A 94,324-nucleotide genomic window follows, 5' to 3' on the forward strand; every position below is an offset into this window, starting at 1 on the left:
CGCCGGCTTCTGCACCGCGCTCGCCGCCGCCGACCACTCGGTACGGGCGGGCGCGGCCCGGCACGCGCTGGTGATCGGCGCCGAGAAGATGTCGGACCTGACCGACTGGACCGACCGGAGCAGCTGCGTGCTGCTCGGCGACGGAGCCGGCGCGGCCGTGCTCAGCGCGGTCTCCGAGCCGGGCGTCGGGCCGGGCGTCGGGCCGGTGGTCTGGGGCTCCGACCCGACCCGGGGTCAGGCCGTGCGCCTGCTGGACGACTGGCACCCGCGGTTCGCGCAGGACGGCCAGACCGTCTTCCGCTGGGCCACCACCGAGCTGCCCGCGATCGCGCTGGCCGCCTGCGAGCGGGCCGGGGTGGCCCCGAACGAGCTGGCCGGGGTGGTGACGCACCAGGCCAACCTGCGGATCATCGAGGCGCTGGTGCGCCAACTCGGGCTCGCCGACGACGCGGTGGTGGCGCGGGACGTGGTGGAGTCCGGCAACACCTCGGCCGCCTCGGTGCCGCTGGCGCTCGCCAAACTGGTCGAGCGGCGCGAACTGCCCGCCGGCGCACCGGTGCTGCTGCTCAGCTTCGGCGGCGGCCTGTCCTGGGCCGGCCAGGTGGTCGACTGCCCCTGAGCGCACCCGGAGCCCCGTTCGTGACGGCCGACACACCGTCAGCGCCGCACATTTGGCAGGATGGCGCCCGGGCCCGAGCGGCGGCCGGAGCGCGAGGACTGGGGAGGGCGACCGTGGCGGAGGTCAGCACGACCGGACGGGTGCGGTCGATCACCGTGCCGGGGCACGCGTACGGCTTCCCCGGGGTGGCCTTCGGCGGCTACCTGGCGGGCCTGCTGGCCCGGGAGTTCCCCGGGCTGCCCGCCAAGGTCTCGTTCCGCCGGCCCACCCCCGTCGGCCGCCCCGTGGAGCTGCGCGACGCCGGCCACGGCACCCGCGAACTCGCAGACGGGAGCGGAGCGTTGGCCACCGCCCGGCCGTGCGAGCCGGTCCGGGCGCCCGAGCGGGTGCCCGAGCGGGTGCCCGAGTGGCGCGAGGCCGAGCGGGCGGTGCGCCGGCAGGCCGCCGACGGCCCGCTGAACGGCGGCGACTGCTTCGCCTGCAACACGGGCCGCCCGATCGGGCGGGGCCTGCGCCAGCTCTTCGCGCCGCTGCCCGAGGCCTCCCAGTCGGTGGCCCTGTGGACCCCCGACCCGCAGCTCGCCCCGGATGCCGAGGAGTTGCCCGTCGAGCTGGTCTGGGCCGGGCTGGACTGCCCCGGCGGCTGGGTCTCCCGGCTGTTCGGCGGTGCGCCGGTGCAGACCGTGACCGCCTCGCTCGCCGCCACCGTGCTGCGCCCGGTCCGGATCGGCGTCGAGCACCTGGTCCTCGGCTGGCCGGTCACCAGCTCCGGGCGCAAGCACCTGGTCGGCAGCGCGATCCTGACCCGGGACGGCGAGTTGTGCGCGAGCGCCGAGGCGCTCTGGCTGACGCCCGGGCGGGCGGTCTGAGGGCTCGGGCCGCCGCCACCGTGGCGGCCGACCGGGCGGCTGCGGGCGCGCCTGACCCAGGCGGCGTTCGCCCCGGAGGTCAGGTGCACGATCATGGTCATGGCAACACATCCTAGCCAGTGACCCCGCGTCATCCCGCCGGGGTGGCCAGGAGTTCCGGGCCGCGCCCGCCGAGCACGGCCGCCAGCACCTCGGTCAGCGCCGCCAGGTCGCCGGCCAGGTCGAGCTCGGGCTCGACCAGCCACTGCAACTGGAGGCCGTCCTTGGCCGCCAGCAGGATCCGCGCCGCCCAGGCCGGGTCCACCGGGCTCGGCACCGCGCCGCCCGGCTCCGCCGCCGCCTCCCCGGAGACCGCGAGCGTGCGCGCCGCCCGCTCCCGCACCTCCCGATTGCGGCCCTGCAGGAAGGCGTGCGCGGGCTGGTCCGGCCCGGCCGCCGCCGCGGCCACCTCGGCGAACAGCCGCACCATGCCGGGGGTGGCCCGCCGCACCGTCCCACCGTCCTGGGTGTCCTGCGCGCCCGAGGCGAACCGCGCCTCCAGAGCCGCCGTCAGCAGGGCCTCGCGGCTGCCGAAATGGTGCAGCACCCCGGCGTCGGTCAGGCCGGCCCGTTGCGCTATGTCACGAACCGAGACCCCCCTACTGCCCGCCTCGGCATAGGCGGCCAGGGCGGCCTCGATGATCTGACGACGCTTCGCCAGGGTCTTCCGGTAGGGGCCACGGGGGCTGTTCACCCCTCGATTGTACGGTCCACCGGACCCGTTGGGGCAGCCACCGGCGTTACTTGAGGCTGTAGTTGACGATTCGTCAAATACCACGGCGGTCCCTGGGGGCGTCGTTGCCGTGGAGAATCATCACGAAACCCTGAGTGATCGAGTTCCGGACAATGACAGAACGGCGAGCTCACGCCGGTGCGGCGGCCCGGTTTGCCTACGACCTGGCTCAAAATGATCGTCAAATGGCTGCCGTTTGACCACTGATGTCGGATTTGCCGGGCAACCTGTGAGGTTTCTGACGATCAGAAACCTCACCCCGACAACTGCTTTTCCGGCGAACGTTTGGCTGGACTTCATCGGTACGCCAGACCCCGGTATCGGTCACCTCTGGTCATCACAGCACGTTGATCAACATCATGTAGCGTGACCGGGCCCTCAAGCCCAGGTAAAGCCACCACCGCGCACGGCCTCCCTGCCCCGCGCACGAACCGGAGCTCAGAAATCCATGTCCGACCCGAAGACCGTGAACTGGCCGCTCACCGCCGGGCAATCCGGCATGTGGCTGGCCCAGCAGCTCGCCCCGGAGAACCCCGCCATCCAGATCTCGGAGTGCATCGAGATCCACGGCGCGGTCGTGCCCGAGCTCTTCCTCGCCGCCATCCGCCGGCTGATGGAGGAGTTCCAGGCGTTGCGGCTCCGGTTCGAGACGGTCGACGGTGAGACCGTCCAGAGGCTGCTCCCGGCCTCCGACGACCAGATCCAGCTCTTGGACGTGAGCACGGCCGACGACCCATTGGCCACCGCTCTCGCCCACGCACGCGCAGAGCTGTCCAAGGTGCTCGACCTCCAGCACGGCCGACCCTACCGAACGATCCTCTTCCGACTCGGCCCCGACCACTGGCTCTGGTCCCAACGGGTGCACCACGCGGCAGCCGACGGCTACAGCGCCGTGCTGGCCGCCAACCGGATGCCCGAGCTCTACGCCGCGGAACTTGAGGGCCGCGAGCCCGACCAGGCTGCCGTTGTACCGACCTTCGCCGAACTGATCGAGGACGAAGCCGCCTACCGGAACAGCGACCAGTACCGCTCCGACCGCGAGTTCTGGCTGGCCACGCTGGCCGACCACCCGGAGCCGGCCCTGCTGGCGGCCGGGCACGCCATGCCCTCACACACCCACCTGCGGCACGAGCTGGTCCTCGATGCTGCCGAAGCCCAGACCCTGCACGCGGCCGCCCGCCGACTGGGCGTCAGCCGCTCGGTGCTGATGATCGCGGCAGCCGCCCTCTACACCGCCCGGCTCACCGCCACGACCGAGGTCGTGCTCGGACTCCCGGTCACCGGCCGGGCCGGACGGGTGGCCCGCACGGCATGCGGCCAGTTCGCCAACATGCTGCCGCTGCGGATATCCATCCAGCCCGGAGCGGGCCTGGCCGCACTGGCCAAGCAGGTGAGCGCCACCGCCCGCACCGCGCTGCGCCACCAGCGGTACCGCCTTGAGGAGATGCGGCGCGAACTGCCCGGCACCGGCCCGCTGGTGGGTCCGTCCGTCAACCTGATGACCTTCGACTACGACCTGACCATCGGCGGCCACCGCACCACCGTGCACAATCTGACCAGCGGCCAGGTGAACGACCTCAACTTCCTGCTCTACGACCGGCAGTCCGGTGACGGCGTCAGACTCGTCGTGGACGCCAACCCGGCGCTCTACGACGCGGCCGAGGTAGCCGCGCACGCCCATCGGTACCGCCGCCTGCTGGCCACCGTCGCGGCGGCCGGGCCGGAAGCCCGGCTCGGTTCGATCGACCTGCTCGACGACGAGGAGCGGCACCGGATCCTGACGGAGCGGAACAACACCGCAGCACAGGTGCCGCCGGGAACGCTGCCCGAGCTGTTCGAGGCCCAGGCGGCGCGGACGCCGGACGCGGTCGCGGTCCGGTTCGAGGATACGGCGCTCAGCTACGCGGAACTCGACAGCCGGGCGAACCGACTGGCACGCCACTTGGTGGAGCGTGGCGTGGGTGCGGAGTCGGTCGTGCCGGTGGTGCTGAAGCGTTCGGTCGAGATGGTCGTGGCGCTGCTCGGCGTCGTGAAGGCCGGCGGCGCGTACCTGCCGGTCGACCCGGAACTGCCCGCCGAGCGGATCGAGTACCTGCTGTCGGCGGCGACCGCCGAGCCGGTGACGCTCGAAACCGTCGAACTCTCGCGATCGGGTGACGACTCGAACCTGACGGACCGTGGCATCACGGGTGCGAGCCCGGCCTACGTCATCTTCACGTCCGGCTCCACGGGCAGACCCAAGGGCGTGGTCGTTCCGCACGCGGGCATCGTGAACCGCCTGGCTTGGATGCAGTCCGAGTACGGCCTGACCGCCGAGGACCGGGTACTGCAGAAGACCCCGTTCGGATTCGACGTCAGCGTCTGGGAGTTCTTCTGGCCGCTGCTGGAGGGCGCCACCCTCGTCGTGGCCCGCCCCGGCGGCCACCGCGACCCCGCCTACCTCGCCGAGCTGATCCAGGCCGAGGGCATCACGGTCACCCACTTCGTGCCCTCCATGCTCCAGTCCTTCGTCACCGAGCCCGGCGCCGCCGCCTGCACCGGCCTGCGCGCCGTCATGTGCTCCGGCGAAGCCCTGCCCGCCGACCTGCGCGACCAGTTCCTGCGGCTGCTCCCCGGCGTGGGCCTGCACAACCTCTACGGCCCCACTGAGGCATCGGTCGACGTCACCTCCTGGGACTGCGCCACCCCCTCCGACACCGTCCCCATCGGTGCCCCCGTGTGGAACACCCAGGTCTACGTGCTGGACCCCGCCCTCGCACCGGTACCGAACGGAGTACCGGGCGAGCTCTACCTCGCCGGCGCCCAGCTCGCGCGCGGCTACCTCGGCCGCCCCGGCCTGACCGCCGAGCGCTTCGTCGCCAACCCGTACTCCCCGGGCGAGCGGATGTACCGCACCGGCGACCTCGCCCGCTGGAACCACGACGGCGCACTCGAATACCTCGGCCGCACCGACGACCAGGTCAAACTGCGCGGCTTCCGCATCGAACTCGGCGAGATCGAGACCGCACTGACCGCGTACCCCAACGTCGGCCAGGCCGCCGTCCTGCTCCGCGAAGAGCGGCTCGTCGCCTACCTCGTCGCACCCGCCGACCTCGACACCGCCGACCTGCGCACCCACCTCGCCCGCACCCTGCCCGAGTACATGATCCCGGCCGCCTACGTCGTCCTCGACGCCCTCCCGGTGACCGTCAACGGCAAACTCGACCGACGCGCCCTCCCCGACCCCGAGCTCGCACCCGGTGCCGGTTACCGAGCTCCGGCGACGGTGCGCGAGGAACTCCTGTGCGCCGCCTTCGCCGAGGTGCTGGGTCTGGCGCGGGTGGGTGTGGACGACGACTTCTTCGAGCTGGGCGGGCACTCCCTGCTCGCCACTAGGCTGGCCGGTCGGGTGCGTACCGTGCTCGGCGTCGACCTGCCGATCCGGCTGGTCTTCGAGGCGCCGACTGTCGCTGCCCTCGCCGAGCACCTGGACGGCGCGACCAGCGAGCGCCCGGCCCTGGTCGCCGCCGAGCGACCCGAACTGCTGCCGCTGTCCTTCGCCCAGCAACGCCTCTGGTTCCTCAACGAGTTGGAGGGGCCCAACGCCACCTACAACTCCCCGATGGCACTGTGCCTTTCCGGCCCGATCGACGCAGCCGCACTCGACGCGGCACTGCACGACGTGGTGACCCGGCACGAGGTACTGCGCACCACCTTCGGCGTGGTGGACGGCCGGCCGGTGCAGCAGATCCTCACGGTCGACCCCGCAGCTCCGCTGCTGAGTCTCTCCACCTTCGACGAGCAGGCGTTCACCGCGACCATCCGACGCCCCTTCGACCTCACCACCGAACTCCCGCTGCGGGCCTCACTCTTCACCCGCAGCGAGCTGGACCACGTACTGCTGGTCGTGGTCCACCACATCGCGGGCGACGGCTGGTCACTCGCCCCACTGGCCCGGGACCTGTCGACTGCTTACGAGGCCCGGCTGGGTGATGCGGCACCGCAGTGGGCGCCACTGCCGGTGCAGTACACGGACTACGCACTCTGGCAGCGCGAACTGCTGGGCGAGACAGCCGACCCAGACAGCGAACTCGCACGCCAGCTCGACTACTGGCGCACGACACTGTCCGACCTCCCGGAGGAACTGGCCCTGCCGACCGACCGACCGCGCCCGGCCGTCGCCGGTCACGTGAGCGGCTCGGTCGAACTCGCCGTTCCGGCACAACTGCACGCCCGCCTGGTGGAGTTGGCGCGAGCCGAGAGTGTGACGGTGTTCATGGTCCTGCAGGCGGCACTGGCCGTGCTGCTCTCCCGCCTCGGCGCCGGCACCGACATCCCGATCGGCACCCCCATCGCCGGACGCACCGACGAGGCCCTGGACGAGCTGGTCGGCTTCTTCGTCAACATGCTGGTGCTGCGCACCGACCTGGCCGGTGACCCGACCTTCACCGAACTGCTGGGCCGGGTCCGGAACTCGGGGCTCGACGCGTTCGCCCACCAGGACGTCCCGTTCGAGCGCCTGGTCGAGGAACTCTCCGCCACCCGCTCGATGGCCCGCCACCCGCTCTTCCAGGTGATGCTGGCCCTGCAGAACAACCAGCGCGCCACGCTGGAACTGGCCGGCCTCGACGTCTCACTCTTCCCCGTGGGCCCGGAAGCAGCACGATTCGACCTCTCGTTCACGCTCGGCGAGCCCGCAGAAGGCACCGGTCTGGTGGGCGAACTTACCTACTCCACCGACCTGTTCGACCAGGCGTCCGCCGAGGCGATCGCCGAGCGGTTCATACGGGTGCTGGATGCGGTGGTCGCGGCTCCGCAGCGGAAGGTCGACTCGGTCGACATCCTGGGCGAGGCCGAGGTCGCACTGCTGGAATCGTGGAACTCCACGGGGCAGACAGTAGCGGCCGGAACACTGCCGGACCTGTTCGAAGCCCAGGTCGAGCGAACGCCGGACGCGGTGGCGATCACCTTCGAAGGCATGTCTCTGACGTACCGCCAGTTGAACAGTGAAGCCAATCAGTTGGCACGTCACCTGGTGACGGAGCGGGGTATCGGCGTAGGTCACCGGGTGGCCTTGGCCCTGCCCCGATCCAGCTCCTACGTGGTTGCCATGCTCGCGGTCCTGAAGGCCGGCGCGGCCTTCGTGCCGGTGGACCCCGGTTACCCGAGCGAGCGGATCGCCTATCTGCTCGCCGATTCCGCGCCCGCCCTGGTGCTGACCGACCGGCACGCCACACTGCCCAGCTCGGCGCCCCAACTGCTCGTGGACTCCCTGGAGCTGAGCGAACTACCGGGCACCAACCTGACCGGTGCGGAGCGCCTGGAGCCGCTGCACACCGACCATCCCGCCTACGTCATCTACACCTCCGGCTCCACCGGACGCCCCAAGGGTGTCATAGTCCCGCACCGCGGCCTGGCCGGCTTGACCACCAGTCAGATCGAGCGCTTCGCCGTCCAACCCGACAGCCGGGTCCTGCAGTTCGCCTCCACCAGCTTCGACGCCGCAGTCTCCGAACTCTGCATGGCCCTGCTCGCGGGCGCCACCGCCGTTCTCGCCCCCGCCGCACGACTCGCCCCGGGAAACCCGCTCATCGAGCTCGCTGCCGAACAGCGCGTCACCCACGTCACCCTACCTCCAGCCGTGTTGACCGTCCTCCCGGCCGATGCCCTGCCCACCGTCACGGTCCTGGCCACCGCAGGCGAGGCCTGCCCGGCTGCCCTCGTCACCCGCTGGGCGCCCGGCCGACGCATGATCAACGCCTACGGACCCACCGAGGCCACCGTCTGCGCCACCATGAGCGACCCGCTCGCCCCGGGCACCGGCGCTCCCCCGATCGGCCGTCCCATCACCAACGCCCAGACCTACGTCCTCGACCCAGGTCTCAGGCCCACGCCGATCGGAGTGCCGGGCGAGCTCTACCTGGCCGGCGACGGCATCGCCCTCGGCTACCTGGGCCGCCCCGGCCTGACGGCCGAGCGCTTCGTCGCCAACCCGCACGCCCCCGGCCAGCGGATGTACCGCACCGGCGACCTGGCCCGCTGGAACCGCGACGGCGCACTGGAGTACCTCGGTCGTACCGACGACCAGGTCAAGCTGCGCGGCTTCCGCATCGAACTCGGCGAGATCGAGGCCGCACTGGGTGAGCACCCGAAGGTCGGCCAAGCCGCCGTCCTGCTCCGCGAAGACCGGCTGGTCGCCTACCTGGTCGCCCCCTCCGACCTCGACACGGCCGACGTGCGCACCCACCTCGCCCGCACCCTGCCCGAGTACATGGTCCCGACCGCCTACGTCGTCCTCGACGCCCTCCCGGTGACCGTCAACGGCAAACTCGACCGACGCGCCCTCCCCGACCCCGAGCTCGCCTCCGGTGCCGGTTACCGCGCTCCGGCCACCGCGCACGAGGAACTGCTCTGCGCCGCCTTCGCCGAGGTCCTCAGGCTGGACCGGGTCGGCCTGGACGACAACTTCTTCGAACTCGGCGGCCACTCCCTCCTCGCCGTCACCCTGGTCGAGCAACTCCGGGCCAGTGGTGTGCAACTGAACGTGCGTGCGCTGTTCGCCACCCCGACCGTGGCCGGCCTGGCCGGCGCGACCGCGCCCGCTGCCCACGACGTCGTCGTGCCGCCGAACCTGATCCCGGCCGGCGCAACCGAGCTGACGCCCGAGATGCTGCCGCTGGCCGACCTGACGGCCGGCGAACTCGCCCGCATCGTCGCCGAGTTCCCGGGCGGCGCGGCCAACATCGCCGACATCTACCCGCTCGCCCCGCTCCAGGAGGGGATCCTCTTCCACCACCTGCTCACCGCAGGCGGCGAGGACGTCTACGTCATGCCGACCGTGCTGCGCTTCGACTCGCGCGCCCGGCTCGACGCCTTCCAGCACGCCCTCCAACTCGTCGTGGACCGCCACGACGTGCTGCGCACCGCGATCCTCCACGAAGGCCTCGACCAGCCCGTCCAGGTGGTCGCCCGGCACGCCGAACTCAAGGTCGAAACGGTCGAGTTGGACCCGGCTGCCGGAGACCCGGTGGCCCAGCTCACCGTCGACGGCCGCGCCCCGATGGACCTCACCCGGGCGCCGCTGCTGCACACTCGCACGGCCGCCGAGCCCGGCACCGGCAAGTGGCTGCTGCTGATCCGTCAGCATCACCTGGTGCTCGACCACACCGCGCTGGAGGTGCTGCTCTCCGAGATCTGCACGATCCTCGACGGCGACCCGGCCCAGCTCCCGGCACCGCTCCCGTACCGTGACTTCGTCGCCCAGGCCCGACTGGGCATGCCCGCCGAGGAGCACGAACGCTACTTCGCGAACCTGCTCGGCGATGTCACCGAACCGACCGCGCCGTACGGGGTGCTGGACGCCCACGGCGACGCCACCACCGTCGCCGAGTTCCGCACCACGGTCGACCCGGCGCTGGCCGTCCGCCTGCGCGAGAGCGCCCGCCGACTCGGCGTCAGCCCGGCCGCGCTCTTCCACCTCGCCTTCGCCCGCATGGTCGCCGCGACCTCCGGCCGCGACGACGTGGTCTTCGGCACCGTGCTGTTCGGCCGGATGAACGCCGGCACCGGCGCAGACCGGGTGCCCGGCCTCTTCATCAACTCCCTGCCGATCCGGGTGAACGCCGGCCGCGTCCCGGTCGCCGCGGCCCTGCACGGCCTGCGCACCCAGCTCGCCGACCTGCTGGTGCACGAGCACGCCCCGCTCGCCCTCGCCCAGCAGGCCAGTGGGATCGGCGGCGGAGCGCCGCTGTTCACCTCGCTGCTGAACTACCGGCACAGCGCCGCCCCGGAGACGGCCACCGCGCAGGCCGGGCCCAGTGGCATCACCGTGCTGCACAACCAGGAGCGGACCAACTACCCGCTGACCCTCTCGGTGGACGACCTCGGTTCGGGTTTCCAGCTCACCGCCCAGACGATGGCACCGATCGCCGCAGACGCGGTGTGCGAGCTCGTGCGCACGGCGCTGGAGAGCCTGTGCGCCCTGCTGGAGGACGAGCCGCAGGCCCCGGTGGCCGCCGTCGAGGTCCTGCCCTCCCAGCAAAGGGAGTTGCTGGCCGGCCGGCACGGCGCGGTGGTGGAGCGGTCCGGGGGATCGCTCCCGGAGCTGTTCGAGACGCAGGTGGCCCGGACACCGGAGGCGGTCGCCGTCCGCTTCGAGGACGAGGCCGTCACGTATGCGGAGTTGAACGCTCGCGCGAACCAACTGGCGCACTTGCTCGTGGAGCACGGCGTGGGCTCGGAGTCGGTCGTGCCGGTGGTGATCGAGCGATCGGTCGAGATGGTCGTGGCGCTGCTGGGTGTGGTGAAGGCGGGCGGCGCTTACCTGCCGGTGGACCCGGAGCTCCCGGCGGAGCGGATCGAGTACCTGCTGTCGGCGGCGACCGCCGAGCCGGTGACCCGTGAGATCGTCGAGGTTTCGCGTGAGCGCGAAAGCTCGGAGCTGACGGACCGTGCCATCACTGGCAGCAGCCCGGCCTACGTCATCTTCACCTCGGGTTCGACCGGCAAGCCCAAGGGCGTGGTCGTCCCGCACGCGGGGATCGTGAACCGGTTGGCGTGGATGCAGTCCGAGTACGGGCTCACGCCCGCCGACCGGGTACTGCAGAAGACTCCGTACGGTTTCGACGTCAGCGTCTGGGAGTTCTTCTGGCCACTGCTGGAGGGCGCGACCCTGGTGATGGCCCGTCCGGGCGGCCACCGCGACCCGGCCTACCTGGCCGAGCTGATCCAGGCCCAGGGCATCACGGTCACCCACTTCGTGCCCTCCATGCTCCAGGCGTTCGTCACCGAGCCTGCGGCCGCCGACTGCACCGGACTGCGCGCTGTCATGTGCTCCGGCGAGGCCCTGCCGGCCGATCTGCGGGACCGGTTCCGCGACACCCTGCCCGGCGTCGGTCTGCACAACCTGTACGGCCCCACCGAGGCGTCGGTCGACGTCACCTTCTGGGACTGCGCCACCCCCTCCGACACCGTCCCCATCGGCCACCCGGTCTGGAACACCCAACTCCACGTCCTGGACGCCAACCTCGACCCCACCCCCGTCGGCGTCCCCGGCGAGCTCTACCTCGCCGGCGTCCAGCTCGCGCGCGGCTACCTCAACCGCCCCGCCCTGACCGCCGAGCGCTTCATCGCCAACCCCCACACCCCCGGCCAGCGGATGTACCGCACCGGCGACCTCGCCCGCTGGAGCCACGACGGCGCACTCGAATACCTCGGCCGCACCGACGACCAGGTCAAACTGCGCGGCTTCCGCATCGAACTCGGCGAGATCGAGACCGCACTGACCGCGTACCCCAACGTCGGTCAGGCCGCCGTCCTGCTCCGCGAAGAGCGGCTCGTCGCCTACCTCGTGGCGTCAGCCGACCTCGACACCGCCGACCTGCGCACCCACCTCGCCCGCACCCTGCCCGAGTACATGATCCCGGCCGCCTACGTCGTCCTCGACGCCCTCCCGGTGACCGTCAACGGCAAGCTCGACCGCCGCGCCCTCCCCGACCCCGAGCTCGCACCCGATTCGGGCCGGGCACCGCGCAACCCGCGGGAGGAACTGCTCTGCGAGCTGTTCGCGCAGATCCTCGGCCTCACCCACGTCGGCATCGATGACAGCTTCTTCGAGCTCGGCGGCCACTCCCTGCTCGCCACCCGCCTGGTGAGCCGGATCCGCGCCGTCCTCGACGTGGAGGTGCCGATCCGCACGCTCTTCGAGGCCCCGACCGTCGCCGCGCTGGCCGCGCGACTCGACGGCGGGACCGCACGCCGTCCGCGCTTGACCGCAACCCCTCGCCCGGAGCGCGTGCCGCTCTCCTTCGCTCAGCAACGCCTCTGGTTCCTCGGCGAGTTGGAGGGCCCGAGCACGACCTACAACATCCCGCTCGCGCTGCGCCTGACCGGCCCGCTCGACGTCGCGGCGCTGGAGGCGGCCCTGCACGACGTGGTGGCCCGGCACGAGGTGCTGCGCACGGTCTTCCCGGTGCTGGACGGCGAGCCCGTGCAGCGGGTGCTTACGGCCGAGGCGATCGGCTCCCTGCTCACCATCGGCCGCCCCCCGGCCGACCCCGTCTTCGACCTGCACAGCGCGCCTCCCCTGCACGCCTGGCTGCACCAGCTCGGCGAGACCGAGCACGAGTTGCACCTGATCCTGCACCACATCGCAGGCGACGGCTGGTCACTCGCCCCGCTCACCCGCGACCTCTCCACCGCCTACACCGCCCGACTTGCCGGCACGGCGCCCCAGTTCATGGACCTACCGGTCCAGTACGCCGACTACGCGGGCTGGCAGCGCACGCTGTTGGGCGACGGCGCGGACCCCACCAGCCTCCTCGCGCAGCAACTCGGCTACTGGCGCACTGCGCTGGCCGACCTGCCGGAGGAACTCGCCCTCCCGACCGACCGACCGCGCCCGGCCCTCGCCGGTCACCGGGGTGGCACCGTCCAGCTCCGCATCCCGGCCGAACTGCACACCCGGCTGGCCGCGTTGGCACGCGCCGAAGGCGTGACGCTGTTCATGGTGCTGCAGGCGGCGCTGGCCGTGCTGCTCTCCCGCCTGGGCGCGGGCACCGACATCCCGATCGGCACGCCCGTCGCGGGTCGCACCGACGAGGCGATGGACGACCTGGTCGGCTTCTTCGTCAACACCCTGGTGCTGCGCACCGACCTGACCGGTGACCCCAGCTTCACCGAACTCCTGGCCCGCGTCCGCGAGTCCGGCCTGGCCGCCTTCGCGCACCAGGACGTCCCCTTCGAGCGCCTGGTCGAAGACCTCGCCCCCGCCCGCTCGATGGCACGCCACCCGCTCTTCCAGGTCATGCTGGCCCTGCAGAACACGGCCGGAGCCTCGGCCGAGCTGCCCGGGCTGGAGATCTCCGCACTCCCCCGGCCGGTCGCCGCGGCCAAATTCGACCTGTCGCTGGACCTGACCGAGTCGGCCGCGGGCGCGGGCATGAGCGGCGAGCTGATCTACTCGACCGATCTGTTCGACCAGGGGACCGCCGAGTCGATCGCCGCACGGTTCCTGCGGGTGCTGTGCGCGGTGGCCGAGGCCCCGGAGCGCAAGGTCGGCTCGGTCGACCTGCTGAGCGGGGCGGAGCTCGCCCAGCTGCAGGACTGGAGCGCGAGCGCGCACGAGGTGCCGGCGGTGACGCTGCCGCGCCTGTTCGAGGCGCAGGCGGCCCGCACCCCCGACCGGATCGCGGTCACCTTCGAGCGCGAGTCCCTGACGTACCGCGAGTTGAACCAGCGGTCCAACCAGCTGGCCCGGCACCTGGTCACGGAGCGGGGCATCGGCCCGGGCCGGCTGGTCGCCCTGGCCCTGCCCCGCTCCAGCTCCTACGTGGTCGCCCTGCTCGCGATCATGAAGGCCGGCGCGGCCTACGTGCCGGTCGACCCCGGCTACCCGAGCGAGCGGATCGCCTACCTGCTCGCGGACTCCGCACCCGCCCTGGTGCTGACCGACTGGCAGACCGCACTGCCCGCCGCGGCGCCCCGACTGCTGCTGGACTACCTGGAGTTGAGCGGACGGCTGAGCCAACTGCCGGCCGGCAACCTGACCGATGCGGAGCGACTGGCGCCGCTGCGCGCCGACCATCCCGCCTACGTGATCTACACCTCCGGCTCCACCGGACGCCCCAAGGGCGTGCTGGTTCCGCACCGCGGCCTGGCCGCCATGACCACCAGTCAGATCGAGCGCTTCGCCGTCGAACCCGACAGCCGGGTCCTGCAGTTCGCCTCCACCAGCTTCGACGCCGCGATCTCCGAACTCTGCATGGCCCTGCTCACGGGTGCCACCGCCGTGCTGGCCCCGACCGCGCGGCTCGCCCCCGGCACCCCGCTGATCGAGCTCGCCGCCGAGCAGCGGATCACCCACGCGACCCTGCCCCCGGCCGTGTTGGCCGTCCTGCCGGTCAACTCCCTGCCCACCATCACCACCCTGGCCACCGCCGGCGAGGCCTGCCCGGCTGCTCTCGTGCCCCGCTGGATGCCCGGACGCCGCATGATCAACGCGTACGGGCCCACCGAGGCCACCGTCTGCGCCACCATGAGCACCCCGCACGCCCCGGACACCGGAACGCCCTCCATCGGCCGGCCGATCGCCAACTCCCAGGCCTACGTGCTCGACTCCGGCCTCAAGCCCACGCCGGTCGGGGTGCCGGGCGAGCTCTACCTGGCCGGCGACGGCATCGCCCTCGGCTACCTGGGCCGCCCGGGGCTGACCGCCGAACGCTTCGTCGCCAACCCCTTCTCCCCCGGCACCCGGATGTACCGCACCGGCGACCTGGCCCGCTGGAACCGGGCCGGCAACCTCGAATACCTCGGCCGCACCGACCAGCAGGTCAAGGTCCGCGGCTTCCGGATCGAACTCGGCGAGATCGAGGCCGCACTGGTCGAGCACCCGAAGGTCGGCCAGGCCGCCGTCCTGGTCCGCGAGGACCAGCCGGACGACAAGCGGCTGGTCGGCTACCTGGTGCCGGGCGAGGCGGGCGGGCCGGATCCCGAACTGCTGCGCAAGGAGCTGGCCGAGCGGCTGCCCGCCCACCTGGTGCCGAGCGCCCTGGTGGTGCTGCCGGCCCTGCCGCTGACCCCGAACGGCAAGCTCGACCGCAAGGCCCTGCCCGCCCCCGCGGAGTCGGCCGACCAGGTCGGCCGGGCCCCGGCGAGTGAGCTGGAGCGGCAGTTGGCCACCGCCTTCGGGGAGGCACTGGGCCGCGGACCGGTACCGGTGGAGGCGGACTTCTTCGCCCTCGGCGGCCACTCGCTGCTGGCCACCCGACTGGTCGGGCAACTGCGCACCGAGCTCGGCCTGGAGCTGAACCTGCGCGACCTGTTCGAGGCCTCCTCGGTGGAACGGCTGGCCGACCGGCTCGGCGCGGGCTTCCTGCCGGCGGTCGACGACACGACCGGCGGGTTGGGCGTCGGCCAGCTCAACGGGCCGGGCGACCTGGCCGAACCGTTCGCGCCGATGCTGGCGCTGCGCGAGGGCGACACCGGGCTGCCACCGCTGTTCTGCGTGCACCACGGTTACGGCATCGGCTGGTCGTACCGCGGCCTGGCCGAGCAACTGACCGACGGCCGACCGCTCTACGCACTGCAGTCCCGCGACCTGCGCGAGCAGGACGGACTGCCGCAGAGCGTGGAGGCGATGGCCGCCGAGTACGTCGAGCAGATCCGGGCGGTCCAGCCGATCGGCCCGTACCACCTGCTCGGCTGGTCCTTCGGCGGCGCGGTGGCGCACGCGATGGCGACCCAACTGCAGGCGGCCGGCCAGCAGGTGGCACTGGTCGCGGTGTTGGACAGCTATCCTGGAATCGAATCGCCGCTGCCGACGGCCGAGTCGGTCCGCGAGTCGGTGCTGGAACTGGCGCCGATGCTCAGCACCGAGCAGGTCGACGTGTTCACCCGCACCCTGCTGCGCAGTGCCCGGCTTCTCTCCGACTGGACCCCGGGGCGGTTCAACGGGAACCTGCTCTTCTTCACCGCCTTCGAGGACCGCCCCATCGAGGCTCCCACGTCGGGGAATTGGCGCAAGTACTACAGCGGCATGATCATGGACACCCCAGTCCACACCACCCACGACTCCATGACCAACCCCCTCGGCCTCGCCGAGATCGGTGCGGCCCTGCGGGCGGTGCTGGCGCAGAGCTGAGCAAGCACCTCCGGCCGTGCTCCGCGCACTTCCCGCGCGGGGCACGGCCGCTGATCCACCGTCACTCACCGTCCCCCGAGGAGCCGTTGCCACCATGCGCCGTTTCATCCTCACCGGCACCCCCGGTGCCGGGAAGACCACCCTGCTGCACGCCCTGGCCGCACGGGGGCACAGCGTGATCGAGGAGGCGGCGACGGACGTGATCGCCGAGGGGCAGGCGGCCGGGGTGGACGAGCCGTGGGCCGAGCCCGGGTTCGTCGAGCGGGTGGTGACCGTGCAGCGGGAGCGGCAGCTCGGCGCGGGCACGGCGGCGGTGCAGCTCTTCGACCGCTCGCCGGTGTGCACCTACACGCTGGCCGAGTACCTGGGCCTGCCGGTGGCCCCGGCGCTGCGCGCCGAGCTGGAGCGGATCGCCACCCAGCGGGTCTACCAGCCGACCGTGTTCTTCGTCCGCAACCTGGGCTTCTGCGAGCCCACCCCGGCCCGGCGGATCAGCTTCGCGGACTCGCTGGAGTTCGAGCGGGTGCACCGGCGCAGCTACCGGGAGTTCGGCTTCGCCCTGTTGGACGTGCCGGCGGCGCCGCTGGCCGAGCGGGTGGCACTGGTGGAGGCCGCGCTGGCCGAGGACGGGGCCTGAGGCCCGCCAGTGGACGTGTGCCCGGCGGCGAGCCTGCGCCGTTCTTCGGCCGAGCCTGCTGTATACCCATAGGGGTATCACCAGCAGCAGAGGAGCGAGAACCCCATGGACTACGGCATCAGCACCACCGTCGACGCACCGTTCGAGCCGACCGTCGAGCGGGTCCGAGCAGCGCTCGCCGAGCAGGGCTTCGGCGTGCTGACCGAGATCGACATCCGGGCCACCATGAAGGCCAAGCTCGGCGCCGAGCTGGAGGACTACCTGATCCTCGGCGCCTGCAACCCGCCGCTGGCCCACCAGGCGCTGGAGGCCGACCGCCGGATCGGACTGCTGCTGCCCTGCAACGTGGTGGTCCGCACCGCCGGGGGCCGCACCGTGGTCGAGGCGATGGACCCGCAGCTGTTGGTCCAGGTCACCGGCGAGCCGGGGCTGGCCCCGGTCGCCGACGAGGCCGCGCGCCGCCTGCGCGCCGCGCTGGCCGCCTTGGAAGACTGAGGAGCAGTCAGGACAGCAGGTCAGGGCAGCAGGTCGGCCGGGCCCAGCCTGGTCCAGGCCGCCGCGTCCTGCCAGCCCGGCTCGCCGGTGACCCAGCCCCAGAGCAACTCCTCGGTGCGGGAGCGGGACTGGTGGCCGACCGCCTGGAAGTGCCGGTCCACCGAGCCCTCCCGGTGCTCGACCTGCCAGCCCTCGGCCGCGTGCCGGTACACCTGGATGTAGCGCTCCGGCTCGGTGCGGAACCGGCCGATCGCCAAGAACTGGTTCTGCTCGCCGGTCAACAGGTCCAGCGCCCGGGCCAGCACCCGCTGATCGGGCCTGGTGAAGACGGTGCCGTCCTCCAGCTCGACCACCAGCGGCTCGACCGAGGACTTGGCGTGCAGGGTGGACGGCGCGGACATGATGACGGCTCACTTTCGTTCGTGGGTCGGTGGGTTCGGCGCGCAGCCCGCCACCGGCACGACCCTAGCGCGCACCACCGACAACACCGCGCCCCACCCTCGCCGGAAATCCCGTTGACCCCGGCCCGGCCCACCGCTTTGCTACGGCCATGCACGGACTCACCTTCCACCGGCTCTCCGGCGGCGACCGGCTGATCGACGGCGACCCGCTGATCGACGACTGGCAGCGGATCCACAACCTGATCATCCCCACCGACCCGCTCTCGCTGGAGCAGGTGCGCGAGCGCGCCGGCCGCTACCACCTGGAGGTGGTCCGGCTGGACGGCACGGCGATCGGTTGCAGCACCGTGCGCCCGCCGACCGAGGAGGAGCCGGTCGCCATGGTGATCGCCCGGATCCTGCCCGCCCACCGGCGCCGGGGTTTCGGCGGCGAGCTCTACCGGCGCGGCCTGGAGCGGGCCCGGGCCTTCGGTGCGCCGATCGAGACCGTGGTGCTGGCCAGCAACCCCGAGGGCCTGGCGTTCGCGGAGGCGCAGGGGTTCACCGAGGTCGAGCGCTACCTGCTCCCCGGCGACACCGTCCCCTACGTGGCGCTCCGGCTCACGGCGTAACCCTCCGCCCGGAGCAGGGCCAGCCGGGCGCCGTCCGCGCTGCCCGGCGGGGCGGTGTAGATCTCCAGGCGCTGGTCGCTCTCCGGGTCGATCAGCACCTTGCAGTCCAGCTCCACCGCCCCGATCACCGGGTGCTCCAGCCGCAGCCGGCTGCGCCGGCGCACCGCCACCTCGTGCCGCTCCCAGAGCGCGGCGAACTCCTCGCTCGCCCCGCGCAGCCGCTCCACCAGCCGGGCCGCCGCCGGGTCGTCGGCCCGCCGCGCGCTGGCCGCGCGCAGGTCGGCGACGTGCAGCCGGCTGTAGTACTCGTGCTCCTCGACGGGGTAGCCGGCCCGCGTCCCGGGCCAGGTGAACCAGCGCCAGGCCACATTGCGCCCGTGCTCGGAGACCGAGCAGACACCGCCGAGCAGGTCCCGGGCGATGTCGTTCTGGGCCAGCACGTCGCCCAGCTCGCTCAGCACCTGCAGCGGCGTGCCGGAGAGCTGGTCGAGCAGGTGCAGCAGCCCGGGCGCCACCCGGTCGCCGCCGCTCTGGCCGGCCGGCGGGCGGTGGCCGGCCAGCAGGTGGAGGTGGTCGCGCTCGTCGTCGTTCAGCCGCAGCGCGCGGGCCAGCGCGGCCAGCATCGGCGGCGAGGGCTGCGGGCCGCGGGCCTGCTCCAGCCGGATGTAGTAGTCCGCGGACATCACCGCGAGCTGGGCGACCTCCTCGCGCCGCAGGCCGGGCGTGCGCCGACGCGGGCCGACCGGCAGCCCGACGTCCTCCGGCGTAACCCGCTCCCGGGCGTGGCGCAGGAAATCGGCGAGCTCGGCGCGGTTGATCGTCATGATCCACATCCTGCCCGATCCGGCCGACCCGAGCCAGGGACCGCCGGTCCCAGGGTCCGCGGTGCTCTCCCGACACCCCAGACCCCGGCGGCAGGGTTGGCGTCAGCCGGAGCGAACGCCCCGGTCCGAGCCCGAACCTGAGGGAGCATCACCATGGCCACTGCCACTGCCACCGTCGGCACCGTCACCCCCGCCGTCACCGTCGACACCGTCACCGTCGGCGCCGCCCGGGTCCGGTACGACCGCTACCCGGCCGCCGGCCCCGTCGAGGCGCCCGCGCTGCTGCTGGTGCACGGCACCGGCTCCGGCGGGGCCGAGGTCAACTGGAGCGGGCTGGCCCCCGGCCTGGCCACCCACCGCACCGTGCTCACCCCCGACCTGTCCGGCACCGAGCGGACCGTGGACGACGGCGCACCGCTGACCACCGAGCAGCTGGCCGCCCAGGTGATCGCCGTGATCGAGCACGCCGGCACCGGCCCGGTCGACCTTCCCCCAGCCTTCGGCCGGGAGGTGCCCCCATGGCTTCTCGATGGGCGCCGTCGTCGCCGCCACCGCCGCCGCGCTGCGCCCCGACCTGGTCCGCCGGCTGGTCCTGGTGGCCGGCTGGGCGCACACCGACGGCATGGGGGCACCTCCCGGCCGAAGGCTGGGGGAGAATACCTGCGCAACCTGTTCACCGTCTGGCGCCGGATCGCCGACCACGACGCCGAGGCGTTCGGCCGGATCATCACCATCACCGGCTTCAGCCACGGCTTCCTCAACACCATCGGCCGGGCCGGGGTCGAGCAGCTGGTGCCGAACATGCCTCCCACCGCCGGCACCCTGCGCCACATCGAGCTGGACCTGCGGGTGGACATCCGGGAGCTGCTGCCGCGGATCACCGCGCCGACCCTGGTGATCGGCTTCACCCAGGACGCCACCGTCCCGGTCGCGCACAGCCGGGCCCTGCACGCCGCCATCGCGGGCAGCCGCTACGCCGAGCTGGACGCCGGCCACGTGGGCGTCTTCGAGCGCGCCGAGGAGTTCACCGCGCTGGTCGACGGCTTCACCCGGTCCGCCTGAAACGGCCCGTGCGAGGGCCGGACGAGGCCCGGACGAGGGCCGTGCGAGGGGCGAACGAGGTGCCGGGAGAGTGGCGGAAAACTTTTTTCCCGTCAGGTGTGACACTTCAGCGGCGGCCGGCGCTGAAGGGAGTGAATGGAGCACCCAAGGCTCCGGACGGCAGGCGGCTTCCCCGGGCGCGCCGGCCGACCGGAACGCCGGCGGCATGACTGTGCAGAGTACGGCCGCCGGCTCCACGGGTAAGCGGGTTTCCCTGGCCCGCTTGACCCGCCACGCCCCCTGGGTCCGGTCCGGCTGGGGTCGGCCGGACCGGACCCAGGCAGGGCCTTCTCCGCGTTCCCGGGCCGTGCCCGGCCACCCCGACTGCGCGATCGCCCCGCGGGCCAGCTAGCATGTGACGGGTTGTCACACCGTGTAGCGGCACCGCCGCCGCACGCTCCATCGCATGCGATCCCCCGAAGTGGAGACAGCGCCATGGCAGACGAACCGGCTTCCTGGGCGACCTGGACGACGAAGAACGTGTGGGCCGGCCCCGGCGGGGTCCGCACCGTCGAGGGGGCGCAACTCAACGGCGACCTGAGCGTGCACACCACCTGGACCGGGACCGAGGCCATCCTCACCGTCCAGTACACCGACGCCCAGGACTGGTTCACCCTCCAGGGCAGCCCGATCGAGGTGGCCGACGAGCAGGCCGCCCGCGGCTGGCACCAGCACGCGGTCGAGGCGGTGCGCGGCGGCAACGGCGGCGCGCTGACCTGACCCGGGCCTGGTCGAGGTCCGGTCCGGGCTCGACCCGGGCCTGACCCGAACGCCCCGGAGCGAGTGCGGGCCGGTGGGCGGGTGGCGAGGCTGGGTGTCATGACACTTCCTCAGGATGGTTACCCGCCCAGCCCGCTGGCCGCCCTCGCGAAGTTCGGCTGGCACACCGCGCTGGTGCTCGGCCTGCTGGCCGTGCTGCTCGGCGTCGTGGTGCTGGCCTGGCCCGGGCGCACGCTGGAGGTGATCGGCGTGCTCTTCGGGATCTACCTGCTGGTCAGCGGGATCCTGCAGGTCGTGCTGGCCTCCACGGTGCACCTGGCGACGGCCCTGCGGGTGCTCGGCTTCATCAGCGGCGCGCTGTCGATCCTGCTCGGCCTGCTCTGCTTCCGCGGCGCCTACCAGTCCGTGCTGCTGCTCTCGCTCTGGATCGGCATCGGCTGGCTGTTCCGCGGGGTGACCGCCACGGTCGCCGCGCTGGACCTGCCGAGCGGCACGCCGGGCCGCGGCTGGCAGGTCTTCCTCGGCGTGATCACCGCGCTGGCCGGGGTGATCCTGCTGGTGGACCCGTTCAGCTCGATCTACGCGCTGGCCGTGATGGCCGGCATCTGGCTGCTGCTGATCGGCGTGGTGGAGATCGGGCACGCGATCTCGCTGCGCTCGCGCACCCGCCACCTGGCCTGAGCCCGAGCCGGAGCCGGAGACCGACCCGACCCCGGTCAGCCGCGCAGGCCCTCCAGGAACCCGTGCAGCAGCGGCTCCAGCTCCTCCAGCCCGGCGGCGGAGAGCTCGGGGAACGCCCCGCTGGACCGGGCCATCAGCACCCCGGCCAGCGCGGCGGTGGCCAGTTCGGCGCGCAGCTGCGCCCGTTCGACGCCCTCACTCTCCAGCCGTGTGCGCAGCGGCTCGACCAGCCGCTCGCGCAGGTGCGAGCGGGCCGCCTGCTGCACCTCGGTGTTGTCGCCGGGCAGCACCGCCGCCGAGAAGGACGGGCCCGGTCCGCGTCGGTCGAACCGCTCCAGCAGCCAGTGCAGCCGGTCCCGCTCCAGCAGGTCGGCCGGCGGCTGATCGCCCTGCTCGGCCCGGACGGCGGCCAGGTAGAGCTGGAGCTTGCCGCCGAAGTAACGGGCGATCAGCGCCGGGTCCACGCCGGCCCGCTCGCCGATCTCGCGGGTCGTGGTGCGGTCGTAGCCGCGGTCGGCGAAGAGCTCCATGGCCGCCTGGACCAGCTGCTCCCGACTGCGCGCCGCGTCCCGCCGGCGCGGGGCGGCCCGGCCGTCCGCCCGCTCGGTCAAGGGGTCACCCGCAGCGGGACCTCGTCCTCGCCCGGTGCGATGTCGGCCATGCTCTCCTCCACCATCAGCTCCTCGTCGACCTCTGCCGGGGTGAACCGGCCCGCCGCGGCGGCGCGCCTCGGCAGCACGATGGTAGCCACACCGATGACGACCCAGACGACACATCCGATGAGCAGCGCGGTGCGGTACCCGTCGGCGCTGGGCAGCCGGTGCCCGGCGGCGGTGTGCGCCTGGAGCACGGCCCCGCACAGCGCGCTGCCGGTGGAGTAGCCGACGTAGCGCAGCACCTGGTTGAAGCTGACGGCGCTGCCGATCTCCTCGGCCGGCACCGAGCTGACGATCAGTCCGGGCATCACGGCGAAGGTGCAGCCGACGCCGAGGCCGGCGATCGCCATCACCAGCAGCACCTGCCACAGGTGGTCCCGGGCGAACAGGAAGACCAGCATCGAGACCAGCGAGACGGCGCAGCCCAGCGGCAGCACGGCGGCGCTGGAGGTGCGCTTGGCGATCACCGGCACCACCTTGCTGGAGAGCACGCTGAACACCGAGAACGGCAGCAGGGTCAGGCCGGCGACCACCACCGTGGCGCCGAAGCCGTAGCCGGCCGAGGCCGGGGTCTGCACGTAGCGGGTGACCATCGACATCAGCAGGTACATCGCCACGCCGGCCACCAGACCGGTCAGGTCGGCGGTCAGCACGGTGCGGTTGCGCAGGGTGCGCAGGTCCACCAGCGGGTGCGGGGTGCGCAGCTCGTGCCGCACCCACCAGGCGAGCAGCACCAGGGCGACGGCGCCCGTGCCGAGCAGCCGGCCGGAGCCCCAGCCCCAGTCCTCGCCCTCGGTGAGCACCAGCAGCAGCCCGGCGACCGAGAGGCCGAGCAGCACCGCGCCGAGGCCGTCCAGCCGGTGCGCGGTGCGGTGGTTGGTGCTCGGCAGCACCGCGACGGCCAGCACCAGGGCGATGGTGCTGATCACGGCGCCGAACCAGAACCCGGCGTGGATGCCCCAGGACTGGGCGATCAGGCCGGTCAGCGGGTAGCCGAGGCCGACGCCGGCCACGGTGGTGATGGAGAGCATCGCGACGGCCGAGCGGGATCGCTCCTCGGGCACGCTGTCCCGCGCGGTGGCGATGGCCAGCGGGGTCAGGCCGAGCCCGACCCCTTGCAGCGCCCGGCCGGCCACCAGGTAGCCGAAGCCGAGCGGCAGCGCGGCCAGCACGCTGCCGACCACCACCACGGCGGCGGCGCCGATGACCACGGCGCGCCGCCGGGGCCCGTCGCCGAGCCGGCCCATCACGGGCGTGGCGACGGCGCCGACCAGCATGGTGATGGTCAGCGACCACTGGGCGTTCGCGAGCGAGACGTGGTCGACGGTCGCGATGGTCGGGATCAGCGGTGCGCCAAGGCTGCTGATCACCGCCACCACGGTGCCGAGGAAGACCAGCACCGGCACCAGCGCGCGCTCGCGCAGGCCGGTCGGCCGCCGGTGGCCGGGGTGTGCGTCCATGGGTGTCCCCTCCTGAGGGTCCGAGGTTCGCGGAGTCGGACCGCGGCACAGTGTCATCGCGTGATGTCTCCAGCTGATGACATCAGATGATGACACAATACTCCCGAGCGTGAACGGGGTGGGATTGCGGAATCAATCACCCGGTTGGCGCGTTGTGCCGTCTCGGGGAGCCATGCTCCGATCTCACCTAACCCCTGGGGGCTCGCCGTGAACCTCACCGCACTGGTGGCGGCTGCCGGGTTCTGGTCCTACGCGCTCGTCTTCGGCGTGACCGCCGGCGAGACCAGCGCCTTCATCGGTGTGGTGCTCCCCAGCGAGACGGTGGTGCTGTTCGCCGCCGCGCTCTCCAGCCGGGGCCTGCTCAACCCCTACCTGCTCGCCCTGGCGGTGATAGCCGGCGGGATCATCGGGGACAGCACCGGCTACTGGCTCGGGCGGCTGTTCGGCAAGCGGCTGGACCAGCCCAAGGAGCGGCGCCGGATCAAGCCGGGCGGCCGGGTCGAGCGGGCCACCGGCTACCTGCGCCGGCACGGCGGGCCGGCCGTCTTCACCGGGCGGTTCATCGGGTTCGTGCGCTCGTTCGTGCCGTTCACGGCCGGTGCGGCCCGGATGCCGTACCGCAGGTTCCTCGGCTACAGTGCCGCGGCCTCGGTGATCTGGGGCTCCCTCAACATCACCGCGGGCTACTTCCTCGGCGCCTCCGCGAGCGGCCTGCTGCACACGGCGGGCATCGCGGGCGCGGTCGCGCTCGCCGCGGCCGTGCTGATCACGCTGGGCGCGCTCGGGTGGCGCCGGCGGCGGCGCCTGGCCCGCGACGAGGCCGGGCAAGAGCCGCGGTCGATGGCGGCACCGGGCCCGGGCCCGGCGGAAACCGACGAGCCGACCGATGCGGGCGAGCCGGGCGGCCCGGTCAGCCCGCGCGGCCCCGGCGGCCCGGCGGGCTCGGGCGGCTCAGCGGGCTCGACCGGCCCGGCGGGCCCGGACGAGGAGTCGGCCGGGGACCGGGCACTCGCGGCCCACGGCGCGACCCGCAAGCACGCCTGACCCGCCTTCCACCTGCAGGCGCTCTCCCATCGAACGATCGGAACTCCGCGCATCCGGGATATTTCCATTATTAATGCCAAGCGCTACGGTACCGACATGACCGAGCAGCCCTACCGAAGGTTCCAGGGCCGGGTGGCCCTCGTCACCGGCGCCGCGAGCGGCATCGGCGCCGCCACCGCCCGGCGGCTCGCCGCCGAGGGCGCGAGCGTGCTCGCCGTGGACATCGCCGACGCGGCCGGTGCGGCCCTGGTCGACCGGATCACCCGGGACGGCGGCAGCGCCGAGTACCGGCACGGCGACGTCGCCTCCCCCGCGCTCTGGGCCGAGCTGGCCGAGCACCTGGAACAGCGCCACGGCCGGCTCGACGTGCTGCACGGCAACGCCTACACCGTGGTGGTCAAGCCGGCCCACGAGCAGACCGAGGACGAGTGGGACCGCCAGCTCGCGGTCAACCTCAAGGCGAACTGGCTCGCCGTCCGGGCACTGGCCGGGCTGCTGGACGCCAGCGGCGGCTCGATCGTGCTGACCTCCTCGGTGCACGCCCTGGTCGGCCTGCCCGGCCACCCCGCCTACGCCGCCGCCAAGGGCGCGCTGACCGCGCTGGGCCGCCAGCTCGCCGTCGAGTACGGCCCCCGGGTGCGGGTGAACACGGTGCTGCCCGGGCCGGTCATGACCCCCGCCTGGGACCGGGTGGACGAGGCGGGCCGGGCCGGCAGCGCCGCCGAGACCGTGGTCGGGCGGCTGGGCACCCCGGAGGAGGTGGCCGCCGCGGTCGCCTTCCTCGCCTCCGCCGACGCCTCCTTCATCACCGGCGCGAGCCTGGTGGTCGACGGCGGCTGGTCCGTCGTCAAGGCCTCCGCCTGACCCGCCGTCAGCCTGACCCGCCATCGGCCCGACCCGCCATCGGCCTGACCACCCGTCCCTGGAGGAACCCGTCATGCACCACCCCGCCCGCGGGCTGCACGGCCAGGCCGTGGAGATCATCGGCACCCGCATCGTCAACGGCGGCCACCCGCCCGGCTCGCCGCTGTACCCGGAGCAGTTGGAGACCGAACTGGGCGTCAGCAAGACCGTGGTCCGGGAGGCGCTGCGGGTGCTGGCGGCCAAGGGGCTGATCGAGTCGCGGCAGAAGCGCGGCACCTTCGTGCGCCCGCGCGCGGACTGGAACCTGCTCGACCCCGACCTGCTGCGCTGGCAGGGCCGGGACGCACCGGACAGCGGCTTCCTGGGCAACCTGGCCGAGGTGCGGGCGATCGTCGAGCCGGCCGGCGCCCGGCTGGCCGCGCAGCGCCGCGACCAGCACGACCTGGCCCGGCTGGACGACGCGCTGGAGCGGATGGCCGCGGCCGGCGACGACGTCCGTGCCGTCGTCGAGGCCGACCTGCTCTTCCACCGCGCGCTGCTGGCCGCCGCGCACAACGAGCTGCTCACCCGGATGGAAGTGGTGATCGAGGCCGGCCTGCAGGTCCGCGACCAGCTGGTGCACTCCGACGGCCGCTGCCCCGACGCGGTGCCCGCGCACCGGGCCGTGCTGGACGCGGTGCGGGCCGGCGACCCGCAGACGGCCGGCGCGGCGGTGGAGCGGCTGCTCGCCCAGGCCGACGCCGACCTGGCCCGGGCACTGGGCTCGCGGCGAGAGGACGCCCAGCGCCAGGACGCGCGGCGGGAGGAGGCGCGATGAGGATCACCTCGCTGGAGACCTTCCTGGTCGCCCCGCGCTGGCTCTTCCTGAAGGTCGGCACCGACGAGGGCGTGACCGGCTGGGGCGAGCCGGTGGTCGAGGGGCGGGCCGCGACGGTGCGGACGGCCGTGCACGAGCTGGCCGACCAGCTGGTGGGCCAGGACCCGCTGCGGATCGAGCACCACTGGCAGGTGCTCAGCAAGGGCGGCTTCTACCGGGGCGGGCCGGTGCTCTCCAGCGCGGTGGCCGGCATCGACCAGGCGCTCTGGGACATCGCCGGCAAGGTGCACGGGGTGCCGGTGCACCAGTTGCTCGGCGGCCACGTCCGGGACCGGGCCCGGGTGTACGCCTGGATCGGCGGGGACGAGCCGGCCGAGCTGGCCGAGCAGGCCCGGGCGCAGGTCGAGGCCGGGTTCACGGCGGTCAAGCTGAACGGTTCGGGCCGGCTCCGGCCGATCGACAGCCAGGCGCAGACCCGGGCGGTGCTGGAGCGCGCCGCCGCGGTGCGCGAAGTGCTCGGTCCGGAGCGGGACTTCGCGATCGACTTCCACGGCCGGGTGTCGCCGGCGATGGCCCGCCGGCTGCTGCCGCTGCTGGAGCCGCTGCACCCGCTCTTCGTCGAGGAACCGGTGCTGCCCGAACACGCGGGCGAGCTGCGGCGGTTGGCGCAGTCCACCGCCGTGCCGCTGGCCTGCGGCGAACGGCTGTACTCGCGCTGGGACTTCCGCGAGGTGCTGGCGAGCGGCCTGGCGGTGGCCCAGCCGGACGTCTCGCACGCCGGCGGCATCTCCGAGGTGCGGCGGATCGCCGCGCTCGCCGAACTGCACGGTGTCGCGCTCGCGCCGCACTGCCCGCTCGGTCCGATCGCGCTCGCCGCCAGCCTGCAACTCGCCTTCGCCGTGCCGAACTTCCTGATCCAGGAGCAGAGCCTCGGGATCCACTACCACGCCGGCGCCGAGCTGCTGGACTACCTGGTGGACCCGGCGCCGTTCCGCTTCACCGACGGCCACGCGGCCCGGCCCACCGGGCCCGGGCTCGGCATCGAGATCGACGAGGCCGCGGTGCGGCGGGCGGCCGAACTCGGGCACCGCTGGCGCAACCCGGTGTGGTTCGACGCGGACGGGGGGTTCGCCGAATGGTGAGCCGAGCCGACTTCGAGGTGCGCACCGATCCGGCGCACGGCGGCCGGTGGACCTCGCTGCGGGCCGGCGGGCGGGAGTGGCTCTGGCAGCGCCCGGACCCGGCCCGGCACGCCGTCCGCCCCGAGCAGGCCTTCGTGGACGCCGGCGGGCTGGAGGAGTGCCTGCCGACCGTGCGCGGACTGCCGGACCACGGGGACGCCTGGTCGCGGCCGTGGCGCCGGGTCGGGCGCAGCGAGGCCGTCGACTGCCCCGAGTTCGAGCTGCGCCGGCGGATCGAGTGCGAGCCGGACCGGATCCGGGTCGCCTACCTGCTGCGCGCCGAGCCCGGCTACCGCTTCCTCTGGGCCGCCCACGCCCTGCTCGACCTCTCCGAGCGGGCCCACCTGACCGCGCCGGCCGGCACCCCCACCAGGCTGTTCCCGGAGGCCGCCGGCCTCCTCGGGAGGCCGTGGCCGGCCGGCGCGCCCCACCTCACCGGTGCCTGGCCGGCCCCGCTCGGGCTGCCGCTGGACCGGCTCGGCCCGGACGACGGCACGGCGGTCGGCGCGGTGCTCACGGGCTGCTCGGCTGTGACGGTGCGGGACGGTGCCGCGGCGCTGCGCCTCACCGTGCGGGCGCCCGCCGGCGTCCCCGTCTCGGTCGCGCTCTGGCGCAACCTGCGCGGCTTCCCGGCCGGGGCGCCCTACCGCTCGATCGGCGTGGAGCCGATGCTCGGCTCGGTCTTCGACCTGGCCGAGGCCGGACCGAGCGAGGCGGCGACCGTGCCGGCGGGCGGGGAACTGCGCTGGGAGCTGGAGCTCGACTGCCCGGGCCGGCCCGAGCCGACCTTTGCTGCGTAGCACCGACCACCACCGACATCCGCTCAGATCGACAGGCCATCAGATGGACTTGACCCGACTGCCGCACCGCACCCTCGCCATCGTCCGCGGCAACGACCCCGGGGCCGCGCTGCGCTGCGTGCTCGCCCTCGCCGAGGAGGGCATCACCGCCTGCGAGGTCTCGCTCACCACGCCCGACGCCTTCGGGGTGATCCGGGCGGCCCGCCGCGAGCTGGGGCCGGCGGCCCTGCTCGGCGCGGGCACCGTGCTGACCGCGGCGGACGCCGAGCGGGCCGCCGAGGCCGGCGCCGCCTTCCTGGTCACCCCCGGCGCGCCGACCGATCCGCTGGTGCCGGGCCCGCTGCCGGTGCTGGTCGGTGCCCTGACGCCCAGTGAGGTGATCGCCGCGGTCCACGCGGGCGCCGCCGGGATCAAGCTCTTCCCGGCCTCGCTCGGCGGCCCCGACTACCTGCGGGCGCTGCGCGCACCCTTCCCCGGGGTGCCGTTCCTGCCGGTCGGCGGCGTCGACGCCGCCACCGCGCTGGCCCACCTCGCGGCGGGGGCGGTGGCCGTCGGGGTCGGCTCGCCGCTGGTCGGCGACGCGGCGGACGGCGGCGACCTGGCCGCGCTGCGCGCCCGGGCCGCCGCCTGGCGGGCCCGCCTCGCCGACACCGGCATCAACTCCGCTGCGGAGGAGGCCCGGTGAACCCCGTCCCCGAGGTGGTCACCGTCGGCGAGACCATGGCCGCGCTGCGGGCCACCGGGCCGATCCGGCTGGGCGCGCCGATGGAGCTCTCGGTGGCCGGCGCCGAGGCCACCGTGGCGATCGGCCTGGCCCGGCTCGGCCACCGGGCCGAGTGGGTCGGCCGGGTGGGCGACGACGAGTTCGGCGCGCTGGTGCTGCGCACCCTGCGGGCCGAGCAGGTCGGGGTCGCGCACGTGCGGGTCGACCGGGACGGCCGGCCCACCGGGCTGCTCGCCCGGGAGCAGCGGATCGGCGACCTGGTCCGGGTCAGCTACCACCGCGCCGGCTCGGCCGGTTCCGCGCTGCGCCCCGAGGAGGTGCTGCCCGCGCTGCGGGCCGGTGTGCGGGTGCTGCACCTGACCGGGATCACCCCGGCGCTCGCCCCGCCCGCCGCCGAGGCGGTGCTGGCCGCCGCCCGGCGGGCCCGGGAGCTCGGCGCCACCGTCTGCCTGGACGTCAACTACCGTGCCCGGCTCTGGTCCACCGAGCGGGCCCGGGAGGTGCTGGTGCCGCTGGCCCGGTTGGCCGACCTGCTGGTGGCCTCGGCCGAGGAGCTGGCGCTGGTCTGCGCCGAGCCGGTAGCCGACGAGCCGTCAGCGATCGCCGAGCTGCTCGCCCGGGGCTGCCGCGAGGTGGTGGTGACCCGCGGCGGCGACGGGGCGAGCGTGAGCACCGCGGCGGGCACGGTCGCCGTGCCGGCCCGCCGGGTGCCCGTGGTGGACGTGGTCGGCGCGGGCGACGCGTTCGTGGCCGGCTACCTCTCCGGCCTGCTGGACGGGCTCGCCCCCGCCGAACGGCTGCACCGGGCCACCCTCACGGGCGCGTTCGCCGTGGCGGGCCGGGGCGACTGGGAACACCTGCCGAACCGGGCCGAGCTGGCACTGCTCGACCAGCCGGCCGGCACCACGCTGCGCTGACCACCGGCAAGAGGGAGTCCGCATGACCACGATCGAGGCCCGCACCCCGGCCGTGCACGAGCTCGGCGAGGGCGCCCGCTGGGTGGCCGGCCGGCTGGTCTACGTCGACCTGCTCGCCGGCCGGCTGCTGGAGCTCGCCCCCGGAGCCCGGGAACCGCGCGAACTGCTGCGCCTGGAAGTGCCGTTGGGTGCCGTCGCGCCGGTGGCCGATCGACCCGGGCAGTGGATCGCGACGGCCGGGGACGGGATCGCGCTGCTCGCCGCGGACGGCCCGCCGCGCTGGCTGGCCCGGCCCGAGCGGGACTCCCCCGTGCCGACCCGGATGAACGACGGCGTCTGCGATCCGCAGGGCCGCTTCTGGGCCGCCAGCATGCCCTACGACGGCCGGCCGGGCCCCGGCTCGCTCTACCGCACCGACCCGGACGGCTCGGTGCACCGGGTGCTGACCGGCCTGGGCATCGTCAACGGCCCGGCGGTCACGGCGGACGGCGGGCTGCTCTACCTGGCGGACAGCGCGGCCGGACGGATCCTGCGGTTCACCGTCACGCCCGACGGCGGATTGGCCGACCGCACGCTGTTCGCGCAACTGCCGCCCGGGCACGAGCCGGACGGGATGACCGTGGACCGGGAGGGCTGCCTCTGGTCGGCGGTCTGGGGCGGCTCGGCGGTGCACCGCTACGCGCCCGACGGCGCCCTGCGGGAGGTGCTGGCGGTGCCGGTGCGGCAGCCGACCTCGGTCTGCCTGCACCCCACTGACGGCCGGCTGTTCGTCACCAGCGCCCGCCTCGGGCTCACCGCGCCGACCGGGCCGGCCGGCGCGGTGCTGACCGTGGCCGTCTCCGCGACGGCCCCGGCCGCGCGGGCCTTCAGGCTTGACTGATCGTCAGATACCGGCCAGCAGCGCGGCCTCCTGCTCCGGGGTGAAACCGCGCTCCAGCGGCGGCTCGCCGCGCTCGCGGTCCCAGGCGAGCACGTCGGCGGCGGTGACGGCGAGCGGAGTGGCGGGCAGGCCCGCCGCCCGCGCCTTGGCGGGGTTGCGCTGCTGCATCGGCCACTGCTCCCGCTCGGCGCGGACCAGCGGGAAGAGCAGCTCCCGCGCCACCGGCGGCACCGGCACGATCTCCACCTCGCTGCCCGCCACCCGGGCGCAGGTGGTGATCAGCTCGCCCAGGGTGGTCGGCTCGGCCGGGCCCACGGCGTGGAACGCGCCCGGCCGGTCGTCCGCGATCAGCTGCACCACCAGGCGGGCCAGGTCACGCGAGTCGACCAGCTGGACCGGCTGCTCCGGCCGGCCCGGCAGCGCCACCCGGCCGCCGCGCGCGGCCCGGCGCACCCAGTAGGTGAGTCCGTCCTGCGGGTCGTGCGGGCCGGCGACCTTTCCCGGGCGCACGATGGTGGCGCGGTCGCCGTAGCGGGCCAGCACGTCGTCCTCGCAGGCCGCCTTGGCCCGGCCGTAGGTGTCGTCGTCCAGCTCCTCGAAGGTGCGCACCCGCACCGGGGAGCGGCGCGGGGTGGTCTCGTCGGACCCGGGCGCCAGGCCCTCGCGGACGTAGACGGCGTGGCTGGAGATGAACAGGTAGCGGCCCACCCGGTCGCCGAGCGCGTCCATCGCCTCGCCGACCTGGTGCGGCAGGTAGCCGCTGACGTCCACCACCGCGTCCCAGCTGCCCTCCGCGAGGGCCCGGTAGTCGCCGGTGTCGCGGTCGCCGATCCGCCTCGACAGCTGCGGGAAGAGCTCGGGGTTGGTCCGGCCGCGACCGAACAGGGTCACCTCGGCGCCGGTGCGCAGGGCGTCCTCGGCGATCGCGCGGCCGACGAAGGAGGTACCACCAAGGATGAGGATTCGCATGGGAACTGACCTTAACTCAGGCCGTGAAGTATAATTAGCGGTATAATTAAATGGCGGCGTCCACACCGACTTCCGGTGCCCGGACGCTTTTTTCATGCCCAAAACCGTTCAGGGAACCCTGTACCACACGGCCGTCTCCGCCCCGCGCGGCGAAGAGCTGCTGCCGCTCGCCGACCTGCGCTCGGCCTGGCCCGACCTGCACCGGCGCCACCTCGCCAAGTACCGGGGCCGCGAACACCGCTTGCGGGAGCGGGTGCTGCCGCTGGACTGCACCTGGTCGGAGGTCGTCTTCCTCTCCCCACTGGACTCCACGGTGCTCTTCGAGGCGCTCCGCGAATCGGGCCGGGCGGTGAGCCCGCCGCCGATGTGGACGCTGGACGCCGCCCTGCTCGACCCGGCGCGCTGCTGCGTGCGCCTGATGCGGGTGACCCGGGGCGCCAGCACCGCCGACCCCGGCACCCCCGACGACTACCTGCCGCTCAGCACCGCCACCCTGCGCGCCGTCTCCCAGGTCACCGACCGCGCGCTCGCCCGCCTGCGGAGCCTGGAGCCCGACGAACCCGCGCTCCCCTGGGGCGACGTGCCGCACGTGCTGCACCGGGGGCCGATCCCGCTGCGGTTCTTCCGTCCGGCCCGGCGATAGCATCATGATCATGGCGGATTGGGAACTGCGGCCGGCCACGCCGGCCGATGTCGAGGTGTTGGCCGAGCTGCGGGCCGTGACGCTGCGGGCGGACCTGGAACGGCTCGGGGTGTACGACGACCACTGGGTGCGGCAGCGGCTTCGCGAGCGGTTCGTGCCGGCGCACAGCTGGGTGATCGAGGTGGCCGGCGAGCTCGCGGGCTGCGTGGCGCTGCGGCCGGCCGAGGACGCCCACTGGCTGGAGCACTTCTACCTCTCGCCGCAGTTCCAGGGCGGCGGCGTCGGCGGCGCCGTGCTGGGGCGGCTGTTGGCGGACTGCGACCGCGACGGACACCCGGTCCGGCTGCAGATGCTGCAGGGCAGCGCGGCCCGCGGGCTGTACGAGCGGCACGGGTTCACCGTCGAGACCGAGGACTGGGCGGACGTGTGGATGGTCCGCGCGCCGGTCCGACCCGGCGGCGGGGTGTGCGAAGTGTCTGCCCCGGTCCAGGCGTTGACCGGGTGAGTCCGATCTTGCGATGCTAGGCCGCCGGAGCCGGGCCGTCCGCTCACGACAACGGAGTTGACGGTCCGTCGGATGCTCCCCGGACCCGGTCGGCCCGGGGACGAGGAGAGGGGCCTGCCCGGTGCCAGTGGAGGACCGCGACACACCGATCACCGACCTGGCGTGGCTGGTGACGGCCGAACCCGCCGACGTGCTGCCCGCGTTGGAGCGCGCCGACGGCGACGGGGAGCGGCTGACGGCCGCCGTCTACCGGGCGTCGGCGCACCTGCACCGCGACGAACCCCCCGCCGTGCGGCGGCAGGTGCTCGCCCTGGACGCGGCCCGGTTCGGTGCGCCCGAACTGTCCGCGCGCCTCGCCGCCGTACCGCTGCACGGCGCCGCCCGGCCGCACTGGACGGTGGACTGGGCGACCGGCTCCCTGCTGGACGGCCGCTGCCTGGGCGTGCTCAAGGGCGGCCTGGGCATGGTCTTCTCGGTGACCGCCGTCGAGTTCGAGGGCGAGACGCTCGTCCTCGCCGGGGACGGCGAGGGCCGGGCCCGGCTCTGGGACGCGAGCACGGGCGACCCGCTGGGCGAGCCGTTCCCGATGCACGACGGTGAGGTGAGCGCGCTGGCGACGGCCTGGCGCGAGGGACTGCCGGTGGCGGTGAGCGTCGGCGCCGACCACCTCGTGCGGATCTGGGACCTGGAGTCGGACACGCCGCGGTCCGAGCCGCTGCGCGGGCACGTCGCGCCGGTGTACGCCGTCGCCACCGCCGAGTTGGACGGCGCCTGGGTGGCGCTGACCGCCGGCTGGGACCTGGGCATCGAGATCTGGGACCTGGCCACCGGCCGGCCCACCGGCAAGCGCCTGCGGGGGCACGGCGACCGCGTCTACGACCTGGCCACGGCCGAGCTGGACGGCCGCCCGATCGCGCTCTCGGCCAGCTGGGACGGCACCGTGCGGGCCTGGGACCTGCGCTCCGGCGAGAGCCTCGCCGAACTGCGCGGGCACGACGGGCGGGTGTACTGCGTCGCCTCGGCCGTCGTGGACGGCCGCCCGGTCGCCGTCAGCGGGGGCACCGACGGCACCGTGCGGGTCTGGGACCTGGCCGACGGCCGCCAGCTCGGTGAGCCGCTGACCGGGCACGGGGACACGGTGCTCTCGCTGACCACCACCGTGCTGGACGGCCGGCCACTGGCGGTCAGCGGCGGGCGCGACGAGGTGCTCCGAGTCTGGGACCTGACGACCCGTCAGCCTGTCGGCACCCCGCTGGTCGGACACCAGTCGCCGATCTCCTCGCTCACCACCACCCGGCTCGCGGGTCGACCCGTGGTGATCAGCGCGAGCACCGACAAGACGGTGCGGCTGTGGGACCTCGCGGCCGCCGCCGGCGACCGGCGCCCGGGCCACACCGACCAGGTGCTCGCCGCCACGACCACCGTGCTGGACGGCCGCCCGCTCGCCGTGACCGGCGGGGACGACGGCACGGCGCGGGTCTGGGACCTCGGCACCGGCGAGCCGGTGGGCGAGCCGCTCGACCCGCCCGGCGACACCGTCACCGCCCTCGCCGTCACCGGATCCGCCCTGCTCACCGGCGGCGGGATGGACGGCTCGGCGCACCGCTGGGAACTGCTCGGCGGCGCGCACGCCGGCGGCCCGTTCGCCCTGCACCGGGATCCGGTGCGCGGCCTGGCCGTGCTGGACGTCGACGGTCGCACCCTGGCCGTCAGCGCCGGCGTGGACCACGACCTGCGGGTCTGGGACGCGGCGTCCGGCGCCGCCGTGCTGCCGCCGCTGACCGGACACACCGACATGGTCTGGGACGTCGCGGCGGCGCACGTGGACGGCCGCCCGGTCGCGGTCAGCGCCGGGGTGGACGGCACGGTGCGGGTCTGGGACCTCGGCACCGGGCGGCCGGTCGGCAAGCCGCGCACCGGGCACGAGGGGCCGGTCTTCTCGGTCACCACGGCGGTGCTCGACGGCCGACCGGTCGCGCTCACCAGCGGCCAGGACCGCACCGTGCGGTTCTGGGAACTGGGCGCCGGGCGCGGCCTGTTCGCCCGGGCGCCGCGCGGCGAGCTCGGCGAGCCGCTGACCAGGCACCGCGGTGGCGTCTGGACGGTGGCGACCACCGTGCTGGACGGCCGCCCCGTGGCGCTGACCGGCAGCGGCGACGGCACGGTGCTCGAATGGGACCTGACGACCCGTCGGACCGTCGGACCGCCGATGCGGTTCCCCGGCCCGGTGATCGCGCTGGCCCTCTCCGCCGACGGGCAGCGGCTGGTCGTCGGCTTCGGGCGCGAGGTGGCGGTGCTGGGGCGAGGCTGAGCGAGCCGGCGGCGTTGGCGCGCCGTTGGCCGGACGATAGGCGCACGCCCGGGAGACGCTAGGCCGGTTGCCCAGAATCGGTGGAGTCCGGCGGCCACACGGGCCGCAGGCGGGAAGGAATCGCAATGTCTCGCAAGACGCTCCTCCGGGTCGGCGGGCTGGCTGCGGCCGCTTCCGCGATCGTGCTCTCGGCGTCCGGCCTGGCCAGCGCCAGCGTCAGCCCCACGTACGTCACCGCCGACTCGTCGTGCCAGGCGCTGGAGTTCACCCGGGTCGAGTCGGGCCACGACCACATGTACGTGGACCCGACGATCGACAACAGCTCCTGCCTCTACGGGATCTGGAACAACAACAGCGGTAGCTGGGCCTACCTGAGCTCGTCCCCGGCCGGCAACCAGGGCGACGTCTACGATGGCCCCGGCATGTCCCTCTCGGTCTACGTGATCGACCAGGCCAACGGCGTGTGGAGCCCGGCCGGTCCCGCGAACTGACCTATGCCGAAAGGTTCGTGACCTATCGTCAGCAGCCCGGCAGCCGGATACCCTCTCCCAGGGTGTGTCCAACACGCTGACGGGGGGCCGTCGTTGATCTTCGGCATCTTGGGGCCGCTGCTGGTCGAGGACAGCGAGGGACCGCGGACCTTCGCCGCCCCAGCGCCACGGCGACGCTGCACAACCACGTCGCCCGACTGCGACGCTCCCTCGGTGACGAGGCCGGTGCCCGGGTCCGGACCCGGGCACCGGGCTACCTGGTGGAGATCCTCGACGGTCCTGCTCCGCCATCTGCTCGGGCTGCGGCGTGGCGCGACTGAGCGGCGGCTGAGCGTGCGGCGATAGGGCGCCGTTGGCCGCACGATAGGCGCACGCATGGGAGACGCTAGGCCGGTTGCGAAGAATCGGAGGAGTCCGGCGGCCACACGGGCCGCAGGCGGGAAGGAATCGCAATGTCTCGCAAGACGCTCCTCCGGGTCGGCGGGCTGGCTGCGGCCGCTTCCGCGATCATGCTCTCCACCTCCGGCCTGGCCAGCGCCAGCGTCGCCCCTACCTACGTCACGGCCGACTCGTCGTGCCAGGCGCTGGAGTTCACCCGGGTCGAGGGGGGCCACGACCACATGTACGTGGACCCGACGATCGACAACAGCGACTGCTGGTACGGCATCTGGGACGACAACACCGACTGGTGGGCGCCCGGCTTCCCGAGCAACTCGCCCGCCGGCAACCAGGGCGATGTCTGGGACGGCCCCGGTCAGACCCTCCACGTCATCGTGCAGGACGCTGCCAACGACACCCAGGCCGACGGGCCGAAGAACTGACCCCTGCTCACAGTAGAAGGTTCGTGACCTATCGTCAGCACCGTCAGCCGGATACCCTCTCCCAGGGTGTGTCCAACACGCTGACGGGGGGCCGTCGTTGATCTTCGGTATTTTGGGGCCGCTGCTGGTCGAGGACAGCGAGGGACCGCGGACCCTCGCCGCCCCCAAGCAGCGCGTCCTGCTCGCCTCGCTGCTGTTACGGCCCAACCGGGTCGTCCCCGTCGCGGACCTGCTGGACCGCCTGTGGGGCGAGCACCACCCGGCCAGCGCGACGGCGACGCTGCACAACCACGTCGCCCGGCTGAGGCGCTCCCTCGGCAGCGAGGCCGGTGCCCGGGTCCGGACCCGGGCACCGGGCTACCTGGTGGAGATCCTCGACGACCGGGAGCTGGACCTGGCCCGGTTCCAGGAACTGCGCACCACCGCGGCGGCCGCGGCCCAGGAAGGCGACCTCCACCGGGCCGCGGCCCTGCTGCGCCAGGCGCTCGGGCTGTGGCGCGGGAACGCCCTGAGCGACGTGCCCGCCGGCGAGCCGCACGCCGCGGACGCCGAGCAGCTCGACGAACTGCGGCTGGCCGTCTGGCAGCAGCGCATCGAGTACGACCTGGCGGGCGGGGCCGGCGAGGCCCTGCTGCCGGAGCTGCGGGAGCTGCTCGCCGCGCACCCGTTCCAGGAGAACCTCTACGGGCAGCTGATGCGCGCCCTCTACCGCTCGGGGCGGCAGGCCGACGCGCTGGACGTGTTCCGCAAGGCGCGCGCCGCGCTGCTCGACGAGTTGGGCGTCGAACCGGGCCCCGCGCTCCAGCAGCTCCACGAGAGCCTGCTGCGGCAGGACCCGGGGCTGGCGGGCGAGCCGGCGGTCCAGTTGCGGCCCCCGCAGACCCACGGCCGCCCCGAGCCGCTCCGCGCGCCGCTGCAACTCCCGCCGGGCGTGACCGACTTCACCGGGCGTCAGGAGGAGTGCGCGGCCGTGATCGCCGCGCTGACCGCCGACGGCGGGCACGGTCCGCGGATCGTCGCGGTGTCCGGGCAGGCCGGCATCGGCAAGACCGAACTCGCCCTGCAGACGGCCTGGCGCCTGCGCGCCGCCTTCACCGACGGCGTGCTCTTCGCCGACCTGCGGGGCCGGCGGCACCGACCGGCCGACCCCGCCGAGGTGCTGGCCGCCTTCGCCCGGGCGCTGGGCGCGCCGGAGTCGGCGATCCCGGCCGACCCGGAGGCCTGCGCGGCGCTCTACCACGGCCTCGCCGCGGGGCGCCGGCTGCTGGTGGTGCTCGACGACGCCGCCGACAGCTCGCAGGTGCGCCCGCTGCTCCCGGGCCCGGGCAGCGCCGTACTGGTCACCGGGCGGCGCCGGCTGACCGGCCTGGCCGGTGCCCAGCTCGTCGACCTGGGCCTGCTCCCGCAGGCCGAGGCGGCCGAGCTGTTCCGGCGGGTCGCCGGTCGCGGGTTCGACGAGCCGGACGCCGTCGCCGCGATCACCACCTGGTGCGGCCGGCTGCCGCTGGCGCTGCGCATCGCCGGGGCCAGGCTGGCCGCCCGGCCGGCCTGGAGCGTGCGGGAGATCGCCGAACGGCTCGCCGACCGCCGGCACCGGATGGACGAGCTGCGGGCCGAGGACATGGACGTGCGGGCCAGCCTGATGCTCAGTTACACGGCACTGCCCGGGCCGAACGCCCGGGCCTTCCGGCTGCTCGCGCTCGCCGACGCCCCCACGCTGCCGCTGCCCATCGCCGCCGCGGTGCTCGACCTGCCGCAGCGCGGCGCCGAGCGGATCCTGGAGGAGCTGGTCGACGCCCACCTGCTGACCTGCCCTCAGCCCGGCTGCTACGCCTTCCACGAGCTGCCGAGGCTGTTCGGCAAGGAGCTCGCGGCCGCCACCGAGACGGCGTCGGAACGGCTGGCGGCCGTGCGCCGCGGGGCCCGTGCCGCCTTGGTGCAGGTGGGGGACGTTGAGCCCTCCGTCGATGCGGCCGTCGATGCGTCGGTCGAGGTGGAGAACACGTGCGCGTGGATCCGGCAGCTGTTCTGCGCCGAGGAGACGCCGGTGGCCGCCGACCTGCTCGACGCCATGGCCCCGCCGCTGGCCTTCGTCGGGTTCGAGGTGATGACCCCTCGCCGACCGTCGCCGGCCGCCCAGCCGTGGTAGCCGGAACTACAGGCCCAGGTCGTCCAGTTCCTTGAGCAGCGCCGAGCGCTCCGAGGGAGCAGCGGGGGCACCGGCGGCGGCACCTGCGGAAACGCCGGCAGGAGCGGCCGGGCGGGCGGTGGCACCGGCCGGGCTGCGGTCGCGCAGCAGCCAGGCGCCCAGGCAGCCGCCGACTAGGCCGCCCAGGTGGGCCAGCCAGCTGACCCCGCCCGGTGCGCTCGGCAGCGCGCCGAACACCAGGTAGGCGAAGCTGGCGGCCATCACCAGCCCGATCAGACTGTCGATCAGGTGCCGGTCGAAGACCCCGCGCAGCACCACGTAGGCGAAGTAGCCGAAGACCAGCCCGCTGGCGCCGACCGTCACGGTGTTCGAGTTCTCGAAGATCCACACCGACAGGCCGCTGGTCAGCGCGAGCAGCACGGTCAGCACCAGGAACCTGGCCACGCCGCGGTAGGCGGCCAGGAAGGCGAAGACGAACAGCGGGCCGGAGTTGGCCTCCAGGTGGGCCCAGCCCTGGTGCATCAGCGGGGCGGTGAAGACCTTGCCGATCGAGTCGAGCTCGTGCGGCCGGATGCCGAACTGCAGGGACAGCGAGCCGCCGTCGGCCCAGTTGCCCAACTGCACCGCCCAGAGCAGCGCGAGCAGTCCGAAGACCACGAAGAAGGCCTTGCGCGCTTCCGCGATCATCACCGCCTCGGCGCTGCGGATGTCGGTCTCGGCCATGCGTGGTCCCCTCCCGGTGGTGTCGCCGCCGATGCTAACAGCGCGTCTCCTGCTGCCCGGGCGTCTGCGCTGCGGGAGTCCGTGGTCCGGGCGTCGTCGCCGCTGCCCGGTCGGGCCGCCCGGGCAGCAGCAGGCAGAGCGGGACGGCGACGGCGGTGAGCGCCACCGACCACCAGAAGGCGCGGTCGAAGCCGTCGGCGAGGGCGCCCGCCGTGTGCGCGCCGCCGGTGCCGTGCTGGAGGACGACGGCGAGCACGGCGATGCCCACCGAGCCGCCGATCTGCTGCGCGATGCGGGTGATCATGCTGGCGTCGGGGATCTCCTCGTGCGCCAGGCCGAGGTAGGCGGCGCCGCTGGGCGCGATCATGGCGGCGCCCAGGGCGAGGCCGCGGACGAACAGCGCGGCCGTCAGCAGCGGCTCGCCGGTGCCGGCGGTGACGAACGCGAACGGCACGGTGGAGACGGCGACGAGGGCGAAGGCCGTGACGGCGACCGCCCGGGCGCCGACCCGGTCGGTCCACCGGCCCGCCAGGCCGCGGGCGAGCAGCGCGCCGACGCCCTGCGGGATGAGCAGCAGCCCGGCGCCGAGCGCGTCCTCACCGCGGACCTGCTGGAAGTAGAGCGGGAGCAGCAGCATCGGCCCGTACAGGGCGAGGCCGCCGAGGAAGAGCAGGGCGGCGGCGGAGGCCACCGAGCGGTGCCGGAAGAGCCGCAGGTCGACCAGCGCGCCGGTGCGGCGCCGCAGCGACCTGGCGGTGAAGCCGCCGATCAGGGCCAGCCCGCCGACCAGCGGGAGGAGCACCCCGGGGCTGCCGAAGCCGGACCGGCCCTGCACCTGGGAGAGGCCGTAGACCAGGGCCACGGAGCCCGGGCAGAGCAGCAGCAGGCCGAGGGTGTCCAGCGGCGCCCGGGGCTGGTCGGGCGCGGGGCGGTCGTCGGGCAGGTTGCGCCGGGCGAGCAGGCAACCCACCACGCAGAACGGGATGTTGACGAGGAAGAGCCAGCGCCAGTCGGCCAGGTGCAGGATCAGGCCGCCCAGCACCGGGCCGAGGATCGGCCCGAGCGCGGTGGGCACGGTGATGATCGCCATGACCTTGCCGATGCCGCGGCCCCGGGCGGCCTGCATGAGCAGGGTGGCCATCAGCGGCATCATGATGCCGCCGGCCAGGCCCTGGACCACCCGGAAGGCGATCAGGGCGGGCGCGTTCCAGGCCAGCGCGCTCAGCACCGAGCCGAGCAGGAAGGCGCCCAGGGCCGCGGTCCACAGCCGGCGGCCGCCGAACCGCGACTGGGCCCAGCCGGCCAGCGGGATGGTGACGAAGACCGCCAACAGGTAGGCGGTGCCGACCCATTGGACGGTGGCGAACGGGGCGTGGAGGTCCTTGGCCAGGTCGTCGAGCGCGACGCTGACGATGGTGGTGTCGAAGACCACGGCCATGGCGCCGACGATCAGCGTGATCGCCGGCCGCCACACGGCGGGGTCGGTCCGTTGGGGAGTACTCATGATCAGGAACCTTTAGATAAAGAGGTCTATCTTATGAGCGCCAGAGTAGGGCGCTAAGATAAGAAAGGCAACTCTGTCTAAAGGCTCTACGACTCAAGGGAGGACCGCATGCCCGAGCGACGCCGCGGCGCGGCACTGGAACAGGCCCTCCTCGACGCGGCCTGGGAGGAGCTCACCGAGCACGGCTACGCCAGGTTCACCATGGACGCCGTCGTCAAGCGCGCCGGCACCAGTCCCCCGGTGCTCTACCGGCGCTGGTCCAGCCGCGACGAGCTGGTGCGCGCCGCGATCGCGCACGCCCTCAAGGCCGCCCGGCTCGACACCCCGGACACCGGGAGCCTGCGGGAGGACGTGCTCACCCTGATGCGGGAGATCAACGCCACCCGCGTCCAGCTGATCACCGTGATGAACATGCACCTGGCCGGCTACCACCAGGAGACCGGAACCAGCCCCGGCGACCTGCTCGACCCCCTGGTGACGGGCCGCGCGGAGGCCCTCGACCTGCTCTTCGCCCGCGCCGTCGAGCGCGGCGAGGCCAGGCCGGGGCTCAGCGCCCGGATCAAGTCGCTCCCCTTCGACCTGCTGCGGCACGAGATCCTCACGACCTTCGCGCCCGTGCCCGATCCGGTGCTGGAGGAGATCGTCGACACGGTCTTCCTGCCACTGGTGCGCTGACGGGCCGTCAGGCCTGCGTCGGCGCGACCTGGGCCGCCAGCGCCCCCGGCACCGACCTGGGCGCGGCCGGCAGCAGCGCCCGCAGGTCGGACGAACGGGCCAGCGCGCGGCCGGCGTTGGCGTTCGCGGCGATCGACAGGGCGTGGGTCACGGAGAACGGCGGGAAACCGGCGGCGGTCAGCGCCTCGCGGCTCGCCGCCAGGGACGACGGCTCGTAGGAGATCGGACGGCCGTACGCCGCCGTGAGCGCCTCGGCGATCTCGGCGCCCCCGATCGCCGTCTCCCCCTCCAACTCGTAGACCCGCCCGGCGTGTCGGTGCCGGCGGTCGGCGGCGAGGTCGCGCTGCGCCTCGGCGGCAACCCGGACCGCGGCGTCCGCCAGGTCCTGCTTCACCACCACCGAGATCCGGCCGCCGCCGAGCGGCGCCCGCAGCACACCGGTGGCCGCCGCCTGCGCGAGCTGCGGGCCGACCAGGCCGAGCGGCACGTTGGTGTAGAGGCCGTTGCGCAGCACCGTGTGCGCGAACGGCGCGGCGGCCAGGCGCTCCTCGGTCCAGCGGTGCGCCAGCGCTATGGTCATCGAGTCGCCGGAGGCGGCGAGGCTGGTGTAGATCACCTGACGGACACCGGCGGCGGCCGCCGCGTCCACCAGCGCGCCGTGCCGGGCGAGCACCACGTCGTCCTCCGCGTAGCCGGCCGAGATCGCCAGCAGCACGTCCACGCCCGTGAAGGCGGCGGGCAGCGAGGCCGGGTCGTCGAAGTCCACCCGGCGGGCGGTGCGGCCGTCGCCGGTGCGGGTGCCGGCCACCACCTCCAGGTCGGGGAGGGCGCGCAGGCCGGAGAGGATCAGGCCGCCGAGACTGCCGGAGGCACCGGTCACGAGGATCATTCGGAACAACTCCCTTGGTGAGTTCGTGCAGTGGGAACGTCACCGAGCCTTCCCCGAACCCGGCCGCCGCGGAAGCAGGCACTTCACTGTCCGTCAGGCACACGGGTGTAAGCGTGCAGGTCAGCGGCGGATCCCCCGGGAATCCGGGGCCGCCGCCGCGCGTTGGGGTCCTGACGGGACGTCGAGGAGACCCGCGAGCGACCAGGGGGAACGTTGAGCGCCATGACCGCCGAGGTGCACGAGGTGTACGAGCCGCACGAGCCGCACGAGGTGTGCGAGGACGACTGCGGCATCCGCGACGTGCTGGACCGGCTCGGCGACCGCTGGTCGGTGCTGGTCATCGTGGTGCTGGCCAAGGGCACCCACCGGTTCAGCGAGCTGCACCAGGCGATCCCCGGCATCTCCCAGCGAATGCTCACCCTCACCACCAAGCGCCTGGTCCGCGACGGCCTGGTCGAGCGCACCGTGTACCCGACCGTCCCGCCACAGACCGAGTACCGCCTCACCGCGATGGGCCGCAGCCTCTCGGCCGCCATCACCGAGCTGGCCAACTGGTCCCGCTCCCACAAGGCGCTGATCGCCGAGGCCCGTTCGCATTGGGACGCCGAGCACCCGGGCGGGCTCTGACCCCGCCCGGGTGGCCGGTGGCTCTGCCGTTCCGGCTCAGCGGGCGCCGGTCGCGGGCTGGGAGTCGCACTGGCGCAGCCAAGTGCGCTGCAGGGACTGGCTGAAGTTCGCCATCGGCAGCTCGACGACTGCCGGGCCACCGTCCAGTTGGACCGCTGCCTCAAGCGTGCCGTTCGGTATCCAGGGCGTCAGATAGGAGTAGAGGGAGAGGGTTTGGCCCGCCGCGGTCGTGAACTCGCCGTCGCGCGTGAGCTTGGTGCTGACTCCGCCGCAGCTGATGCTGCGCATGTCCTCGTGGTCGGCGAGGAACACGGTCAGGGCGTCCGCGCCTACCATCCCGGGGCCCCAGACCGTCTCAAGGCCAGGTGTGCTGGCAGTCGGCGGACGCCACCCGGTGGAACAGCCGTACCCCAGTCCGCCGTCCTCGTCCTGATCTCCCTGGCAGAGGTCCTGCTCGGTTGTCAGCCAGAGCAGGTACACGGCTTCGCCGTGCCGGTACGCGACCACCGGAGCGCCGCCCGGCTGGTGCCCGTCGGCGACTTCGTCCTGCACCAACTCCGATTCGATGGTGCGCACTTGCCCGTCCGACAAGGCGGCCCCGGATGCGCTCGGCGCCGGCTTCGCCTGACCGGTGCAGGCTGCCGCGCACAGCAGCAGCGCCCCGGCCGAAATGATCCGGGCGGTTCTGCCCATGTCCGCTCCCCCGTTGGATCCCCCTCTGGGGATGCCCGCACGCGACCCACCCCAACCGGTCGGCGAGCGGTCCACGGCTTGGGCGCAACGACGCTACGGTTCAACCGAGTTAACCCGAGCTCGACGGATTCCCGTCTCGGTGCGCCCAGGCTCCGCCTGACGAACCGCCGGCTCAGATCGCGCACTCGGCCCAGACCGTCTTGCCCGGGGCGGCCGGGCGCGGGTGCATGCCCCAGTCGGTGGCGAGGGCCGCGACGATAAGCAGGCCCCGCCCGGACTCCGAGTCCTCGGCCGGCACCGGCACCGGGCCGGTCGGGGGCACGCGCTCGGTGCGGGTGTCGGAGACCTCGATCCGCACGGCGGCCTCAGTCCGGGTCAGCTGGACCTCGAAGTCCCGCCCCTGGACCCGCCCGTGGCGGACGGCATTGGCGGCGAGCTCGCCGCAGATCAGCGACACCGCCTCGTTGACGGGATCGGAGTAGCCGAAGCCCCACTCGTCGAGCCGGTGCGAAACCAGCCGCCGGGCAAGGCGCGCACCGCGCGGGGACGAACTGAAGCGCATGGTGAACTCGCGCGGGCCGCGCTGGGTCTGCAGTGTGTCCATGGCAGCAGCGTGCCGGGTGCGGGACGGCTGTGACCAGCGGAAACGTGCGTACGGCCAAGCGCTGTACAGCCGCTGCGACCAGCGGTACATGACGAGTCGTCAAGCCGGCCGTGTCCTCGGGGAGGAGGGTAGCTCACACGAGGGAAATCGTCGGATTCACGCCACACGGGACGCATGCCCTCCGTATCGTTCCGGTAGCTGATCGTGTGCACAGGCTCCCAGTGATGGCGGAGGTGGCCGGTATGACGGACCAGGACGACGGCGCGGCATTCCTGAAATGTTTCGGCCAACAGGTCAAGCTGCTGCGCGAGCGGGCCGGCCTGACGCGCACCCAGCTCGGCGCCCAAGTCGGCTACGGCGAGGACCAGATCGCCTCGGTCGAGCTGGGCCGGCGGATCCCGAAGCCGGAGCTGATCGACAAGCTCGACGAGGTGCTGAGGGGAGACCGGCTGCTGATCGCGATGAAGGGGGAGGTCGCACGGGCCCGCTACCCGGCTTTCTTCCGGGACGCGGCCAAGTTGGAGGCCGAGGCCGTCGAACTCCAGTCGTACGACACTCACGTGGTGAAGGGGCTCCTCCAGACCGAGGAGTACATGCGGGCGCTGCTGGCAATGCACAGACCTCTGCTGGACGAGACGCTCATCGAGCAACGTGTTGCGGCGCGTCTGGCTCGCCAGGAGCGTCTCTCCGCACGCCCTGCCCCTCTCTTCAGCTTCGTCATGGAGGAATCCGTCTTGCGTCGGCCGCTCGGCGGGCTTCACGTTCAACGTGGACAGCTGGAGCAGATCTTGCTGGTCGGACAGCAACGCAACGTCGAGATCCAGGTCATGCCACTCGCCCGCGAGGACAACGCCGGTGTTGACGGCGGCTTCACGCTCTTCACCCGCAAGAACGGTGACCAGATCGGCTATCTCGAAGTCCAGGGTCGTGGCATCCTGACCAGTGATCGAGAAGAGGTCCGTGGCCTGACGGCTCGCTATGGGATCATCCGGGCACAGGCGCTGACGCCCAACGAGTCGTTGGCTTTCATCGAGAAGCTGCTGGGAGAACTATGAGCGAGGACTCCGCCACCACGCAAAGGCACCTGAGCTGGCAGAAGAGCAGCTACAGCGGTGCTCAGGGTGGCGATTGCGTCGAGATCGCATTGGGCGCGACTGCCATACACGTCCGCGACTCCAAGGACCCCGAGGGCCCCTCGCTGACCGTCACCCCCGCCGCCTGGGCCGCGTTCCTCAAGCTCACCGAACAGCAGAGCTGATCAACCATCAAAGGGGCCGAGAACCAAACGGTTCCCGGCCCCTTCACCGGCCCTCAGGTCCGATGGGAGACGTCATGAACACCCACCAACTGTCCTGGAAGAAGAGCAGCTACAGCGGCGCCGAAGGCGGCGAGTGCGTCGAGATCGCCACCGCCCCCGCCGCCGTGCACATCCGCGACTCCAAGGACCCCGACGGCCCGCTCCTCACCGTCACCCCCACCGCCTGGGCCGCCTTCCTCACCCTGGCCACCACCCAGCACAGCTGACTGTCTCCTGCCGGCATCAACTTCATTACGAACAAACGCACTTGGCGAACCGCCGCCCTCCCCTGGCGTCCATCCGGGTAACCCCACAAGCGGGGCCGGGCACGACAACGGGAGGCCGAGTCATGCGTCACTGGTCGCGGGAACGGCGGGTCGGCACGGGCGCTCTGGTGCTGTGCACGGTACTGATCGCGCTGCCGGCCTGGCCGGCACCGTCCGGCGGAGCAGACCGCAGCAACAGCAGCGACGCCGACAGTACGGCGGGAGTGCCCGCCCCGGTGCCGGTGCTACGGGAGCCGTCGCCACCGCTCACCCCTGCGCGGGCCGCGCAGGCGGACGCGGCCCTGCAGATCCTGACCAGCGGCGCGCCGGCGGCGGGTGGCGCGGCGGGGGTCTGGTACTCGTCCGCGCAGGGCAGTGAGCTGCTCTGGGTCGGGCCGGGCGGCGGCGACTGCACGACGCACGTCCCGGTCGGCGCGGGTTCGCCGCTTGAGTTCTGCGTGCCGCCCGCCGAAATGCTGCCCAGGCCTGGTTCGGTGCTGGTGCTCGACCTCTACCTGCCGGGTACGCCGGAGTCCCCACGGGCGACGGCGCTGTTCCACGCCGACGGCGAGCGGGTCGGCGCGCTGTCCTGCGTGACGGGCGACGGCAGCGCCGTGGTGGTGCCGGTGACCGAGGTGCTGTCCGTACCGGTGGGCGACGTGCAGCGCACCTTCTACACGGCCGCCACCGCCGACTCGCTCCAGGGCGTGCTGCGCGCCGCCGTGACGGACCGCCAGGGCGGGCCGGCCACGGACTACCTGGACTCCTCCTGGACCACCACCTCGGCCGTACCCGTGACCTGCACGGCCTGACCGACCCCACCACCCGCCAGCGGTGACACGGCCCGCTCGAAGAAGGTCTCCAGCACCACCGTCGCCTGCGTCCCGCTGACCCCCTCGATCGCGTAGAGCCGGCGCAGCACGTCCTGCAACTGCTCCGTGGTCGCGGTCCGCACCTTCACCAGCACCGAGGCGCTGCCGGCGATCACGTGTGCCTCCAGCAGCTCGGGGATCGCCGCGAAGGCGGCAGCCGACTCGCCCATCCAGGAGGTCGAGTCGATCGTCACGTACGCCAGCACGCCGGCGCCGACGGCGGCCGGGTCGACGTCCGCCGCCGTGCGGCGGATCACGCCCCGCTCGCGCAGTTTGCGCACGCGCTCGTGGGCGGCGCCGGCGGAGAGGCCGACGGCCTTGCCGAGAGCGGCGTAGGACTGGGTGGCGTCCTGCTGAAGGTGCGTCAGCAGCAGCCGGTCGATGTGATCCATCCATACACTCCTTCAGCCGAATGCTGCATTGACCATATCTCATTCGGCAACCTAGGCTTCGATCCATAGATGGTTCAGCCGAAGACGAAGGGGGAACCTCATGGGCGGCCTGCGGTCCGAGCTCTACGAGGCGTTCGACGAGCGGTTCCGGACGGACAAGTGCATGAACGGCGACGCCTCGCTGGAGGTGCTGTTCACCGGGTGCCGGTGGGCCGAGGGTCCGCTCTACCTGCCCGCCTGGCGGCAGTTGGTCTGGAGCGACATCCCCAACGACCGGATGCTGCGGTGGGACGAGGAGACCGGCGCGGTCAGCGTGTTCCGCCGCTCGGCCGGGCACCCGAACGGGAACACGCTCGACCGCGAGGGCCGGCTGATCACCTGTGAGCAGGGCAACCGCCGGGTGACCCGGACCGAGCACGACGGCACCCTGACCGTGCTCGCCGAGTACTGGCAGGGCCGGCGGCTGAACAGCCCGAACGACGCGACGGTCGCCGCCGACGGCACCGTCTACTTCTCCGACCCGGACTTCGGCATCGGCAGCGACTACGAGGGGCACCGCGCGCCGCGGGAGATCGAGGCCAACAACGTCTACCGGATCGACCCCCGCACCGGCGAGGTCAGCCTGGCCGCGGACGGCTTCGGCGCCCCGAACGGCCTGGTCCTCTCCCCCGACGGGCGGCGGCTCTACGTCTCGGACACCCGGGCCGGCCGGATCCGGGTCTTCGACGTGGGCCCGGACGGCACGCTGTCGGACGGCGGGGTCTTCGCCGAGGCCTCCGGGCGCCCGGGGGCCCGCTTCGACAACATCCGGTTCGACGACGGCGGCCGGCTCTGGGCCGCCGCGATGGACGACGGTGTGCACTGCTACCACCCGGACGGTACGCTGCTCGGTCGGCTGCGGGTCCCCGAGACGGTAGCCAACATCACCTGGGGCGGCGCCAAGCGGAACCGGCTCTTCATCGCCGCGGAGACCAGCATCTACTCGGTGGTGATGGCGGTCACCGGCACCCACCCCACCGGACCGGGCTCGCGCCCCTGGCTCGACAGGCAGGCTTGAACGACATGACCGACCCCATCACGCAGCCCGGCATCGCCCGGGACCTGCACGTCAGCGCGGACTTCGACCCGGCGCGCGAGGCCGAGCGCCGGATCTCCTTCCTGGTCCGCCAGCTGGCCGCCAGCCGGACCCGCTCGCTGGTGCTCGGCATCAGCGGCGGGGTGGACTCGCTGACCGCCGGGCGGCTGTGCCAGCTCGCGGTCGAGCGGGTCCGCGAGGCGGGCGGCGAGGCGACCTTCCACGCGATGCGACTGCCCTACGGCACCCAGGCGGACGAGGCCGACGCCCAGGCCTCGCTGGTCTTCATCCGCCCCGACGCGGTGCTGACCGTGGACATCGCGCCGGCCACCAACGGCGCCCTGGAGGCCCTGCACGCCGCCGGCCTGGTGTTCCGCGACGCCGCGCACCAGGACTTCGTCACGGGCAACGTGAAGGCCCGGCAGCGGATGATCGCCCAGTACGCGGTCGCCGGGGCGTACGACGGCCTGGTGGTCGGCACCGACCACGCGGCGGAGGCGGTCACCGGGTTCTTCACCAAGCACGGCGACGGCGCGGCCGACGTGGTGCCGCTCACCGGTCTGACGAAGCGGCAGGTGCGCGGCCTGGCCGAGTACCTGGGGGCGCCGGCCGGGCTGGTCTGGAAGCCGCCGACGGCCGACCTGGAGACGCTCTCGCCGGGCAAGCTGGACGAGGACGCGCTGGGGATCTCCTACCAGGAGATCGACGACTTCCTGGAGGGCAAGCCGGTCGCCGAGGAGACGGCCGAGGCGCTGATGGCCCGTTACCGGATGACGGCGCACAAGCGCCGGCTGCCGTTCGCCCCGCAGGACGAGGCCTGACACCGTGTGACCGGCACGGCCTGCCCGGTGCGGTCCGCCGACCGCACCGGGCAGGGTCCGTACGGCAGGCTCAGCCGAGCGGTCGGCAGAGCAGCGCGTCCGGCACTCCCCCGTCGTTCCACTGCCAGGTGTAGGCGACCCCGGCGACGTACTCGCCGTCGCCGCACTGGCCCTTGTAGTAGCCGGGCGCCCAGTCGCTCGCGGTGGAGCCGCCGGTGGCCGGGCGGTTGTCGCCGTGGTCGAACCAGACGTCGTGGCCGCCGGTGGGCAGGGCGGTCGCGGCGGGCGCGCAGAGCAGGGCCGCCATCGCGTTGCCGTTGACGCTGTAGCCGACGGCGAAGGTGTTGTCGGGGCACTGCAGTTTGTTGTAGCCCGAGGCCCAGTCGCCCTCGGTGACGTAGCGCTCGTCGGTCACCACCACGGGCGCGGCGCCGGAGCGGGCCGGCTCGCCCGCGTCGGTGCACAGGCCGCGGCTGTCGCTGCGGCCGAGGCCGGTCAGGCGCTCGCTGTCGGGGCAGTTGCCCTTGCGGTTGCCGTAGCTCCAGTCGGGCTGGGCCAGCATGGCGGCCGAGACGTCCTGGTCGGCGTGGTCGAGGTCGAGCATGTTCCAGTGGTTCACCGGCGCCACCTGGCCGGTGTACGAGGGCGCATCGATGAGCGCGTTCCAGTCGGTGGCCCGCCAGTCACCGGGGTCCTCGACGCCGAGCCGCCTGCCGGCCGAGTCGTAGGAGAGCATCGCCCAGTTGTCCTGCGGGTTCCCGCTCGCGTCCAGCCAGCCGATCAGCGGCCAGATCGCGAAGTCGGTGTCGTTCTGTTCGAGGATCTTGGTGAAGCTGTCGAACCAGGCCTGCTCCTTGGTGTCGGTGGAGCCGCGCCCGGCGGCGCCGAACTCGCTCACCCACACCGGTGCGGTGAAGTGCTGGCCGGACTGGGTGACGAACAGGGCCTCCTGGTTCACCACTTGGGCCAGCTGATCGGGCGTGAAGTCCTCGTAGCGCGGGTCCGAGGTCACGCCGAGGCCGCTGCTCGCGCCGCTGTTGGCGGGGCCGGTGTAGGCGTAGAAGTGCGCGGAGTAGACCAACTTGCCCGAGTTGATCAGGGTGTTGGAGAGGTTCGCGACCGGGGTGAGCATCGGCCGCCCGTGCGCGGTGATGTCGGTGGGGATGCCGTACCAGTTGATCCCCTCCATGATGACCAGCATGTCGGGGTCGGCCTGGAGGATCTGGTTGCCGGCCTCCTCGAAGGCGGCGTACTCGTCATGGGAGTCGTCCCAGCCCCAGTTGGGGTCGTCCCAGGTGTCGCGGCGCACCTCGTTGCGCAGGTCGGCGCCGACCACCCGCTTGTTCGCCTTGTAGCGGTTCACCATGAACAGCCAGTCGGCCTCCCACTGCTGGGTGGTCTGGCCGCTGTTCCAGCGCTCGTTGCCGTCCAGTCCGCAGCAGAACCGGTAGCTGGTGGTGTGGTTGTTGAGGATCACCGCGAAGCCGTCGGCGGTCAGCGCGGCCACCACCGCGTCGTAGACCTGCAGCGGGGTGTCGCCCTTGAGCTGCGGGTTGGCGGCCACCGCGGAGTCCGGCACCGTACTGGTGTCGTGGATCAGCGCGTTGGCGAACGGCAGCCGGACCGCGTTCAGCCCGAGGCCGTGCAGGTCCGCCATGATCTGGGGCAGGGAGGCCCGGTCGAGGCCCAGCGGGATGTCGTTGGAGACCTGGCCGGCCTGGTTGTTCGCCGGGTCGGTGGTGGAGCCGCTGCCCTCCCAGGTGCCCTGCGCGCCCGACCAGTTGCCGGCCTTCAGCTTGAACCGGTTGCCGTTCGCGTCGACGATGTAGCGCCCCCGGGTGCTCAGCGGGCCGGTCCAGGAGGCGGCGAGCTGGGCGCCGGTGAGCACGGTCGGCGCGCTGCCCGCAGCCGGCGGAGCCGCGGCGGCGCCGCCCGCGGGCAGGCCGAGCAGGGCGGTGGCGACGGCGGCGGCGAGCGCGACCAGTCGGGCGGGTATCGGTACGCGGGCGCGACGAGGCGCTGTCATGACAGCTCCAATGAGGGTGTAGGGGGGGGACGAACTGACCCAAGATGGGCTCCCGCTCGCACTGCCCGGCGAGCGTCTGCACAGAATCCAACATCCAACGGCCATCCGGACCAACGCCGCGGCGAACCAAGAGTTGCACAGACATGAAGAATCAAAAAGGGCTTGTCTGAACGAACTTGGACCTATTCCGAACAACCTCGAACACGCTACCCTACGGTCCGGTAACCGGTTCTCAGGCACCTTCCACCCGCCCCGGCACACCGGCTGACGGCGGGTCAGCACAGCGACGCAGCGGCGGCCGTGCCCCGGATCCGGGCGCGGCCGCACCGCCGCGCCCTCCACTGGCTTCCGACCCCGAAGGCGACCCGTGTCCATCCGAAGGTTGACCCTGCCCGTCCTCGCCACCTCCGCGGTGCTCCTGCTCTGGAGCGGCGGCCTGCCCGCGGCCTACGCCGCCGATGCCGCCCGCCCCGCCACCACGCTCCCCGCCGCGCTGGCCGCGCCGGACGCCACACCGTCCGCCGTCACCGTCGCCACGCCCACCGGCGGCGACGCGCCCGCCAAGGCCGACGCCCCCGCCCTGGCGCTCAGCTCCTACGACCCGCACAGCGGGCAGGCCGTGCTCAGCGCGCACGGGCCCGCCGCACCGCAGGCCGCCGCCGGGCTGCACCCCGGCCAGCTGATCGACAGCCCGCCCTCGGCCGCCGCCCCGCACGGCGCGCTGGTCAAGGTCACCGGCGTCCAGAAGACCGGCGACGCGGTGCGGGTCAGCACCCGCCCGGCCACCCTGCCTGAGCTGCTCGGCCACACCAAGGCCGCGCTCCAGGCGCCGGTCAGCCCGGCCGCCTTCTCGGTGCAGCCGCAGGTCAAGGGCCTCCAGGTGACGTACGACAGCACCGGCCTGACCAGCGCCGACGGCTCGATCTCCGGCGGCCTGGGCCTGAGCGCGAACGCCACCGTGCCGCTGCCGAACGGCTCCAGCGCCACCCTGGCCGGCTCGGTCGAGCTCGACCCGACCATCGACTTCTCCTACCAGGGCGGCCTGGGCGCGCTCGCCCCGCAGCAGGCCCGGGTCGGCTTCCAGCTCGGCGCGCACGCCGACTGGCACGTGACGGCCGGTCTGACCGCCACCGGCACGCCGCTCAGCATCCCGATCGCCAACCTGAGCGCCAGCCCGGTGGTGATGGTCGGCGCCCTGCCGGTGGTGATCAACCTGGACCTCACGCTCTCCGCCGACATCAGCGCCGACGGCACCGTCAGCATCGACGCCAAGCAGAGCTACGACGGCAGTTGGGGCGTGCACTCGGACTACGCCCAGGGGCAGGGCTGGACCACCAGCACCGACCCGAGCACCTCCACCGTCACCCCGCTCGCGCTGGACCTGAGCGGCGACGCCTCGGTGAAGACCGGCCTGGTGGCCCAGGCCTCGGTCTCGCTCTACGACGCGCTCGGCGTGAAGGCCTCGATCGAGCCGTACCTGCGCACCGCCGTGCACGGTTCGGTGGTGCTGGACGGCACCGGCGCCGCGCCCGTGGTCAACGGCACGGTCAGCCTCTACGGTGGACTCGACATCGACGGCGCCCTGTTCGCCCGGCTGGCGATCCTCGGCACCACCCTGGCCGAGCAGGACCTGCCGTTCCTGACCTTCGAGCGCGAGTGGCCGATCGACAGCTGGAGCACCGGCGGCGCGCCGACCGCCCTGCCGGGCGCCAGCGCCGGCTCGTCCAGCTGACCGCCAGCTGACGGACAGTCAGGAGCACACCGCGGCCCCGGAGTTCCACCTTACTCGGGGGCCGCGACAGGCCCATACGCTACGCCACCGGACCGCCTCCCACCTACTCGGGGTGGCGGTTCGGTGAACTGACTGATCGTCAACAGCCCTTCGCACTCACTCGTCCAGCCCGACCAGGCCCGACCGGAAGGCCAGGATCACCAGCTGCACCCGGTCCCGGGCACCGGTCTTGGCGAGCAGCCGGGTGACGTAGGTCTTCACCGTGCCCATGCTGATCACGAGGTCGGCGGCGATCTCGGTGTTGGACCGGCCCCGGCCGACCAGGGTGAGCAACTCCCTCTCCCGGTCGGTGAGTCCGGCGAGCCGGGCGGCGGCGGGCTCCGGGCGGCGGGCGAACTCGGCGATCAGGCGGCGGGTGACGCTCGGGGCGATCAGCGCCTCACCGGCCGCCACCACCCGGATCGCGGCCAGGATGTCGGCCAGCGCCATGTCCTTGACCAGGAAGCCGGAGGCGCCGGCCCGCAGCGCGCCGTGCACGTGCTCGTCCTCGTCGAAGGTGGTGAGCACCAGCACCCGGGGCCCGTCGGGCCGTGCGGTGATCCGCCGGGTGGCCTCGACGCCGTCCACCGCTCCGGCCATCCGCAGGTCCATCAGCACGACGTCGGGCGCGAGTTCGCCGACCAGGCGAACCGCCTCGACGCCGTTGCCGGCCTCCCCGGCGACTTCGAGGTCATCGGTGCCGGAGATCGCCATCTCCAACGCGGCCCGGACCAGCGGCTGGTCGTCGACCAGCAGGACCCGCACGGTCACCGGACACCGCCCGCGACCGGCAGCCGGGCCGCCACCCGGAAGCCGCCGCCGCGCGGCCCGGCCTGGAACTCCCCGTGCAGCAGGGCCACCCGCTCGCGCAGCCCGACCAGGCCGTGCCCGCCGCCCGGCGCGGCGGACCGGCCGCGCCCCCGGTCGGTGATCTCCACGGCGACCTGCTCCGCGTCCCGGCAGTCGATGGAGACCTCGCAGGACCGGGCACCGGCGTGCCGGACCACGTTGGCCACCGCTTCCTGGATGATCCGGAAGGCGGCCAGGTCGACGTCCGGCGGCAGTCGGCGCGGCTCGCCGGCCCAGCGCACGTCCACCCGGACGCCGGCCGCGGTGGTGGTGGCGGCCAGCCGGTCGAGGTCGGCCAGGCCCGGCGCCCCCGGCTCCGGCTCCACCCCTGGCTGCACCCCGGGTTGGGGCCCGTCGGCCGCGCGCAGCGCGCCGAGCATCCGGCGCAGCCCGGCCAGGGTCTCCCGCCCGGCGGCCTCGATCTCGCCGAGCGCCGCCTTGGCCCGCTCCGGCTTGCTGTCGATCACCAGCGCGGCCGCGCCGGCCTGCAGCGCGACCACGCCGATGCTGTGCGCCACGGTGTCGTGCATCTCCCGGGCGATCCGCAGCCGTTCGGCGGTGACGGCGCGGGCGGCGAGCTCGGCGCCGAGCGCCTCGGCGTGCTCCCGGGACTGCCGGATCGAGCGGCCGACCAGCCAGGCGATCACCGCGACCAGCAGCCCCTGGTCGGAGATGCCCAGGTGCGGCGCGCTGCTGGTCACCTCGTAGCGGCCGAGCCGCAGCACCGTGCCCGGCAGGGGCGCGCCGTTCCAGGTCTCGGTGCTCAGGCCCAGCGCGTTGTCCTGCACCAGGCCCAGGTGCAGCAGCAGCACGCCCACCACCAGGGCCAGCGCGGCCCGCGAGCTGCGGCGCGGCTGACCCGCCGTCACCGCGCAGAGCGCGACGTCGACCGCGAGCAGCGCGGAGGGCGGCAGTTGGACGCCGGCCCGCCAGCCGCCGGCCACCCCGGTCGCGGCGGCCAGCAGCAGGCCGGTCGCCGCGACCGGGAAGCGGCGCAGCAGCACCGCGGCCGCGCAGGCGAGCAGCGAGCCCGCGGTGATCACCGACCAGTCCCAGGACCCGGCCGGCGGCCGCCCCGCAACGGTGAGCGCCGGGTAGCCGACCGAGACGCCCCAGGCCAGCACGATCCACACGGCGGGCGGCACCCGCTTGAGCCGGGGCAGGGCTAGGGGGGTCGGGGTCATGCGGGCGATCTTAGCCAGCCGTATCCGAACGGCCATCCGACCGGGGTTGTACAACCCCGGTCCCCCGTCGGCCGACGAACTGTCAGCCCGGCTCGGATGCCCGGCGGTGCTCGCGGCGGGCACCGTTGAACCCATGATCGAAGTGAACGACCTGACGAAGCGTTACGGCCGCACCACGGCCGTGGACGGGCTCTGCTTCACCGTGCGGCCCGGCCGGGTGACCGGCTTCCTCGGCCCGAACGGTGCGGGCAAGACCACCACGCTGCGGATGCTGCTCGGCCTGGTCACCCCGACCAGCGGCAGCGCCACGGTGGACGGCCACCGGTTCCGCGACCACCCGCGCGGGCTGCGGCCGGCCGGCGCGCTGCTGGACGCGGGCGACGTGCACGGCGGCCGCACCGGCCGGGCCCACCTGCGCGCGCTGGCGCTGGGCAACGGGCTGCCGCGCGAGCGGGTGGCGCGGGTGCTCGACGAGGTCGGGCTGACCGCCGCCGCCGACCGCCGGATCGGCGGCTACTCGCTGGGCATGCGCCAGCGCCTGGGGATCGCCGCCGCGCTGCTCGGCGACCCGCCGGTGCTGATCCTCGACGAGCCGCTGAACGGGCTGGACCCGGAGGGCGTGCTCTGGGTGCGCGAACTGCTGCGCCGGCTGGCCGGCGAGGGCCGCACCGTCTTCGTCTCCAGCCACCTGATGAGCGAGATGGAGCACACCGCCGACGACCTGGTGGTGGTCGGCCGGGGCCGGCTGATCGCGGCCGAGAGCCTGGCCTCCTTCGCCGCCCGCGGCACCGCCCGCAGCGTGGCCGTGCGCACGCCCGAGCCGGAGCGGCTGGCCGCCCTGCTGCGGGCCGAGGGCGCGGCGGTGACGGCGGACGGGCCGCAGGCGCTCGACGTGACCGGGGCCGAGGCCCTGCTGGTCGGCCGGCTGGCCGCCGCCCACGGCGTGGTCCTGGAGGAGTTGACGACGCGTCGGTCCTCACTGGAGCAGGCCTTCCTGGAACTGACCGCCGACAGCACCGACTACGCCGCGGGGGCCGCGCGATGACCACGACCACGACCACGACCACGATCCCGACCACCCTTTTCCGGCACCTGCTCGCCTCGGAGTGGCTGAAGTTCTGGTCGCTGCGCTCGATGCGCTGGCTGCTCGGCCTGAGCGCGCTGCTGATCCTGCTGCTCAACCTGAAGGCGGCGCAGTACAGCTACGCCCACTTCTCGCCGCACGACCTCGACCACGGCTTCGCCCAGGTCGCCCTGGACGACTCCTTCGGCGCCCTGCCGGTGACGCTGCTGATGTTCGTCGCCGGGGGCGTCGGCACGCTGGTGATCGCCGGCGAGTTCTCCTCCGGGATGATCCGCGGCACGCTGGCCGCCGTGCCGGACCGGCGCGCGCTGCTGGCGGCCAAGGCCTGCGTGCTGGGCGCGGTGATGCTGGGGTACGGCGGGCTCTGCTCCGGGCTGTCGTTCTGGCTCGCGCAGGCCGTGCTGGCGGGGCGGCACGCCGGGATGTCGATCACCGACCCGGGGGCGCTGCGGTTCGTGCTCGCGGTGGCGCTCTTCGCGCCGGTCTGCGCGCTGGCCGGCCTCTGCACGGGGGTGCTGGTGCGGCACGCCGCGGCGGCGGTGCTCTGCTCGGTGCTGCTGCTCTTCCTGGTGCCCTCGCTCTTCTCCGAGCGGTACTCCTGGTCGGCGGGGATCGCGCACCTGCTGCCGTTGAACGCGCTGCACCGGCTGATGCTGGTGAGCCTGGCGGACACCGCGCCGTCCCCGCACCCCGCCTCGGTGGCCGGCTCCTGGCTGGCGTTCGCGCTCTGGGCGGTGGGCACGGTCGTGGTCGGCGCGGCGGTGCTGAACCGCCGCGACCTTTGAGTCGGGGCCGGCCGGCCGGGCCGTGTACGCGGGCCGTCACGCGTGGTTGAACGCCGTACGAAGATGACCATGCCAAATAGGGTTGATCCGACGCGAACGGGGCAGACGTCATGGGAAGCGGCCGGAACTGTGCTCCGGACCGAAACCCCGAGGAGGTCGGATCGTGGATCTCGTCCAGCGCTATGCCGTCTCCCTGCCCGGCCCGGTCAGTGGCCATCGGCCGGCGACCGTGGTCGTGGTGCACTGGACGCCGAGGTCGGTCGGTGGCCAAACCGTGTACACGGACGACAGCGGAGAGTTCGAGGTGGCGATCGACGAGGACGGCGTGGCGAGCCGTCTGGATGCCGAGAACGGCCACCAGCACCAGTGCCTGCACGCGGTACCCCTGCCGCGCAGTCGCGCGACCTTGGGGTGACCCCCCACCCGCTGCCCGGCGACGCCACCACCCCGGTCGCCGGGCAGCGGCCTGTCCGGACGGCGGCGGGGCCGGACAGCAGGCGGGGCCGGGCAGCTGCGCGACCGGCCGCCACCCGGGCGGACCAGCGCGGGCCGCGTCCTGCGGAACCGGCGAAGGCTCGTGGGCGATCCTCTAGAGGTCACCGCCCGTCCACGAGGAGTCGCCCATGCCATCCCGTGCCCGCCTGCGCCGGCTCGCCGGCTGCCTCGGCCTGCTGCTCGCCACCGGCTGCGGCGGCCCCCAGCCGGGCCGGCTGGGCGGGAACGACGCCTCCGCCCGCGCGGCCGCCCCGGCCGCCGTCACCGCGGCCCAGCTCGCCCGGCTGACGCCGGACCAGCTCGCCGGGCAGCGGGTGATCTACTCCTACAAGGGCCCGGACCCGCCGGAGCAGTTGCTCACCGCGATCCGCTCCGGCCGGGCGGCCGGGGTGATCTTCTTCGGCGCCAACACGGCCGACCCCGAGCGGTTCCACGCGGCGGTGGCCGCGCTGAAGCAGGCCCAGGCGGAGAGCCCCGTGCACCTGCCGCTGCTGCTGATGACCGATCAGGAGGGCGGCCAGGTGCGGCGCCTGCCCGGCGGCCCGGAACTCTCCGAACGCGCGGTGGGCAGGCAGCCCGACCCGGTGGCGGCGGCCACGGCGGCCGGGGCGCTGGCCGCCGAGAACCTCCGCGCCGCCGGACTCAACGTCAACCTGGCGCCGGTGCTGGACGTCTCGCGCCAGGACGGCGACTTCATCGACCGGCACGAGCGCTCCTACGGCCAGGACCCGGCGCAGGTGGCCGAGCTCGGCCGGGCGTTCATCGCCGCGCAGCAGCGCGGCGGGGTGCTCGCGACGGCCAAGCACTTCCCCGGGCTGGGCAGCACCCCGGCGGGATCCGACACCGACGCGGGCGCGGTGACCCTGGGGGTGTCCCGGGCGGAGCTGGGCGCGGTGGACGAGCAGCCGTACCCCCGGGCGATCGCCGCGGGCGTGCGGCTGGTGATGGTCTCCTGGGCGGTCTACCCGGCGCTCGACCCGACCCGGCCCGCGGGCCTGTCCCCGCTGGTGGTGCGCGGGGAGCTGCGCGACCGGCTCGGCTTCAAGGGCGTCACGGTGACGGACGCGCTGGAGGCGGGCGCGCTCTCCTCCTACGGCGACGCGGGTGCGCGCGCGGTGGCGGCGGCGGACGCGGGGATGGACCTGCTGCTCTGCTCCGCCCAGGACGACACCCAGGGCTCCGACGCCACCGCCGCCCTCTCCGACGCCCTGACCACCGGCCGCCTGGACCGCGCCGACTTCACGGCGGCGGCCCAGCGCGTCAGCGCCCTGCGCACCGGGCTGGCCCCATAAGCCCCTGCGGCAACCCCTGCGACCCCGAAAACCGGGTGACGCCCGCTCCCCCGCCCTCCTACGGTGGGCGGATGCGACGTGACAATCAGGTTCTTGTCCTTGACGCCGACGACACGCTCTGGGAGAACAACATCCGCTTCGAGCGGGCGATCGAGGGCTTCCTCGACCTGGTGACCGGGCCCGCCGGGGACCGGGCGGCCGCGCGGGCGGCGCTGGACCGGATCGAGGCGGCGAACGCGCGCGCCCTGGGGTACGGGTCGAAGGTGTTCGGGCAGAGCCTGCTGGAGTGCTTCGAGCTGCTCCGGCAGCGCCCGGCCGAGCCCCACGAGGCGGGCCGAATGGGCGAGTTGGCGGCCTCGATCACGGCCGCGGAGGTGGAGCTGATCCCGGGGGTGGCGCAGACGCTGGCCGAACTGGCGGCCCGCCACCGGCTGTTGCTGCTCACCAAGGGGGACACGGCCGAGCAGCAGGCGAAGGTGGACAACTCCGGGCTGGCGCACCACTTCCAGTCCGTGCACATCGTCGCCGAGAAGGACGTCACCGCCTACCACCGGCTGATCGGCGAGCAGGCGCTGGCGCCGCGGTCCACCTGGATGATCGGCAACTCGGTGAAGTCCGACATCCTGCCCGCTCGCGCGGCAGGTCTGAACGCGGTGTTCATCCCGAACCGGCACACCTGGGTGCTGGAGGACGCCGAACTCGACCCGGCCGACACCGGGGTGCTCCACCTGTCCGCCTTCGCCGAGCTGGGAGAGCACTTCTGATGGCCAGTCAGACGAGCCCCGCCGTCTCCTGCGTCTTCGTCTGCCACGACGGCGCCGGCCGGGTGCTGCTGGCCCGGCGCGGCGCGGCCGCCCGGGACGAGCCGGGCCGCTGGGACTGCGGCGCGGGGGCGCTGGAGTTCGGCGAGACCTTCGAGGCGGCGGTGGCCCGCGAGGTGTTCGAGGAGTACCGCGCCGAGGCCCGGGAGGTGGCCGTGCTCGGCGTGCGCAACGTGCTGCGCGGCGAGCCGGTGGACTCGCACTGGGTGGCCGTGGTCTGCGCGGTGCGGGTGGACCCGGCGGCCGTCGCGATCGGCGAGCCGCACAAGTTCGACGCCCTCGACTGGTTCGCCCCGGACGCCCTGCCCGCACCGCTGCACTCCCAGCTCGCGCCGACCCTGGAGCTGGCGCTGCGTCACCTCTGAGGGCGCCGCCGGCCGCGCGGCTCAGCGCGTCTTGAGTGCCACCGCCGCCTCCGGCGAGTAGAGCGAGAAGGTGAGCGACTCCTGGAGGTAGAGCCGCACGCTCTCGGCGTCGTGCGAGAGGTAGCCGATCGACAGGTCCTGGCCGAGGTGCAGTTCGAAGTCGCCGCCCCGGGTGGAGAGCACCACGGCGCCGCTGAGCGCGGGCGCCCAGATGATCTCGCCGGTGACCACCCGGGCGAGGTGCTGGCGCACCGGGTAGCCGTGGTTGGAGGTCTCGTTGACGGCGGTGTACAGCTCGGCGCCGAGCAGCAGCGAGTACGGCCCGTCCACGCCGGCCAGGCGCAGCGTGGTGATCGCGTGGCTGACCGCGTCCGGGTAGTCGACGACGGTGTCCGGCAGGGTGATCGGCGGGTTGTCGGCGCCGGTCTGCACGCCGGTGATGCCGGCCGCCTGCCAGCCCTGGAAGATCGCGGTGTCCTCGGCCAGCGCGATGCTGCGGGCGGCCTCCTTGACGGGTTGCCAGTCGGCGTCCTTGGAGCCGCGCTCCACGTTGTCCACCTCGCGGCGAGACAGCGTGAAGGGCACCCGCAGCTCGACCACCGGCCGGGACTCGTTGGCCTGCGCCTCGGTGCCGGCGACCACCGGGTCGATCGGTCGCTGGTGGCCCGAGCCGACGGCGGCGAGCTCCGGCCCGGCCGGTCCGGAGAGGTCCACCACCCGGCGGCCGGCCAGGTGCAGGGTGAAGGTGCGGCGGGCCTCCTCCTCGATCTCCTCCCAGGCCTCGCCGGAGACCGGGGCCAGGTCGCGGTGCAGGTTGTTCATCGGGTCGGGTCCCCTTCGTCCGGGCGGGTCTCGTGCGGGCGCTTCAGGCTGCCGATGCCCAGCGACCAGTCGGTGCGCGGCCGAGGCCGTTCGGCGGTCGGCGGAGGAGGGTCGTCGAGCAGGTCGGCCGGGGGCACGAAGAAGAGCCCCCCGGTGGTCGCGGTGGTGAAGTCGAGCAGGCGGTCGTGGGGTGCCTCGCCGCGGCCGAGGAACATGTTGCGCAGCATCTCCTCGGTGATCGCGGGCGTGCGGCAGTAGCCGATGAAGTAGGTGCCGATGTCGCCGTCCAGGTACGAGCCGTAGGGCATGTTGTGCCGCAGGATCTCCTGCGCCCGGCCGTCGGCGTCCGGGTCCAGGCTGGTCAGCGAGACGTGCGAGTCGGCGGGCTGCTCCTTGCCGACGAGTTCGATGTCGGCGAGCTTGGTGCGTCCGATCGCGCGTTCCTGCTGCTCGGTGGTGAGCGCCTCCCACTCGGGCAGCAGGTGGCGGTACTTCTGCACCACCGCGTAGCTGCCGCCGGCGAACCGCGGGTCCTCCGCGCCGATCAGCGCGGCCCGCTCGGCGGCGGCGCCCTCGGGGTTCTCGGTGCCGTCGACGAAGCCGGTCAGGTCGCGCCGCTCGAAGTACTCGAAGCCGACGGTCTCGTCGACCACGTCGGCCGCACCGGCCAGTCGGCCGAGCAGCTGCCCGGCCAGTTCGAAGCAGGCGTCGGGCCGCTCGGCGCGCAGGTGGAAGAGCAGGTCGCCGGGGGTGGCGGGGGCGGTGTGCCGGGGGCCGCGCAGCTCCTGGAAGGGGTGCAGCCCGGCCGGGCGGGGGCCGTCGAAGAGGCGGTCCCAGAGCTCGGAGCCGAGGCCGGTGACGCAGCTCAGCCGGGCCCGGTCGGCCCGCAGGCCGACCGAGCGGCGCAGCCCGGCGAGGTCGGGCAGCAGCTCCCGGACGGCGGCCTCGCCGCCCGGACGGACCGTCAGCACCAGGAACCGGGCGGCCCTGGTCTGCGGCGCCAGCACCGCCCGGGCGGCGTCGGCGGCCCCGGTGGTCACCGCCGTTCCTCGCTGCGGTCGCCCGCCCAGAGGGTGTGGAAGCTGCCCTCGCGGTCGGTGCGGTGGTAGGTGTGGGCGCCGAAGAAGTCGCGCTGGCCCTGGATCAGCGCGGCGGGCAGCCGTTCGGCCCGCAGCGCGTCGTAGTAGGCCAGCGCGCCGGCGAAGCCGGGGACCGGCACGCCCAGTTGGGCGGCGGTGGAGACCACCCGGCGCCAGGCCGACTGGGCCTCGCCGAGGGCCTTGCGGAAGTACTCGTCGGCCAGCAGGGTGGGCAGCTGCGGGTCGGCCTGGTAGGCGGCCTCGATCCGGCCGAGGAAGCGGGCCCGGATGATGCAGCCGCCGCGCCAGATGGCGGCCATCGCGCCCGGGTCCACCTGCCAGTCGTACTCGGCGCTGCCGGCCTGGATCTGCTGGAAGCCCTGCGCGTAGGCGACGATCTTCGAGGCGTACAGGGCGTGTTCGACGTCCTCGGCGAAGCGGTCGGCGGCGGCGCTGTCCAGCCAGGTCTCGGTGGGTCCGGGCAGGTCGCGGCAGGCCTCGCGCTGCGGCACGCCGCCGGAGAGCGAGCGGGCGAAGACGGCTTCGGCGATGCCGGGCACCGGCACCCCGAGGTCGAGGGCGATCTGCACGGTCCAGCGGCCGGTGCCCTTCTGCTCGGCCCGGTCCTGCACCACGTCGACGAACGGGCGCCCGGTGTCGGCGTCGGTGTGGCCGAGCACCTCGGCGGTGATCTCGATCAGGTAGGACTCCAGCCGGCCCCGGTTCCACTCCCGGAAGATCCCGGCGATCTCGCCGGGCTGCCGGCCCGCGGCGTGCCGCAGCAGGTCGTAGGCCTCGGCGATGAGCTGCATGTCGGCGTACTCGATGCCGTTGTGCACCATCTTGACGAAGTGTCCGGCGCCGTCGGGGCCGACGTGGGTGCAGCAGGGGCGCCCGTCCACCTGGGCGGCGATCGACTCCAGCAGCGGGCCGAGGCTGCGGTAGGCCTCGGCGGTGCCGCCGGGCATGATGCTGGGCCCGTTGAGGGCGCCCTCCTCGCCGCCGGAGATGCCGGTGCCGACGAAGTGCAGGCCGCGGGCGCGCAGCGCGGCCTCGCGGCGGCGGGTGTCGGCGAAGTGCGCGTTGCCGCCGTCCACCACGATGTCGCCGGGTTCCAGCAGCGGCGCCAGCTCGTCGATCACGGCGTCGGTCGGCTCGCCCGCCTTGACCATGATCACCACCCGGCGGGGCACGGCCAGCGCGGCGACCAGGCCGGCCAGGGTGTGCGAGGGGACGAACTCGCCCTCCTGGCCGAACTGTTCCACCAGTGCGTCGGTGCGGGCGGGGGTGCGGTTGTAGAGGGCGACCCGGTGGCCGTGCCGGGCGAAGTTGCGGGCCAGGTTGCGGCCCATGACGGCCAGTCCGATCACGCCGATGTCGGCGGGCGTCCGCGCGCTCATGCAGAAGGCTCCTGTGGTGGGGGTGCTCGTCCAGCCTGCCGCGAGCGGTGGTGGTCCGCACGCCCGGCGCGGCCGACGGGGCGTCACCTGACGTCCCGTCGGGCGGTGCCCTGATGCTGCGTCGAGCATGCCCGGGGGGCTATGCACACGAGGTATACATCATGTGTATAGTCACCGGCATGTCACTCGGACACACCATCCTGGGCCTCCTGGAGACCCAGCCCCGGCACGGCTACGACCTGAAGCGTGCCTACGACGAGCAGTTCGGCAAGGCCCGGGCGCTGCCCTACGGCCAGGTGTACGCCACCCTCTCCCGGCTGCTGAAGAACGGCCTGGTCGAGGTGGAGGGCACGGAGGCCGGCGAGGGCCCGGAACGCAAGCGGTACGTGATCACCGACGCCGGGATCACCGACGTGGCCCGCTGGCTCGCCGAACCCGAGCAGCCCAGCTCCTACCTGCAGAGCACCCTGTACACCAAGGTGGTGCTGGCCCTGCTCACCGGCCGGCCGGCCCGCGAGCTGCTGGACACCCAGCGCGCCGAACACCTGCGCCAGATGCGCGAGCTGACCCAGCGCAAGCTCGCCGGCGACCTCGCCGACCAGCTGCTCTGCGACCACGCGCTGTTCCACCTGGACGCCGACCTGCGCTGGCTGGAGCTGACCGCCGCCCGCCTGGACGAGCTGGCCCGGAAGGTGCGTGGCTGAGCGATGCCCGTCACCTCCGTGGAGAACTCCCGGCCCGCCCCCACCGCCCGCGAGGGCGCGCTGCTGGCCGGCCTCGACCTGCACAAGGCCTTCGGCCTCACCCACGCACTGGCCGGCGCCACCCTGGACGTGCTGCCCGGCGAGCTGGTCGCGGTGCTCGGCACCTCCGGCTCCGGCAAGTCCACCCTGCTGCACTGCCTGGCCGGCCTGACCCGCCCGGACGCGGGGACGGTGCACTACCGGGGCGAGGACCTGTGGGCCGGCTCGGACGCGGCCCGCAGCGCGCTGCGCCGCAGCGAGTTCGGCTTCGTCTTCCAGTTCGGCCAGCTGGTGCCCGAGCTGACCCTGCTGGAGAACACCGCGCTGCCGCTGCGGCTGAACGGGCTACGCCGGCGGGCCGCCGAGCAGCGGGCCGGCGAGTGGCTGGCCCGGCTGGACATCGGCGAACTGGCCGGCAAGCGGCCCGGCGAGCTCTCCGGCGGCCAGGGCCAGCGGGCCGCCGTCGCCCGCGCGCTGGTCACCGAGCCGTCCGTGGTCTTCGCCGACGAGCCCACCGGCGCGCTCGACTCGCTGCAGGGCGAGCGCGTGATGGGCCTGCTCAGCTCGGCCGCCCGGGAGAGCGGCGCGGCCGTGGTCCTGATCACCCACGACATGCGGGTGGCCGCCTACGCCGACCGCGAGGTCGTGGTCCGGGACGGCCGCACCGCGGACGGGGGCCGACTGCTGTGACGGACCGTCAGGACTCCGCTCCCCTGCTGCCCGCCGCCGTCCGCTGGTTCACCGGCCTCGCGCTGGGCCTGCGGATGGCCCTCACCGGCGGTCGGGACGCCCGGCTGCGCACCGTGCTCACCGCGATCGGCGTCGGCCTCGGGGTGGCCACCCTGCTGCTGGCCGCCTCCTTCCCGAGCGTGCGGGCGCACCGCGACGACCGGCTGCGCGAGCAGTCCGGCGCGATGATGGCCGGCGTCCGGATCGACCCGTCGCCGCGCACCCTGCTGATGAGCGGCGTCGACACCGAGTACCACGGCACCCGGGTGGTCGGCCGGGTGGTGCGCGCCGAGGGCCCCGCCGCCCCGGTGCCGCCCGGGCTGACCGGCTACCCGGCCCCCGGCGCGATGGCGGTCTCCCCCGCGCTGGCCCGGCTGCTCGACTCCCCGGACGGCCGGGTGCTGCGCGACCGGCTGCCCGGCCCGATCACCGGCACGATCGGCGAGAGCGGCCTGATCGGGCCCGGCGACCTGATGTTCTACCTGGGCAGCGACCAGCTCACCGCCGACAGCTCCGACGCGGTGCGCCTCGACCACTTCGCCGACCCGCTGCCGCCCAAGCCCACCGACCCGGTGCTGGTGCTGCTCACCGTCGCCGGGGTGGTGATCCTGCTCTGCCCGGTCGGCGTCTTCCTGGCCGCCGCCGTGCGGTTCGGCGGCGAGGCCCGCGACCGCCGGCTGGCCGCGCTGCGGCTGACCGGCGCGGACCGGGCCACCACCGCCCGGATCGCGGCCGGCGAGGCGCTCGGCGGGGCGGTGCTCGGCATCGCCCTCGGCGTCGGGTTCTTCCTGATCGGCCGTCAGCTGATCGAGCGGGTCACGGTCAGCGGGCTGAGCGTCTTCGCGGTGGACGTGCAGCCGCAGCCGGCGCTGGCGGCGCTCGCGCTGCTGGCCGTGCCGGTGCTCGCGGTGCTGGTCACCCTGCTGACCATGCGCCGGATCGCCGCCGAGCCGCTCGGCGTGGTGCGCGGCACCCGGACGGCGCCGCGCCGGGTCTGGTGGCGGATCGCGCTGCCCGCGCTCGGCACCGCGCTGCTGGTCTCCGAGCGGGACAAGCTCGCCGGGGTCTACGGCACCCAGGGGCTCGCGGTGCTGGTCGCCGGGCTGCTCCTGCTGCTGGTCGGCACCACCCTGCTGCTGCCGCCGCTGCTCGACCTGGCCGGGCGGGCGCTCGGCCGCCTCGGCGGCGGCCCGCCGGCCTGGCAACTGGCGCTCGGGCGGCTGCGGTTCAGCCCGGAGACGGCCACCCGGCCGGTGACCGGGATCGTGGTCACGGTGGCCGGGGCGATCGCCCTGCAGACCCTGCTCGGCGCGCTCGCCAACCAGCGCTCCGACGACCTGGCGGGCTTCACCGACCGCTCGGTGCTCAGCGTCCGGTTCCAGGACGCCAGCGGCGACCAGGCGCAGCAGTACGCCGACCGGCTGCGGGCCGGCGGCGAGGTGGCGGACGTGATCGGCTACACCTCCTTCGGCACCGAGGCCGTCGACGACCAGAACCGGTACGTCAGCGTGACGGTGGCCGACTGCGCGACCCTGCGCACCTTCGCCCCGCTGCCGGACTGCGCGGCCGGGGACGTCTTCACCGTGCCCGGGACCGGCGCCGCGGTGACCGGGCACACCCTCGCGGTGTACGGCGGCCCGGTGACCTGGCAGCTGCCGGCGGCCCGGGCGGTGATCACCGGACCGGTCTCGCTGCCGGGCGACCACCCCGGGCGGTCACCCGTCACCACCGTGCTGGCCACCCCGCAGGCGCTGCCCGCCGCGCTGCTGCACGACCAGCAGGCCCAGCTGCAGCTGCACCCCGCGCCCGGGCTGCCGGACGCCGAGGAGCGGATCCGCACCGCCGTCACCCTGCTCGACCTGCACAACGTGCTGTACCGGCCGAGCGACCCGATGCAGGACCAGGGGTTCCTCGGCATCCGCCGGGCGCTGACCGCCGGCACGGCGGCCGTGCTCACCCTGATCGGCGCCGGCATGCTGGTCGGCCTGCTGGAGCAGCTGCGCGACCGGCGCCGGACGCTGGCCGTGCTGACCGCCTTCGGCACCCGGCGGCGCACCCTGGCCTGGTCGCTGCTCTGGCAGAGCGTCATCCCGGTGCTGGTCGGGCTCGCGCTGGCGCTGGCGGCCGGGCTGGCGCTGGCCGCCGCGCTGCTCGGGCTGGCCCGGCTGCCGGTGGGCTTCGCCTGGCGCGACATCGGGGTGCTCACCGGCACCGGGGCCGCCGCGGTGCTCGCGGTGACGCTGCTGGGCCTGCTCCCGCTGTGGCGGCGCACGGGGGCGGCGGGCCTGCAGCACGAGTGACGCCCCCGTGGGGGTGAGGCACCGGTTCGGGTGAGCGGGGCGGCGCGCGGTTTCCCGTGCGCCGCCCCTCGCACGGGTGGTCGTCGGAGCGTCAGCCGCCCGGGTCGCCCTGGGCATGCCAAGCTTGACGCTCCGTCAGGACGACCCAGGAGGCCGCCTTGAGTCCCTTCGGCAAGCCGCCGTTCCCCGCGCCGTACCAGCAGCCGCACCCGCACGAGTACGTCCGCCGCCTCGCCCCGCTGCGCTACCGCAGCCCCGACTTCAGCCGCGGACTGCTCCGCGCCACCCTCGCCGAACTGCGCCGCCGGCGCGGGCGCCGCCGGCTCAAGGTCGTCGACCTCGCCTGCGGCTACGGGATCAACGCCGCGCTGCTCAAGCACGGCGTCGACTTCGCCGGCCTGGCCCGGCTCTACACCTGCCCCGCCGACCCGGACGGCCCGCTGGCCCGCGACCGGGCGCACTTCGGCGCGCGCTGGGTGGACCGCTCGCTGACCGTCGTCGGCGTGGACACCGCCGGGGCGGCCACCGACTACGGGCTGGCCAGCGGGCTGCTCGACGCCGTGGTGCGCACCGACCTGGAGCGGGCCGAACCGACCGACGCCGACCGGGAGGCCCTGGGCGGGGCCGACCTGGTGCTGGCGACCGGCGGCTTCACCACGCTCTCCCGGGTGCTCGCACTGCAGACCACCCCGCCGGCGGTGCTCGGCTGGCCGGTGTACGGGCAGCCGACCGAGGAGATCGTCAGCTGCCTGACCGCGCACCGGCTCACCGTCACCCGGGCCGACGCGCTCCCGCGCCACCAGCGCCACTTCGCCAGCCCGACCGAGCGCGAGGCCTACCACTACGCGCTGCGCCGCCAGCGGCTGCCCGTGGCGGGCTCGCCAGCGGAGCACAGCGTGTGCGTGACGCCGCTGCTGGCGCTGCCGCAGCGGTGAGGCGGCCGCGCCGCCCGGCCGTCGGACGAACGGCCGGGCGGCGCGGGTGCTACCAGCCGCGGTGGTTCGGGGTCTCCCGGGCGACCACCCACTCCACGAACACCGCCACGCCGCCGACGGCCGCGCCCAGCAGGAGCAGCACGCCGCCGGCGGTGGCCGCCACACCGGTCTTGGTCCAGAGCAGGCCGGCGACCATCGCGAGGACCGCCCCGTTGCGCCAGTTCGCCGCCCGGTCCGCCGTCCGGGCGGCCCGGGAGGCGACCACCGGCTCCGCCGTGCGCTCCAGGGCGATGTAGTCGTTGCGCCTGGTGGTGAGGTCGGCCACGGTCGCGAACACGTTCCTCGCCAACCGGCGGCTCGGACCGCAGACGTAGCAGCTGACCTCGCCGGGAGCGGTCGCACTCGCCAGCGTCCGGCTGGTGCACTGGCCGACCGCGAGCTGGAGCCGGTGCGCGCCGGGCGGCACCTCGAAGCGCCGCGTCTCCCCGTGTCCGATGGTGCCCGCCGGCTGACCGTCCATCAGGACCTGGTAGCGGCGGTAGCGGTCCCGGGAACCGCCCACGGCCCGGGCCAGGACGATCACCGAGGACGGCGGCGGGACCGGTCTCCCGGCACCACCGCTCCCGCCCGGTGTCCGGGCACCGTCCGCCGACCTGTTCTGCGCATCCATCGCAGCACCACCCCCCGTTTCTCCCCGGGTGGGAGACTACCCCTCCGTTTCGGCCTCCATCCGGGGGCGTCCGGCGGCGTGCCGGCCCCGGCGGGGGCGCGGGGAGCCGGCGCGGTAGCGGTTGGGGTCGGTGAGGGTGAGCACCAGGGCGAGTGCCGGCGGCACGGTCAGCAGGAGCAGGGTGAGGGTCATGACTGGCACCTCTTCCGATCGTGAGCGAACGGGGTGCTGGCAGTCTCGCCGGTTCGGGCGGGCCGGTAACCCCTCCTCATCCGCCCAGGCCAACCCGATCACCCGCCCCGCCCAGCACCCCTGCGACGACCGGCCGCACCGGCCCTCCCGTCCGGGTGACGACCCGTAACCCCCCGTCCGGCGGGCCACCCGCGCGCCGCCGGGGGGCGGGTCGGCGGGCGTCCTAAGCTCCCCTCGGACACGGAGAGAGGGGCGGTGGTGGACGGGTGCGGGCGCTGGTGCGGGGTGCGTGGCGGACGGTGCTGCCCGGTGGGGGCGACCCGCACGGGCCGCTGCCGCCGATGCTGCTGGGGCTGACCGTGCTCAGCGGGATGATCGACGCGGTGAGCTACCTGATGCTGGGTCACGTCTTCGTGGCGAACATGACCGGCAACGTGGTCTTCCTCGGCTTCGCGCTGGCCGGCGCGCCCGGGTTCTCGATCGCCTCCTCGCTGGTCGCGCTCGCCGCCTTCGCCGCGGGCGCGTTCCTCGGCGGGCGGCTGCTCGGGCCGGTCGCGCACCGCGGGCGCGCGCTGCTGCGGGCGATCGCGGCGGAGACCGTGCTGGTGGGCGCGGCCGCGCTGGTGCTGGCGGTCGACCCGCCGGCGGCGGGCAGCTCGGACAGCTCGCGCTACCTGAGCACCGCCGTGCTGGCGCTCGCGATGGGGATCCAGAACGCGCTGGTCGCACTCGTCGCCGTCCCCGACCTGACCACCACCGTGCTGACCCGCACGATCACCGCGGTGTTCGCCGAGTCGGGCCGCGCCGGCCGGTTCGAGGAGCGGGCCGGGCGCCAGCTGCTCTCCGTGCTGACCCTCGGCGGCGGGGCGCTGGTCGGCGCGGTGCTGGTGCGGCACACCGACCAGACCACCCCGCTGGCCGTGCCCGCCGCCCTGGCCGCGCTGCTCGCGCTCGCCGCCGCCGGCCCGGCCCGGTCCAACTCGGCCTGGACGCACCGCCCCTGACCCACCGCGCACCAACCATCCGGCGTATTCCCGGATCCGGGGTGGCCGATGTCACGCTGCGCCACCCCCCACCTACGGTGGCGTAGGTCACTTGAGATGGTGAAGCATCTCCGTCATGGCTGACCAACTGGAGACCCTTGACCTCAACTCCTACGCGGCCCTCGGGGACAGCTTCACCGAGGGACTGAACGACCCCGCGCCGGACGGCGGCTTCGCCGGGTGGGCGGACCGGCTCGCCGGGCTGCTGGCGGCGGGGCGTCCGGAGGGCGAGTTCCGTTACGCCAACCTGGCCATCCGCGGTCGGCTGCTCGACCAGATCATCGCCGAGCAGCTCCCGCAGGTGCGCCGGCTGGCCCCCGACCTGGCGACGCTGTGCGCGGGCGGCAACGACATCCTGCGCCCGGGCGCCGACCCGGACGAGGTGGCGGAGCGCTTCGAGAACGCGGTGGTGGCGCTGCGCGAGAGCGCCGGCCGGGTGCTGATCTTCACCGGGTTCGACACCCGGGGGGTGCCGCTGCTGAAGCACCTGCGCGGCAAGATCGCCACGTACAACATGCACATGCGCGCGGTGGCCGACCGCAACGACTGCGCGGTGGCGGACCTCTGGTCGCTGCGCACGCTGCAGGACCGGCGGGCCTGGAGCGAGGACCGGCTGCACCTGTCCCCCGAGGGCCACCAGCGGGTCGCCCTGTTGGCCGCCCGCTCGCTCGGGCTGGCCACCGCGGACGACCCGGCCGAGCCGTGGCCGACCGAGCACCCGCACAGCCCGGCCGAGGTGCGCCAGGAGAACATCCAGTGGGCGCGCGAGCACCTGCTGCCGTGGGTGGGCCGGCGGCTGCGCGGGGAGTCCTCCGGCGACCACGTCGAGGCGAAGCGCCCCGACCTGCTGCCGCTCTGACGCACCAGCAGCACACAACCGGGCCGGCCCCCGTGACGGGGGCCGGCCCGGTTCGTTCCCGCGGCAGGTTCAGCTGACCTGCCAGATCGCGCCGTGCCCGCCGATCAGCGCGACGGCCAGCACGACCAGGTCGGCCGCGCCCAGTGCCATGCCGAGCAGCGCCCGGCCGCGCCGCCCGGTGCCCCGGGCCAGCGACAGGCCGCCGAGCACCAGGGCGAGCGGGCCGAGCACCAGGTTGAAGAGCAGCAGTCCGATCAGCCCGAGCACGAAGGAGGCGACGGCCATGCCGTCGGACTCCCCGACCCGGACCCGCTCGGCCGCACCGGGCGCCACCGCCGTGGTCGTGGTCGTGGTGTCCATCAGCGGGTCACCGCCGCACGGTCGCGGCGCAGCCGGGCCAGGCCCTCGCGGGCCCCGAAGAGCAGCAGCCAGCCGCCGATCAGCGCGGCCGCGAGCAGGAAACCGGAGAGCGGCAGGTGCGCGGCGGCACCGATCAGGACCCCGGCCAGAAGCAGCACGAAGAAGAACATGACACCCTCTCAGCCTTTTCAGCTAACAACTGTTCGCCGACATCTCCAGCATACGCTGGCCAAAGTCGGCGAACGGTTGTTTACTGAATGACGTGAGTCACACTTCCGAAGCAAGCGGCCCGACGGCACCCGAGCAGCCGAGACCCGGCGGCACCCGGCAGGCCCAGAAGGAGCAGAGCCGCCGCGCCCTGCTCGACGCCGGTCTGCGCCTGCTGGAGCACCAGAACCTGAGCAGCCTGGGCGTGCGCGAGCTGACCCGGGAGGCGGGCCTGTCCCCCGCCGGCTTCTACCGCCACTTCCGCGACCTGGACGAGCTGGGCGTGGTGCTGGTCGCCGAGTCGCTGGCCAGCCTGCACCTGATGATCCGTCGGATCCTGGCCGAGCAGGGCGAGCCGAGTGAGCTGATCGACCGGACCATCGCGGTGATCGCCCGGCACGTGCGCGAGCACCGCCCGCACATGCGCTTCCTGGCCCGCGAGCGGCACGGCGGGGTGCAGCCGGTGCGCGAGGCGATCGCGGCCGAGCTGGCCGCCTTCACCAGCGAGACCGCGGCGGCGCTCGGCGCCCTGCCGGACGGCGCGGGCTGGAGCGAGCCGGAGCTGCGGATGCTGGCGGGGCTCTACGTGGAGCACCTGGTGGCCACGGCCGCCGCCTTCCTGGAGGCGCCGACCGGCTCGCGCGCCGCCGAACGGCGGATCGCGGCGCTGGCCCGCGACCAGCTGCGGCTGATCAGCATCGGCCGCCGCCACTGGCTCGCCGACCGGCCCGCACAAGACTGAGCGCGCGGGGCGGGCCGGTCAGCCTGCCGCCGCGCACACCATCGGACGGGTGACTTCCACCCCGGCGCAGTGTCCTCCCCGAGGGGCGCGCGTTGCACACGGCGTCGGTACGTACACCGGCGGTCGGCCCGTGGCAGCCGCGCCGCCGGTCCTTCGGAAGGAAGATGACCCATGATCAAGAAGGTTCTGGCTGGCGCCGGTCTCGCCGTGGCGTCGGTTGCGGCGATCGCCTCCCCGGCCATGGCCATCGGCGACGCGGACGGCTCGGGCGCCTCGGTCTCCGGTGACGGCGGCACCAACCACACCGGCACCGTCGGGGACCACAGCCCCAACTACCACGCCCTGGACAACCTGAACCTGTGCCTGCCCGAGGTGCACCACGTCCAGGTCGGCCTCATCCCGGTCCAGGCGGACGTCCCGATCGCCAACCAGCAGCTGCACCAGATCTGCAACGTGGGCCAGACCACCCAGGCCAACGGCGACGGCGCGCTGCTCTCGCACGCGATCGGCTGACCCCACCAGGTCGAACACACTCAGGGCGGGCCCCACCGGGGCCCGCCCTGAGTCGTCCTCATGATCGTTGGCCCCGTGTTCACCCGCGAGCACCACCCCGTCACAAGTGGTCTATACCAATCGGCTACTCTGGTGCGCGGACGCTGTTCGACACGGCTGTGGGGGCCACATGACTGTCCATCACCTTCCGGCACCACCGAACGACCAGGAGCTCTACTGGTACTTCGGCCCGCAACGCCGGTGGGTCCTGCTCTGTACATCGCTCGCCTTCGTCCTGACGGCGGCGACCATGCTCACGTTCGCACTGCGCACCCCGGCACTGTGGGGGTTCCTCGCCGTGCTGGCGCTCAACGTGCTGGCCCTGGCGCTCTCCTCGGCCAACAGCCTGCGCACCCGCCGACTCACCAGGCAGTCGCACGAGGTGCTGGTGCGCGCCTGGCAACCGACCGACGGCGCGCCGAGCGTCGACCTCTACCTGCCGACCTGCGGCGAGCCGCTGGACGTGCTCGCCAACGCCTACCGCGCGGTGGCCGCCGCCCACTGGCCCGGCCGGCTCGCCGTCTGGGTGCTGGACGACGCGGACCGGGGTGAAGTCGCCGCGCTGGCAGCGGAGTTCGGCTTCGAGTACGTGGTCCGCCCGGACCGCGGCGCGTTCAAGAAGGCCGGCAACCTGAACCACGCGCTGACCCTGTCCGACGGCGAGCTCATCGCCATCCTGGACGCCGACTTCGCGCCGCGCCCGGACTTCCTGCACCACCTGGTGCCGTACTTCGCCGACCCGGCGATCGGCATCGTGCAGAGCCCGCAGTGCTTCGACACCGACGCCTCGATGAACTGGATCGAACGCGCCGCCGGCTCCGCCCAGGAGTGGTTCTTCCGCTGGATCCAGCCCTCCCGGGACGCCAGCGACGCGGCCATCTGCTGCGGCAGCAACGCCGTCTACCGGCGCAGCGCGCTCGCGGCGGCCGGCGGCTTCGCCCGGCTCGACCACAGCGAGGACCTGTACACCGGGCTCGCGCTGCACGAGCAGGGGTTCCGCACCCTCTACGTGCCGGTGCTGGTGGCCAAGGGCACCTCGCCCGACAGCCTGGCCTCCTTCGTCAACCAGCAGTACCGCTGGGCGATGGGCAACCTGCACCTGCTGACCAGCCGTGACCTGGGGCGGATCGGGGCGCCCTGGCGGATGCGGCTCTGCTTCTACGAGGGCATCGTCGGCTACCTGACGATGGCCGTGAACATCTTCGCCGCGCCACTGCCGCCGCTGGTGATGCTCTACTGCTACCCCTCCCAGGTGCGGCCCTGGCACGTGCTGCCGCTGCTCGCACCGCTCTGGCTCTGGCACGTGCTGCTGCCCCGGGTGAGCCGCACCCGCTGGCGGGTCGAGGTGATCCGGGCCAACGTGCTGATGAGCATCGCGGCCGGCGCCGCCTTCCTGCACACCCTGCGCGGGCGCACCGCCGCCTGGGTGCCGACCGGCGCCGGCACCGCCCGGCCCGGCGGACTGGCCCGCCGGGTGGTCCTGGTGTCGCTGCTCTGGACGGCGGGCTCCTTGCTGGCCACCGCCGCCGGACTCGCCCGGGCCGTCGCCGACCAGGGCTGGGAGACCACCTGGGGCCTCGGCCTCTACCTGGTGGTGCAGGCCCAGATCGGGCTGCCGCTGGTGCGCGACCTGCTGGCCGAGCTGCGGCCGCGCCGCGAGCGCCCCGCACCCGCCACCGCTGCCCTGCGCGAGCGGGCCGCCGCCCTGCTGACCCGGCGCGAGCCCGCCGCCGGCGTGCTGCCCCGCCGCTGGCCCGAGAGCCTCGCGGTGACCGCCGCACTGGGCCTGACCGCACTGCTCGCCTCCGGTTGGGTCAGCCCGATGCTGCCCTGGCTCGGCTGAAAGGTTCCGATACACCCATGGCTGTCACCCTGGTTCCGGCTGCCCCGTCGGAGCCCGTACCTCCTGCTGCCCGCGGCCCGGTGCCGCGCGAGCCCGGGTTCCGCCCGGACATCGAGGGCCTGCGCGCGCTCGCCCTGCTGGCGGTGCTCGCCTTCCACGCCGGGATCCCGCACCTGGCGGGCGGCTTCGTCGGCGTCGACGTCTTCTTCGTGATCTCCGGCTACCTGATCACCGGTCAACTGCTGCGCGAGGCAAGGCTCAGCGGGCGGATACGGCTGGCCGAGTTCTACTCCCGCCGAGCCCGCCGGCTGCTGCCCTCGGCCGCCGCGGTGCTCTCGGTGGTGGCGCTGGCGGGGGTCTGGCTCACCGGACCGCTGCGCCGCGCCGACCTGGAGCACGACGTGCTGGCGGCCGCCCTGTCGGTGGCCAACTGGCGCTACGTGGCCGAGCAGACCGACTACCTGGCCGCCGGGCGCGATCCGAGCCCGCTGCTGCACTTCTGGTCGCTCGCGGTGGAGGAGCAGTTCTACCTGCTCTGGGCCCCGCTGCTGGCCCTGCTGCTCTGGCTGACCAGGCGTCACTTCCGGTGGGCCTGGGCCGCCTTGGTGACCCTGATGATGCTGGCCTCGTTCGCCCTGTCGCTGCGCTGGACGCACGGCTCGGTCTCGCTGGCCTACCTCGGCTCGCCCTCGCGGGCCTGGCAGCTGGGCGCGGGCGCCGCGCTGGCGCTGCTGCCGGCCGAGCGGCTGCGGCTCCCGCACCCGCTGCGGGCGCTGGTCGGCTGGGCCGGCCTGGCGGCCGTCGGCTGGTCGGTGCTGGAGTTCACCGGCCTTACCCCGTACCCGGGTTGGGCGGCGCTGCTGCCGACCGCGGGCGCCGCCGCGCTGCTCCTGGCGGGCATCGGCGCCGAGACGCCGTACGGGCCGGGCCGGCTGCTCGGGCTGCGCGCCCCGCGCGCCGTCGGCCGGCTCTCCTACACCCTCTACCTGTGGCACTGGCCGGTGCTGGTGCTGGTGCAGGCCCGGTTCGGCAGCCTGGGCTGGCCAGCCCTGACCGCACTGACCGCAGCCTCCGCACTGCCCGCGCTGGCCACCATGCGGTGGATCGAGCGGCCGCTGCGCCGCAACCGGGTGGTCGTCGAACTGCCGCGTCGAGGGCTCTCGTTGGGCCTGAGCGCGGTGATCCTGCCGGTGGTGCTGGCACTGGTGGTCGGGACCGGGACGCTGCGGCTGCTCGGCCCCGGCACGCCGGTGAACCTGGCCGGCCTGCCGCCGGGCGCGCCGTCCGGCCCGACCCTGCTGCTGCCCTCCACCGCCCCGCGCACCGTGCCGGCGGTGGTGCCGACGGCGGCGCAGGCCCGCAAGGACTTCCCGCCGGACGGCGCCTGCGAGGTGCCGCCGACCGCGACCAGCAGCCCGCCCTGCACCTTCGGCGACACCTCCACCGGCAACCGGATCGTGCTGCTCGGCGACTCGCACGCCGGCCAGTGGTTCTCCGCCCTGCTCGGCATCGCCGGCGAACGGCACTGGGCGCTGGAGGAGCTGGTGAAACAGGGCTGCCCGCTGCCGCAACTGACGGTTACCAACCCGCAGTTGGGCCGGGAGTACCGGGAGTGCGACAGCTGGCGGGCGAACGCCCTGGACCGGCTGCGCACCGAGCCCAAGCCCCGGCTGATCGTGATCGGCTCGCTCAACCGCTACACCCAGGACCAGCAACTGCTCTCGCACGCCTGGGAGCAGACCCTCGCCCCGCTGCGCGCGCTCGGCGTGCCGATCGTCTACCTGACCGACACCCCGATCCCGGGCCAGGACGTGCCGGCCTGCGTCTCCGGCCACCCGGACGACCCGGGCGCCTGCTCCTTCCCGAGGGCCTCGGCGACCTGGCCGGACCCGCTGGCCGAGGCGGTGGCGGCCGGGCGGGAACCGGGCGTGCGGGCGGTCTCGGTGAACCAGGTGCTCTGCCCCGGCTCGGGCGGCAGCTGCCCGGCGGTGCTGGAGCACATCCTGCTCTACCGGGACGACGCGCACCTGACCAACGTCGCCGCCGTGGTGCTCGCGCCCCGGCTGGAGAAGCTGCTCGCCGACGCCGGGCTGGTGCCCGCGAAGGGCGTCACCGAGCTGCTGCACGACGACTTCCAGGGCGCGGCCGGCTCGCCGCCCGACCCGTCCCGCTGGGTCTACGACACCGGCACCTGCTACCCGGGCTGCCCGGCCCCGCAGTGGGGCACCGGCGAGCTGGAGACGATGACCGACTCGACGCAGAACGTGCACCTGGACGGCCAGGGCGCGCTGGAGATCGTGCCGACCCGGGGGCCTGACGGGCGCTGGAGCTCGGGCCGGCTGGAGTCGAAGAGCGCCGACCTGGCCGCCCCGCCCGGCGGGGTGCTGCGGATCGAGGCGCAGATCCAGCTGCCGGACGCGACCGGCCCGGCGGCCGGCGGCATCTGGCCCGCCTTCTGGACCCTCGGCGGCGCCCTGCGCAACGGGTACACCGGCTGGCCGGGGATCGGCGAGCTGGACGTGATGGAGTCGGTGAACGGGCGCGGCTCGATCCTCGGCACCATGCACTGCGGCACCACCCCGGGCGGGCCCTGCCAGGAGCCGCAGGGCCTGGGCTCGGGCGAACACCCGTGCCAGGACTGCCAGTCCGGTTACCACACCTTCGCCGTGGAGGTGGACCGGTCCACCTCGCCGGAGCAGGTGCGCTGGTACCTGGACGCCACCGAGTACCACCGGGTGACGGCGGACCAGGTCGATCCGGCGGCCTGGGACCAGGCGGTGCACCACGGGATGTTCCTGGTGCTGGACGTCGCGGTGGGCGGCGGGCTGCCGGCCGCGCTCGGCGGCACGGCCACGGCGGCCACCGAGCCGGGGCATCCGATGCGGGTGCGCGAGGTCTCGGTGACCACCCGGGCCGCCGGCTGACGCACCGGAGCCGACACAGCGGTGGGGCCGCCCTACCGGGCGGCCCCACTCGGGTGCTGCTGACGGACGATCAGAAGTTGATCATGTGTCCGGCGAGGCCGTGGATGGCCTCCTTGACGGCCTCGCCCAGGGTCGGGTGGGCGTGCACGTTGCGGGCCACCTCGTGGACCGTCAGGTCCCACTGCTGGGCCAGGGTCAGCTCGGGCAGCAGCTCGGTGACCTCGGGGCCGATCAGGTGCGCGCCGAGCAGCTCGCCGTGGGTGTTGTCGCTGATCACCTTGACGAAGCCGATCGGGTGCGCCAGGCCGTGCGCCTTGCCGTTCGCGGTGAAGGGGAACTTGGCGACCTTGACGTCGTAGCCCTTCTCGCGGGCCTGCGCCTCGGTGTAGCCGAAGCTGGCCACCTGCGGCTGGCAGTAGGTGGCGCGCGGCACCATCACGAAGTCGATCTCCATGGTCTCCGCGCCACCGATGGTCTCGGCGGCGATGACGGCCATGGACTCGGCGGCGTGCGCCAGCATCAGCTTGGCGGTGACGTCGCCGATCGCGAAGATGTGCGGCACGTTGGTGCGGCCGCGGCCGTCCACCGCGATGGCCCGGCGCTCGGTCAGCGCGACACCGGTGGCCTCCAGGCCGTAGCCGTCGACCCGCGGCGCGAAGCCGATGGCCTGGAGCACCTTGTCGGCCTCCAGCACCTCCTGCTGGCCGTTGCGGGTGACGGTGACCTTCACCTTGCTGTTCGGGTCGGAGTCGTCGATCGAGTCCACCCGGGTCGAGGTGAGGATCTCGATGCCGAGCTTCTTGTACTGCTTGCCCAGCTCGGTGGAGACGTCGACGTCCTCCAGCGGGACCACCCGGTCGAGGAACTCGACGATGGTCACCTTCACGCCGTAGCTGTTCAGCACGTAGGCGAACTCGACGCCGATCGCGCCGGCACCGGCGATGATGATCGACTCGGGCAGGTTGTCGCTGAGGATCTGCTCCTCGTAGGTCACCACCCGGTCGCTCAGCGAGGTGCCGGGCAGCAGCCGGGTGGTGGCACCGGCGGCGATGATGCAGTGGTCGAAGGTGACGGTCGCGTGCCCGCCGGCGGACAGCGCCACCTGGAGGGTGTGGTCGTCGACGAAGGTGCCGCGGCCGTCGTACTCGTCGATCTTGTTCTTCTTCATCAGGTAGTGGATGCCGGCCACCCGGCCGTCCGCCACCTTGCGGCTGCGCTTGAACGCCTCGTTGTAGTCGAAGGTCACCTGGCCCTCGACCTTGATCCCGTAAGTGCTCGCCTCGCGGGTGAAGATGGTGGCCAGCTCGGCGTTGCGCAGCAGGGCCTTGGAGGGGATACAACCGACGTTCAGGCAGACCCCGCCCCAGTACTTCTCCTCGATGACCGCGGTCTTCAGGCCCAGCTGGGCCGAGCGGACGGCGGCGGTGTAACCGCCCGGGCCCGCTCCCAGGACAACGACGTCGTAGTGCGTGGTGCTCATGATCCTCTTCCGGCGTATCGGTGAGACGCTGACGTCGATGACTGTATTCCTACCGGCCCCCACCCGCGTGGCTGGCCCGTCCTCCGGGGTCCTACGCCTGCTTGTCCAGGTGCGCGAGGAAGTCCAGCAGGGCCTCGTTGACCTCGGCCGGGCGCTCCTGCTGGGTCCAGTGGCCGCAGCCGGGCAGGGTGATGCTGCGGTGCAGCCGGGGGGCGACGGCGGGGAGCTGCTCGCGCAGCCGGCGCACGCCGCGCAGGGTGGTGACCATGTCGCGGTCGCCGATCACGTAGAGCGCCGGGACGGTGATGCCCAGGCCGTTGAAGGCGGCGAGCAGCTCCCAGTTCCGGTCGATGTTGCGGTACCAGTTGAGCGGGCCGGTGAAGGCGTGCTCGCCGTGGGTGGCGTAGTCGGCCACGAATGCCTCGATGTCCTGCTCGGTGAGCCAGCCGGGCAGCTCCGGCACCCGGTCGAGCAGGCCGAGCAGGCCCTGGCCGTCCGGGACCACCCAGGGCCGGGGGTCGTGCGGGTTGTCGCCGCTGCCGCCGACCAGCAGCTTGCGGAAGGTCAGCGCCGGATCGGCGGCCAGCTCGGCGTCGGCCACGCCCTCGGTCTGGAAGTAGAGCTGGTAGAAGCCGTCGCCGTAGCTGCTGCGGGCGTGCTCGGTGCGGCCGAGGCCGCCGGGCAGCAGCGGCGGGACGCTCAGACCGGCCACGCCGCGGACCAGGTCGGGGCGGAGCAGCGCGGTGGTCCAGGCGACCGGGGCGCCCCAGTCGTGGCCGACCACCACGGCGCTCTCCTCGCCGAGCGCGGCGATCAGCGCCACCACGTCGCCGACCAGGTGCGGCAGGGTGTAGGCGCCGGGGTCGGCGGGGCGCTCGCTGCGGGCGTAGCCGCGCTGGTCCGGGGCGACCACCCGGTAGCCGGCGGCGGCCAGCGGGGCGAACTGGTGGCGCCAGGAGTACCAGCTCTCGGGGAAGCCGTGCAGCAGCAGGACCAGCGGTCCGCTGCCCTGCTCGGCGACGTGCAGGCGGACTCCGTTGACCTCGACGAACCGGTGGGTGAGCTGCTGGACCACGACTACTCCTCGGTGGCGACTGCGTTCCCAGCAGACCTGCCCCGAACCACCGCGCGCGGAAACGCCGCGTGCCCCCGAACCATGGCGGTGGTTCGGGGGCACGCGGTCGGCTGCCTGGAGCGGCTACCTGGATCGGATCAGATGCTGAGGACCTGGCCCGGCATGATCAGGTCCGGGTTGCCGCCGATGACGGAGGCGTTCTTCGCGTACAGCGACTGGACGGTGGTGCCGTTGGCCGCCGCGATGGCGCTCAGGGTGTCACCGCTCTTGACGGTGTAGCCACCGGTGGTGGGCGCCTGCTTGGCCTTGCGGTGCTCCTGCTTGGCGGTGCCCTGGGTCTGCGGGGCGGCCTTGGGGGCGGCCTGCTGGACCGGGGCGGCCGGCTGGGCCTGCTGCTGGACCGGGGCGGTCTGCTGCTGGGCGGCCGGGGCCGGGGTGTTGGTGGTGCTGTTGTTGCTGGAGCTGGTGTTGCTGGTGGAGCTGGTGTTGCTCGCGGTGGTGCTGGAGGAGGTGTCCACCTGCGCCGGGGCGCCGCCCGCGGTCAGCCCGGCCTGCACCGAGCACACCGGCCAGGCACCCGGGCCCTGGTCGGCCAGGACCTTCTCGGCGACCGCGATCTGCTGCGCCGGGGTGGCCTGGTTGGCCTGCGGCGCGTACTGGGTGCCGCCGTAGGCGGCCCAGGTGGACGAGGTGAACTGCAGGCCGCCGTAGAAACCGTTGCCGGAGTTGATGCTCCAGTTGCCGGTGCTCTCGCACTGGGCGACGGCGTTCCACGTGGAGGTGGAGGCGGCGGAGGCCGTGGTGGCCGTCACGAGGCCCGCCACCGGCAGGGCGGCGATGACGCCACCCATGACCGCCATGCGGACCCGGTTGCGCTTCTTCGGGGTCTCGGTGGCGGCGGCGGTGGTGGCGGTGTTCTCGTTACGGAAAGTCAATTCTGTCCCTCTCGACAAGGTCCCAGGGGCCGCACGGAACCAAGGTCAGGTGAGTGACTGGGTTCCTGGGCCGCATCCGGTGGACGGAGCGTGACGTGTCTGACGCCCTGCTCCGTCCCGGCGCACCCGCTCCGGACCACGTGTTCCGCGGTCGGGCTCTCGGGTGATCCCGGGTAGCGCTTGCTGCGCTGAGATCGAAGTTAGGGAACCGGCTGCCCGATATCAACCATTTCGGGATCGCCGCAGGCCAGCGGCCGTTACCCGCGGAAACCTGCGGGGCAAAACGGACTAAAACCACCGAAAACTCGGCAAATCACGGCGGCCTCCTGGGGTCCGGTGTGACCGAGGCCACCGGCCGCGGAGGCCGCGCGCTCGACGCAGCGTCAGGGTGTGGCGCCGTGCCGTCACATTTCGACCCGCCAGTGGCCCGGGCCACACGCCGACCGCCCGCTACGGCCGACGGTCCGCGCCGGCTCACGGCCAGAGCAGCTCCCGCCGCCACCCCTCGCCCGCCCGCCGGTAGGCCAGCCGCTGGTGCCGGCGGTCGAAGGAGCCCTGCCAGAACTCCACCTCCACCGCCCGCACCCCGTACTGCCGGTACTCGGCCACCACCAGCTCCGGTTGCCCGGCCAGCTCCCGGTCCGCCTCCCGCCAGGCCCGGTCGAACCGCTCCGGCCCGGCCAGCGGCTCGCTCTGCCGCCCGACCAGCGCCGCCGTCCGGCTCTTCGGGCTCAGCTCCCGGAAGGCCGCGGCCGTCCGCTCGACCGGCGCCGCCTCGACCGTGCCCCGCACCCGCACCTGGCGGCCCAGGGCCGGCCAGTAGAAGGTGAGCGCCGCCCGCGGGTCGGCGGCCAGCTGCCGGCCCTTGGGGCTGCGGGCGTCCGCGTGGAACCACCAGAGGCCGGGCTCCGGATCCAGCTCGCGCAGCGCGACGACCCGCCCGTCCGGCGCACCGTCCAGCCCGGTGGTGGCCAGCACGGCGGTCTGCGCGTCCGGCACCCCGTCGCGCAGCGCGCCGATCAGCCAGTCGGCGAACAGCTCGCCGGGCCCGTCCGGCACCGCCGCGGTGTCGAAGGCCGGCGGCAGCTCGCGCGCCATCGCCGGGTGGGCGTACAGCAGCTCCCGCAGTTCGCTGCGCCGGTCCGTCATCGCTCACGCCTCCCAGGCGCTCAGGGTGCGGCGCGAGCGCAGGCTCAGCTCGCGGCCGGTGATCGGGTCGGTGAAGTCCAGGCCGACGGCCAGCAGCTGCAGCGGTGCGGAGAAGTCGTCCGGCACGGTGGCCGGCAGCACCTGCGGGTAGATCGGGTCGTTGGTGATCGGCACGCCGAGCGAGCACATGTGCAGCCGCAGCTGGTGGGTGCGCCCGGTGTGCGGCAGCAGCCGGTAGAGGGCCAGGTCGCCGCGCCGCTCCAGCAGCTCGACCTCGCTGACCGCGTTCACCTCGCCCGGCTCCTCCCACGCCGCCAGCTCGCCGGGCACCTTGACCATCCGGCTGCGCACGGTGACCGGCAGCTCCAGGTCGGCCCGGTAGGGCGCGACGGCCCGGTACTCCTTGCGCACCAGCCGGTCCCGGAAGAGCGTCTGGTAGGCGCCGCGGGCCGCCGGGTCGGCGACGAACATCACCAGTCCGGCGGTCAGCCGGTCCAGCCGGTGCGCGGGCACCAGCGCGGGCAGGTCCAGCTCGTCGCGCAGCCGGGAGAGCGCCGTCTCCACCACGTGGCTGCCGCGCGGCATGGTGGCCAGGAAGTGCGGCTTGTCCAGCACCACCAGCCGCTCGTCGCGGTGCAGCACGTCGAGCGGGAACGGCACCGGCACCTCGGGCGGCAGGTCGCGGTGGAACCAGACGCTGGTGCCGGGCCGGTAGGGGGTGCGGGCGTCGATCGGGCCGTCGGTGGCGACGATCTCGCCGCCGCGCACCATCTCGTCCAGCCGCTCGCCGAGCCGCGCGGGCAGCCGGTGCGCCAGGTACTCGGCGACGGTGGCCCACTCGCCGTCCAGCGGCAGCCGCATCCGCACCGGGTCCACCCCGCGGCGTTGCGGCAGGGGGGCGGGGGTGGGCGTGCCGCGGCGTCTCATGGGAGCTGACCCTAGCCAGCCACGCGCCCCCCGCGCACACCAGTAGGTGTCCGGGACCTCGGGTCTTGCGGGCCGCGGCGGCCTTCCGCGGGCCTCGGCGACCCCGACACGCGCGGCGCCGACCGCCGTCGCCCGCGCCCCCCACGGGCCGGGTCGGACCGTGAGCCGCATATTGCCGGGCCATCGCGGCCCGGTCCGGGTAAGGTCGAACGTCGGCCACCCCACAGCTGCGAATGCGAGGTCAGATGCCGGATGTGTCGGACGAGTTGCCGTCCCTGGAACTGCTGCCCCAGACCCGTCGGGCGCTCCTGCACCGGGTGGCCGTCGGTCAGGCGGACGGCCGGGCGCCGTCGCTGATCGGTGCCGTGCTGCGCGGCGGGCAGCTGGTGTGGTCCGGGGCCCGCAGCATGATCGAGGGTCACGCGCCCGATGCCAACGTGCAGTTCCGGATCGGTTCGATCACCAAGACCTTCACCGCGGTGCTGGTGCTGCGGCTGCGCGACGAGGGCCTGCTCGACCTGGCCGACCCGCTGGAGCAGCACCTGCCGGGCACCGCGGCCGGCCGGGCGACGGTGCGGGAACTGCTCGGCCACTCGGCCGGGCTCACCGCTGAACCGCCCGGACCCTGGTGGGAGCGGGCCCACTGGGCGGCCCGGCCCGAGCCCGGCGAGCTGCTGGAGGAGCAGCCGTTCCGCTATCCGGCGGGCGAGCGGTTCCGCTACTCCAACCCGGGCTACGCGCTGCTCGGCGCGCTGGTGGAGCGGCTGCGCGGGGAGCCCTGGGCGGAGGTGCTGCGCCAGGAGCTGCTGGAGCCGCTGGGCATGACCCGCACCACGCTGCTGCCGCAGGCCCCGCACGCCGGCGGTTTCGCGGTGCACCCGTGGGCGGACGTGATGATGCCCGAGCCGCTCACCGACACCGGGCCGATGGCGCCGGCCGGGCAACTCTGGTCCACCGCCGCCGACTTGATCCGGTTCGCCGCGTTCCTGTGCGGCGGGAACGAGAAGGTGCTCGCGCCGGAGACGCTGGCCGAGATGCGCCGCCCGGCGGTCGCGCCGGAGGGCGACTGGACCAGTTGCTACGGGCTCGGCCTGCAGCTGCGCCGGGAGCACGGGCGGCTGCTCTTCGGCCACGCGGGTTCGGTGCCCGGCTTCCTGGCGGGCCTGTGGGTCTGCGAGGAGGAGGACGTGGCGGCGGTCGCGCTGACCAACACCACGTCAGGTGCCGCCGCCGGCACGGTCGCCGCCGACCTGGTGCGGATCGTCGCCGAGCAGGAGCCGCGGTTCCCCGAGCCCTGGCGGCCCGTCATCGAGGTGGCGCCGGAGCTGCTGGCGGCGACCGGGCCGTGGTTCTGGGGGCCGGCGCCGCTCACCCTGCACCTGCTCTCCTGCGGGGAGCTGGAGCTGCGGGAGGCGGGCCGGGCGGGCGGCCGGACCAGGTTCCAGCGCGAGGCGGACGGCAGCTGGACGGCGCAGGACGGCTACTTCGCCGGCGAGCCGCTGCGGATGGTGCCGGCCGTCGACGGCTCGCTCTCGCACCTCGACCTGGGCGGCCTGGTGCTGACCCGGCAGCCGTACGGTCCGGCCGGGGTGGTCCCCGGCGGGCTGGACCCGAAGGGCTGGCACCTGGGCTGAACCGGGCGGGCCGCGGGGGCCCGATCCGTGGGGTCCCGTGGGGCCCGTGCGGCACGGGGTCGTCCGGTCCGGACGGCCCCGTTCGGCTTCCCGTCGAGCCCCCCGGCCGAACATGAGACACCTCACATCCGCTTGTGATAGGACCTTCGGCCTGTTTACGGTGCATCTCGTTCGTCTCCACACGAACCTCGCTCTCCGGAACGCCGAGCCCTGCTGCCGGAACGAGTGAGCACGTGCACCAGCACCGCAGCAGGGGCGGGGGAACCACAGGTAAGTCGCCCGGTCCGGATCCGTCCGGACGGGGCTTGGGGTGAAGCCGCGCTCAGCGCGGCCGGGCAACTCCAGCCCGAATCCGACAGCTCACCTCGTAGGCGTGGGAGAGGAAACGCACGATGTCCGTCAACGGTCGTCCCACCCTGCCCAGCCGCGCCGCCATGAAGCGCGCGGTCGCCGTCGCCGTCCTCGCCGGTGTCGGCGCCGGTCTGCCGCTGATCGCCGCCGGTGGCGCCAGCGCCGCCACCCCCGAGCACCGCGCGCCGCAGCACCACTCGGTGCAGCAGCACCACCACGCCGCCCAGCACGCCGCCCCGGTGCAGCAGGCCGCCGCGCCGGTGCGCACCGCCCCGCAGGCCGCCCCGGTGGCCCAGCAGCAGGCCGCCCCCGCGTCCTACACCGTCGTCTCCGGCGACACCCTGTCCAAGATCGCCACCTCGCACAGCGTGCAGGGCGGCTGGCAGTCGCTGTTCGAGCTGAACAAGTCGGTGCTGCCGCACGGCCCGAACATGATCTTCCCCGGCCAGCACCTGTCGCTGGGTGGCCACCAGCAGGCCGCCGCCCCGGCGGTGCAGCAGCAGAGCGCCCCGGTGCAGCAGCAGTCCGCGCCCGCCACGGACTCGTCCAGCTCCGCCAACTCCGCCGGCTCCGACAACTCGGGCAACTCCGGCGGCGGCTCCTCGCAGCAGTCGGCCCCGGCCGCCCAGACCGCCGTGACCGCCTCGACCGACTCCTCGGCGGGCTCGCTGCAGGCGCTGGCCGCGTCCATCGTCCCGGCCGACCAGCTGGCCTCCTTCGACCAGATCATCAGCCACGAGAGCGGCTGGAGCGTCACCGCGACCAACCCGAGCTCCGGCGCCTACGGCCTGCCGCAGGCCCTGCCCGGCAACAAGATGGCCTCGGCCGGCGCCGACTGGCAGACCAACCCGGCGACCCAGATCAAGTGGGCGCTGCAGTACATGAACGACACCTACGGCAGCCCGAACGCCGCCTGGGCGTTCTGGCAGACCCACTCGGCGTACTGATCCCGGTGATCGCCGACCGCTGAACCCCGTTCGGCCCGTGGCCGCCCGGTCCGACATCGTCGTCGGACCGGGCGGCCACGGCGCGTTCGGGGCACGGTTGCCGGGGCTGACCCGGCGTCAGTCCGCCTCGCCGTAGCGGACCAGGTGGCGGGCCAGGTCGGCGAGGTCGGCGTCGCTCCACCCGGTGAACCGCTCGGTGAAGGACTGCCGCCGCACCTCGTAGGCCTCCCGCAGGAGCACCAGCCCGGCCTCGCTGGGCCGCAGGATCTGGCCCCGGTGGTCCTCCGGGTCGACCTCGCGGCTGACCAGCCCGAGCTTCTCCAGGGCGCTCACCTGCCGGCTCACCGTCGACTTGTCGAGCAGGAAGTGGGCGGCGAGGTCGGCCGCCCGGCAGCCGCCGCGCTCGTTCATCAGGTCGAGCATGCTGTACATCACCAGGGTCAGCCCCGGGTGCATCTGCGAGGCCTTGTGCCGGGCCCGGCGGGCGAACGCGGTCAGCTCGCGCTGGATGGTCTCGATCGAGGCGTCTCGGCCGGACAACGACGTCTCCTTGGTCACGGGGATTTCAGTTGCATAGTACAACATGAATGGTGCCTAACGGAGCGTGAGCCAACGTCTAGGGTGGCCGGGAACGGATCGTACTGCGCGGCGGAGGGCGGACGGATGCAACTGGGCGTGTCACTGGAGCCCCCGCGCTGGCGGGCCCACGGGGGCGGGGCGGTGCTGCAGACCGCACTGCGGGCCGAGCAGCTCGGCCTCGACTACCTGCTGATGTCCGACCACCTGCTGGCCAGCGAGGGCGGCGCCAACCTCGACCCGCTGATCACGCTCGCCGCGGTGGCCGGCGCGACCGCCCGGATCCGGCTGGCCACCAGCATCCTGGCCCTGCCCTACCGCCACCCCCTGGTGGTCGCCCAGCAGGCCGCCGCCCTGGACGTGATCTCCGGCGGCCGGTTCACCCTCGGCGTCGGCACCGGCTGGGACCCGGCGGAGTTCGCCGCGCTCGGGCTGGAGGTGCGCCACCGCGGCGCCCGCACCGACGAGGCGCTGGAGCTGCTGCGCGCGCTCTGGTCCGGCCCGCCGGTCACCCACACCGGCCGGTTCACCAGCTTCGACGGGGTGGTCCCGGCAACCGCCCCACGGGCGAAGGGCGGCCCGGACATCTGGATCGGCGGTCAGAGCGACGCCGCGCTGCGCCGCGCCCTGCGGTTCGGCGACGGCTGGCACGGCGGCGTCAGCACGCCCGAGCAGGTGCGCGAGGTGCGCGAGCGGCTCGCCCGGTTCGGCGAGGAGTTCTACCGCGACCCGGGCGAGCTGACCCTCTCCACCGTCTGCTTCGTCGTCCCGCCCGGCTTCGAGCCCGAGGTGCCGCTGCCCGGCGAGCCCCTCGGCGGCCCCGGCGCGAGCAGCGGCCAGCTGTTGGACGCGCTCGGGCGGCTCGGCGAGGCCGGGCTGTCGATGGTCTCGCTCTGGCTGCCGCTCGGACCGCTGCGGCTGGTCGAGGCGCTGGAGTGGGTGGCGAACGACCTGCTGGAGCCGCTGCGCCGCCGGTTCGGCTGAGTCGGGCCGGGCCGACTCAGCCGAGCGCGCCCTCGCGGGTGAGCAGGTACTCCTTGCGCTCCAGCCCGCCCGCGTAGCCGGTGAGCGCGCCGGTCGAGCCGACGATCCGGTGGCAGGGCCGGACGATCAGCAGCGGGTTCGCCCCGATCGCCATGCCCACCGCCCGCACGGCCGCGCGGGGCGCGCCGATCTGCTCGGCGAGCTTGCCGTAGCTGGTGGTCGCGCCGTACGGGACGGTGTCGACCGCCGCCCAGACCCGCTGCTGGAACTCGGTGCCGGTGGCGCGCAGCTCGATCTCGAACTCCTCGCGCTCCCCGGCGAAGTACTGCGCCAGCTGTTCGGCGACGGCCGCGAACGCCGCCGGGTCCTCGGTCCAGTCCGGCCCGACGGTGGCGGCGCGCTTCTGGCCGGTCATCGAGAGCGAGTGCAGCAGCAGGCCGCCGGGCGCGGTCGCGGAGCGCTCGCCGACCAGCAGCAGCGGACCGATCGGGCTGTCGACGGTGGTGTGGACGGTGCTGGTCACGGCGGGTGCTGCCTCTCTGCGGACGGTTTCGCTACCCCTCCACTCTGCCGGGTCGGCGCAGGGCGGACCGGCGGATTTCGGACCTGGCGTTGGACCCGGCGTTGGACCTGACGTTGGACCTGACGGTGGCCGGGCCCCGCGGGCGGTGTTCCTCACATCCGTCCGCATCCGCCCGCAGATCATTTTGTCTGCCCGCTTTGAGCCAGTACGGTCGATTCAGAGTTCAAATTCGAACCACTTTCCACCAGCCACACGGGAAGCCCAGGAAGCCGAGGAACAGGACCGACATGCCCAAGCGCCCCAACGCCAAGCAGCCCGCCGAGCCGATCGGCGACCGCCGCGCCAAGGCCGCCGCCGCCCGCCAGGCCGAGCTGCGGGTCGAGCGGCGCCGCCGGCTGCTGGTCCGCTCCGCGATCGGCGCGCTCGCGCTCGCCGTGGTCGGCGGCGTCACCGCCGTCGCGGCCACCCGGCACGAGGGCTCCACCGGCAGCGGCACCGCCGCCGCGATGCCGGCCCACCCCCGCACCACCGCCGACGGCCGCACCACCCCCGGCCCGTGGGACACCCCGGCCGACCCCGCGAGCGCCGTCGCCGCGGCCGGGCTGCCGATGCTGGACTCCGAGGGCACCGTCGAACACATCCACGCCCACCTGGACGTCTACGTCGCCGGCACTCAGGTCACCGTCCCCGCGCTGATCGGCATCGACGAGAGCGCCCAGCGGATCAGTCCGCTGCACACCCACGACACCAGCGGCGTGATCCACATCGAGTCGCCGGTGCAGACGGACTTCACCCTCGGTCAGTTCATGACGGAGTGGCAGGTCTCGCTCTCCGCCGACCACCTGGGCGGCAACACCGCGGGCGGCGACCACACCCTGACGGCGTACGTGAACGGGAAGCCGGTCAGCGGTGACCCGGCCGCGATCGTGCTGCACGCCCACGACGAGATCGCCCTGGTCTACGGCACGGCGGCGGAGAACGCCCAGCTGACCGTCCCCGGCAGCTACTCCTTCGCGGCCGGGCTCTGACGCACCGTCGCCCGGGCCATCGCGGGGCCCGGGCGCCGCGACGGTCTGACACCTGGTCATCACCTGGTTGTCACACCCGCCGCCTACTGTGTGAAACGTGATCACCACGACCACGCCCCTGCCGCTGGCCCTGCCCGCCGACCTGATCGCCCTCCAGCACGCGCTGCTGGCGGCCGACCGGGTGGTCGGCGACTTCGCGCTGGCCGTGCGGGACCGGCGGCGGGCCGCCTTCCCCGAGCCGCACCAGGCGGTCCAGCGGTGCACCTGGAACGGGGCCGAGCAGGCGGAGTTCGACGCCCGCTGGGCCGCCTACGAGCAGGCGGGCGCGGCGCTGCGGGCGCACCCCGTGCTGGTCCGGGCCCGGGTGCTGGGCATCGAGCCGCGGGTGCTCCAGGCGCTGCGGCGCGCGGCGCTCAATTAGGGCGTGACCCGAAAGGCACGCCCTGACCCACCCGGGCGTTCAGTCGGCGGCCACCGCGGCCTTGGGGCTGACCCCGCGGCCGAGGGTGCGGGTCACCGCGATCTCGATCACCACGCGCTCCGGGTTCGGCCGGGGCGTGCGGTAGCGCTCGGCGTAGCGGCGCTCGGCGTCCGCCACCTCGGCCGGCTCGTCGCGCAGCACGGCCCGCCCCTCCAGCGTCCCCCAGCGCCCGCCGTCCACCTGACAGAGCGACACCAGCGCACCGGCCGCACCGGCCGCCGCGACGTTGCGCGCCTTGCGGCTGCCGGCGCTGGTGATCACCCGCGCGATGCCGGTCTCCGGGTCGAAGGTCGCGCCGACCGGCACCACGTGCGGCGTGCCGTCGGGGCGCAGGGTGGTGAGGGTGCAGATGTGGCGCTCGGTCCAGAACGCGAGGAACTCAGGCGTGAGGGAGAGGGCGGTCATGAGGGCACCCTAGTTCAACGGTCACCGGCGCCCGCCCGCTAGGCTCGCGCCCGCCCGAACGACCGGGGCGGCCAGAGCGGGGAAGGACCGACGGATGATCGAGATGCACACCGTGCTGGAGGTCTACGAGCCCGACGGCTTCACGTTCTGGCCGGTCGCCGCGGTGGACCGCTACGGGTACCTGCGCCTGCACGGGGGGATGACGCCCGCCGAGGTCGGGCTCGCCGTGCAGCGGATCGCCGACTACAACGACGTGGACCAGGAGATGGACCAGCCCCGGGAGACGGTGGCGGCGCTGCTGGAGGGCCTGTTCACGGTCGACGCCCAGGTGGTGCCCGGCGGCCTGCGGGTGGTGGACACCAGCACGGGCGTCACCGTGCAGCCCGGCTGCTGCGCCGGGGTGGAGGAGTGGCGCTGCTGGCGGAACGTGACCGCCGACCGGTCCGGGCCCGACCTGGGCCACGACCCGAGCCCGCTCGCCGAGCTGCGGGGCGGCCTGGTCCGCCTCACCGCCGACTGCGAGGAGCCCGGCAGCCCGTTCATCGAGCTCCCCGTCGAGGAGTGGGAGCAGGGCGTGGACGGGATCGAGCGCGACCTGAGGGCGTTCCTGCGGCTCGCCGCCGCCTGGGCGGCCGAGACCGTGCCCGCGCACGCGGAGCTCCTCGGCACGATTCTCGCCGCCGCTCTGGAACTGTCCGGCCCGTCTTCCTGATAATGGCCATGCCAGCGCGGCCCCGTGTCGCCGCGCGCGCCCAACCAGGAGGCCACCGGATGGATCTGATCGGACGTCAGCCGACCCGCCGCACCCTGCTGGGCGGCGGCCTCGCGCTCGGCCTCACGGCAGCGCTCGGAGTCGGCCGCGCCCGGGCGGCCGACCTGCCCGGCGGCGCCGACTGGATGGGCGCGCTCCCCGACGGCGCGCCGCTGGCCCGGCTGACCGTCCCCGGCACGCACGACACCTGCTCGCTCTACGGCGGCCCGATCACCCAGTGCCAGACGCTCTCCGTGCCGGACCAACTCGCCGCCGGCGTCCGGTTCCTGGACATGCGCTGCCGGACGATCAACGGCGTGTTCGCGATCCACCACTCACAGTTCTTCCAGAACATCTTCTTCGGCGACGTGCTGAACGACTGCCAGGCCTTCCTCGCCCAACACCCGGGCGAGACGGTGCTGATGCGGGTCAAGCAGGAGTACTCCACCGTCTCCGACGCCGACTTCGCCGCGATCTTCGACAGCTACCAGAGTCGCTGGCCCGGCCTGATCTGGTCCCAGGGCCGGGTTCCCGCCCTCGGTGAGGTACGCGGCCGGGTGGTGCTGCTGGCCGACAACGGCGGTCTGCCGGGCATCGGTTGGAACGGCCCGCTGGTCGACCTGGAGGACGACTACCAGATCGGCACCGTCTTCGACATCGCCGGGCGCAAGTGGCCCGAGGCGTCCGCGCACTTCGACGCCGCCCGGGCGGCCGGCGACCCGCAGCGCCTCTTCATCACCTTCACCTCCTCCTCCGGCTGGGGCCTGTGGCCGCGCCAGGCCGCCGACGCGATGGCCCCGCACCTGGCCGGCTACCTGGCCGGGCTGGACCGCTCGGCCCGCCCGGTGCTCGGCACGGTGCCGATGGACTTCGTCACCCCGGGCTCGCCGGCCGCCTGGTACGGCCTCAACTTCGGCTAGGCCAGCGCAGTGACGCGTTGGACCGGTAGTGCGTTGGACCGGTAGTGCGGTGGGCCGGTAGCGCGTTGGGCCGGTAGCACGGTGCGCGGGGGTGGTGTGCGCTCCACTCGATGGGTGATTTCTGATCATATGACTGTGTCATTGACAGATAACCCAGAGTCGGCGGCGAGGCTGGGGCTGCTCCGCTCCCCATCCACCTCACCGAAAGCGATCCCCGTGAACGTGACCCGACTCCGCTCCTCCGCCGTGGTCGTTCCGCTCCTCGCCCTGGCCGCCACCGTGGCGACACCGGCGCCCCAGGCGCTCGGCGAACCGGCCGCGCCGGTGTCGGCCCGGCCGGGAACGATCGTCACAGCGGGCGTCCGGTGCGTGGACGTCGCCTGGAGCGAGACCACCGACGGCGACGACATCCGCCAGTGGGACTGCAACGACACCGACGCCCAGCAGTTCTCCATCGAGCCCAACCCCAACGGCACGATGGAGATCCGCACCTCCTTCGGCAAGTGCGTGGACGTGCAGAAGCGCAGCCCCGAGGACGGCACCCGGATCCAGCAGTACACCTGCAACCACACCCCCGCCCAGGAGTTCACCTTCCGCCCGGTGGCCGGGCAGCAGTCGGTGCAGATCGTCACCTTCGCCGGCAAGTGCTTCACCGTTGCCGGGAACCTCGCGTCCAACGGCTCCCCGCTCGCGCAGGAGCCCTGCGACGAGGACGAGGACCTCTCCCAGCGCTTCCTGATCGGCTAGCGCGGCCGTCCCCACCCGTCTCCAACCGTCTCCACCTCCGGAGACGCCGGGCTGTGTCCCCAGCTCAGGTCCCCGCTCCCTGAGACGCCGTCCCATCATCGCTCCGCCCCCTGGCAGCCCTTCGCCGGTGCCGCGAAGGATCAGTCCTCGCAGGGGGCGGAACACCCCTGCGGACTCGAATGTCCATCAGGAATCGAAGGGACCCGAAGCGATGACTCGCTCCATCAACTCCGCACGTCGGTACGCCACTCTCGCGGCCACGGCCGCCGCCGCGATCGCGGTCGGCACGGTGATCGGCCTGCCCGGCAGCGCGTTCGCCGGCGGGACGGGAGCGTCGGCCCGGCCGGTGGCCAACCGGGCGGCCGACGTGGTCACCGGCCTGCTGGGCGACAACGACTCGCTCCACGAGGCCCCGCAGGCCGTCTGCGCCGACTGGACCGGGTCGGCCTCGACCAGCGTGGCACCGGCGACGCCGGACATGTGCTGAAACGACGTCAGGGAGGTGCGACGGCACCTCCCTGACGCGGCATCGCGTATCGATCGCGGACTACCGCTCCGGGTCCCACTCCACCAGCTGGTCGAAGACGTTGGTGTCGCCCCCGAGCTTCAGGGTGTCCAGCGGGAGGCGGCCGTAGAAGCCGAGCACCATGTCGCTGGCGGTGCCCCGGGCGGTCGCGGTGACCTCGGAGTCGGCGGCGGTGTCGCCCTCGGGCAGGCGCTCGAAGCCGGCGCCGGCCGCGGAGAACGAGTTGCGCCAGGAGTGGCCCTCGGTGACGTGGTAGTCGACCGCGCCGGGCTCGTGCGGCCACGCCTCCGTGGTGGTGCACACGGTGGAGAGGAACTCCTCGACACCGTCGATCGCCAGCTCCGTCGGCACCGGCTGCACGTCGCCCACGGTGAGCTGGGCGTCGTAGGTGTGCACGGTGATCTCGTGCAACTGGCGGCGGGCGACGCCCGCGACGGTCAGCGGCGTCTGCGACTTGCCCCACCAGCCCCAGCAGCCGCGGTCCGGGCCGGCCTCCCGCAGCGCGTCCAGCAGCAGCTCGAACGAGTCGGCCAGCCAGGCCTGGAGCGCCTCGCGCTCCTGGGGGGCGACCGCCACACCCAGCGGCTCCGCCTTGGCCGTCGCGTCCGGCCCCGCGGCGACGGTGGCCGCCCAGGCGCGGCGCCCCTCGCCGATGTGCTGCACCAGGTCGAGCAGCGTCCACTCGGGGCAGGTGGGCACGGGGATGTCGAGGCTGGGTGCGGCCGCGACCGCGGCACGGAAGGCGGTCGACCGCTCGTCGATCAGACGCAGCAGGTCGGAGAAGTTCAGAGTGTTTTGCACGGCGGATTTCTATCACCACGCCCGACAGGTGGACAGCGATTTAATCGACGGTTCGATCGAAGCCTCGGCGCCCATTTCCTGACGGTGCGTCAATTGCACTCCTGGTCAACCTCGGCGGCGCCGGTAATAGGCGACCGTGACGACGATGAGCAGTGGCCCCCACAGCAGCAGCGGCGCGTAGCAGGCGTCCATCACGACGAGGGCGAGCCCGGTCGGGGCGCCCTGCGCACCACCGAAGCCCTTGGCGTTGGGGACCGTCAGGGCGAGCAGCACGGCCGCGCCGAGGGCGGCCGGGATCACGGCGGCCAGCGGCGCGACCCGCCGGCCGCCGAGGAACGGGATCCAGCGCGGCACCACCTCCCCCCACGGCTGGACCAGGCCGAGGGTGAGCAGCGTGAGCCCCTCGACGCCGATGCTCATCGCGACGCAGACGACGCTGAACCAGCCGGGAACGTCCAGGTGCGTGGTGTCGAACCCCACCGGGACGCCGATCCCCATCAGGACCCGCCAGATCCCGGACGGCGCGGCGGTGAGGGCCGCGAGGCGCGCGGCCCGGACCGCCCAACGGGCGGGCGGCGGGGCAGGGGCTGCGGAGGTTGCGGGGGCTGTGGAGGTTGCGGGGGCTGCGGAGGCTGCGGGGGCGGTGACCATGGCTCCATGCTGGCCGGTGGAGCGGCGTCGCCGGATCGTGCGCGGGGACCACCTCAACTCCCCCGCACGGGTGGCCCTACGATCATCCCCATGACCTCCGCGACCTCCGCACTGCTCCTCGTCGACCTGATGCCGCGCATCGTCGCCCTGCCGCTCGCCCCGCACTCCGGTGACGAAGTGCTGGCGCGCAGCCGCGAGTTGGCCGCCTCGTTCCGGGCGAGCGGGCGGCCCGTGGTGCTGGTCCGGGTGGAGCGCCCGAACGTCGCCGAGCAGCCGCCGGGCAGCGACTTCGCCGACGGCCTGGTGCACGACGGCGACCTGGTGGTGGTCAAGCGCACCATCG

Annotated in this window: 90 protein-coding genes and 1 riboswitch (1 of these 91 running past the window's edge); of the genes, 58 read left to right on the forward strand and 32 right to left on the reverse strand. The window is 73.8% G+C overall.

Annotated elements, in window-relative coordinates:
• Positions 1-619 carry the 3' portion of a beta-ketoacyl-ACP synthase III gene (locus FHX73_RS33415; RefSeq protein WP_145909692.1) on the forward strand. Its footprint begins 338 nt before the window's first position, so the window shows 619 of its 957 coding nt (coding positions 339-957); its start codon lies beyond the left edge, outside the window; the stop codon is at positions 617-619.
• A gap of 113 nt (positions 620-732) precedes the next feature.
• A complete protein-coding gene (locus FHX73_RS33420; RefSeq protein WP_145909693.1) occupies positions 733-1,488 on the forward strand; it encodes a hypothetical protein in 756 nt (251 codons plus the stop codon).
• Positions 1,489-1,618: 130 nt separating this feature from the next.
• On the opposite strand, the gene FHX73_RS33425 is transcribed toward FHX73_RS33420, so the two are convergent.
• Entirely contained in the window at positions 1,619-2,221 is a 603-nt protein-coding gene (locus tag FHX73_RS33425) for a TetR/AcrR family transcriptional regulator (RefSeq protein WP_170305189.1), read from the reverse strand.
• A 487-nt stretch (positions 2,222-2,708) separates the two neighbouring features.
• On the opposite strand from FHX73_RS33425, the gene FHX73_RS47400 reads away from it, so the two are divergent.
• The 3 genes from FHX73_RS47400 (at position 2,709) to FHX73_RS33440 (ending at position 17,010) form a co-directional block, all read left to right on the forward strand.
• Entirely contained in the window at positions 2,709-15,878 is a 13,170-nt protein-coding gene (locus FHX73_RS47400; RefSeq protein ID WP_145909695.1) for a non-ribosomal peptide synthetase, read from the forward strand.
• 94 nt (positions 15,879-15,972) lie between these two features.
• On the forward strand, positions 15,973-16,515 hold the full coding sequence (locus FHX73_RS33435; protein ID WP_145909696.1) for an AAA family ATPase: 543 nt from the start codon (positions 15,973-15,975) through the stop codon (positions 16,513-16,515).
• Positions 16,516-16,620: 105 nt separating this feature from the next.
• The gene (locus FHX73_RS33440; RefSeq protein WP_145909697.1) at positions 16,621-17,010 is read left to right on the forward strand and encodes a DUF302 domain-containing protein; all 390 of its coding nucleotides are present in this window, start codon (positions 16,621-16,623) and stop codon (positions 17,008-17,010) included.
• A gap of 20 nt (positions 17,011-17,030) precedes the next feature.
• Here FHX73_RS33440 and FHX73_RS33445 read toward each other — a convergent pair whose 3' ends face one another.
• A complete protein-coding gene (locus FHX73_RS33445) occupies positions 17,031-17,411 on the reverse strand; it encodes a hypothetical protein (RefSeq protein ID WP_145909698.1) in 381 nt (126 codons plus the stop codon).
• A 149-nt stretch (positions 17,412-17,560) separates the two neighbouring features.
• On the opposite strand from FHX73_RS33445, the gene FHX73_RS33450 reads away from it, so the two are divergent.
• Positions 17,561-18,022 (forward strand): GNAT family N-acetyltransferase, encoded by a 462-nt coding sequence (locus tag FHX73_RS33450; protein ID WP_211786405.1) that lies wholly within the window; start codon positions 17,561-17,563, stop codon positions 18,020-18,022.
• Here FHX73_RS33450 and FHX73_RS33455 read toward each other — a convergent pair.
• Positions 17,995-18,846: a helix-turn-helix transcriptional regulator gene (locus FHX73_RS33455; protein ID WP_145909699.1), complete on the reverse strand. Its 852-nt coding sequence runs from the start codon at positions 18,844-18,846 to the stop codon at positions 17,995-17,997. The two genes, FHX73_RS33450 and FHX73_RS33455, sit on opposite strands and share 28 nt — an antisense overlap.
• 153 nt (positions 18,847-18,999) lie before the next feature.
• Here FHX73_RS33455 and FHX73_RS33460 point away from each other — a divergent pair, with 153 nt between their 5' ends.
• The 3 genes from FHX73_RS33460 to FHX73_RS33470 all read left to right on the forward strand — a co-directional run bounded on the left by FHX73_RS33460 (position 19,000) and on the right by FHX73_RS33470 (position 21,348).
• Positions 19,000-19,908: an alpha/beta fold hydrolase gene (locus FHX73_RS33460; protein ID WP_246214035.1), complete on the forward strand. Its 909-nt coding sequence runs from the start codon at positions 19,000-19,002 to the stop codon at positions 19,906-19,908.
• Positions 19,909-20,382: 474 nt separating this feature from the next.
• On the forward strand, positions 20,383-20,667 hold the full coding sequence (locus tag FHX73_RS33465; RefSeq protein WP_145909700.1) for a hypothetical protein: 285 nt from the start codon (positions 20,383-20,385) through the stop codon (positions 20,665-20,667).
• Positions 20,668-20,766: 99 nt separating this feature from the next.
• Positions 20,767-21,348, forward strand: a complete 582-nt coding sequence (locus tag FHX73_RS33470; protein ID WP_145909701.1) for an HdeD family acid-resistance protein — start codon at positions 20,767-20,769, stop codon at positions 21,346-21,348.
• A gap of 35 nt (positions 21,349-21,383) precedes the next feature.
• Here the strand turns inward: FHX73_RS33470 and FHX73_RS33475 are convergent, their stop codons facing one another.
• Positions 21,384-21,959, reverse strand: a complete 576-nt coding sequence (locus tag FHX73_RS33475) for a TetR/AcrR family transcriptional regulator (RefSeq protein WP_246214036.1) — start codon at positions 21,957-21,959, stop codon at positions 21,384-21,386.
• Entirely contained in the window at positions 21,956-23,464 is a 1,509-nt protein-coding gene (locus FHX73_RS33480) for an MFS transporter (RefSeq protein WP_145909702.1), read from the reverse strand. Before FHX73_RS33480 ends, FHX73_RS33475 begins: the two co-directional genes overlap by 4 nt.
• A gap of 207 nt (positions 23,465-23,671) precedes the next feature.
• Between FHX73_RS33480 and FHX73_RS33485 the strand changes: the two genes are divergently transcribed.
• From FHX73_RS33485 to FHX73_RS33520, 8 genes are all read left to right on the forward strand, one after another.
• Entirely contained in the window at positions 23,672-24,508 is an 837-nt protein-coding gene (locus FHX73_RS33485) for a DedA family protein (RefSeq protein ID WP_145909703.1), read from the forward strand.
• 96 nt (positions 24,509-24,604) lie between these two features.
• The gene (locus FHX73_RS33490; protein ID WP_145909704.1) at positions 24,605-25,372 is read left to right on the forward strand and encodes an SDR family NAD(P)-dependent oxidoreductase; all 768 of its coding nucleotides are present in this window, start codon (positions 24,605-24,607) and stop codon (positions 25,370-25,372) included.
• A 73-nt stretch (positions 25,373-25,445) separates the two neighbouring features.
• A complete protein-coding gene (locus tag FHX73_RS33495) occupies positions 25,446-26,189 on the forward strand; it encodes a FadR/GntR family transcriptional regulator (RefSeq protein ID WP_145909705.1) in 744 nt (247 codons plus the stop codon).
• On the forward strand, positions 26,186-27,331 hold the full coding sequence (gene dgoD / locus FHX73_RS33500; RefSeq protein WP_145909706.1) for a galactonate dehydratase: 1,146 nt from the start codon (positions 26,186-26,188) through the stop codon (positions 27,329-27,331). Before FHX73_RS33495 ends, dgoD begins: the two co-directional genes overlap by 4 nt.
• Positions 27,325-28,170 carry an aldose epimerase family protein gene (locus tag FHX73_RS33505; protein WP_145909707.1) on the forward strand — a complete coding sequence of 282 codons (846 nt, stop codon included), beginning with the start codon at positions 27,325-27,327 and terminating at the stop codon, positions 28,168-28,170. The genes dgoD and FHX73_RS33505 overlap by 7 nt, the downstream gene beginning before the upstream one ends.
• Positions 28,171-28,213: 43 nt before the next feature.
• Entirely contained in the window at positions 28,214-28,855 is a 642-nt protein-coding gene (locus FHX73_RS33510; RefSeq protein ID WP_145909708.1) for a bifunctional 4-hydroxy-2-oxoglutarate aldolase/2-dehydro-3-deoxy-phosphogluconate aldolase, read from the forward strand.
• Between the two features lie 35 nt (positions 28,856-28,890).
• A complete protein-coding gene (locus tag FHX73_RS33515; protein WP_246214057.1) occupies positions 28,891-29,811 on the forward strand; it encodes a sugar kinase in 921 nt (306 codons plus the stop codon).
• 22 nt (positions 29,812-29,833) lie between these two features.
• Positions 29,834-30,691 (forward strand): SMP-30/gluconolactonase/LRE family protein, encoded by an 858-nt coding sequence (locus FHX73_RS33520; protein ID WP_145909710.1) that lies wholly within the window; start codon positions 29,834-29,836, stop codon positions 30,689-30,691.
• Positions 30,692-30,694: 3 nt separating this feature from the next.
• On the opposite strand, the gene FHX73_RS33525 is transcribed toward FHX73_RS33520, so the two are convergent.
• Positions 30,695-31,660, reverse strand: a complete 966-nt coding sequence (locus FHX73_RS33525; protein ID WP_145909711.1) for an NAD-dependent epimerase/dehydratase family protein — start codon at positions 31,658-31,660, stop codon at positions 30,695-30,697.
• Positions 31,661-31,754: 94 nt separating this feature from the next.
• On the opposite strand from FHX73_RS33525, the gene FHX73_RS33530 reads away from it, so the two are divergent.
• The 6 genes from FHX73_RS33530 to FHX73_RS33555 all read left to right on the forward strand — a co-directional run bounded on the left by FHX73_RS33530 (position 31,755) and on the right by FHX73_RS33555 (position 38,580).
• Positions 31,755-32,303, forward strand: coding sequence for a hypothetical protein (locus tag FHX73_RS33530; RefSeq protein WP_145909712.1), 549 nt, complete (start codon positions 31,755-31,757; stop codon positions 32,301-32,303).
• A gap of 10 nt (positions 32,304-32,313) precedes the next feature.
• On the forward strand, positions 32,314-32,808 hold the full coding sequence (locus FHX73_RS33535) for a GNAT family N-acetyltransferase (RefSeq protein ID WP_145909713.1): 495 nt from the start codon (positions 32,314-32,316) through the stop codon (positions 32,806-32,808).
• 121 nt (positions 32,809-32,929) lie between these two features.
• Complete coding sequence (locus tag FHX73_RS33540; protein WP_145909714.1) at positions 32,930-35,119, forward strand: WD40 repeat domain-containing protein; 2,190 nt, start codon at positions 32,930-32,932, stop codon at positions 35,117-35,119.
• A gap of 125 nt (positions 35,120-35,244) precedes the next feature.
• On the forward strand, positions 35,245-35,610 hold the full coding sequence (locus FHX73_RS33545) for a hypothetical protein (RefSeq protein ID WP_145909715.1): 366 nt from the start codon (positions 35,245-35,247) through the stop codon (positions 35,608-35,610).
• A gap of 452 nt (positions 35,611-36,062) precedes the next feature.
• A complete protein-coding gene (locus FHX73_RS33550) occupies positions 36,063-36,431 on the forward strand; it encodes a hypothetical protein (protein ID WP_145909716.1) in 369 nt (122 codons plus the stop codon).
• A gap of 97 nt (positions 36,432-36,528) precedes the next feature.
• Positions 36,529-38,580, forward strand: coding sequence for an AfsR/SARP family transcriptional regulator (locus FHX73_RS33555; protein WP_145909717.1), 2,052 nt, complete (start codon positions 36,529-36,531; stop codon positions 38,578-38,580).
• 6 nt (positions 38,581-38,586) lie between these two features.
• Here the strand turns inward: FHX73_RS33555 and FHX73_RS33560 are convergent, their stop codons facing one another.
• Both FHX73_RS33560 and FHX73_RS33565 read right to left on the reverse strand, forming a co-directional pair.
• Positions 38,587-39,303, reverse strand: a complete 717-nt coding sequence (locus tag FHX73_RS33560) for a rhomboid family intramembrane serine protease (RefSeq protein ID WP_145909718.1) — start codon at positions 39,301-39,303, stop codon at positions 38,587-38,589.
• A 34-nt stretch (positions 39,304-39,337) separates the two neighbouring features.
• On the reverse strand, positions 39,338-40,807 hold the full coding sequence (locus tag FHX73_RS33565; protein WP_145909719.1) for an MDR family MFS transporter: 1,470 nt from the start codon (positions 40,805-40,807) through the stop codon (positions 39,338-39,340).
• 108 nt (positions 40,808-40,915) lie between these two features.
• Here FHX73_RS33565 and FHX73_RS33570 point away from each other — a divergent pair, with 108 nt between their 5' ends.
• The gene (locus tag FHX73_RS33570) at positions 40,916-41,482 is read left to right on the forward strand and encodes a TetR/AcrR family transcriptional regulator (protein ID WP_145909720.1); all 567 of its coding nucleotides are present in this window, start codon (positions 40,916-40,918) and stop codon (positions 41,480-41,482) included.
• A gap of 7 nt (positions 41,483-41,489) precedes the next feature.
• Here the strand turns inward: FHX73_RS33570 and FHX73_RS33575 are convergent, their stop codons facing one another.
• Complete coding sequence (locus FHX73_RS33575) at positions 41,490-42,371, reverse strand: NmrA family NAD(P)-binding protein (RefSeq protein WP_145909721.1); 882 nt, start codon at positions 42,369-42,371, stop codon at positions 41,490-41,492.
• Positions 42,372-42,593: 222 nt separating this feature from the next.
• On the opposite strand from FHX73_RS33575, the gene FHX73_RS33580 reads away from it, so the two are divergent.
• Positions 42,594-42,998 (forward strand): winged helix-turn-helix transcriptional regulator, encoded by a 405-nt coding sequence (locus tag FHX73_RS33580; protein ID WP_145909825.1) that lies wholly within the window; start codon positions 42,594-42,596, stop codon positions 42,996-42,998.
• Positions 42,999-43,034: 36 nt separating this feature from the next.
• Here the strand turns inward: FHX73_RS33580 and FHX73_RS33585 are convergent, their stop codons facing one another.
• Together FHX73_RS33585 and FHX73_RS33590 are read right to left on the reverse strand one after the other, a co-directional pair.
• Positions 43,035-43,691 carry a hypothetical protein gene (locus FHX73_RS33585; protein ID WP_145909722.1) on the reverse strand — a complete coding sequence of 219 codons (657 nt, stop codon included), beginning with the start codon at positions 43,689-43,691 and terminating at the stop codon, positions 43,035-43,037.
• A 172-nt stretch (positions 43,692-43,863) separates the two neighbouring features.
• A complete protein-coding gene (locus FHX73_RS33590) occupies positions 43,864-44,295 on the reverse strand; it encodes an ATP-binding protein (RefSeq protein WP_246214037.1) in 432 nt (143 codons plus the stop codon).
• A gap of 242 nt (positions 44,296-44,537) precedes the next feature.
• Here FHX73_RS33590 and FHX73_RS33595 point away from each other — a divergent pair, with 242 nt between their 5' ends.
• From FHX73_RS33595 to FHX73_RS33610, 4 genes are all read left to right on the forward strand, one after another.
• Positions 44,538-45,350, forward strand: coding sequence for a helix-turn-helix domain-containing protein (locus FHX73_RS33595; protein ID WP_145909723.1), 813 nt, complete (start codon positions 44,538-44,540; stop codon positions 45,348-45,350).
• The gene (locus tag FHX73_RS33600; protein ID WP_145909724.1) at positions 45,347-45,553 is read left to right on the forward strand and encodes a DUF397 domain-containing protein; all 207 of its coding nucleotides are present in this window, start codon (positions 45,347-45,349) and stop codon (positions 45,551-45,553) included. The genes FHX73_RS33595 and FHX73_RS33600 overlap by 4 nt, the downstream gene beginning before the upstream one ends.
• Positions 45,554-45,627: 74 nt before the next feature.
• Entirely contained in the window at positions 45,628-45,819 is a 192-nt protein-coding gene (locus FHX73_RS33605; protein WP_145909725.1) for a DUF397 domain-containing protein, read from the forward strand.
• Between the two features lie 122 nt (positions 45,820-45,941).
• Entirely contained in the window at positions 45,942-46,670 is a 729-nt protein-coding gene (locus tag FHX73_RS33610; protein WP_145909726.1) for a hypothetical protein, read from the forward strand.
• On the opposite strand, the gene FHX73_RS33615 is transcribed toward FHX73_RS33610, so the two are convergent.
• Positions 46,613-47,122: an Lrp/AsnC family transcriptional regulator gene (locus FHX73_RS33615; protein ID WP_145909727.1), complete on the reverse strand. Its 510-nt coding sequence runs from the start codon at positions 47,120-47,122 to the stop codon at positions 46,613-46,615. The genes FHX73_RS33610 and FHX73_RS33615 overlap by 58 nt on opposite strands.
• A 100-nt stretch (positions 47,123-47,222) precedes the next feature.
• On the opposite strand from FHX73_RS33615, the gene FHX73_RS33620 reads away from it, so the two are divergent.
• Positions 47,223-48,179: an SMP-30/gluconolactonase/LRE family protein gene (locus FHX73_RS33620; RefSeq protein ID WP_145909728.1), complete on the forward strand. Its 957-nt coding sequence runs from the start codon at positions 47,223-47,225 to the stop codon at positions 48,177-48,179.
• Between the two features lie 5 nt (positions 48,180-48,184).
• Complete coding sequence (gene nadE, locus FHX73_RS33625; RefSeq protein WP_145909729.1) at positions 48,185-49,018, forward strand: ammonia-dependent NAD(+) synthetase; 834 nt, start codon at positions 48,185-48,187, stop codon at positions 49,016-49,018.
• Positions 49,019-49,088: 70 nt separating this feature from the next.
• On the opposite strand, the gene FHX73_RS33630 is transcribed toward nadE, so the two are convergent.
• Positions 49,089-51,044, reverse strand: a complete 1,956-nt coding sequence (locus tag FHX73_RS33630) for a glycoside hydrolase family 5 protein (protein WP_145909730.1) — start codon at positions 51,042-51,044, stop codon at positions 49,089-49,091.
• Between the two features lie 367 nt (positions 51,045-51,411).
• Here FHX73_RS33630 and FHX73_RS33635 point away from each other — a divergent pair, with 367 nt between their 5' ends.
• The gene (locus FHX73_RS33635; RefSeq protein WP_145909731.1) at positions 51,412-52,776 is read left to right on the forward strand and encodes a hypothetical protein; all 1,365 of its coding nucleotides are present in this window, start codon (positions 51,412-51,414) and stop codon (positions 52,774-52,776) included.
• Between the two features lie 156 nt (positions 52,777-52,932).
• On the opposite strand, the gene FHX73_RS33640 is transcribed toward FHX73_RS33635, so the two are convergent.
• Complete coding sequence (locus FHX73_RS33640) at positions 52,933-53,586, reverse strand: response regulator (RefSeq protein ID WP_145909732.1); 654 nt, start codon at positions 53,584-53,586, stop codon at positions 52,933-52,935.
• Positions 53,583-54,848, reverse strand: a complete 1,266-nt coding sequence (locus FHX73_RS33645; RefSeq protein WP_211786406.1) for a sensor histidine kinase — start codon at positions 54,846-54,848, stop codon at positions 53,583-53,585. Before FHX73_RS33645 ends, FHX73_RS33640 begins: the two co-directional genes overlap by 4 nt.
• Positions 54,849-54,981: 133 nt before the next feature.
• Between FHX73_RS33645 and FHX73_RS33650 the strand changes: the two genes are divergently transcribed.
• The 6 genes from FHX73_RS33650 (at position 54,982) to FHX73_RS33675 (ending at position 59,690) form a co-directional block, all read left to right on the forward strand.
• Entirely contained in the window at positions 54,982-55,893 is a 912-nt protein-coding gene (locus FHX73_RS33650) for an ABC transporter ATP-binding protein (RefSeq protein WP_145909733.1), read from the forward strand.
• On the forward strand, positions 55,890-56,717 hold the full coding sequence (locus tag FHX73_RS33655) for an ABC transporter permease (protein ID WP_145909734.1): 828 nt from the start codon (positions 55,890-55,892) through the stop codon (positions 56,715-56,717). Before FHX73_RS33650 ends, FHX73_RS33655 begins: the two co-directional genes overlap by 4 nt.
• Before the next feature lie 163 nt (positions 56,718-56,880).
• The gene (locus FHX73_RS33660; RefSeq protein ID WP_145909735.1) at positions 56,881-57,132 is read left to right on the forward strand and encodes a DUF6296 family protein; all 252 of its coding nucleotides are present in this window, start codon (positions 56,881-56,883) and stop codon (positions 57,130-57,132) included.
• A gap of 208 nt (positions 57,133-57,340) precedes the next feature.
• On the forward strand, positions 57,341-58,504 hold the full coding sequence (locus tag FHX73_RS33665; RefSeq protein ID WP_145909736.1) for a glycoside hydrolase family 3 N-terminal domain-containing protein: 1,164 nt from the start codon (positions 57,341-57,343) through the stop codon (positions 58,502-58,504).
• Between the two features lie 71 nt (positions 58,505-58,575).
• Complete coding sequence (locus FHX73_RS33670; protein ID WP_145909737.1) at positions 58,576-59,268, forward strand: HAD family hydrolase; 693 nt, start codon at positions 58,576-58,578, stop codon at positions 59,266-59,268.
• Positions 59,268-59,690 (forward strand): NUDIX domain-containing protein, encoded by a 423-nt coding sequence (locus tag FHX73_RS33675; protein ID WP_145909738.1) that lies wholly within the window; start codon positions 59,268-59,270, stop codon positions 59,688-59,690. The genes FHX73_RS33670 and FHX73_RS33675 overlap by 1 nt, the downstream gene beginning before the upstream one ends.
• A gap of 21 nt (positions 59,691-59,711) precedes the next feature.
• On the opposite strand, the gene FHX73_RS33680 is transcribed toward FHX73_RS33675, so the two are convergent.
• The 3 genes from FHX73_RS33680 to gndA are packed head-to-tail and all read right to left on the reverse strand — an operon-like array spanning position 59,712 to position 62,991.
• A complete protein-coding gene (locus tag FHX73_RS33680) occupies positions 59,712-60,512 on the reverse strand; it encodes a family 1 encapsulin nanocompartment shell protein (protein ID WP_145909739.1) in 801 nt (266 codons plus the stop codon).
• On the reverse strand, positions 60,509-61,552 hold the full coding sequence (locus FHX73_RS33685) for a Dyp-type peroxidase (RefSeq protein ID WP_145909740.1): 1,044 nt from the start codon (positions 61,550-61,552) through the stop codon (positions 60,509-60,511). Before FHX73_RS33685 ends, FHX73_RS33680 begins: the two co-directional genes overlap by 4 nt.
• Positions 61,549-62,991, reverse strand: a complete 1,443-nt coding sequence (gene gndA / locus FHX73_RS33690; RefSeq protein ID WP_145909741.1) for an NADP-dependent phosphogluconate dehydrogenase — start codon at positions 62,989-62,991, stop codon at positions 61,549-61,551. Before gndA ends, FHX73_RS33685 begins: the two co-directional genes overlap by 4 nt.
• Positions 62,992-63,170: 179 nt before the next feature.
• Between gndA and FHX73_RS33695 the strand changes: the two genes are divergently transcribed.
• The 4 genes from FHX73_RS33695 (at position 63,171) to FHX73_RS33710 (ending at position 67,698) form a co-directional block, all read left to right on the forward strand.
• The gene (locus tag FHX73_RS33695) at positions 63,171-63,695 is read left to right on the forward strand and encodes a PadR family transcriptional regulator (RefSeq protein ID WP_145909742.1); all 525 of its coding nucleotides are present in this window, start codon (positions 63,171-63,173) and stop codon (positions 63,693-63,695) included.
• 3 nt (positions 63,696-63,698) lie between these two features.
• A complete protein-coding gene (locus FHX73_RS33700; RefSeq protein WP_145909743.1) occupies positions 63,699-64,424 on the forward strand; it encodes an ABC transporter ATP-binding protein in 726 nt (241 codons plus the stop codon).
• On the forward strand, positions 64,421-66,763 hold the full coding sequence (locus FHX73_RS33705; protein WP_145909744.1) for an ABC transporter permease: 2,343 nt from the start codon (positions 64,421-64,423) through the stop codon (positions 66,761-66,763). The genes FHX73_RS33700 and FHX73_RS33705 overlap by 4 nt, the downstream gene beginning before the upstream one ends.
• A gap of 158 nt (positions 66,764-66,921) precedes the next feature.
• A complete protein-coding gene (locus tag FHX73_RS33710; protein WP_145909745.1) occupies positions 66,922-67,698 on the forward strand; it encodes a hypothetical protein in 777 nt (258 codons plus the stop codon).
• A gap of 49 nt (positions 67,699-67,747) precedes the next feature.
• Here the strand turns inward: FHX73_RS33710 and FHX73_RS33715 are convergent, their stop codons facing one another.
• Both FHX73_RS33715 and FHX73_RS45105 read right to left on the reverse strand, forming a co-directional pair.
• Complete coding sequence (locus FHX73_RS33715) at positions 67,748-68,368, reverse strand: hypothetical protein (RefSeq protein ID WP_145909746.1); 621 nt, start codon at positions 68,366-68,368, stop codon at positions 67,748-67,750.
• A gap of 36 nt (positions 68,369-68,404) precedes the next feature.
• Positions 68,405-68,560: a hypothetical protein gene (locus FHX73_RS45105; protein WP_170305190.1), complete on the reverse strand. Its 156-nt coding sequence runs from the start codon at positions 68,558-68,560 to the stop codon at positions 68,405-68,407.
• Positions 68,561-68,826: 266 nt separating this feature from the next.
• Here FHX73_RS45105 and FHX73_RS33720 point away from each other — a divergent pair, with 266 nt between their 5' ends.
• Together FHX73_RS33720 and FHX73_RS33725 are read left to right on the forward strand one after the other, a co-directional pair.
• On the forward strand, positions 68,827-69,564 hold the full coding sequence (locus FHX73_RS33720; RefSeq protein WP_145909747.1) for a YoaK family protein: 738 nt from the start codon (positions 68,827-68,829) through the stop codon (positions 69,562-69,564).
• Between the two features lie 115 nt (positions 69,565-69,679).
• Entirely contained in the window at positions 69,680-70,462 is a 783-nt protein-coding gene (locus tag FHX73_RS33725; protein ID WP_145909748.1) for an SGNH/GDSL hydrolase family protein, read from the forward strand.
• A 69-nt stretch (positions 70,463-70,531) separates the two neighbouring features.
• On the opposite strand, the gene FHX73_RS33730 is transcribed toward FHX73_RS33725, so the two are convergent.
• Positions 70,532-70,822 (reverse strand): DUF4190 domain-containing protein, encoded by a 291-nt coding sequence (locus tag FHX73_RS33730; RefSeq protein WP_246214038.1) that lies wholly within the window; start codon positions 70,820-70,822, stop codon positions 70,532-70,534.
• Positions 70,822-70,992 (reverse strand): hypothetical protein, encoded by a 171-nt coding sequence (locus FHX73_RS45110; protein ID WP_170305191.1) that lies wholly within the window; start codon positions 70,990-70,992, stop codon positions 70,822-70,824. The genes FHX73_RS33730 and FHX73_RS45110 overlap by 1 nt, the downstream gene beginning before the upstream one ends.
• Positions 70,993-71,084: 92 nt before the next feature.
• Between FHX73_RS45110 and FHX73_RS33735 the strand changes: the two genes are divergently transcribed.
• The 4 genes from FHX73_RS33735 to FHX73_RS33750 all read left to right on the forward strand — a co-directional run bounded on the left by FHX73_RS33735 (position 71,085) and on the right by FHX73_RS33750 (position 77,090).
• Positions 71,085-71,771, forward strand: coding sequence for a TetR family transcriptional regulator (locus FHX73_RS33735; protein WP_145909749.1), 687 nt, complete (start codon positions 71,085-71,087; stop codon positions 71,769-71,771).
• Between the two features lie 171 nt (positions 71,772-71,942).
• Positions 71,943-72,284 (forward strand): rodlet layer protein, encoded by a 342-nt coding sequence (locus FHX73_RS33740; RefSeq protein WP_145909750.1) that lies wholly within the window; start codon positions 71,943-71,945, stop codon positions 72,282-72,284.
• Between the two features lie 169 nt (positions 72,285-72,453).
• Positions 72,454-74,166, forward strand: coding sequence for a glycosyltransferase family 2 protein (locus FHX73_RS33745; protein ID WP_145909751.1), 1,713 nt, complete (start codon positions 72,454-72,456; stop codon positions 74,164-74,166).
• 17 nt (positions 74,167-74,183) lie between these two features.
• Positions 74,184-77,090 (forward strand): acyltransferase family protein, encoded by a 2,907-nt coding sequence (locus FHX73_RS33750; protein ID WP_145909752.1) that lies wholly within the window; start codon positions 74,184-74,186, stop codon positions 77,088-77,090.
• Between the two features lie 70 nt (positions 77,091-77,160).
• On the opposite strand, the gene lpdA is transcribed toward FHX73_RS33750, so the two are convergent.
• From lpdA to FHX73_RS33775, 5 genes are all read right to left on the reverse strand, one after another.
• On the reverse strand, positions 77,161-78,570 hold the full coding sequence (lpdA, locus tag FHX73_RS33755; RefSeq protein ID WP_145909753.1) for a dihydrolipoyl dehydrogenase: 1,410 nt from the start codon (positions 78,568-78,570) through the stop codon (positions 77,161-77,163).
• Between the two features lie 91 nt (positions 78,571-78,661).
• Positions 78,662-79,645: an alpha/beta fold hydrolase gene (locus tag FHX73_RS33760; RefSeq protein WP_145909754.1), complete on the reverse strand. Its 984-nt coding sequence runs from the start codon at positions 79,643-79,645 to the stop codon at positions 78,662-78,664.
• Positions 79,646-79,782: 137 nt separating this feature from the next.
• Positions 79,783-80,580: a LysM peptidoglycan-binding domain-containing protein gene (locus FHX73_RS33765; protein ID WP_145909755.1), complete on the reverse strand. Its 798-nt coding sequence runs from the start codon at positions 80,578-80,580 to the stop codon at positions 79,783-79,785.
• Positions 80,581-81,054: 474 nt separating this feature from the next.
• Entirely contained in the window at positions 81,055-81,729 is a 675-nt protein-coding gene (locus FHX73_RS33770; RefSeq protein WP_145909756.1) for a pyridoxine/pyridoxamine 5'-phosphate oxidase, read from the reverse strand.
• A 3-nt stretch (positions 81,730-81,732) separates the two neighbouring features.
• A complete protein-coding gene (locus tag FHX73_RS33775; RefSeq protein ID WP_145909757.1) occupies positions 81,733-82,656 on the reverse strand; it encodes a pseudouridine synthase in 924 nt (307 codons plus the stop codon).
• A gap of 245 nt (positions 82,657-82,901) precedes the next feature.
• On the opposite strand from FHX73_RS33775, the gene FHX73_RS33780 reads away from it, so the two are divergent.
• Together FHX73_RS33780 and FHX73_RS46740 are read left to right on the forward strand one after the other, a co-directional pair.
• Entirely contained in the window at positions 82,902-84,290 is a 1,389-nt protein-coding gene (locus FHX73_RS33780) for a serine hydrolase domain-containing protein (RefSeq protein ID WP_145909758.1), read from the forward strand.
• Positions 84,291-84,516: 226 nt separating this feature from the next.
• A riboswitch (cyclic di-AMP (ydaO/yuaA leader) is annotated at positions 84,517-84,679 on the forward strand.
• Positions 84,680-84,682: 3 nt separating this feature from the next.
• A complete protein-coding gene (locus FHX73_RS46740; RefSeq protein ID WP_145909759.1) occupies positions 84,683-85,588 on the forward strand; it encodes an aggregation-promoting factor C-terminal-like domain-containing protein in 906 nt (301 codons plus the stop codon).
• Positions 85,589-85,705: 117 nt separating this feature from the next.
• Here FHX73_RS46740 and FHX73_RS33790 read toward each other — a convergent pair whose 3' ends face one another.
• Positions 85,706-86,128: a MarR family winged helix-turn-helix transcriptional regulator gene (locus FHX73_RS33790; RefSeq protein ID WP_145909760.1), complete on the reverse strand. Its 423-nt coding sequence runs from the start codon at positions 86,126-86,128 to the stop codon at positions 85,706-85,708.
• 135 nt (positions 86,129-86,263) lie between these two features.
• Between FHX73_RS33790 and FHX73_RS33795 the strand changes: the two genes are divergently transcribed.
• Positions 86,264-87,148 (forward strand): LLM class flavin-dependent oxidoreductase, encoded by an 885-nt coding sequence (locus tag FHX73_RS33795; protein WP_246214039.1) that lies wholly within the window; start codon positions 86,264-86,266, stop codon positions 87,146-87,148.
• Positions 87,149-87,164: 16 nt separating this feature from the next.
• Here FHX73_RS33795 and FHX73_RS33800 read toward each other — a convergent pair whose 3' ends face one another.
• Positions 87,165-87,671: a methylated-DNA--[protein]-cysteine S-methyltransferase gene (locus FHX73_RS33800; protein ID WP_246214040.1), complete on the reverse strand. Its 507-nt coding sequence runs from the start codon at positions 87,669-87,671 to the stop codon at positions 87,165-87,167.
• 287 nt (positions 87,672-87,958) lie between these two features.
• Here FHX73_RS33800 and FHX73_RS33805 point away from each other — a divergent pair, with 287 nt between their 5' ends.
• Both FHX73_RS33805 and FHX73_RS33810 read left to right on the forward strand, forming a co-directional pair.
• On the forward strand, positions 87,959-88,699 hold the full coding sequence (locus tag FHX73_RS33805; protein WP_145909763.1) for a hypothetical protein: 741 nt from the start codon (positions 87,959-87,961) through the stop codon (positions 88,697-88,699).
• Between the two features lie 97 nt (positions 88,700-88,796).
• Entirely contained in the window at positions 88,797-89,120 is a 324-nt protein-coding gene (locus FHX73_RS33810; protein ID WP_145909764.1) for a hypothetical protein, read from the forward strand.
• Positions 89,121-89,159: 39 nt separating this feature from the next.
• Here FHX73_RS33810 and FHX73_RS33815 read toward each other — a convergent pair whose 3' ends face one another.
• On the reverse strand, positions 89,160-89,585 hold the full coding sequence (locus FHX73_RS33815) for a PPOX class F420-dependent oxidoreductase (protein ID WP_145909765.1): 426 nt from the start codon (positions 89,583-89,585) through the stop codon (positions 89,160-89,162).
• A gap of 94 nt (positions 89,586-89,679) precedes the next feature.
• Between FHX73_RS33815 and FHX73_RS33820 the strand changes: the two genes are divergently transcribed.
• The 4 genes from FHX73_RS33820 to FHX73_RS33835 all read left to right on the forward strand — a co-directional run bounded on the left by FHX73_RS33820 (position 89,680) and on the right by FHX73_RS33835 (position 92,490).
• A complete protein-coding gene (locus FHX73_RS33820) occupies positions 89,680-90,297 on the forward strand; it encodes a hypothetical protein (RefSeq protein ID WP_145909766.1) in 618 nt (205 codons plus the stop codon).
• Between the two features lie 59 nt (positions 90,298-90,356).
• The gene (locus FHX73_RS33825; protein WP_170305192.1) at positions 90,357-91,256 is read left to right on the forward strand and encodes a phosphatidylinositol-specific phospholipase C; all 900 of its coding nucleotides are present in this window, start codon (positions 90,357-90,359) and stop codon (positions 91,254-91,256) included.
• A gap of 222 nt (positions 91,257-91,478) precedes the next feature.
• Positions 91,479-92,003: an RICIN domain-containing protein gene (locus tag FHX73_RS33830; protein ID WP_170305193.1), complete on the forward strand. Its 525-nt coding sequence runs from the start codon at positions 91,479-91,481 to the stop codon at positions 92,001-92,003.
• A gap of 211 nt (positions 92,004-92,214) precedes the next feature.
• A complete protein-coding gene (locus FHX73_RS33835; RefSeq protein WP_145909769.1) occupies positions 92,215-92,490 on the forward strand; it encodes a hypothetical protein in 276 nt (91 codons plus the stop codon).
• A gap of 60 nt (positions 92,491-92,550) precedes the next feature.
• Here the strand turns inward: FHX73_RS33835 and FHX73_RS33840 are convergent, their stop codons facing one another.
• A complete protein-coding gene (locus tag FHX73_RS33840; RefSeq protein WP_145909770.1) occupies positions 92,551-93,330 on the reverse strand; it encodes a maleylpyruvate isomerase N-terminal domain-containing protein in 780 nt (259 codons plus the stop codon).
• Between the two features lie 105 nt (positions 93,331-93,435).
• Positions 93,436-93,828, reverse strand: a complete 393-nt coding sequence (locus tag FHX73_RS33845; protein ID WP_145909771.1) for a hypothetical protein — start codon at positions 93,826-93,828, stop codon at positions 93,436-93,438.
• A gap of 243 nt (positions 93,829-94,071) precedes the next feature.
• Here FHX73_RS33845 and FHX73_RS33850 point away from each other — a divergent pair.
• A partial coding sequence (locus tag FHX73_RS33850) for an isochorismatase family protein (RefSeq protein ID WP_145909772.1) occupies positions 94,072-94,324 on the forward strand: 253 nt, incomplete at its 3' end.

It is taken from the genome of Kitasatospora viridis, from assembly GCF_007829815.1.
Taxonomy (GTDB): Bacteria; Actinomycetota; Actinomycetes; order Streptomycetales; family Streptomycetaceae; genus Kitasatospora; species Kitasatospora viridis.

Bases quoted from the DNA above. Each gene is read 5' to 3' on its own strand.
- FHX73_RS47400 (WP_145909695.1), top strand. From the start codon at position 2,709: ATGTCCGACCCGAAGACCGTGAACTGGCCGCTCACCGCCGGGCAATCC.
- FHX73_RS33435 (WP_145909696.1), top strand. From the start codon at position 15,973: ATGCGCCGTTTCATCCTCACCGGCACCCCCGGTGCCGGGAAGACCACC.
- FHX73_RS33440 (WP_145909697.1), top strand. From the start codon at position 16,621: ATGGACTACGGCATCAGCACCACCGTCGACGCACCGTTCGAGCCGACC.
- FHX73_RS33445 (WP_145909698.1), bottom strand. From the start codon at position 17,411: ATGTCCGCGCCGTCCACCCTGCACGCCAAGTCCTCGGTCGAGCCGCTG.
- FHX73_RS33450 (WP_211786405.1), top strand. From the start codon at position 17,561: ATGCACGGACTCACCTTCCACCGGCTCTCCGGCGGCGACCGGCTGATC.
- FHX73_RS33455 (WP_145909699.1), bottom strand. From the start codon at position 18,846: ATGACGATCAACCGCGCCGAGCTCGCCGATTTCCTGCGCCACGCCCGG.
- FHX73_RS33460 (WP_246214035.1), top strand. From the start codon at position 19,000: ATGGCCACTGCCACTGCCACCGTCGGCACCGTCACCCCCGCCGTCACC.
- FHX73_RS33465 (WP_145909700.1), top strand. From the start codon at position 20,383: ATGGCAGACGAACCGGCTTCCTGGGCGACCTGGACGACGAAGAACGTG.
- FHX73_RS33470 (WP_145909701.1), top strand. From the start codon at position 20,767: ATGACACTTCCTCAGGATGGTTACCCGCCCAGCCCGCTGGCCGCCCTC.
- FHX73_RS33480 (WP_145909702.1), bottom strand. From the start codon at position 23,464: ATGGACGCACACCCCGGCCACCGGCGGCCGACCGGCCTGCGCGAGCGC.
- FHX73_RS33490 (WP_145909704.1), top strand. From the start codon at position 24,605: ATGACCGAGCAGCCCTACCGAAGGTTCCAGGGCCGGGTGGCCCTCGTC.
- FHX73_RS33495 (WP_145909705.1), top strand. From the start codon at position 25,446: ATGCACCACCCCGCCCGCGGGCTGCACGGCCAGGCCGTGGAGATCATC.
- dgoD (WP_145909706.1), top strand. From the start codon at position 26,186: ATGAGGATCACCTCGCTGGAGACCTTCCTGGTCGCCCCGCGCTGGCTC.
- FHX73_RS33505 (WP_145909707.1), top strand. From the start codon at position 27,325: ATGGTGAGCCGAGCCGACTTCGAGGTGCGCACCGATCCGGCGCACGGC.
- FHX73_RS33510 (WP_145909708.1), top strand. From the start codon at position 28,214: ATGGACTTGACCCGACTGCCGCACCGCACCCTCGCCATCGTCCGCGGC.
- FHX73_RS33515 (WP_246214057.1), top strand. From the start codon at position 28,891: ATGGCCGCGCTGCGGGCCACCGGGCCGATCCGGCTGGGCGCGCCGATG.
- FHX73_RS33520 (WP_145909710.1), top strand. From the start codon at position 29,834: ATGACCACGATCGAGGCCCGCACCCCGGCCGTGCACGAGCTCGGCGAG.
- FHX73_RS33525 (WP_145909711.1), bottom strand. From the start codon at position 31,660: ATGCGAATCCTCATCCTTGGTGGTACCTCCTTCGTCGGCCGCGCGATC.
- FHX73_RS33530 (WP_145909712.1), top strand. From the start codon at position 31,755: ATGCCCAAAACCGTTCAGGGAACCCTGTACCACACGGCCGTCTCCGCC.
- FHX73_RS33535 (WP_145909713.1), top strand. From the start codon at position 32,314: ATGGCGGATTGGGAACTGCGGCCGGCCACGCCGGCCGATGTCGAGGTG.
- FHX73_RS33545 (WP_145909715.1), top strand. From the start codon at position 35,245: ATGTCTCGCAAGACGCTCCTCCGGGTCGGCGGGCTGGCTGCGGCCGCT.
- FHX73_RS33550 (WP_145909716.1), top strand. From the start codon at position 36,063: ATGTCTCGCAAGACGCTCCTCCGGGTCGGCGGGCTGGCTGCGGCCGCT.
- FHX73_RS33560 (WP_145909718.1), bottom strand. From the start codon at position 39,303: ATGGCCGAGACCGACATCCGCAGCGCCGAGGCGGTGATGATCGCGGAA.
- FHX73_RS33565 (WP_145909719.1), bottom strand. From the start codon at position 40,807: ATGAGTACTCCCCAACGGACCGACCCCGCCGTGTGGCGGCCGGCGATC.
- FHX73_RS33570 (WP_145909720.1), top strand. From the start codon at position 40,916: ATGCCCGAGCGACGCCGCGGCGCGGCACTGGAACAGGCCCTCCTCGAC.
- FHX73_RS33575 (WP_145909721.1), bottom strand. From the start codon at position 42,371: ATGATCCTCGTGACCGGTGCCTCCGGCAGTCTCGGCGGCCTGATCCTC.
- FHX73_RS33580 (WP_145909825.1), top strand. From the start codon at position 42,594: ATGACCGCCGAGGTGCACGAGGTGTACGAGCCGCACGAGCCGCACGAG.
- FHX73_RS33585 (WP_145909722.1), bottom strand. From the start codon at position 43,691: ATGGGCAGAACCGCCCGGATCATTTCGGCCGGGGCGCTGCTGCTGTGC.
- FHX73_RS33590 (WP_246214037.1), bottom strand. From the start codon at position 44,295: ATGGACACACTGCAGACCCAGCGCGGCCCGCGCGAGTTCACCATGCGC.
- FHX73_RS33595 (WP_145909723.1), top strand. From the start codon at position 44,538: ATGACGGACCAGGACGACGGCGCGGCATTCCTGAAATGTTTCGGCCAA.
- FHX73_RS33600 (WP_145909724.1), top strand. From the start codon at position 45,347: ATGAGCGAGGACTCCGCCACCACGCAAAGGCACCTGAGCTGGCAGAAG.
- FHX73_RS33605 (WP_145909725.1), top strand. From the start codon at position 45,628: ATGAACACCCACCAACTGTCCTGGAAGAAGAGCAGCTACAGCGGCGCC.
- FHX73_RS33610 (WP_145909726.1), top strand. From the start codon at position 45,942: ATGCGTCACTGGTCGCGGGAACGGCGGGTCGGCACGGGCGCTCTGGTG.
- FHX73_RS33615 (WP_145909727.1), bottom strand. From the start codon at position 47,122: ATGGATCACATCGACCGGCTGCTGCTGACGCACCTTCAGCAGGACGCC.
- FHX73_RS33620 (WP_145909728.1), top strand. From the start codon at position 47,223: ATGGGCGGCCTGCGGTCCGAGCTCTACGAGGCGTTCGACGAGCGGTTC.
- nadE (WP_145909729.1), top strand. From the start codon at position 48,185: ATGACCGACCCCATCACGCAGCCCGGCATCGCCCGGGACCTGCACGTC.
- FHX73_RS33630 (WP_145909730.1), bottom strand. From the start codon at position 51,044: ATGACAGCGCCTCGTCGCGCCCGCGTACCGATACCCGCCCGACTGGTC.
- FHX73_RS33645 (WP_211786406.1), bottom strand. From the start codon at position 54,848: ATGACCCCGACCCCCCTAGCCCTGCCCCGGCTCAAGCGGGTGCCGCCC.
- FHX73_RS33650 (WP_145909733.1), top strand. From the start codon at position 54,982: ATGATCGAAGTGAACGACCTGACGAAGCGTTACGGCCGCACCACGGCC.
- FHX73_RS33655 (WP_145909734.1), top strand. From the start codon at position 55,890: ATGACCACGACCACGACCACGACCACGATCCCGACCACCCTTTTCCGG.
- FHX73_RS33665 (WP_145909736.1), top strand. From the start codon at position 57,341: ATGCCATCCCGTGCCCGCCTGCGCCGGCTCGCCGGCTGCCTCGGCCTG.
- FHX73_RS33670 (WP_145909737.1), top strand. From the start codon at position 58,576: ATGCGACGTGACAATCAGGTTCTTGTCCTTGACGCCGACGACACGCTC.
- FHX73_RS33675 (WP_145909738.1), top strand. From the start codon at position 59,268: ATGGCCAGTCAGACGAGCCCCGCCGTCTCCTGCGTCTTCGTCTGCCAC.
- FHX73_RS33680 (WP_145909739.1), bottom strand. From the start codon at position 60,512: ATGAACAACCTGCACCGCGACCTGGCCCCGGTCTCCGGCGAGGCCTGG.
- gndA (WP_145909741.1), bottom strand. From the start codon at position 62,991: ATGAGCGCGCGGACGCCCGCCGACATCGGCGTGATCGGACTGGCCGTC.
- FHX73_RS33695 (WP_145909742.1), top strand. From the start codon at position 63,171: ATGTCACTCGGACACACCATCCTGGGCCTCCTGGAGACCCAGCCCCGG.
- FHX73_RS33700 (WP_145909743.1), top strand. From the start codon at position 63,699: ATGCCCGTCACCTCCGTGGAGAACTCCCGGCCCGCCCCCACCGCCCGC.
- FHX73_RS33715 (WP_145909746.1), bottom strand. From the start codon at position 68,368: ATGGATGCGCAGAACAGGTCGGCGGACGGTGCCCGGACACCGGGCGGG.
- FHX73_RS45105 (WP_170305190.1), bottom strand. From the start codon at position 68,560: ATGACCCTCACCCTGCTCCTGCTGACCGTGCCGCCGGCACTCGCCCTG.
- FHX73_RS33725 (WP_145909748.1), top strand. From the start codon at position 69,680: ATGGCTGACCAACTGGAGACCCTTGACCTCAACTCCTACGCGGCCCTC.
- FHX73_RS33730 (WP_246214038.1), bottom strand. From the start codon at position 70,822: ATGGACACCACGACCACGACCACGGCGGTGGCGCCCGGTGCGGCCGAG.
- FHX73_RS45110 (WP_170305191.1), bottom strand. From the start codon at position 70,992: ATGTTCTTCTTCGTGCTGCTTCTGGCCGGGGTCCTGATCGGTGCCGCC.
- FHX73_RS33740 (WP_145909750.1), top strand. From the start codon at position 71,943: ATGATCAAGAAGGTTCTGGCTGGCGCCGGTCTCGCCGTGGCGTCGGTT.
- FHX73_RS33745 (WP_145909751.1), top strand. From the start codon at position 72,454: ATGACTGTCCATCACCTTCCGGCACCACCGAACGACCAGGAGCTCTAC.
- FHX73_RS33750 (WP_145909752.1), top strand. From the start codon at position 74,184: ATGGCTGTCACCCTGGTTCCGGCTGCCCCGTCGGAGCCCGTACCTCCT.
- lpdA (WP_145909753.1), bottom strand. From the start codon at position 78,570: ATGAGCACCACGCACTACGACGTCGTTGTCCTGGGAGCGGGCCCGGGC.
- FHX73_RS33770 (WP_145909756.1), bottom strand. From the start codon at position 81,729: ATGACGGACCGGCGCAGCGAACTGCGGGAGCTGCTGTACGCCCACCCG.
- FHX73_RS33775 (WP_145909757.1), bottom strand. From the start codon at position 82,656: ATGAGACGCCGCGGCACGCCCACCCCCGCCCCCCTGCCGCAACGCCGC.
- FHX73_RS33780 (WP_145909758.1), top strand. From the start codon at position 82,902: ATGCCGGATGTGTCGGACGAGTTGCCGTCCCTGGAACTGCTGCCCCAG.
- FHX73_RS46740 (WP_145909759.1), top strand. From the start codon at position 84,683: ATGTCCGTCAACGGTCGTCCCACCCTGCCCAGCCGCGCCGCCATGAAG.
- FHX73_RS33805 (WP_145909763.1), top strand. From the start codon at position 87,959: ATGCCCAAGCGCCCCAACGCCAAGCAGCCCGCCGAGCCGATCGGCGAC.
- FHX73_RS33815 (WP_145909765.1), bottom strand. From the start codon at position 89,585: ATGACCGCCCTCTCCCTCACGCCTGAGTTCCTCGCGTTCTGGACCGAG.
- FHX73_RS33820 (WP_145909766.1), top strand. From the start codon at position 89,680: ATGATCGAGATGCACACCGTGCTGGAGGTCTACGAGCCCGACGGCTTC.
- FHX73_RS33825 (WP_170305192.1), top strand. From the start codon at position 90,357: ATGGATCTGATCGGACGTCAGCCGACCCGCCGCACCCTGCTGGGCGGC.
- FHX73_RS33835 (WP_145909769.1), top strand. From the start codon at position 92,215: ATGACTCGCTCCATCAACTCCGCACGTCGGTACGCCACTCTCGCGGCC.
- FHX73_RS33845 (WP_145909771.1), bottom strand. From the start codon at position 93,828: ATGGGGATCGGCGTCCCGGTGGGGTTCGACACCACGCACCTGGACGTT.